Source organism: Streptosporangium sp. NPDC051022, assembly GCF_040683035.1.
Classification (GTDB): Bacteria; Actinomycetota; Actinomycetes; order Streptosporangiales; family Streptosporangiaceae; genus Streptosporangium.
On the sequence record NZ_JBFBCF010000018.1, the window covers coordinates 55,806 to 169,265 of the forward strand.

General features: G+C 69.8%; 109 protein-coding genes, 1 tRNA gene and 1 pseudogene (2 of these 111 running past the window's edge). 68 read left to right on the forward strand and 43 right to left on the reverse strand.

The window, feature by feature from the left end; translation table 11 throughout:
- On the reverse strand, window positions 1–427 hold the 5' portion of the coding sequence (locus AB0N02_RS26815; protein ID WP_363951827.1) for an SMP-30/gluconolactonase/LRE family protein. The gene continues 623 nt to the left of window position 1, outside the view; 427 of the gene's 1,050 nt are visible here — the first part of the coding sequence; its start codon is at window positions 425–427; its stop codon lies off the left edge, out of view.
- Between the two features lie 143 nt (window positions 428–570).
- Between AB0N02_RS26815 and AB0N02_RS26820 the strand changes: the two genes are divergently transcribed.
- From AB0N02_RS26820 to AB0N02_RS26830, 3 genes are all read left to right on the forward strand, one after another.
- Window positions 571–1,011: a MarR family transcriptional regulator gene (locus AB0N02_RS26820; protein WP_363952164.1), complete on the forward strand. Its 441-nt coding sequence runs from the start codon at window positions 571–573 to the stop codon at window positions 1,009–1,011.
- Window positions 1,012–1,390: 379 nt separating this feature from the next.
- Entirely contained in the window at window positions 1,391–2,647 is a 1,257-nt protein-coding gene (locus AB0N02_RS26825) for a cytochrome P450 (RefSeq protein ID WP_363951830.1), read from the forward strand.
- Window positions 2,648–3,038: 391 nt separating this feature from the next.
- Window positions 3,039–4,289 (forward strand): cytochrome P450, encoded by a 1,251-nt coding sequence (locus tag AB0N02_RS26830; protein WP_363951832.1) that lies wholly within the window; start codon window positions 3,039–3,041, stop codon window positions 4,287–4,289.
- Window positions 4,290–4,522: 233 nt separating this feature from the next.
- On the opposite strand, the gene AB0N02_RS26835 is transcribed toward AB0N02_RS26830, so the two are convergent.
- The 4 genes from AB0N02_RS26835 to AB0N02_RS26850 form a co-directional block, all read right to left on the reverse strand.
- The gene (locus AB0N02_RS26835; protein ID WP_363951834.1) at window positions 4,523–5,581 is read right to left on the reverse strand and encodes a PASTA domain-containing protein; all 1,059 of its coding nucleotides are present in this window, start codon (window positions 5,579–5,581) and stop codon (window positions 4,523–4,525) included.
- A complete protein-coding gene (locus AB0N02_RS26840) occupies window positions 5,578–6,078 on the reverse strand; it encodes a SigE family RNA polymerase sigma factor (protein WP_363951836.1) in 501 nt (166 codons plus the stop codon). The genes AB0N02_RS26835 and AB0N02_RS26840 overlap by 4 nt, the downstream gene beginning before the upstream one ends.
- 102 nt (window positions 6,079–6,180) lie before the next feature.
- Window positions 6,181–6,843 (reverse strand): response regulator transcription factor, encoded by a 663-nt coding sequence (locus AB0N02_RS26845; protein ID WP_363951838.1) that lies wholly within the window; start codon window positions 6,841–6,843, stop codon window positions 6,181–6,183.
- On the reverse strand, window positions 6,840–8,366 hold the full coding sequence (locus AB0N02_RS26850) for a histidine kinase (RefSeq protein ID WP_363951840.1): 1,527 nt from the start codon (window positions 8,364–8,366) through the stop codon (window positions 6,840–6,842). Before AB0N02_RS26850 ends, AB0N02_RS26845 begins: the two co-directional genes overlap by 4 nt.
- 133 nt (window positions 8,367–8,499) lie before the next feature.
- Here AB0N02_RS26850 and AB0N02_RS26855 point away from each other — a divergent pair, with 133 nt between their 5' ends.
- The 4 genes from AB0N02_RS26855 (at window position 8,500) to AB0N02_RS26870 (ending at window position 11,646) form a co-directional block, all read left to right on the forward strand.
- Window positions 8,500–9,426 carry an ABC transporter ATP-binding protein gene (locus AB0N02_RS26855; RefSeq protein ID WP_363951842.1) on the forward strand — a complete coding sequence of 309 codons (927 nt, stop codon included), beginning with the start codon at window positions 8,500–8,502 and terminating at the stop codon, window positions 9,424–9,426.
- On the forward strand, window positions 9,423–10,157 hold the full coding sequence (locus tag AB0N02_RS26860) for an ABC transporter permease (protein WP_363951844.1): 735 nt from the start codon (window positions 9,423–9,425) through the stop codon (window positions 10,155–10,157). The genes AB0N02_RS26855 and AB0N02_RS26860 overlap by 4 nt, the downstream gene beginning before the upstream one ends.
- 90 nt (window positions 10,158–10,247) lie before the next feature.
- The gene (locus AB0N02_RS26865; RefSeq protein ID WP_363951846.1) at window positions 10,248–10,832 is read left to right on the forward strand and encodes a TetR family transcriptional regulator; all 585 of its coding nucleotides are present in this window, start codon (window positions 10,248–10,250) and stop codon (window positions 10,830–10,832) included.
- Between the two features lie 31 nt (window positions 10,833–10,863).
- Window positions 10,864–11,646: an SDR family oxidoreductase gene (locus AB0N02_RS26870; protein ID WP_363951848.1), complete on the forward strand. Its 783-nt coding sequence runs from the start codon at window positions 10,864–10,866 to the stop codon at window positions 11,644–11,646.
- A 75-nt stretch (window positions 11,647–11,721) separates the two neighbouring features.
- On the opposite strand, the gene AB0N02_RS26875 is transcribed toward AB0N02_RS26870, so the two are convergent.
- Entirely contained in the window at window positions 11,722–12,042 is a 321-nt protein-coding gene (locus tag AB0N02_RS26875) for a hypothetical protein (RefSeq protein WP_363951851.1), read from the reverse strand.
- 137 nt (window positions 12,043–12,179) lie between these two features.
- Window positions 12,180–12,578, reverse strand: coding sequence for a helix-turn-helix domain-containing protein (locus AB0N02_RS26880; protein ID WP_363951854.1), 399 nt, complete (start codon window positions 12,576–12,578; stop codon window positions 12,180–12,182).
- Window positions 12,579–12,709: 131 nt separating this feature from the next.
- Between AB0N02_RS26880 and AB0N02_RS26885 the strand changes: the two genes are divergently transcribed.
- Window positions 12,710–13,645: an NADP-dependent oxidoreductase gene (locus AB0N02_RS26885; protein ID WP_363951856.1), complete on the forward strand. Its 936-nt coding sequence runs from the start codon at window positions 12,710–12,712 to the stop codon at window positions 13,643–13,645.
- A 195-nt stretch (window positions 13,646–13,840) separates the two neighbouring features.
- Here AB0N02_RS26885 and AB0N02_RS26890 read toward each other — a convergent pair whose 3' ends face one another.
- Both AB0N02_RS26890 and AB0N02_RS26895 read right to left on the reverse strand, forming a co-directional pair.
- Complete coding sequence (locus AB0N02_RS26890; protein WP_363951859.1) at window positions 13,841–14,503, reverse strand: response regulator transcription factor; 663 nt, start codon at window positions 14,501–14,503, stop codon at window positions 13,841–13,843.
- Window positions 14,500–15,903 carry a histidine kinase gene (locus AB0N02_RS26895; protein WP_363951861.1) on the reverse strand — a complete coding sequence of 468 codons (1,404 nt, stop codon included), beginning with the start codon at window positions 15,901–15,903 and terminating at the stop codon, window positions 14,500–14,502. The genes AB0N02_RS26890 and AB0N02_RS26895 overlap by 4 nt, the downstream gene beginning before the upstream one ends.
- Before the next feature lie 213 nt (window positions 15,904–16,116).
- Between AB0N02_RS26895 and AB0N02_RS26900 the strand changes: the two genes are divergently transcribed.
- Window positions 16,117–17,529 carry a lipase gene (locus AB0N02_RS26900; protein WP_363951864.1) on the forward strand — a complete coding sequence of 471 codons (1,413 nt, stop codon included), beginning with the start codon at window positions 16,117–16,119 and terminating at the stop codon, window positions 17,527–17,529.
- A 66-nt stretch (window positions 17,530–17,595) separates the two neighbouring features.
- On the opposite strand, the gene dnaB is transcribed toward AB0N02_RS26900, so the two are convergent.
- Window positions 17,596–18,951: a replicative DNA helicase gene (gene dnaB, locus AB0N02_RS26905; protein ID WP_363951867.1), complete on the reverse strand. Its 1,356-nt coding sequence runs from the start codon at window positions 18,949–18,951 to the stop codon at window positions 17,596–17,598.
- 337 nt (window positions 18,952–19,288) lie between these two features.
- Here dnaB and AB0N02_RS26910 point away from each other — a divergent pair, with 337 nt between their 5' ends.
- Together AB0N02_RS26910 and AB0N02_RS26915 are read left to right on the forward strand one after the other, a co-directional pair.
- Window positions 19,289–20,599 carry an MATE family efflux transporter gene (locus AB0N02_RS26910; RefSeq protein ID WP_363951870.1) on the forward strand — a complete coding sequence of 437 codons (1,311 nt, stop codon included), beginning with the start codon at window positions 19,289–19,291 and terminating at the stop codon, window positions 20,597–20,599.
- 113 nt (window positions 20,600–20,712) lie between these two features.
- Window positions 20,713–22,248: an amino acid permease gene (locus AB0N02_RS26915; RefSeq protein WP_363951873.1), complete on the forward strand. Its 1,536-nt coding sequence runs from the start codon at window positions 20,713–20,715 to the stop codon at window positions 22,246–22,248.
- A gap of 196 nt (window positions 22,249–22,444) precedes the next feature.
- Here AB0N02_RS26915 and AB0N02_RS26920 read toward each other — a convergent pair whose 3' ends face one another.
- The 7 genes from AB0N02_RS26920 to rpsF form a co-directional block, all read right to left on the reverse strand.
- Window positions 22,445–23,188 carry an amino acid ABC transporter ATP-binding protein gene (locus AB0N02_RS26920; protein ID WP_363951875.1) on the reverse strand — a complete coding sequence of 248 codons (744 nt, stop codon included), beginning with the start codon at window positions 23,186–23,188 and terminating at the stop codon, window positions 22,445–22,447.
- A 136-nt stretch (window positions 23,189–23,324) separates the two neighbouring features.
- Window positions 23,325–24,164: an amino acid ABC transporter permease gene (locus AB0N02_RS26925; protein WP_363951877.1), complete on the reverse strand. Its 840-nt coding sequence runs from the start codon at window positions 24,162–24,164 to the stop codon at window positions 23,325–23,327.
- A gap of 28 nt (window positions 24,165–24,192) precedes the next feature.
- Complete coding sequence (locus AB0N02_RS26930; RefSeq protein ID WP_363951879.1) at window positions 24,193–25,074, reverse strand: ABC transporter substrate-binding protein; 882 nt, start codon at window positions 25,072–25,074, stop codon at window positions 24,193–24,195.
- 410 nt (window positions 25,075–25,484) lie between these two features.
- On the reverse strand, window positions 25,485–25,931 hold the full coding sequence (rplI, locus tag AB0N02_RS26935) for a 50S ribosomal protein L9 (protein WP_363951882.1): 447 nt from the start codon (window positions 25,929–25,931) through the stop codon (window positions 25,485–25,487).
- Window positions 25,932–25,945: 14 nt separating this feature from the next.
- The gene (rpsR, locus tag AB0N02_RS26940) at window positions 25,946–26,182 is read right to left on the reverse strand and encodes a 30S ribosomal protein S18 (RefSeq protein WP_012895699.1); all 237 of its coding nucleotides are present in this window, start codon (window positions 26,180–26,182) and stop codon (window positions 25,946–25,948) included.
- A gap of 110 nt (window positions 26,183–26,292) precedes the next feature.
- Complete coding sequence (locus AB0N02_RS26945; protein ID WP_363951886.1) at window positions 26,293–26,886, reverse strand: single-stranded DNA-binding protein; 594 nt, start codon at window positions 26,884–26,886, stop codon at window positions 26,293–26,295.
- A 76-nt stretch (window positions 26,887–26,962) separates the two neighbouring features.
- Window positions 26,963–27,253 carry a 30S ribosomal protein S6 gene (gene rpsF / locus AB0N02_RS26950; RefSeq protein ID WP_184947277.1) on the reverse strand — a complete coding sequence of 97 codons (291 nt, stop codon included), beginning with the start codon at window positions 27,251–27,253 and terminating at the stop codon, window positions 26,963–26,965.
- A gap of 218 nt (window positions 27,254–27,471) precedes the next feature.
- Here rpsF and AB0N02_RS26955 point away from each other — a divergent pair, with 218 nt between their 5' ends.
- A complete protein-coding gene (locus tag AB0N02_RS26955) occupies window positions 27,472–27,783 on the forward strand; it encodes a hypothetical protein (protein WP_363952167.1) in 312 nt (103 codons plus the stop codon).
- A 134-nt stretch (window positions 27,784–27,917) separates the two neighbouring features.
- Here the strand turns inward: AB0N02_RS26955 and AB0N02_RS26960 are convergent, their stop codons facing one another.
- Entirely contained in the window at window positions 27,918–28,100 is a 183-nt protein-coding gene (locus AB0N02_RS26960; protein WP_363951889.1) for a hypothetical protein, read from the reverse strand.
- A 98-nt stretch (window positions 28,101–28,198) separates the two neighbouring features.
- Between AB0N02_RS26960 and AB0N02_RS26965 the strand changes: the two genes are divergently transcribed.
- Complete coding sequence (locus tag AB0N02_RS26965) at window positions 28,199–28,957, forward strand: deoxyribonuclease IV (RefSeq protein ID WP_363951892.1); 759 nt, start codon at window positions 28,199–28,201, stop codon at window positions 28,955–28,957.
- Window positions 28,958–29,031: 74 nt separating this feature from the next.
- Here the strand turns inward: AB0N02_RS26965 and AB0N02_RS26970 are convergent, their stop codons facing one another.
- Genes AB0N02_RS26970 through AB0N02_RS26980 form a run of 3 tightly spaced genes read right to left on the reverse strand, consistent with a single transcriptional unit; the run spans window position 29,032 to window position 34,072 of the window.
- Entirely contained in the window at window positions 29,032–29,928 is an 897-nt protein-coding gene (locus AB0N02_RS26970; protein WP_363951895.1) for a hypothetical protein, read from the reverse strand.
- 5 nt (window positions 29,929–29,933) lie between these two features.
- Complete coding sequence (locus AB0N02_RS26975) at window positions 29,934–31,244, reverse strand: glycosyltransferase 87 family protein (protein ID WP_363951897.1); 1,311 nt, start codon at window positions 31,242–31,244, stop codon at window positions 29,934–29,936.
- Window positions 31,244–34,072, reverse strand: a complete 2,829-nt coding sequence (locus tag AB0N02_RS26980; protein WP_363952170.1) for a transglycosylase domain-containing protein — start codon at window positions 34,070–34,072, stop codon at window positions 31,244–31,246. Before AB0N02_RS26980 ends, AB0N02_RS26975 begins: the two co-directional genes overlap by 1 nt.
- Before the next feature lie 657 nt (window positions 34,073–34,729).
- On the opposite strand from AB0N02_RS26980, the gene AB0N02_RS26985 reads away from it, so the two are divergent.
- Together AB0N02_RS26985 and AB0N02_RS26990 are read left to right on the forward strand one after the other, a co-directional pair.
- Complete coding sequence (locus AB0N02_RS26985; protein WP_363951900.1) at window positions 34,730–35,398, forward strand: PadR family transcriptional regulator; 669 nt, start codon at window positions 34,730–34,732, stop codon at window positions 35,396–35,398.
- Window positions 35,399–35,425: 27 nt separating this feature from the next.
- Window positions 35,426–36,505, forward strand: a complete 1,080-nt coding sequence (locus tag AB0N02_RS26990) for an inositol-3-phosphate synthase (protein WP_363951902.1) — start codon at window positions 35,426–35,428, stop codon at window positions 36,503–36,505.
- A gap of 133 nt (window positions 36,506–36,638) precedes the next feature.
- Here AB0N02_RS26990 and idi read toward each other — a convergent pair whose 3' ends face one another.
- Window positions 36,639–37,220: an isopentenyl-diphosphate Delta-isomerase gene (gene idi, locus AB0N02_RS26995; protein ID WP_363951904.1), complete on the reverse strand. Its 582-nt coding sequence runs from the start codon at window positions 37,218–37,220 to the stop codon at window positions 36,639–36,641.
- A gap of 150 nt (window positions 37,221–37,370) precedes the next feature.
- Between idi and AB0N02_RS27000 the strand changes: the two genes are divergently transcribed.
- The gene (locus AB0N02_RS27000) at window positions 37,371–38,702 is read left to right on the forward strand and encodes an MFS transporter (RefSeq protein WP_363951906.1); all 1,332 of its coding nucleotides are present in this window, start codon (window positions 37,371–37,373) and stop codon (window positions 38,700–38,702) included.
- Window positions 38,703–38,724: 22 nt separating this feature from the next.
- On the opposite strand, the gene AB0N02_RS27005 is transcribed toward AB0N02_RS27000, so the two are convergent.
- Together AB0N02_RS27005 and AB0N02_RS27010 are read right to left on the reverse strand one after the other, a co-directional pair.
- On the reverse strand, window positions 38,725–39,987 hold the full coding sequence (locus tag AB0N02_RS27005) for an adenosylmethionine--8-amino-7-oxononanoate transaminase (protein ID WP_363951909.1): 1,263 nt from the start codon (window positions 39,985–39,987) through the stop codon (window positions 38,725–38,727).
- Complete coding sequence (locus tag AB0N02_RS27010) at window positions 39,957–41,354, reverse strand: CCA tRNA nucleotidyltransferase (RefSeq protein WP_363951911.1); 1,398 nt, start codon at window positions 41,352–41,354, stop codon at window positions 39,957–39,959. The genes AB0N02_RS27005 and AB0N02_RS27010 overlap by 31 nt, the downstream gene beginning before the upstream one ends.
- Window positions 41,355–41,524: 170 nt before the next feature.
- Here AB0N02_RS27010 and AB0N02_RS27015 point away from each other — a divergent pair, with 170 nt between their 5' ends.
- The 8 genes from AB0N02_RS27015 to trxA all read left to right on the forward strand — a co-directional run bounded on the left by AB0N02_RS27015 (window position 41,525) and on the right by trxA (window position 50,799).
- Window positions 41,525–42,046, forward strand: coding sequence for a YbaK/EbsC family protein (locus AB0N02_RS27015; protein ID WP_363951913.1), 522 nt, complete (start codon window positions 41,525–41,527; stop codon window positions 42,044–42,046).
- Window positions 42,047–42,092: 46 nt separating this feature from the next.
- On the forward strand, window positions 42,093–44,339 hold the full coding sequence (locus tag AB0N02_RS27020; protein ID WP_363951915.1) for a DUF6049 family protein: 2,247 nt from the start codon (window positions 42,093–42,095) through the stop codon (window positions 44,337–44,339).
- 37 nt (window positions 44,340–44,376) lie between these two features.
- A complete protein-coding gene (gene murJ / locus AB0N02_RS27025) occupies window positions 44,377–45,981 on the forward strand; it encodes a murein biosynthesis integral membrane protein MurJ (RefSeq protein WP_363951917.1) in 1,605 nt (534 codons plus the stop codon).
- Between the two features lie 195 nt (window positions 45,982–46,176).
- On the forward strand, window positions 46,177–47,685 hold the full coding sequence (locus AB0N02_RS27030) for a protein kinase family protein (protein ID WP_363951919.1): 1,509 nt from the start codon (window positions 46,177–46,179) through the stop codon (window positions 47,683–47,685).
- A 156-nt stretch (window positions 47,686–47,841) separates the two neighbouring features.
- Complete coding sequence (sigM, locus tag AB0N02_RS27035; protein ID WP_363951922.1) at window positions 47,842–48,447, forward strand: RNA polymerase sigma factor SigM; 606 nt, start codon at window positions 47,842–47,844, stop codon at window positions 48,445–48,447.
- Window positions 48,437–49,327, forward strand: coding sequence for a zf-HC2 domain-containing protein (locus AB0N02_RS27040; protein WP_363951925.1), 891 nt, complete (start codon window positions 48,437–48,439; stop codon window positions 49,325–49,327). The genes sigM and AB0N02_RS27040 overlap by 11 nt, the downstream gene beginning before the upstream one ends.
- Window positions 49,328–49,504: 177 nt before the next feature.
- The gene (trxB, locus tag AB0N02_RS27045; protein WP_363951927.1) at window positions 49,505–50,437 is read left to right on the forward strand and encodes a thioredoxin-disulfide reductase; all 933 of its coding nucleotides are present in this window, start codon (window positions 49,505–49,507) and stop codon (window positions 50,435–50,437) included.
- A gap of 38 nt (window positions 50,438–50,475) precedes the next feature.
- A complete protein-coding gene (trxA, locus tag AB0N02_RS27050) occupies window positions 50,476–50,799 on the forward strand; it encodes a thioredoxin (RefSeq protein WP_363951929.1) in 324 nt (107 codons plus the stop codon).
- Between the two features lie 630 nt (window positions 50,800–51,429).
- Here the strand turns inward: trxA and AB0N02_RS27055 are convergent.
- Window positions 51,430–52,050 (reverse strand): GNAT family N-acetyltransferase, encoded by a 621-nt coding sequence (locus AB0N02_RS27055; RefSeq protein WP_363951932.1) that lies wholly within the window; start codon window positions 52,048–52,050, stop codon window positions 51,430–51,432.
- A 295-nt stretch (window positions 52,051–52,345) separates the two neighbouring features.
- Between AB0N02_RS27055 and AB0N02_RS27060 the strand changes: the two genes are divergently transcribed.
- The 3 genes from AB0N02_RS27060 to AB0N02_RS27070 all read left to right on the forward strand — a co-directional run bounded on the left by AB0N02_RS27060 (window position 52,346) and on the right by AB0N02_RS27070 (window position 56,467).
- On the forward strand, window positions 52,346–53,578 hold the full coding sequence (locus AB0N02_RS27060) for a PLP-dependent aminotransferase family protein (protein ID WP_363951935.1): 1,233 nt from the start codon (window positions 52,346–52,348) through the stop codon (window positions 53,576–53,578).
- A gap of 749 nt (window positions 53,579–54,327) precedes the next feature.
- Window positions 54,328–55,284, forward strand: a complete 957-nt coding sequence (locus tag AB0N02_RS27065; protein WP_363951937.1) for a D-alanine--D-alanine ligase — start codon at window positions 54,328–54,330, stop codon at window positions 55,282–55,284.
- A 121-nt stretch (window positions 55,285–55,405) separates the two neighbouring features.
- Window positions 55,406–56,467, forward strand: a complete 1,062-nt coding sequence (locus AB0N02_RS27070; RefSeq protein ID WP_363951940.1) for a beta-eliminating lyase-related protein — start codon at window positions 55,406–55,408, stop codon at window positions 56,465–56,467.
- A 2,164-nt stretch (window positions 56,468–58,631) separates the two neighbouring features.
- On the opposite strand, the gene AB0N02_RS27075 is transcribed toward AB0N02_RS27070, so the two are convergent.
- The 8 genes from AB0N02_RS27075 to rpmH all read right to left on the reverse strand — a co-directional run bounded on the left by AB0N02_RS27075 (window position 58,632) and on the right by rpmH (window position 64,072).
- On the reverse strand, window positions 58,632–59,606 hold the full coding sequence (locus AB0N02_RS27075; protein ID WP_363951943.1) for a ParB/RepB/Spo0J family partition protein: 975 nt from the start codon (window positions 59,604–59,606) through the stop codon (window positions 58,632–58,634).
- 69 nt (window positions 59,607–59,675) lie between these two features.
- Window positions 59,676–60,491: a ParA family protein gene (locus tag AB0N02_RS27080; protein WP_363952173.1), complete on the reverse strand. Its 816-nt coding sequence runs from the start codon at window positions 60,489–60,491 to the stop codon at window positions 59,676–59,678.
- Between the two features lie 297 nt (window positions 60,492–60,788).
- Entirely contained in the window at window positions 60,789–61,499 is a 711-nt protein-coding gene (gene rsmG, locus AB0N02_RS27085; RefSeq protein WP_363951945.1) for a 16S rRNA (guanine(527)-N(7))-methyltransferase RsmG, read from the reverse strand.
- Window positions 61,500–61,671: 172 nt separating this feature from the next.
- Entirely contained in the window at window positions 61,672–62,175 is a 504-nt protein-coding gene (locus tag AB0N02_RS27090; protein WP_363951948.1) for a R3H domain-containing nucleic acid-binding protein, read from the reverse strand.
- A gap of 35 nt (window positions 62,176–62,210) precedes the next feature.
- Window positions 62,211–63,164, reverse strand: coding sequence for a membrane protein insertase YidC (gene yidC, locus AB0N02_RS27095; protein ID WP_363951950.1), 954 nt, complete (start codon window positions 63,162–63,164; stop codon window positions 62,211–62,213).
- A gap of 4 nt (window positions 63,165–63,168) precedes the next feature.
- Window positions 63,169–63,447 carry a membrane protein insertion efficiency factor YidD gene (yidD, locus tag AB0N02_RS27100; protein WP_363952176.1) on the reverse strand — a complete coding sequence of 93 codons (279 nt, stop codon included), beginning with the start codon at window positions 63,445–63,447 and terminating at the stop codon, window positions 63,169–63,171.
- Window positions 63,447–63,821: a ribonuclease P protein component gene (rnpA, locus tag AB0N02_RS27105; protein WP_363951952.1), complete on the reverse strand. Its 375-nt coding sequence runs from the start codon at window positions 63,819–63,821 to the stop codon at window positions 63,447–63,449. The genes yidD and rnpA overlap by 1 nt, the downstream gene beginning before the upstream one ends.
- 113 nt (window positions 63,822–63,934) lie before the next feature.
- Window positions 63,935–64,072, reverse strand: a complete 138-nt coding sequence (gene rpmH / locus AB0N02_RS27110; protein ID WP_010849920.1) for a 50S ribosomal protein L34 — start codon at window positions 64,070–64,072, stop codon at window positions 63,935–63,937.
- 527 nt (window positions 64,073–64,599) lie between these two features.
- Here rpmH and dnaA point away from each other — a divergent pair.
- From dnaA to AB0N02_RS27195, 17 genes and pseudogenes are all read left to right on the forward strand, one after another.
- A complete protein-coding gene (gene dnaA, locus AB0N02_RS27115; RefSeq protein WP_363951956.1) occupies window positions 64,600–66,363 on the forward strand; it encodes a chromosomal replication initiator protein DnaA in 1,764 nt (587 codons plus the stop codon).
- 574 nt (window positions 66,364–66,937) lie between these two features.
- A complete protein-coding gene (gene dnaN / locus AB0N02_RS27120) occupies window positions 66,938–68,077 on the forward strand; it encodes a DNA polymerase III subunit beta (protein WP_363951959.1) in 1,140 nt (379 codons plus the stop codon).
- A 62-nt stretch (window positions 68,078–68,139) separates the two neighbouring features.
- Entirely contained in the window at window positions 68,140–68,877 is a 738-nt protein-coding gene (locus AB0N02_RS27125) for a 3-keto-5-aminohexanoate cleavage protein (RefSeq protein WP_363951962.1), read from the forward strand.
- A 32-nt stretch (window positions 68,878–68,909) separates the two neighbouring features.
- Window positions 68,910–69,851 (forward strand): phosphogluconate dehydrogenase (NAD(+)-dependent, decarboxylating), encoded by a 942-nt coding sequence (gene gnd / locus AB0N02_RS27130; RefSeq protein ID WP_363951965.1) that lies wholly within the window; start codon window positions 68,910–68,912, stop codon window positions 69,849–69,851.
- A gap of 216 nt (window positions 69,852–70,067) precedes the next feature.
- Window positions 70,068–71,276 carry a DNA replication/repair protein RecF gene (gene recF, locus AB0N02_RS27135; RefSeq protein ID WP_363951968.1) on the forward strand — a complete coding sequence of 403 codons (1,209 nt, stop codon included), beginning with the start codon at window positions 70,068–70,070 and terminating at the stop codon, window positions 71,274–71,276.
- Window positions 71,266–71,883 carry a DciA family protein gene (locus AB0N02_RS27140; protein ID WP_363951971.1) on the forward strand — a complete coding sequence of 206 codons (618 nt, stop codon included), beginning with the start codon at window positions 71,266–71,268 and terminating at the stop codon, window positions 71,881–71,883. The genes recF and AB0N02_RS27140 overlap by 11 nt, the downstream gene beginning before the upstream one ends.
- A gap of 296 nt (window positions 71,884–72,179) precedes the next feature.
- Entirely contained in the window at window positions 72,180–74,126 is a 1,947-nt protein-coding gene (gyrB, locus tag AB0N02_RS27145; protein ID WP_363951974.1) for a DNA topoisomerase (ATP-hydrolyzing) subunit B, read from the forward strand.
- A gap of 42 nt (window positions 74,127–74,168) precedes the next feature.
- Window positions 74,169–76,658, forward strand: a complete 2,490-nt coding sequence (gene gyrA, locus AB0N02_RS27150) for a DNA gyrase subunit A (RefSeq protein WP_363951977.1) — start codon at window positions 74,169–74,171, stop codon at window positions 76,656–76,658.
- Window positions 76,659–76,718: 60 nt separating this feature from the next.
- Window positions 76,719–77,390, forward strand: coding sequence for a DUF3566 domain-containing protein (locus tag AB0N02_RS27155; protein ID WP_363951980.1), 672 nt, complete (start codon window positions 76,719–76,721; stop codon window positions 77,388–77,390).
- 148 nt (window positions 77,391–77,538) lie between these two features.
- Window positions 77,539–77,612, forward strand: a tRNA-Ile gene (locus AB0N02_RS27160).
- Window positions 77,613–77,862: 250 nt separating this feature from the next.
- Window positions 77,863–78,093, forward strand: coding sequence for a hypothetical protein (locus tag AB0N02_RS27165; protein WP_363951982.1), 231 nt, complete (start codon window positions 77,863–77,865; stop codon window positions 78,091–78,093).
- A complete protein-coding gene (locus AB0N02_RS27170; RefSeq protein ID WP_363951984.1) occupies window positions 78,090–78,845 on the forward strand; it encodes a hypothetical protein in 756 nt (251 codons plus the stop codon). The genes AB0N02_RS27165 and AB0N02_RS27170 overlap by 4 nt, the downstream gene beginning before the upstream one ends.
- Window positions 78,846–78,866: 21 nt before the next feature.
- Window positions 78,867–79,070 carry a hypothetical protein gene (locus AB0N02_RS27175; protein ID WP_363951987.1) on the forward strand — a complete coding sequence of 68 codons (204 nt, stop codon included), beginning with the start codon at window positions 78,867–78,869 and terminating at the stop codon, window positions 79,068–79,070.
- 177 nt (window positions 79,071–79,247) lie between these two features.
- Window positions 79,248–80,069, forward strand: coding sequence for an abortive infection family protein (locus tag AB0N02_RS27180; RefSeq protein WP_363951989.1), 822 nt, complete (start codon window positions 79,248–79,250; stop codon window positions 80,067–80,069).
- Between the two features lie 92 nt (window positions 80,070–80,161).
- A pseudogene (locus AB0N02_RS27185) lies at window positions 80,162–81,435 on the forward strand (carbamoyltransferase C-terminal domain-containing protein).
- Window positions 81,436–81,464: 29 nt separating this feature from the next.
- On the forward strand, window positions 81,465–81,986 hold the full coding sequence (locus tag AB0N02_RS27190) for an NUDIX domain-containing protein (RefSeq protein ID WP_363951992.1): 522 nt from the start codon (window positions 81,465–81,467) through the stop codon (window positions 81,984–81,986).
- Complete coding sequence (locus AB0N02_RS27195) at window positions 81,904–82,539, forward strand: N-acetyltransferase family protein (RefSeq protein WP_363951994.1); 636 nt, start codon at window positions 81,904–81,906, stop codon at window positions 82,537–82,539. Before AB0N02_RS27190 ends, AB0N02_RS27195 begins: the two co-directional genes overlap by 83 nt.
- Here the strand turns inward: AB0N02_RS27195 and AB0N02_RS27200 are convergent.
- Both AB0N02_RS27200 and AB0N02_RS27205 read right to left on the reverse strand, forming a co-directional pair.
- Window positions 82,505–83,332, reverse strand: coding sequence for a sulfite exporter TauE/SafE family protein (locus AB0N02_RS27200; protein WP_363951996.1), 828 nt, complete (start codon window positions 83,330–83,332; stop codon window positions 82,505–82,507). The two genes, AB0N02_RS27195 and AB0N02_RS27200, sit on opposite strands and share 35 nt — an antisense overlap.
- 34 nt (window positions 83,333–83,366) lie before the next feature.
- Window positions 83,367–83,516 carry a hypothetical protein gene (locus AB0N02_RS27205; protein WP_363951998.1) on the reverse strand — a complete coding sequence of 50 codons (150 nt, stop codon included), beginning with the start codon at window positions 83,514–83,516 and terminating at the stop codon, window positions 83,367–83,369.
- 287 nt (window positions 83,517–83,803) lie between these two features.
- Between AB0N02_RS27205 and AB0N02_RS27210 the strand changes: the two genes are divergently transcribed.
- From AB0N02_RS27210 to arsB, 3 genes are all read left to right on the forward strand, one after another.
- Window positions 83,804–84,514: an arsenate reductase ArsC gene (locus AB0N02_RS27210; protein ID WP_363952000.1), complete on the forward strand. Its 711-nt coding sequence runs from the start codon at window positions 83,804–83,806 to the stop codon at window positions 84,512–84,514.
- A gap of 127 nt (window positions 84,515–84,641) precedes the next feature.
- A complete protein-coding gene (locus AB0N02_RS27215; protein WP_363952003.1) occupies window positions 84,642–85,001 on the forward strand; it encodes a metalloregulator ArsR/SmtB family transcription factor in 360 nt (119 codons plus the stop codon).
- 20 nt (window positions 85,002–85,021) lie between these two features.
- Window positions 85,022–86,155 (forward strand): ACR3 family arsenite efflux transporter, encoded by a 1,134-nt coding sequence (gene arsB, locus AB0N02_RS27220; protein ID WP_363952006.1) that lies wholly within the window; start codon window positions 85,022–85,024, stop codon window positions 86,153–86,155.
- Between the two features lie 90 nt (window positions 86,156–86,245).
- Here arsB and AB0N02_RS27225 read toward each other — a convergent pair whose 3' ends face one another.
- Together AB0N02_RS27225 and AB0N02_RS27230 are read right to left on the reverse strand one after the other, a co-directional pair.
- Window positions 86,246–88,810: a molybdopterin-dependent oxidoreductase gene (locus AB0N02_RS27225; protein ID WP_363952009.1), complete on the reverse strand. Its 2,565-nt coding sequence runs from the start codon at window positions 88,808–88,810 to the stop codon at window positions 86,246–86,248.
- A gap of 460 nt (window positions 88,811–89,270) precedes the next feature.
- A complete protein-coding gene (locus tag AB0N02_RS27230) occupies window positions 89,271–89,657 on the reverse strand; it encodes a metalloregulator ArsR/SmtB family transcription factor (protein ID WP_363952012.1) in 387 nt (128 codons plus the stop codon).
- A gap of 124 nt (window positions 89,658–89,781) precedes the next feature.
- Between AB0N02_RS27230 and AB0N02_RS27235 the strand changes: the two genes are divergently transcribed.
- Window positions 89,782–90,285 (forward strand): ArsI/CadI family heavy metal resistance metalloenzyme, encoded by a 504-nt coding sequence (locus AB0N02_RS27235; RefSeq protein WP_363952016.1) that lies wholly within the window; start codon window positions 89,782–89,784, stop codon window positions 90,283–90,285.
- Between the two features lie 145 nt (window positions 90,286–90,430).
- Here the strand turns inward: AB0N02_RS27235 and AB0N02_RS27240 are convergent, their stop codons facing one another.
- Together AB0N02_RS27240 and AB0N02_RS27245 are read right to left on the reverse strand one after the other, a co-directional pair.
- Window positions 90,431–90,880 carry a hypothetical protein gene (locus AB0N02_RS27240; protein WP_363952019.1) on the reverse strand — a complete coding sequence of 150 codons (450 nt, stop codon included), beginning with the start codon at window positions 90,878–90,880 and terminating at the stop codon, window positions 90,431–90,433.
- Complete coding sequence (locus AB0N02_RS27245; RefSeq protein ID WP_363952022.1) at window positions 90,873–91,280, reverse strand: DUF2867 domain-containing protein; 408 nt, start codon at window positions 91,278–91,280, stop codon at window positions 90,873–90,875. The genes AB0N02_RS27240 and AB0N02_RS27245 overlap by 8 nt, the downstream gene beginning before the upstream one ends.
- A 92-nt stretch (window positions 91,281–91,372) precedes the next feature.
- On the opposite strand from AB0N02_RS27245, the gene AB0N02_RS27250 reads away from it, so the two are divergent.
- Window positions 91,373–91,930, forward strand: a complete 558-nt coding sequence (locus tag AB0N02_RS27250) for a TetR/AcrR family transcriptional regulator (protein ID WP_363952025.1) — start codon at window positions 91,373–91,375, stop codon at window positions 91,928–91,930.
- A gap of 786 nt (window positions 91,931–92,716) precedes the next feature.
- Here AB0N02_RS27250 and AB0N02_RS27255 read toward each other — a convergent pair.
- Window positions 92,717–93,130 (reverse strand): MerR family transcriptional regulator, encoded by a 414-nt coding sequence (locus tag AB0N02_RS27255; protein WP_363952028.1) that lies wholly within the window; start codon window positions 93,128–93,130, stop codon window positions 92,717–92,719.
- 28 nt (window positions 93,131–93,158) lie between these two features.
- Here AB0N02_RS27255 and AB0N02_RS27260 point away from each other — a divergent pair, with 28 nt between their 5' ends.
- Window positions 93,159–93,920 (forward strand): methyltransferase domain-containing protein, encoded by a 762-nt coding sequence (locus AB0N02_RS27260; RefSeq protein WP_363952031.1) that lies wholly within the window; start codon window positions 93,159–93,161, stop codon window positions 93,918–93,920.
- Window positions 93,921–94,114: 194 nt separating this feature from the next.
- Here the strand turns inward: AB0N02_RS27260 and AB0N02_RS27265 are convergent, their stop codons facing one another.
- Both AB0N02_RS27265 and AB0N02_RS27270 read right to left on the reverse strand, forming a co-directional pair.
- A complete protein-coding gene (locus AB0N02_RS27265) occupies window positions 94,115–95,197 on the reverse strand; it encodes a DUF6745 domain-containing protein (RefSeq protein WP_363952034.1) in 1,083 nt (360 codons plus the stop codon).
- Window positions 95,198–95,780: 583 nt separating this feature from the next.
- Window positions 95,781–96,359, reverse strand: coding sequence for a TetR/AcrR family transcriptional regulator (locus AB0N02_RS27270; protein WP_363952037.1), 579 nt, complete (start codon window positions 96,357–96,359; stop codon window positions 95,781–95,783).
- Between the two features lie 522 nt (window positions 96,360–96,881).
- On the opposite strand from AB0N02_RS27270, the gene lanL reads away from it, so the two are divergent.
- The 17 genes from lanL (at window position 96,882) to AB0N02_RS27355 (ending at window position 112,812) form a co-directional block, all read left to right on the forward strand.
- A complete protein-coding gene (gene lanL / locus AB0N02_RS27275) occupies window positions 96,882–99,812 on the forward strand; it encodes a class IV lanthionine synthetase LanL (protein WP_363952040.1) in 2,931 nt (976 codons plus the stop codon).
- Between the two features lie 92 nt (window positions 99,813–99,904).
- Window positions 99,905–101,692, forward strand: a complete 1,788-nt coding sequence (locus tag AB0N02_RS27280) for an alpha/beta fold hydrolase (RefSeq protein WP_363952042.1) — start codon at window positions 99,905–99,907, stop codon at window positions 101,690–101,692.
- A 137-nt stretch (window positions 101,693–101,829) separates the two neighbouring features.
- Complete coding sequence (locus tag AB0N02_RS27285) at window positions 101,830–101,955, forward strand: ALQxL family class IV lanthipeptide (protein ID WP_363952044.1); 126 nt, start codon at window positions 101,830–101,832, stop codon at window positions 101,953–101,955.
- Between the two features lie 56 nt (window positions 101,956–102,011).
- The gene (locus AB0N02_RS27290) at window positions 102,012–102,134 is read left to right on the forward strand and encodes an ALQxL family class IV lanthipeptide (protein ID WP_363952046.1); all 123 of its coding nucleotides are present in this window, start codon (window positions 102,012–102,014) and stop codon (window positions 102,132–102,134) included.
- A 56-nt stretch (window positions 102,135–102,190) separates the two neighbouring features.
- Window positions 102,191–102,310, forward strand: coding sequence for an ALQxL family class IV lanthipeptide (locus AB0N02_RS27295; protein ID WP_363952048.1), 120 nt, complete (start codon window positions 102,191–102,193; stop codon window positions 102,308–102,310).
- A 205-nt stretch (window positions 102,311–102,515) separates the two neighbouring features.
- Window positions 102,516–102,638 carry an ALQxL family class IV lanthipeptide gene (locus tag AB0N02_RS27300; RefSeq protein WP_363952051.1) on the forward strand — a complete coding sequence of 41 codons (123 nt, stop codon included), beginning with the start codon at window positions 102,516–102,518 and terminating at the stop codon, window positions 102,636–102,638.
- Window positions 102,639–102,751: 113 nt separating this feature from the next.
- Window positions 102,752–102,877: an ALQxL family class IV lanthipeptide gene (locus tag AB0N02_RS27305; protein WP_363952053.1), complete on the forward strand. Its 126-nt coding sequence runs from the start codon at window positions 102,752–102,754 to the stop codon at window positions 102,875–102,877.
- Between the two features lie 186 nt (window positions 102,878–103,063).
- The gene (locus AB0N02_RS27310; RefSeq protein ID WP_363952055.1) at window positions 103,064–103,204 is read left to right on the forward strand and encodes an ALQxL family class IV lanthipeptide; all 141 of its coding nucleotides are present in this window, start codon (window positions 103,064–103,066) and stop codon (window positions 103,202–103,204) included.
- A gap of 182 nt (window positions 103,205–103,386) precedes the next feature.
- The gene (locus tag AB0N02_RS27315; RefSeq protein ID WP_363952057.1) at window positions 103,387–103,515 is read left to right on the forward strand and encodes a hypothetical protein; all 129 of its coding nucleotides are present in this window, start codon (window positions 103,387–103,389) and stop codon (window positions 103,513–103,515) included.
- Window positions 103,516–103,905: 390 nt separating this feature from the next.
- Window positions 103,906–104,028 (forward strand): ALQxL family class IV lanthipeptide, encoded by a 123-nt coding sequence (locus AB0N02_RS27320; RefSeq protein ID WP_363952059.1) that lies wholly within the window; start codon window positions 103,906–103,908, stop codon window positions 104,026–104,028.
- A gap of 186 nt (window positions 104,029–104,214) precedes the next feature.
- Entirely contained in the window at window positions 104,215–106,005 is a 1,791-nt protein-coding gene (locus AB0N02_RS27325; protein ID WP_363952061.1) for an ABC transporter ATP-binding protein, read from the forward strand.
- Window positions 105,987–107,876: an ABC transporter ATP-binding protein gene (locus tag AB0N02_RS27330; RefSeq protein WP_363952063.1), complete on the forward strand. Its 1,890-nt coding sequence runs from the start codon at window positions 105,987–105,989 to the stop codon at window positions 107,874–107,876. Before AB0N02_RS27325 ends, AB0N02_RS27330 begins: the two co-directional genes overlap by 19 nt.
- Before the next feature lie 77 nt (window positions 107,877–107,953).
- Window positions 107,954–109,039 carry a radical SAM protein gene (locus AB0N02_RS27335; RefSeq protein ID WP_363952065.1) on the forward strand — a complete coding sequence of 362 codons (1,086 nt, stop codon included), beginning with the start codon at window positions 107,954–107,956 and terminating at the stop codon, window positions 109,037–109,039.
- A 262-nt stretch (window positions 109,040–109,301) separates the two neighbouring features.
- Window positions 109,302–110,777: a hopanoid C-3 methylase HpnR gene (hpnR, locus tag AB0N02_RS27340; RefSeq protein ID WP_363952067.1), complete on the forward strand. Its 1,476-nt coding sequence runs from the start codon at window positions 109,302–109,304 to the stop codon at window positions 110,775–110,777.
- Between the two features lie 171 nt (window positions 110,778–110,948).
- Window positions 110,949–111,473: a GNAT family protein gene (locus AB0N02_RS27345; protein ID WP_363952069.1), complete on the forward strand. Its 525-nt coding sequence runs from the start codon at window positions 110,949–110,951 to the stop codon at window positions 111,471–111,473.
- A 15-nt stretch (window positions 111,474–111,488) separates the two neighbouring features.
- Window positions 111,489–111,611, forward strand: a complete 123-nt coding sequence (locus tag AB0N02_RS27350) for a hypothetical protein (RefSeq protein WP_363952071.1) — start codon at window positions 111,489–111,491, stop codon at window positions 111,609–111,611.
- 154 nt (window positions 111,612–111,765) lie between these two features.
- Window positions 111,766–112,812 carry a sporulation protein gene (locus tag AB0N02_RS27355; protein ID WP_363952074.1) on the forward strand — a complete coding sequence of 349 codons (1,047 nt, stop codon included), beginning with the start codon at window positions 111,766–111,768 and terminating at the stop codon, window positions 112,810–112,812.
- Window positions 112,813–112,965: 153 nt separating this feature from the next.
- Here the strand turns inward: AB0N02_RS27355 and AB0N02_RS27360 are convergent, their stop codons facing one another.
- Window positions 112,966–113,235: a GlsB/YeaQ/YmgE family stress response membrane protein gene (locus AB0N02_RS27360; RefSeq protein ID WP_363952076.1), complete on the reverse strand. Its 270-nt coding sequence runs from the start codon at window positions 113,233–113,235 to the stop codon at window positions 112,966–112,968.
- A 185-nt stretch (window positions 113,236–113,420) separates the two neighbouring features.
- On the opposite strand from AB0N02_RS27360, the gene AB0N02_RS27365 reads away from it, so the two are divergent.
- Window positions 113,421–113,460, forward strand: partial view of a hemolysin family protein gene (locus AB0N02_RS27365; RefSeq protein WP_363952079.1) — the 5' end (the start) only. The gene runs 1,340 nt beyond the window's last position; 40 of the gene's 1,380 nt are visible here — the first part of the coding sequence; the start codon lies at window positions 113,421–113,423; its stop codon lies beyond the right edge, outside the window.

The following is a 113,460-nucleotide window of genomic DNA, read 5'->3' on the forward strand; positions in this document are numbered from 1 at the left end:
GGCGGCGGCTGCGCGTGTCGTAGACGGACACCCCGCCGGTGGAGTCGGTCACCCACAGCCGTCCGGCCCGGTCCACCTTCAGACCGTTGGCGGTGTGGCGGCCGTCGGCCCCCGAGGGCAGGAACACCTGGGCCACCCGCCCGCCCGGCGTCATCTTGAAGACCGTGCCGTCGGCGTACGACCCGGCGTAGAGGTCCCCGGTGCGCGGGTCGGCGGCGACGCCCTCGGGGTAGACCGGTCGCCGGGCAGTTCGTACGCCGTGGAGATCCGCGCGTGCGTCCGGGAGAGGGACGCCGCGGCCGGGTCGGCGCCGGTGACCCGCGTGCCGGAGGCCGCAGAGCCGGAGGCGAGGGCCGGGGAGCCGGGAGCGAGGAAGAGCGCCGCGGCGAGGGCCGTGGCCACGACGGCGCGCGGACGGAGCGAACAAAGGGAAGACATGGTGCCTCTCTGCCGGCTGTTCACGATGGTTGATAGAGCCTTACCTTCAATTCGAGCACGAAGCATAATTAGAGCTCTAATCATCGTCAACCCCATATCTGCCTGGGTCGTTACCATGCACAGGTGACCTCGATGCCCATCTCCGAGCGCCTGGGCTCCCACCTCAAGCGCGCCGGGCAGGCGCTCAGCGCGGCCAAGAACACGGCACTGAAGCCGTCCTCGCTGACGGTCCCGCAGTACGCGGCGCTGCTCCACCTCTCCGGCAACCCCGGCATCTCGGCCGCCGCACTGGCCAGGGCATGCGCGGTCACCCCGCCCACGATGAACACCGTGCTCAAGAACCTCCAGGAGCACGGCCTGATCGAGCGCACCCCGCACGAGTGGCACAGGAACATCCTGGAGACCCGTCTCACCGAGAAGGGCGAACAGGTTCTCGCCGACGCCGACCCGCGCGCGGTGCACGTCGAACGCGGGCTCGCCGCGGAGTTCAGCCCCGAGGAGCGGGAGACGCTGGTCGCCCTGCTGGGGCGCTGCGTCGAGTTCCTGGAGTCATACCGGCCGGAAAAGCACTAAGAAGCCAGCTGGGAACCCCGTTACAGGGCACCCGGGAAGCCAGGTTTCCCTTTCCTCCAAGCCGACAATTCACACATTCCTCTGCATATAACAACAATTCGCGCATATCTATGCGGGTAATCCACCTTAAATGGCGTTGACCTAGGGTATTCCCCCACTTACGATCAAAATAAGTGCAAGTGAACATTCAACTACCCAGAGTGAAGATCACGAAGGCCCTCGCACAGCTTCTGATCGTCGGCGGCTCGGGTGGCTCCACGGCGGCGGCGCCGCCGGTTCGGGCAGGATTCACCGCCCGGCTCCTGGAACGCGACGACCTCCCTGACCGCCGTGTGCTCGCCCAGCCATGCCAGCCGCCCAGCCATCCAGGAGCATCCGTATGACCACTGTCTCCCGGCCCGTCGTCTTGGATCCCCGCGGAACCGACATCCCCAGCGAAGTGTCACGGCTGCGCGACCTCGGCGCCGTGGTCAAGGTGGAACTTCCCGGCGGCGTGCCCGCCTGGGCCATCACCCGCCACGACCTGCTCAAACAGGTCATCCTCGACCCCCGGGTCAGCAAGGACCCGCGCCGCCACTGGAACCTGTGGTCACAGATCGAAACCCGGCCCGAATGGGGCTGGCTGCACCTGTGGATCGGCATGCAGAACATGATCAACGCCAACGGCGACGAACACCGGCGGCTACGCGCCCTCGTCGCCCCCAGCTTCACCGCCCGCCGGACCAAGGCCATGCAGCCGATCATCCAGCGGATCGTCACCGAACTGCTCGACCACCTCGCCACCGTGCCCGCGGGCCAGACCATCGACCTGCGCACCCTCTACTCCCTCCCACTGCCCATGAGGGTGATCTGCGAGCTGTTCGGCGTCCCCGACTTCCTGCGCCCCGGAATCGCTCGGATCTCGGAGACCTTCATCGACACCTCGGCACCTTCCCGGGGTGCCGCCGACACCTTCGCCATGATCAACACCGTCTTTCCCGCCCTGGTCGCCTACAAGCGCGAGCACCCGGGCGACGACATGACCACGGATCTGATCAACACCCGTGACCGGGGCGAACGGCTGAACGACGACGAACTGCGCGACACCCTGCTGACGGTCATCGGTGCCGGGTACGAGACCACCGTCGACCTGCTCTGCAGCGCGGTCCACGCCCTGCTCACCCACCCCGACCAGCTGCACCTGGCCCGCACCGGGCGCGTCACCTGGGAGGCGGTGATCGAGGAGGTCCTGCGCTGGGCCCCTCCGGTCGCCTACCTCCCGATGCGGTACGCCATCGAACCCCTCGACGTCGACGGCGTGCGCATCCCCGCCGGGGACGCCATCATCGCCCCCTACCTCGCCGCCGGCCACGACCCCCGCCAGCACGGCCCGGACGCCGACCGGTTCGACGTGGACCGGGAACCGGCCGATCACATGGCCTTCGGCGCCGGAGCGCACCACTGCATCGGCGCCCCGCTGGGCCGCCTGGAGGCGCTCATCGCGCTGCCCGCGCTCTTCGACCGCTTCCCCGACATCCACCTCGCCACCGACACCGAGCAGCCGCGACGAATCCCCTCCATCATCATCTACGGCTGGAGCGAGCTGCCCGTCCGGCTGACCTGTGCCGCGGAAGGCTCCGGGGAACGCCTGCCCTGAAACCCGGCACCGTGGGGCGGGGCATCCCCGGCCGTAAAGTGACCGATCAGGACGCCGCCGTCTCGAACGGATTCCGCCCCCCCTGGCGACGGGGTGAAAAGCGGATGGCCCATTTCTCCTTATGTGGACAATCTCCCAGAAACAGTTTTGTCCCAGGCCATTTCCCCATTCACCATCCGAATATTTCCCGTTAACGACCCACTGTCCAGAGTGAAGATCACGAAGGACCCCGCACGGCCTCTGATCGTCGGCGGCTCGGGTGGCTCCACGGCGGCGGTGCCGCCGGTTCGGGCGGGATGCACCGCCCGGCTCCTGGAACGCGACCCTCTCCCGCGCCGCCACGCGCTTCCCTCGGCCACGCCGACCCTCTCGAACATCCAGGAGCATCCGTATGACCATCGCCCCTCAGCCCATCGCCCTGGACCCCTACGGCGCCGACATTCCCGGTGAGGTCTCCCGGCTGCGCGACCTCGGTACCGTGGTCAAGGTGGAACTTCCCGGCGGCGTGCCCGCCTGGGCCATCACCCGCCACGACCTGCTCAAACAGGTCATCCTCGACCCCCGGGTCAGCAAGGACCCGCGCCGCCACTGGAACCTGTGGTCACAGATCGAAACCCGGCCCGAATGGGGCTGGCTGCACCTGTGGATCGGCATGCAGAACATGATCAACGCCAACGGCGACGAACACCGGCGGCTACGCGCCCTCGTCGCCCCCAGCTTCACCGCCCGCCGGACCAAGGCCATGCAGCCGATCATCCAGCGGATCGTCACCGAACTGCTCGACCACCTCGCCACCGTGCCCGCGGGCCAGACCATCGACCTGCGCACCCTCTACGCCCACCCGCTGCCCCTGAAGGTGATCTGCGAGCTGTTCGGCGTCCCCGACTTCATGCGCCCCGGGGTCGCCGAGGTCGTGGGGGCGTTCCTCGACAGCTCCGCCACCCCCGAGAAGTCGGCCGACACCTTCGCCAAGATCAACACCGTCTTCCCCGCCCTGGTCGCCTACCGGCGCGAGCATCCAGGGGACGACATGACCACCGACCTGATCAACACCCGCGACCAGGACGACCGGCTGAACGACGACGAGTTGCGCGACACCCTGCTGACGGTTCTCGGCGCCGGGCACGAGACCACCGTCGACCTGCTCTGCAGCGCGGTCCACGCCCTGCTCACCCACCCCGACCAGCTACACCGGGTCCGCACCGGACAGATCGCCTGGGAGGCGGTGATCGAGGAGGTCCTGCGCTGGGCACCCCCGGTCGCCAACTTCCCGCTGCGGTACGCCACCGAACCCCTCGACGTCGACGGCGTGCGCATCCCCGCGGGGGACGCCATCCTCGCCACCTACTTCGCCGCCAGTCGTGATCCTCACCAGCACGGCCCGCTCGGCGACCGGTTCGACGTGGACCGGGAACCGGCCGATCACATGGCCTTCGGCACCGGAGCGCACCACTGCATCGGCGCCCCGCTGGGCCGCCTGGAGGCGCTCATCGCGCTGCCCGCGCTCTTCGACCGCTTCCCCGACCTCCAGCTCGCCGCCGACACCGAGCAACTGCGGCGGCTCCCCTCCCTCGTCCTCCACGGCTGGGACGAGCTTCCCGTCCGGCTGACTCCCCGGCCCCCGCAGCAGCAGGGCCGGTAGGGCTTGGTCAAGCGTGGTGGCGGCACCGCGCTTCGGAGGGCCTGGAGATCCCGCACGTGGGAGGCGAGATGGCCATGGTCGTCCCCGCATGGACGACCAGCACCGCATCCCAAGATCTCCAGGCCCCTTGAAACGGGTGCGGCGGCGTACCGCAGGCCGCCACCGCACCCCCGTGCGGCCCGGGTCCGGGGACGAAAGCCCGGACCGCACTTCTGGCACCTCCGAAGAGGTCGTCAAGTGGCCGTTACGGCATTGGCGATCTTGCGTAGTTCCCTCTCGATCACGGTTTTGCCGAACTTGACGGCATAGGCGGCATAGACGTCCTTGGTGACCTTGACGTCCTTTCCGAGCTTGGCGATGGAGTCGGCCCTGATGAGCTTGGTGGCGTATTCGGCGCTCAGCTCGACCTGGACCACGAGGCCGGGGCGCAGTGCCCAGATGATGGTCGGTGCAGTGCCGACCTCGTAGGTGACGACCGCCTCTCGCACTCCGGCGACCTTGAACCGCAGCGCTGTCTTCCTCTGGTAGACGAAGGCCCGGACGCTGTAGCGGTCGGACGGGAGGCCGCTCTCACGCCAGGAGACGATGCCGCTCATGCCAGGGTCCTCCCTGGTCATGGACCTCGCCCAGGTCAGGTCCTTCGGCAGGTAGCCGAACCTCACCCCGCCGAACTCGCGGCCGCCCTCCGGTTCCTCGGGCGTGGGCTCGGTTCTCTTCTCCTTGGTGTCCGGGGCCGGTGACGGATCCTCGGCGGGCAGGGTCGGTGACAGATCACTGCCGGCCATGGTCGGTGACGGAGCGGGCTTCGCGGCCAGGATCAGCGAGACCGTGCTGCCCGCGGGAACCAGTTGCCCGCCGTCCGGCACCTGCCTCGTCACCCAGCCGTGGCGCAGGCTCTTCAACACGACGACCCTGAGTCCCGCCGCCTCCAGGGCGGTCCTGGCCTTCTCCATGGTCAGGTCGATGACCGTGGGAACCTCCACCTTCCCGGACGTGTCCACCCGCACGGACATGTCCCCCTGCACGGACATGTCCCCCTGCGCGGACGTGTCTCCCTGTCCGGAGGCGGCCACCGAGCCGGTCTTGAGGTCGACCGCCAGGCCGGACCCCATATGCGTGCCGACGGGTACCACCACCGCCACGGTGGCGGTCACCAGCATGACTCCCGCCGTACGGACGCGCACCTTGCGGACGCGGTGGCGGCGACGGACCACCGCTCCCATCGAGAGGGGGGCGTGTATCCCCTCGACCTGCGCCCGCATCGCCTCGGCCAGCTCCTCCTCGACTCTCATCCCAGTACCCCTTCCAAGGTGCCCATGCGCTCGCGAATCCTGGCCAGCCCCCGTGCGGCCTGGCTCTTCACGGTTCCGACCGAGCAGCCCATCAGCATGGCGGTCTCGGCTTCCGAGAGGTCCTCCCAGTAGCGCAGCACCAGCACCGCGCGCATCCGCACGGGCAGCCTGCGCAGTTCCCCCAGCAGCGCGTCGCGCAACTCGAGGTCCGGAGAGTGGACCAAGGTGTCCGGCGGCCTGGCGAAGGTGATCTCCTCGATCACCCTGCGGCGGCGGTAGAGGTTGATCGCGACGTTCACCACGACCTTGCGGGCGTAGGACTCCGGGTTGTCGTGCCGGATCCGCCTCCAGTGCCGGTAGACCTTCTCCAGGGCGTTCTGCACCAGGTCCTCGGCATCCTGCCGGGAGGCGCCGCAGACCAGGACGGCGGTGTGCAGCAGCGCGGTGCTCCGCGCGGCCACGAACTCGTCGAAGGCTTTCTCGTCCTCATCCGTCACTCCCGGACCCCCTTCCACCCCTCTCAACAAACGAGCTCATCGAAAGGTTGAGAAGGACATGAGATTCGCCGGAATCCGAAATGAGGAGGTGATCGAGTCCCGCTAGCCGCGGGCGGCGTTGAGGTAGGCGAGGACCGCCAGGACCCGGCGGTTGTCGTCGTCCGACGGGGCCAGGTCGAGCTTGGTGAAGATGCCCGCGGTGTGCTTGCCGACCGCGCTCTCGCTGAGGAACAGCCGCTGCGAGATGGCCGCGTTGGAACGGCCCTCGGCCATCAGCTCCAGCACCTCCCGCTCGCGCGGGGTCAGCGCGCCGAGCGGCTCGTGCCTGGCGGTGCTGGCCAGGAGCTTGGCGATGACCTCCGGGTCCATCGCGGTGCCCCCGGCCGCGACCCGGCGGACCGCGTCGACGAACTGCTCGGCGTTGAACACCCGGTCCTTCAGCAGGTAGCCGATCGCTCCGGAGCCGTCGGCCAGCAGTTCCCGGGCGTAGAGCTGCTCGACGTGCTGGGACAGGACGAGAACCGGCAGGCCCGGAACGGCCCTGCGGGCGGCCAGCGCCGCCTGCAGGCCCTCGTCGGTGAAGGTGGGCGGGAGCCGTACGTCGACCACGGCCACGTCGGGCCGCTCGGTGGTCAGCGCGGCGAGCAGTTCGGGACCCGACTCGACCGCCGCGACGACCTCGAAGCCGTGGGCCTGGAGGAGGTGGACCAGGCCGTCCCTCAGCAGGTAGAGATCTTCGGCGATGACGACGCGTGGGCTGCTCATCCCTCCGACCCTAGAGGAGTCGGCACGGCCTGGACCAACGCGTGCTTGCGGGAGTGCACGGCGGGGATGATGAGGGCCATGCCGTACAGGGCGAGGCCCAGGAGGATGTTGAAGACGATCATCGGCCACTGCAGCGGCTCGGGCAGGTAGAGCGCGAGGAACCAACTGCGTGCCGGGGCGCCGATGATCTTCATGATCATGGTGACCAGGCCCTGGGGGAACAGCGGGAGCCAGCCGATACCCCAGCCGATCGCGATGAGGACGTTCTTCCATCGGGGCATGGAGGGCTTGTCGGGCTGGGCCACGGCCAGCGCGTACGGCAGGTCGATGGTGGCCGTGGTCGGGCCGCCCGGCGGGCTGCTGAGCGCGAGCACCCCGTCGAAGGCCCCCAGACGCCGCTCGATGCCGCGCAGGCCGCTGCCGCGCGAGGGGTCGGCGCCCCCGGAGCCGTCGTCGGTGACGGTGACGCGCAGCGTACGGCCTCGGCCGCTGATGTCGATCCACGCCCGGTCCGCGCCCCCGTGCCGGGCGGCGTTGGTGAGCAGCTCGCTGATCGAGAAGTAGGCGGCCGACTCGACGGGGGCATCGGGACGCGACTTCAGGTCGACGGTGACCGTGACCTTCAGCGGGCTGTCCAGCGCCAGTGCCCGTACGGCGTCGGCGAGGCCGCGCTCGGCCAGGACCGGCGGATGGATGCCCCTGACGAGGTCGCGCAGCTCGGTGAGCGCCATGGAGGACGCCTCCCGCGACTTGGCCAGCAGTGCCTTGGCCGCCGCCGGATCCTTCTCCAGCAGTTCCTCGACCGCGCCGAGTGTCATGCCGATGGCGACGAGCCTGGCCTGGGCGCCGTCGTGCAGGTCGCGCTCGATCCGGCGCAGCTCGGACGCCTGGGAGTCGGCCGTCTCCGCCCTGGCCTGGGCCAGCCGCTGGAGCCGCGCCGCCAGCACGGACTTGGCGGTCGGCGCCAGCAGCAGGCGGTTCCACCACGCGTAGCCGCGCAGCAGCCACGGCGTGCAGGCCACCCCGGCGACGGCCGTCGCCACCCCCAGGGGCGTGGTCAGCGGGCCCCAGCGCCACGGCATGGCCAGGCCGTAGGAGACGGCGCCGAGGGGCAGCAGCGCCAAGGCTCCGCCGACCAGCGGGTTGAGCAGGAGCCAGAGCGCGTCCCGCCAGGTGGCGGGGTCGGACAGCATCCACTTCCAGCGGTTGTTCCAGTCGGGCCACCACGGCGACTTGTAGAGCTGGCGCTCGTGGCGGTACCAGCCGTCGGCCTGCGGCCTGGGCGGGAGAGGCTTCGGCAGGTAGGAGGGCTCGACCCGGGTGCCGAGCCATTCGCCGGTCAGCCTTCTGGCCAGCATGGTGCGACGGCGGACCAGCTTGGTGGCCGGCATGAAGAGGAAGATCATCCCGAGGCAGAACGACAACAGGGTCGCCAGCAGGGCCAGGAGGACCAGGGCCGTGTCCAGGAGGGCGAACGATCCCAGCGCGAAAGCCCGGCCCGTCGCAACCGCGTAGCGTTTCATGTGTCGAGTTTCGGCCATGATGCCGCCTTCCGCCCAGTGACGCCAGGCGCCGTTCAACGGTGGAGGTAGCTCCACCCCCACCGGGTGTCCAGGCGGCTTCTGCGCGGCCGCCGGGATTTCTAGCGTCGTCGGTATGAAAGTCATCGAGGTTGGCAACCTCCGCAAGCAGTACCGGGACCGGCTCGCGGTCGACGACGTGTCGTTCTCCGTCGAGGAGGGCGAGGTCTTCGGCGTGCTCGGTCCCAACGGCGCGGGTAAGACGACCACGGTCGAGTGCGTCGCCGGTCTGCGCACCCCCGACTCCGGCACCGTGAAGGTGCTGGGCGGGCTGAGCGGCACCGAGCTCAGGGAACGGCTCGGCGTCCAGCTGCAGACCTCCGCCCTGCCCGCGAAGATCAAGGTGTGGGAGGCGCTCGACCTCTACGCCTCCTTCTACCGGCTGCCCGCGAACTGGATCACGCTGATGGAGCGGGTGGGACTCGCCGACAAGCGCGACACCCCGTACGGCAAGCTCTCCGGTGGCCAGAAGCAGCGGCTGTCCATCGCGCTGGCACTGGTCGGCAACCCCCGCGTGGCGATCCTGGACGAGCTGACCACCGGCCTCGACCCGCAGGCGCGCCGGGACACCTGGGATCTCATCGAGCAGGTACGCGACGACGGGGTGACGGTCCTGCTGGTCACCCACTTCATGGAGGAGGCCGAGCGGCTCTGCGACCGGCTGGCGCTGATCGACTCCGGCAGGGTCGTCGCCGTCGACAGCCCGTCCGGGCTGATCTCGCGGGTGGACGGCTCGCAGCGCGTCAGGTTCCGGATCTCCCGCTCCTCCAGGTCCTCCGGATCCGCCGGTTCTTTTGACGACGGGGTGCTCACCGCCCTGCCCGAGGTGGGCGAGGTACGGCGTGACGGCGACCGGATCGAGGTCGTCGGCACCGGCGACCTGCTCCTGGCGATCACGACCGCCCTGGCCGCTGCCGGGGTCGTCCCCACCGAACTCCGGGTGGAGCAGGCCACCCTCGACGACGCGTTCCTGGCACTCACCGGAAAGACGATCTCCGCATGAACAAGATGATCCTGACCGAGGCGAAACTCTTCCTCCGTGAGCCGAGCGGCCCGATCTTCGCGATCCTGCTTCCGCTGGCGTTGCTGCTGGGACTGGGCAGCATCCCCGGCTTCCAGGAGGCCAGCCCCGAGCTGGGCGGGCAGCGGCCGATCGACACCCAGCTGCCGGGCATGATGGTGATCCTGTCGGTGGTGACGATGGCGCTGACGGCACTGCCCGCCGTGCTGGTGACCTACCGGGAGAGCGGCGTGCTGCGCCGGATGTCCACCACCCCGGTCGGTCCGGGCCGGCTGCTGGTCGCCCAGGTGGTCAACAACGTCGCGGTCGCGGTCCTGGCGACCGTGTTGCTGGTCGGGCTGGGCAACCTGGTCCTGGGCGTGGCGGTGCCCAGGAACCTCCTGGCGTTCGCGGGCGTGTTCCTGCTCGGCTCCGCCTCGATGTTCGGCCTGGGGCTGCTGATCGCCGCCGTGGCCCCGAGCGCCAAGTCGGCGCCCGGCATCGGGTCGCTGCTGATGTTCCCCCTGCTGTTCGTGGGGGGCATGTGGATTCCCCGGGAGCTTCTTCCCGACCTGGTGCGGCGGATCGGCGACTTCCTGCCGCTGGCGCCGTTCGCCCAGGCGCTCCGCGACACGTGGGCCGGGCAGGCGCCGCAGCCGCTGCACCTGGCGGTGATGGCGGCCACGCTGCTGGTCACCGGCGTGCTGGCGGCGCGGTTCTTCCGCTGGGAGTAGCCCCTTGGGGGAAAACGGTACGGCCCGCCTCCGGGGGCGCGGGCCGTACCTTATTTGACCGATTGTTCCAGATTGTTCTACGGTTCCCCCATGGCGAGAACGAAGGAGTTCGACCCGGACGCCGCCCTGCAGGCCGCCCTGGAGTTGTTCTGGGAGCGCGGCTACGAGGCGACCTCCATGAGCGACCTGGTGGAGCACCTGGGGGTCGGCAGGGCGAGCCTGTACGCCACCTTCGGGAGCAAGCACGACCTCTACGTCAAGGCGCTGCGGCGTTACGGGGAGAACAGGGATCCCTCGCCGGTCGAGATGCTGTCGCAGCCGGGGCCGGCGCTGCCCGCCGTACGGGGGCTGGTCGAGTTCTACACCGAGGATGCCATCCGTGACCGGCGGCGACGCGGCTGCATGATCGTGAACGCGGCGGGCGAGATGCTGCCCGGCGACGAGAAGGTCGCCGGGATCGTCGACGCCAACTGGACCGCGCTGGAGACCGCGCTGACCTCGGCGCTCATCCGAGCGCGGGCCCAGGGCGAGCTGGCCGCCGACCGGGATCCCCGGGCGCTGGCGAGGTTCCTGCTGGTCTTCCTGCAGGGGCTCCGGCTGACCTCGAAGGGGACGCCCGACGCGGCGCGTCTGCGGGACGCCGCCGCCCAGGCGCTCACCGTTCTCGATCGATGATTCTCAACCGATCGGTCCAATTGGAGCTGACATGAAATTTCATGACAAGGTGGTTCTGGTGTCCGGGGGTGGGACGGGCATCGGCCGGGCCGTCGCCCTGGGGTTCGCCCGCGAGGGCGCCCGGGTCGTGGTGACCGGGCGCAACCGTGAGACGCTCGACCAGACCGTGAAGCTGGCCCAGGCCCAGGTCGGGGATCAGAGCGGGGACGGGGACGGGGACGGCCGGGTCGTCGCGCTGGTCGCGGACGTCTGCGACTCCGCCTCCGTGGCCGGACTGATCGGCGAGATCGTCGAACGGTACGGCAGGCTGGACATCGCGATCAACAACGCCGGGGTGCTGGCCACGGGCAAGGTCGCCGACCAGGCGGAGGAGGACTTCGCCCGCGTGATCGACACCAACCTGACCGGGGTCTTCCTGGCGATGAAGCACGAGATCCCGGCGATGGTCGCGGGCGGCGGCGGGGTCATCGTGAACTTCGGCTCCCAGCTGGGAACGCACAAACGGCTGCCCGGGTTCGGCGCGTACGCCGCCTCGAAGGCCGGGGTGACGGCACTGACGCGCACCGCCGCCCTGGAGTACATCGGTCAGGGCGTCCGGATCAACACGCTCAGCCCCGGGTCGCACGACACGCCGATGTCCATGCGTCCGGGCGAGACGGAGGCCGACCGGGCGGACCGGATGAGGAACCAGGTCCCGATCGGCCGCGTCGGCTCCCTCGACGAGATCACCGGAACGGTCCTGTGGCTGGCGTCCGAGGACGCGGGCTACGTGGTCGGCGCCGACATCGTGGCCGACGGCGGCTCCACCGCCTGATCCCGCCCTCCCGAAACCGGAAACCCCGGGACCGGAAACCCCGGGACCGGGAGTCCCGGAACCGGGAGCCGGTGGTCACTCATGCGACGGGTGTGCGTCCCGGTCGGTGAGGCCCGGGGACTCCTGGCCGAAGGTGATCACGATGTATCTGCCGTTGGCGTAGCTGACCACGGGCCGCTGGAGCATGTCCCCCACCCTGCGGGCGACCCCCTGGAACAGCTCCACCGTCTCCGGGGTGTCGGCGGACACCCGGAACCGTCCCTCGGTCAGGAGCATCTGGGCGACCATGGGAGCGAAGTTCGCCTCGCCCCGGATCTTCTCCTCCGCGCTGAGAGGGGTACGCCGGGGTGCGGGCTGTGTGTCGAGAGGGTGCCGTGTGTCGAGAGGGTGGGGCATCGCTGATCTCCTCGTGAGCGCCGATCTCCCAGGATGTCATCCGCGCCACCCCCTCCGGACCGCTACCGGGCGGTCGGTGGCCGTGCGGGAGTCGCCGTACCGGCGCCTGAACAGCCACCAGGACGTTGATCGTCGAGTCAGAGGCGGGTGTCGTAGGCCTTGCGGGCGCTGTGGACCTGGTCGATGTTTCCCTCGGCCCACCTTTTGATGGCCAGCATGACGGGCTGGAGGTCGTGGCCCAGCTCGGTGAGCGCGTAGTCGACGCGGACCGGCACCGAGGGGGTGACCGTACGGGAGACCAGGCCGTCGCGCTCCAGGCCGCGCAGTGTCTGGGTGAGCATCTTCTGGCTGACGCCCGCGATGATCCTGCCCAGATCGCTGTAGCGCAGCGGACCGTCCGACAGGGCGTTCAGGATCAGGCTGACCCACTTGTCGCTGAGCGTGTCGAGCAGTTCCCGCGCGGGACAGCACGCCAGATACGCGTCGTACGCGGCCCTCGCCTCGTCTCGCCGCTGAGCCGCCGTCTGGGTGGCCATGACGCCCCTTCCGGTACGGTACGCACTTTCAGGTGCCTACTTCCTGATAGAGAGTAACACTCCATAGGTTTGCGCCGCCGGGGACGAAAACCCTCAGATCAGGTTCTCGGCCGAAACCCATGGAGGCGAAGATGCGTGCAGTGGTGGTCCGTTCGTTCGGCGGTCCCGAGGCACTGGAGATCGAGGAGGTCCCCGTTCCCCCGACCGGCGCCGGGCAGGTGCGGATCCGCGTCGAGGCGGCGGGCGTCAACCCCGTCGACGTGGCGACCCGGACCGGGGGACTCGTCGAGTACGGGCTGACGGACCGGCGCGACGTCCACGGGATCGGCTGGGACGTGGCCGGGGTGATCGAGGAGGTCGGCGCGGGGGTCACCGGGTTCTCCCGGGGAGACCGGGTGATCGGCCTGGCCGACCGGCTCGACGTCTCCCTCGGCGCCTACGCCGAGCAGATCGTGCTGGACGCCGCCGCGGTCGCCCCCGCGCCCGAGGGCGCGACCGCGGCGCAGGCGGCCACGCTCCCGCTCAACGCCCTCACCGCCGACCAGGCGCTCGACCTGCTGGACCTGCCCGAGGGCGGGACCCTGCTGGTGACCGGCGCCGCCGGCGGGGTCGGCGGCTACGCGGTCGAGCTGGCCGTACAGCGCGGGCTGCGGGTCGTCGCCGTGGCGGGAGCCGCCGACGAGGAGCTCGTCCGCGGCTTCGGGGCCGAGTTCTTCGTGCCGCGCGAGGCCGAGCTGGGCGCGGCCGTACGGGAGTGGGTGCCCGGCGGCGTGGACGGCGCGATCGACGCCGCCGTGCTCGGCAGGGCGGCGCTCACCGCGGTGCGCAACGGCGGCGCCCTGGTGGCCGTACTGCCCGGCGTGGACCCCCTCCCGTTGCGCGGCACCCGCGTGGCCAACGTCTGGGTCCGCGCCGACGGCCACCGTCTCGCCGAACTCGCCAAGCTGGCCGGCGCGGGTCACCTGACCCTCAGGGTCGCCGACGCCCTCCCGCTCGACCAGGCCCCGGCCGCCCACGAACGCCTCGCCCAGGGCGGTCTCAGGGGCCGCCTCGTCCTGCTCCCCTGACATCCGCCGGACACGGCCCGCCGCCCGGCGTCCACCGGCGGCCGGTGCTCTCCCGGGGACGTCAGGGATAGATCCTTCTGTGTTCGGCCGGCATCGCGACGTACCGCTCTACACGGCGCCCCCGGCCCCAGAGGGCCGGTGTCCTCGGTCCCGGTCTCCCCGGGCAGGGGAGGATCCTCAGGCGGGGGACGATCCTCAGGCCGGGTGGACGAGCCGGCTCTCGTAGGCGAAGACCACGGCCTGCACCCGGTCACGCACCTCCAGCTTGGACAGGATCCGGCTCAGGTGCGTCTTCACAGTCGCCTCCGCGAGGTGCATCGCGGCGGCGATCTCGGCGTTGGACAGGCCGTGGGCGACCTCGACGAGCACCTCGCGCTCGCGGGCGCTGAGCCGCCGCAGCCGTTCGTCCTCCCCGGGACCGGCGTCGTTGGGGAGCCGGTGCGCGAAGTTCTCCAGCAGGCGGCGGGTGATCCGCGGGGAGACCACCGCGTCACCGGCGGCGACGACGCGGATCGCGGCGAACAGTTCCTCGGGCCGGGCGTTCTTGAGCAGGAAGCCGGACGCCCCGGCCCGCAGCCCGGCGAAGGCGTACTCGTCGAGGTCGAAGGTGGTCAGGATGAGCACCCGGGAGCGCGGGGACTCCCTGACGACCCGGCGGGTCGCCTCGATTCCGTCGGTGCCGGGCATGCGCACGTCCATCAGGACGACGTCGGGGCGCAGCCGCCGTGCCAGCCGTACGGCCTCGGCCCCGTCCCCGGCCTCGCCCACCACCTCCATGTCGGGCTGGACGTCCAGAACCGTCCGGAACGCCATGCGGAGCAGCGCCTCGTCGTCGGTGAGCAGTACGCGGATCGTCATGCGGCGCCCTCCTCCGCCGTACCGAGATCGAGTGGCGTGCCGAGATCGAGTGCCCTGTCAGGGGCGAGTGCCGTGCCGAGGTCGAGGCGGGCCGAGACCCGCCAGCCGCCGCCGGGCAGCGGACCGGCTCGCAGTTCCCCGCCGTAGGCCGCCACGCGCTCGCGCATGCCCGAGATGCCGTGCCCGGAGCGGGGGCCGAAGTGGCGCGGGCCGAAGGGGTGCGGGCCGGAGGGACAGGGGCCGGAGGGGCGCGCGGCGCGGCCGTCGTGAGCGGCGCCGACGGCGGCCGGCGCGGCGTGGCCGTCGTCGGTGACGTCCATCGTGACGGCCTCCCGGGACAGGCGGATCCGCACCTCGGCCCGGGTGCCGGACGGGGTGTGCTTGAGGGCGTTGGTCAAAGCCTCCTGCGCCAGGCGGTAGACGGTGAGCTGCGCGGCGGCGGGGACGGAGCCGGGGTCGCCCTCCACGTCCAGGCGGGTGGGCAGTCCGGCCGCGTCCATCTGGCCGGCGAGGGACTCCAGCTGGGCGATGCCGGGCATCGGGTGCAGCAGCGCGTCCGGTTCGTCGGCCCGCAGTACGCCGAGGGAGCGCCGCATGTCGGCGAGGGCCTGCCGCCCGGTGCCGGAGATCTGCAGCATGGCGTCGGCCGCCTTGTCGGGAGCGAGGTGCCGTACGTAGACCGCGCTGTCGGCGAGCGCGACCATGACGGACAGGTTGTGGGTGACGATGTCGTGCACGTCGCGGGCGATCCTGGCGCGCTCCTCGGCGATCGCGAGCTGTGCCCGCTGGTCGCGCTCACGCTCCAGATGCACGGCGCGCTCCTTCAGCGAGACGAGGTAGGCGCGTCTGGTGCGCATGTTCGTGCCGGTCGCGACGGCGACGGCGGCCATGGCGGTCAGCGCGACGGCCGACAGCGGGAAGGCTCCCTCGGGCGCCCATCGGGCGGAGGCCAGCAGGATGCCGCCCTCCAGGACGGCCCCGGCCAGCAGCGTGCGACGCCAGGTGGAGTGCGCGGCGACCGTGTAGACGGCGATCAGCAGCGACAGGTCGGCGGGAAGCTGGACGTCGGCGAGCCACTGGACGCCCGCCGCGGCGGCGATCGCGCAGAACGTCGCGAACGGCGCCCGGCGCCGCCAGATCAGGGGTAGCAGCAGCGCCGCCTGGAGGGCCATAATCTCGGGGCGGTCCTGCGGAATCCGCCCCGGGCCGAGTGTGAGAGCGAAGAGACCGGTCGCCAGCAGCGCGTCGAGCGTCATGGGCGACAGGAGCCGGGTGCCTCGCCGCAGCAGGTCCTCCAGCCCGCGCGGCGGAGTCACGAGACGTCTCGTCGTCGCGGCGCCGTCGCGGCCCCGGCCGGGGCTGTCGCCGCCTACCGGCACAAGACGGTCGGTCCGGTGCATGGCGTTCACACTAACGGACGTCCGGCGAGGGCAGAGGTGGTCCGACAGCGGATCCGCCCCCGGTCGTATCGCCACGTCATCCCACCGGATGATGATCACTTCCCGTCGGCCCACCGGCCTACCGGCAGACCATCTCCCAGACGCTGGCCCGGACGCGAAAGTCGTTGGAAGGCTCCTTGGGCACGCACCGACCACCCATGAGGAGAGGACCGCATGCGCCGCACCACGACACCCGACCCCCGTCCCCGTCTCCGCCTGTGGGCCGTGGCCGGGCCGAGAGTCGCCACCACCCCTGTCACCGCTCCCCGGCGGCGGGCCGTGGCCGGACCGGGAATCGCCACCACCCCTGTCACCGCTCCCCGCCGGCGGGCCGTGGCCGGGGCCGGGATCACCGCCACCCTCCTTGCCGCCGCCCTCGTCGCCTCCGGGACGCCGGCCCTCGCGGCCGCGCCCGTCGCGACGTCCGCCGAGCTCCCCACCGCGCCCCGGACGCCCCGCGCGCCTCTCGTACTGTCCCTTCCCGCTCCCACGGGAGAGCGGCCGATCGGCACGGTCACCCTGCACCTGGTGGACCGGACCCGCCCGGACCCCCTGCTGAGGTCGCGGCCCTACCGCGAGCTCATGGTGAGCCTGTGGTACCCGGCCAAGGAGGCGCCGGGTCTTCCCTTGGCGCCGCAGATGTCACGACGGGCCGCCGCCGACTGGGACAAGAACTCGGCGCCCCCGATGGGCATCAAATCGGGCGCGGTGGACTGGGCCGCCACCCGGACGCACGCCCGGGTCGGCGCGCCGGTGGACCGGCCGGCCGGGGGCCTGCCCGTCGTGGTGTTCGCCCCGGGAGACGGCGGCCCGCGCACGCTCGGCACCGTACTGGTCGAGGAGCTGGCCTCCCGCGGCTATCTCGTGGTCAGCGTCGACCACACCTACGAGGCCGACCAGGTCGAGTTCCCCGGCGGCCGGGTCGAGCGCGCCCTTCCGCTGCCGGAGAAGCTGACCGAGGACGTCATCGCCGCTCTGATCAGGAAGCACTCGCGGGCCCGCGTCGCGGACATGAGGTTCGTTCTCGACCGGCTCACGAGTCTCCGCCAAGGAAACAACCCCGACGCGGACTCCGTCCCGCTGCCGCCCGGACTGCTCGGATCCGTGGACCGGTCCCGCATCGGAATGCTCGGCCAGTCCCTGGGCGGTTCCGTGGCCGCGCAGCTCCTGCACGACGACCCCCGGGTCGCCGCCGGGGTCAACCTCGACGGCGGCTACGTCGGGCCGGTCGCCCGTACCGGGGTCGCCAAGCCGTTCCTGCAGATGGCGTCCGAACCGCACACCCGGGAGACCGAGCCCACCTGGAAGTCCTTCTGGGACAGGTCGACCGGCTGGAAGCGCGAACTGCGCCTCACCGGAGCCCGGCACGGCTCGTTCACCGACCTGCAGGCGTTGTTCCCCCAGCTCACCGGCACGCTGAAGAACCTGCCCGATGCCGAGCTCATCGGAACGATCGACCCCCGGCGTTCGGTGGCGGCCCAGCGCGCGTACGTCACCGCGTTCTTCGACCTGCACCTCAAGGGGCGGCCGACCCACCTGTTCGACCGCCCCGACAGACGCCATCCCGAGGTGAAAGCGATCCCCTGACCGATCCCGAGGTGAAAGCGCCCCCTGCCCGCGGAGATCCACCGGGCAGGGATCAGCGGGCGGGCGTCAGTGGGCGGCCATGTCGACGAAGCGGCTGTAGTGGCCCTGGAAGGCCACGGTGACCGTGGCGGTCGGGCCGTTACGGTGCTTGGCCACGATCAGGTCGGCCTCCCCCGCCCTGGGGGACTCGCGCTCATACGCGTCTTCTCGATGGAGAAGGATGACCATGTCCGCGTCCTGCTCGATAGATCCGGATTCGCGAAGGTCGCTGACCATGGGACGCTTGTCCGTCCGCTGCTCGGGACCACGGTTCAGCTGCGAGATCGCGATGACCGGGACCTCCAGCTCCTTGGCGAGAAGCTTGATCGACCGGGAGATCTCGGAGACCTCGTTCTGGCGGCTCTCGGTCTTCTTCGGCGAGGACATCAGCTGGAGATAGTCGATGATGACGAAGCGCAGGTCGTTGCGCTGCTTGAGGCGGCGGCACTTGGCCCGGATCTCCATCATCGACATGTTGGGCGAGTCGTCGATGAACAGCGGCGCCTCGGCGACCTCGCCCATCCGCCGGGCCAGCTTGGCCCAGTCGTCGTCGGTCATCGTGCCCGACCGCATGTTGTGCAGCGCCACCCGGGCCTCCGCCGACAGCAATCGCATCGTGATCTCGTTGCGCGACATTTCCAGCGAGAACACGACGGTGGTCATACCATGCTTGATCGCAGCAGACCGGGCGAAATCCAGCCCAAGTGTCGACTTGCCGATCGCGGGGCGGGCGGCCACGACGATCATCTGGCCGGGGTGGAGGCCGTTGGTGAGGGTGTCGAGGTCCTGGAAGCCGGTGGGGACGCCGACCATCTGGCCGCTCCGGCCGCCGATGGCCTCCAGCTCGTCGAGGGCGCCCGGCATGATGTCGGCCAGCGGGACGTAGTCCTCGGAGGTGCGGCGCTCGGTGACCTTGTAGATCTCGGCCTGGGCGCGGTCGACGATCTCGTCGACCTCCTCGTCCTGTCCGCCGTAGCCGTAGGAGACGATGCGGGTCCCGGCCTCGATGAGGCGTCTGAGGATGGCCTGCTCGCGGACGATCCTCGCGTAGTAGCCCGCGTTGGCCGCGGTGGGCACGACGGCGGTCAGCGTGTGGAGGTAGGCGCCGCCGCCGACCCGGGCGACCTCGCCGCGTTTCTGCAGCTCGTCGAAGACGGTGACGGCGTCGGCGGGGTCGCCCCTGCCGTACAGGTCGGTGATGATGTCGTAGACGATCTGGTGGGCGGGACGGTAGAAGTCGTCGGAACGGAGGATCTCGACGACGTCGGCGATGGCGTCCTTGGACAGGAGCATGCCGCCGAGGACGGACTGCTCCGCCTCGATGTTGTTCGGCGGGGTGCGCTCGAATCCCGGCTCGAAGACCGGCGGCTCCGCAATGCTCACCGCGCCCCCCTTTCTCGAACATGATTTCGACATCATCAGTTATAACCGGCAGGTCTGACAGTCTCGCCGCTCCCCGGACCACGTGGCAACGCGACCTGTCGACAGAGGTGTGGATAAGGTGTGCAGTTTTCCCCGCAGGATGTGGGCACCCTGTGGACACTTCTGTGGATAACCGGCGTCCACAATCCACACCGCCATGCTGAGCTGGGAAAACGTCATCCACCGCCTGTGGAGGAAAGAAAGTTGAGATGACACGCCGAGACTCTGCTCACATCGTGTGACTCGTCCGCTTGATCCCCTTGACGGCACATGTGTACGTAAGAGACAAAATAAAGCTGTGCCACTTACCTCCCGTGCAGGTCGCGACCAGGACAGACAGATCCTCCGCCTGGCGGTTCCGGCCTTCGGCGCCCTGGTGGCCGAGCCCCTGTTCCTGCTGACGGACACCGTCATCATCGGCCACCTGCCCGCGCCCGCGCTGGGCGCGGTGGGAGTGGCCGCCACGGTGCTGAGCGTGCTGGTGGCGCTGTGCGTGTTCCTCGCCTACGGCACGACGGCGGCGGTCGCGCGGCAGATCGGCGCGGGGAACACCCGGCAGGCCATGCGTCAGGGGGTCGACGGCCTGTGGCTGGGCCTGGGAGTCGGGGTGGCGATCATCGCGGTGGTGTGGCCGCTCACCTCGCCGCTCGTCCACCTGATCGGCGCCGACGGCGAGCTCGCCCGGCAGGCGGAGACCTACCTGAGGATCAGCCTCCTGGGCGTTCCCGCCATGCTGCTGGTGCTGGCCGGGACCGGCGTGCTGCGCGGCATGCAGGACACCACGACCCCGCTGCTGGTCTCGGTGGGCTCCTTCGCGCTCAACGCGCTCCTCAACCTCCTGTTCGTCCTGGGGCTGGGCTGGGGCGTCGCGGGATCGGCCTGGGGCACGGTGCTGGCCCAGTCGCTGGCCGCCGTGGTCTACCTGGCGCTGATCTTCGGGCGCTACGGGGCACCGATCCGGCCGGACCTGGTGGGCATCAGGGCCGCGGGATCCGCCGGGATCGCCCTGGTCATCCGTACGGCGTGCCTGCAGGCCGTACTGGCCGTCACGGCCGCCATGGCGACCCGCATGGGAGAGGAGCAGATCGAGGCCCACACGATCGCCATCAGGATCTGGACGCTGCTGGCCTTCGCCCTGGACGCGATCGCCATCGCCGGGCAGGCCGTCACGGGCCACACCCTGGGCGCGGGCGACGTGGCCGAGACCCGCCGCGCGACCCGGAGGATGGTGCAGTGGGGGGTCGGCTCCGGCGTGCTGCTGGGCCTCCTGGTGATGGTGGCCAGGCCGTTCGTGCCGGGCGTGTTCGACGCGGGCCCCGCGGTCACCGGTCAGCTGCTCGACCTGCTGTGGGTGATGGCGATCCTGCAGCCGATCGCGGGCGTGGTGTTCGTCCTGGACGGGGTGCTCATCGGTGCCGGCGACCAGCGCTACCTCGCCTGGGCGGGAGTGTGGACGACCCTGGCGTACCTGCCCGCCGCACTGGCGGTCGCACTCCTCGGCGGCGGTCTGACGGCGCTGTGGCTGGCACTGGGAGTGTGGATGACGGCCCGGCTTGTCACTCTGGGACAACGTGCGTACGGCAGCGCATGGCTGGTGATCGGTGCGTGACCTGGAAATGTCCAGCGCGTAATAAATAGCCTCTTGTACCGCGTAATCCCCCTGCGGCACTGTGAACACGCCCGGCAATACGGTTGTCCCGCCCACCACGATTGGGTCGCGTCGTGCCCGAAGGTCACCCTCCGTCGATCGTCCGCCGTCTGCCACCGAGCGAAGCGAGAAACCAGTGGGCCGGTGGCGCGCGCCACAGCCTGCCCAAGGCCTACCGTTCCATAGACCTCGTCGTCATGGGCGTCGGCGTCATGATCGGCGCGGGCATCTTCAGCCTCGCCGGACGCCAGGCCGCCACCATGGCGGGCCCCGGGGTGATCCTCTCCTTCATGATCGCCGGCATCACGAGCCTGCTCGTCGCCTTCTGCTTCGCCGAGCTGTCCTCCGCCCTGCCGGCCGCGGGCAGCGCCTACACCTTCGCCTACGTCATCTTCGGCGAGGTGTGGGCCTGGATCGTCGGCTGGGCGCTGGCGCTGGAACTGCTGCTCGCCACCGCGGTGGTGTCGCGCGTCTGGTCGCTGTACGCCTCGCAACTGCTCACCGACCTCGGCGTGCGCCTTCCCGCGCCACTGGCCGCGGTCACCGGTCAGGCCGAGGGACTCGACCTGTTCACGCTGCTCATCCTGGTGCTGCTGACGGCCCTGGTGGCGCTGGGCGCGCGGATGGGCCTGCGGGCCCTGCGGATCATCGTGATCGCCAAGCTGCTGGCCATCGGCGCGGTCATCGCGGTGGGCGTCACGCACTTCGACCAGCGCAACCTCGCGGCCATTCCCGCCCCCTCCGCCCAGACCATGGCCGCCACCGACGTCCTGCACTCCTCGCTGCTGGGCCTCGTCTCCGGCCAGACGGGTGCCTTCGGCTGGTTCGGCATCTTCGCCGCCTCCGCGGTCATCACCTTCGCCTACATCGGCTTCGACGTGGTGGCCACGGCGGCGGAGGAGGCCGAGAACGCCCCCGTGTCCGTCCCCAAGGGGATCATCCGCAGCCTGATCGTCACCACGGTCATCTACATAGCGGTCGCGCTGGTGATGGTCGGCATGACGTCCTACCAGATGATCGACGGCAAGGCCCCGCTCGCCGCCGCCTTCCGGGACGCGGGCGACGGCTTCATGGTGCACATCATCAACCTGGGCGCGGTCCTCGGTCTCACGACGGTCGTCCTGGTGCTGCTCGTCGGCCTGACCCGCGTCATGTTCTCCATGGCCAGGGACGGCCTGGTCCCCCGCCGGTTGGCCAAGCTCAACAAGAGCTACCACAGCCCGGCCAGGGTCACCCTGCTCATCGGCGGGCTGGCGATCCTGCTCGCCGAGTTCGTGCCGGTGCTCACGCTCGAACCGCTGGTGGTGATCGGCACCCTGTTCGTGTTCATCTCCGTGGCCGCCGGGGTCATCAGGATGCGGCGGACCATGCCCGACCTGCCCCGGGGTTTCCGCGTCCCGCTCTCTCCCGCCGTGCCGATCGCCTCGATCGCCGCGTGCCTGTGGCTCCTGGTGAACCTCCAGATCGACACCTGGCTGTACTTCGCGGCCTGGATGGCCCTGGGCGTCCTGGTCTACCTGCTGTACGGCAGGCGCAACAGCGCGCTCGCCGGGATCCGGCGACCGGAGGACGCCTCGAACGGCGACGCCCGCGGACGGCACCGACGCTGAGCGGCCCCACCGGGACGAACCCACCGGAACGGACCTGGCCGGAACGGACCCGCCGGGGGACTCACTGAGGGACTCGCCTGGGACTCGCCTGGGACTCGCCTGGGACTCGCCTGGGCGGACCTACCGGGGACGGATCCGCGCGGGCCGTACGGAGACCGGCAGCGGCCGGGCCCCAGAGGGAGGAAGGCGGTCCGGATCAGCCCCGGCGGGCGTCGAGCACGCTCCGCAGGAACTCCCGGGTCCGGGGCTCCCGGGGGTCGGTGAAGATCTGCTCGGCGGTGCCGCGTTCGAGGAGCACCCCGTCGTCGAGGAAGCAGACGGTGTCGGCGATCTCCCGGCAGAAGCCCATCTCGTGGGTGGTCAGGATCATGGTCATCCCTCCCGCCCTGAGCTCCCGGATGATTTCGAGCACCTCGGCGACCAGCGCCGGGTCCAGCGCCGAGGTCACCTCGTCCAGCAGCATCAGGCGGGGGCCGGTGGCCAGCGCCCGGATGATGGCGACGCGCTGCTGCTGACCGCCGGAGAGCCGATCGGGATAGGCGCCCGCCTTGTCCGCCAGACCGAACCTGGCCAGCAGTTCGCGGGCCTCGTGCTCGGCCCGCTCCCTGCCGACCTTGTGCACCTTGCGCGGGGCCAGCGTGATGTTGTCCAGCACGGTCATGTGCGGGAAGAGGTTGAAGGCCTGGAACACGACGCCCATGCGCTTGCGCACGTCGTCGGCGTCGACACCGACGTCGGTGATGTCCCTGTCGTCGAGACGGATCACGCCGTCGTCCACGGTCTCCAGCAGGTTCACGCAGCGCAGCAACGTGGACTTGCCCGAGCCCGAGGCGCCGATCAGGCAGACCACCTCGTGCGCCTCGACGGACAGGTCGATGCCGCGCAGCACGCTGTGACCGTGGTAGTTCTTCCAGACGCCCTCGATGGTCAGCAGGCTCATGCTCTCTCCTCGGCCGCGGGCCCGCCGTACGGTGGACGGCGCCCGCTGTGTCCCCCGCGTCCCCTGTGTCCCCCGGGTTCCCGGGGTTCCCGGGGTTCCCGGGGTTCCCGGAAGCCGCGCCCGCCCGAACCGCCCCTCACCGGCCCCGCCGCCGCTGGGAGCGCGCCGCCAGATAGTCGGTGAAACGGGCCATGGGGATGGTGAGCAGGATGAACAGCAGCGCGCTCACCAGATAGGGGGTGTAGTTGAAGGTGCTGGCGGCGTGGATCTGGGCCTGGCGCAGTGCCTCCAGCGGGCCGATCGTGGCGACCAGCGCGGTGTCCTTCTGCAGGGAGACGAAGTCGTTGAGCAGCGGCGGCACCACCACGCGCACGGCCTGCGGCACCACCACGTATCTCATGGTCTTGCCGTGGCTCAGCCCGAGGGAGCGGGCGGCGGCCAGCTGGCTCGGGTGGACGGAGTCGATCCCGGCCCGGAAGACCTCCGCGACGTAGGCGCCGTAGGACAGGGTGAGCGCGATGACGCCCAGCGTCGTCAGGTCCGTCGGCACGCCCTGCAGTCCCAGCGCCGGCAGGCCGAACCCGACGAGGTAGATGACCAGGATGGTCGGCACGCCGCGGAAGACGTCGGTGTAGGCGACCGCCAGGGCGCGCAGCGGGAAGAACACCGGAGCCTTGAGGTTGCGCACCAGCGCGACCAGCAGGCCCACGACGAGGACCAGTGGCTCGGCGATCAGGAAGATCTTGACGTTGAGCAGGAACCCGTCCAGCACGTCGGGCAGCGCCTTGACGAACTGCTCGGGGTCGAAGAACGTCTCCTGCACCCGGGACCAGCCGGGCGAGGCGGTGAGGGCGACCGTGAGCAGGACGACCACCAGGACCGTCGAGACGGTCGCGATCGAGCCCGACCGGACCGCCCGCCGCCTGCGCCGGCGCTCACGCTCCAGCTGCCGCGGGCTCTTGACCCAGGTGACCACTATTTCGGCTCCGTGATCCGGATGATCACTACTTCAGCTCCGGCGCACCGGCGGCCGAGCCGAGCCACTCCGTTTCGATCTTGGCGAGTTCGCCGGAGGAGGTCAGCCTGTCGATCGCCTCGTTCACGCAGCCCACCAGCGGGCTGCCCTTCTCGAAGACGGCGCCGAAGACCTCGGGCGTGCCGGAGGCGGTGCCGAACTGACCGACCAGCTTGGAGTTCTCCACCTGGGCCGCGGTCACGTAGAACGCGGTGGGCAGGTCCACGACCACGGCGTCGACCTGCTTGTTCTTCAGCGCGTTCACCACGTCGATCTGCTCGTTGTAGACGTTCGGATCGGCGGTGGGCTGGATGACGTCCTTGACCGCCTGCAGGGAGGTGGTGCCGACCTGCACGCCGATCTTCGCGTCCTTCAGGCCCGCCAGGTCGGTCGCGGACGCGATCTTGGAGCCGTTCAGCGCGACCACGGCCTGCTTGACCGTGTAGTAGCCCTTGCTGAAGTCGACGACCTTGGCCCGGTCGGGGGTGACGGAGACCTGGTTGACGTCGAAGTCGAACTGCTTGGGGCCGGGGGCGAACGCGGAGTCGAACTTCACCGTGCTCCAGGCGATCTCACCGCTCTGGAAGCCGAGCTCCCTGGCGATCGCGTGAACGACGGCGCTCTCGAACCCCTTGCCGTTGGCGGGGTCGTCGTCCTTGAACCACGGCTCGTAGGCGGGCTTGTCCGTGCCGACGGTCAGCTTGCCCGCCGTCTTCAGCGTGAGCCCGTCCTTGGTGCAGGGGGCCGGGCCGGAGGGGTCCGCCGACGCCGGGGAGGCGCCCGCCTGGGTCGTCGTGTCCGACACCGGCGCACAGGCCGCCACGGCCACCGTGAGGGCGCCGAGCGCGAGCAGCATCGAAGGACGAACCATGACAAACCTCCAGGGGGAAGCAACGACCCCCGAATTGTACGTATTGGCGGTGACCGCGAGTAACCCGGTTCCAGCAGGTGAACGCCACGGCGCACGGGCGGCACGTTCCGGGCGGAAACCTCCTCTCCGGCGGGGAAGGGCGTGGCCCCTTCCAGCGGAGAGAGAACGTCACACGAGCGGTGCCCTCCCGGACGGAGGCGGGGCGACACGAACACGGGCGAAAGCGGGCGTCACACGAGCAGCGGCCTTCCCAGCGGAGAGGAAGCGTCACACGAGCGGGCCCTCTCCCGGGCAGAAGCGGGGCGTCACACGAACAGGCCCTCTCGCGGACGGAGGTGGGCGTCACACGAGCAGGGGCCCCTTCCCGGGTGGGAAGGGGCCCCTGTCCGAAGCCGGTCTCAGGCGGTCGCTCAGGCCGCGACGACCTCGATGTCGAGGGCGGCGGAGACCTCCGGGTGCAGCTTGACGCTGACCCGGTGCGCGCCGAGGCTCTTGATCGCGGAGGAGATCTCGATGCGACGGCGGTCGAGCTGCGGGCCACCGGCGGCCTTGACGGCCTCGGCGACGTCGCCCGTGGTGATGGAGCCGAAGAGACGGCCGGACTCGCCCGCCTTCGTCTTCAGGATCACCTTGAGGGACTTGAGCTGGCCGGCGATCTCCTTGGCGGTGCCGAGGTCGCGGATCTCGCGAGCGTCGCGGGCCTTCTTGATCGAGACGATCTGCTTCTCGCCACCGCGCGTCCACAGGATCGCGAAGCCGCGGGGAAGCAGGTAGTTACGGCCGTAGCCGTCCTTGACCTCGACGATGTCGCCGGGGGCGCCGAGGCCGGTGACCTCACTGGTGAGAATGAGCTTCATCTGTCCGGACCTCCTTAGCGCGCGGTGCTCATGTACGGCAGGAGCGCCATCTCACGAGCGTTCTTGATAGCGGTCGCCACGTCACGCTGGTGCTGGGTGCAGTTGCCCGTCACCCGGCGGGCACGGATCTTGCCGCGGTCGGAGATGAACTTCCGAAGCAGCGCCGTGTCCTTGTAGTCGACGTAGGAGATCTTGTCATGGCAGAACAGGCAAACCTTCTTCTTGGGCTTGCGCAGTGCCGGCTTGGCCATCGTGGTGCTCCTTTCAGAGCCCCGCCGTGAGGCGGGAATGGTCGCTGCGGGTATGGACTGTTTTTCTCAGGTGCGGTCCGCGGCCGTCCCTGGGGACCGCCGCCCGGCACCTAGAAGGGCGGTTCGTCGCTGAAGTCGCCGCCACCGAAGTTGTTGCCGCCGCCGTAGCCGCCACCCTGCGGCTGACCGCCGCCGAAGTTGCCGCCCGACTGCTGGCCACCGTAGTTGCCGCCGCCGCCGCCGTAATTGCCGCCACCCTGCGGTGCGGCCGGAGCGGAGGACGCCCACGGGTCGTTGGCGGGACCACCGCCGCCGAAGCCACCGCCACCGCCCTGACGGGCGGTCTTGTTGACCTTGGCGGTCGCGTTCTTCAAGGAGGGGCCGACCTCGTCGACCTCGACCTCGTAGACCGTGCGCTTCTCGCCTTCCTTGGTCTCGTAGGACCGCTGGCGCAGCCGTCCCTGAACGATGACCCGCATGCCGCGCTGCAGGCTCTCGGCGACGTTCTCCGCCGCCTGCCGCCACACGTTGCAGGTCAGGAACAGGCCTTCGCCGTCCTTCCACTCGTTGGTCTGCTTGTCCAGGAACCTCGGAGTGGACGCGATGCGGAACCGGGCCACGGCTTGCCCCGTCGGGGTGAAGCGCAGCTCGGGATCGTCGACAAGGTTGCCGACGATGGTGATCGTGGTGTCGCCTGCTGCCATGGCTAGCGCTGCCCTTCCTGCGGCCTTTCGCGGTCTATCGGCTCAGAGTACGGCTACCGCCCGACAAAAGTCGGGGTTAGTGCACGTCCGGGCGCAGGACCTTGGTGCGGAGAATGCCCTCGTTGAGGTTCATCTGCCGGTCGAGTTCCTTGACCGTGGCGGGCTCGGCGGTCAGGTCGATGACGGCGTAGATGCCCTCGGGCTTCTTGGCGATGTCGTAGGACAGCCGGCGACGACCCCACACGTCGACCTTCTCCACGGTGCCGCCGTCATTGCGGACGACCGTGAGGAACTGGTCGAGGGAAGGGGCCACCGTGCGCTCATCGAGCGAAGGGTCGAGAATGACCATCACTTCGTAACGACGCATGCTGGCTTCCAACCTCCTCTGGACTTTTGCGGTCACGACACCGTGCCGTGACAGGAGGACGCTGACGTCTTCACCGCGGACGCCCATTTCGGCGACCGTGGCGGAGGGTGGGCGATGACACACCCATAAAACGCAGCCGTGCCAGCCTACCAGGCTGTCAAGGGTTGGGCCGTCGCGACACGGGCACTCCTCTAGCAGAGGAGGAGGGGGTGAAACCCATGCCAGACGTGTCCCGTCCCACCGGAAACCTGCTCTCCCGGCTCACGCTGAACAGCGACGGGCGGCGGCATCCCCTGCAGAACGTCCTGAGCGTCGTCACTCTCGCCTGCGGGCTGATCGCCTTCGTGGCCGCGCTCATCCCGAGCGCGCACGCGGTCGCCGCATGGCTCGGGGTACTGGGGTTCGTCGGAGGTTTCTACTCGCAGTACGTCTCGGCGACGACCCCGGAGCGCTCGCTGAACATCGTGGGAATCGTGGCCTCGTTCGTCGGCGTGGCTTTCGGCATCTACCACGGCGGCTTCTTCCCATGAAGCCCCGGCGGCTTGGGCGCGTCGGTGTCCGGACCGAGAGGCGAGGGAGCACGGCGACCGGGTGACGAGGGAGGACACCGACCCGGAGGCGCCCAAGCCCGCGACGCCGACAGGCGTCGCGAGGACAACGGGGCCTAACCTCCCAGATGCAGGTCCACCCCCAGCAGGACGAGGAACCACAGGAGGACGGCCAGCAGCGCCTCCGCGATGTTCTTCAGAAGCGTGGGGGTGATGTAGTGGTGGATCCAGGCCACGTACAGCCCGACCAGGAGGTAGATCAGGCCGATCAGGCTTATTCCTCTGCGGTAGTGGGCCACTTCGACTCCTCGGGGGGTTCGGCCCGCCTCGGGCGGGCGTCGGGGCGCGCCGTGCGACTGCCCCCGTACGGCCCGCCGAAACGGCTACGCTCGAACACATGCCGCTTATCGGAGCTCATGTCGACCAGGACGATCCGCTGGCCCACGCCAGGGCGCGTGGCGCCGAGGTCGCGCAGTTCTTCCTCGGGGATCCACAGGGCTGGAAGGGCCCGGTCATCGGCGACAGGACACGGGAGATCAAGGACTCCGGCGTGGAGGTCTACGTCCACGCCCCCTACGTGATCAACGTGGCCACCTCGAACAACCGGATCCGCATCCCCAGTCGCAAGCTGCTCAGCGCCCACCTCGCGGCGGCGGCCGAGCTGGGCGCCAAGGGCCTGATCGTCCACGGCGGGCACGTCGGCGCGGGCGACGACCCGCAGAAGGGCTTCGACAACTGGCGCAAGGTGTTCGAGCGCCTGGAGGAGCACGAGGTCCCGGTGCTCATCGAGAACACCGCGGGCGGCGGCAACGCGATGGCGCGCAGGCTGGAGAGCATCGCCCGCCTCTGGGACGCCCTCGACGGCTTCGACGTGGGCTTCTGCCTGGACACCTGCCACGCCCACGCAGGGGGTGTCGACCTGGCCGACGCGGTCGAGCGGATCACCGCCGTCACCGGCCGGATCGACCTGATCCACTGCAACGACTCCCGTGACGCCGCGGGCTCCGGCGCCGACCGGCACGCCAACCTCGGCGCGGGCCAGATCGACACCGAGCTCATCCTTGAGGTGTGCCGCCGCGCGAACGCGCCCATCGTCGTCGAGACCCCCGGCGACGGTCAGGCCGACGACATCGCCCTGCTCAGGAAGAGTCTCTAGCCGGAGAGCACGGCAATCCCCAGCCTGTGGATAACTTTTCTGGATTACTTTGCGCCAAGAGTGGGTAGAGGCTTCTACCCCGCCCAGGCGCTGTCGACGAAAGTCATCGTGTTGAGCACCATCAGCGGTCCCAGCGCCAGCGCGTAGACGACGATCGGCCACCACCCCGGACGCGCCCCCCGGCGCGCCCGTCCGGGCGTGTCCGTGGCCCCCGTCCGATCGGCCGCGCCCGGGGCGCTAGCCCGGCCGACGAGCAGGAAGAGCGGCCACCACAGCACCGCCGCCCGCGGGATCGCCAGGTAGGAGGCGGAGCAGACCAGGGCGCCCACCTGGAGCCCCACGTAGACGAGTTCGCTCCACCGCCGCAGGTGGAACAGGACCACCACGAGCCCGATCCCGGCCACGGCCCCGGCGAGCTCCAGCCGGAACATCCACACGAAGCGCCCGTCTCCCAGGGCCCCCTGCCATGTCGCGGCCAGCGACTCCCACGGCCACACCGGGCTCGGCCCCCAGCCCGCCTCCCGCGCGTCCTGCCAGGCGAGCCACCGGCCGTCATGGACGCGGTGGTAGACGGACAACAGCACCGTCGGCACGAACGGCACGGCCAGCCAGGCCGCCTGCCGTACGGCACGCCCGGAGGTGAGGAACTCCACCACCAGAGCGAGGGCCAGCAGCAGCCCGGTGAAGCGCACACAGGAGGCGGCCGCGGCGAGAAGGGCGGCCGCCGGCCAGTTCCCCCGGCGCGCGGCCAGCCAGGCCGGGAGCGCGAAGGCCAGGAACAGGGCCTCGGTGCGGCCGACGAACAGGAACACCGAGGCGGGCGAGAGCAGCAGCGCCGCGACCGCGTACGGCCCCGCTCCCCGCGGTCCCTCGAACTCGGCGAGCCGGGCCAGCGCCACCGTCGCGACGAGGGCCGCCGCGACGGAGATCACCAGTCCGGCGGGCGTCCAGCCGTCGGGAAGCAGGGGCATCGCGCTCAGGAGAGCGCGAGCCGGAACCTGTCGGGGGCCCCGTCGAAGACGCCACCGGCCTGGTCGTCGGTCCCGTCCTGCCTGATCACGTCCTTGTCGGGCCGCAGGATGTCCCGCACCACGAAGGCCATCATGATCAGGATGGTGATCACCCGGCCCCACACGGCGGTGAAGTAGGTGTCCGCGGTGATGCCGAGGGGCGCGTTCTCCGGCTGCTGGGCCAGCAGGTAGAGCCAGATCGCGAAGAAGTACCAGCACTCGGCGATCTGCCAGAGCGCGATCGGCTTCCAGTTGGGCCTGGCCAGCACCGCGAAGGGGATCAGCCAGAGCACGTACTGCGGCGACCACACCTTGTTGGTGATCATGAACGCGGCCAGGACGAGGAAGCACAGCTGCATCAGCCGGGGCCGCGTCTTGGCCGTCATCGTCAGGACGGCGATCGCCAGGCAGAACACGCCCAGCGACACGACGCCCAGCATGTCGAGCCGCTCGCCGTCACCGAGGATCGGCCAGTGCTTCTGCCCGAAGAAGTACCAGATCGATCCCCAGTCGGCGGGCCGCTCCTGGCTGAAGACGTAGAACCTGCTCCAGCCGGGGAAGGCCCCGATCATGATGGGGACGTTGACCACGAGCCAGGCGGCCACGACGCCGCCGACCGTCTTGAAGAACGGCACCCATTTGCCGGTGCGCAGCGTCAGCAGGAACAGCGGGCCGAGGAACATCAACGGGTAGAACTTGGTGGCGATGGCCAGCCCGAGCAGGGCGCCCGACAGCCACTGCCGCTGCTTCGACCAGGCGAGCATCGAGCCCAGGGCCAGGGCTCCGGCCGCCAGGTCCCAGTTGATGTAGGCGGTGAGGATCAGCGCGGGAGCCAGGGCGTACCAGAGCGCGTCCCAGCGCCGGGCCGGTCCGGCCAGCGCGGCCATCAGCAGCACGCCCGCGATCAGGCTGACGGCCATGAGGATGACCGTCAGGTCGTAGAACGTGATCGCGGGGTCGCTCGAGAGCCCGGCGATCCGGCGGAAGAACTCCATGATCCCGCCGATGCCGACGGGGTACTCGACCGGATGGTCGAAGTACGGGATCTTGCCCTCGTTCAGCTTCTCGTTCCACCACAGCGGATAGATGTCGGTGTAACAGAAGTTCGTGAACTGCCCGATCCCGGTGTTCCAGGCCCCGCCGAAGCGGCAGGGCCACTTCCACAGGTAGGAGAGCACTGCACCCAGCCCGGCGAACAGGGCCAGGGGAACGTAGGGCATGGCGCGTGTGCCGAGGTCGGTCACCGCGACCCGTGTCGACGACTGGGTGCTCTTCATCAGGGGCGCTGTCCTGTCGGCGTCGGAGTGGGCATGACCGCGGCGCCGGGGGCGACCCCGGTGTTGTTGTCGAATCCGCCCCCGTTGCCGGTGCCGTCACCGTTCAGGGGACCACCGCCGCTGCCGTCGTCGGGCTGGGAGCAGGACAGGTCGCCCGGCTGGCAGTCGGTGATGGGCGGAGGCGTGACCCCGACGTCGGGCATGCCGTTGTCCCCGTTGTCGTCGGGGTTGTAGGTCTCGGTCTCCGTCGGGGACGGCGTGGGCCTCGGCGTCGCCAGGTTGCTCAGGCTGCCGGTGTTCGCCCGCTCCGGGAACTGCTCGACCTTGTCCTTGGCGGTGATGAGGGCCATGTAGTCGTGCCAGATCTGGGTCGGGGTGCCGCCACCGCCGATGAAGGAGGGCATCGGCTCCTCCTCCCAGTACACGGTCTTGAGCTTGCGGTTCGGCAGGCCGTGCTTGTCGACCTTGAGCACGCGCCTTCCCGACTTCCCCGGCAGCTTGTTGTAGGGCACGTCCTTGGACATGCCGACCGCGGTGACGATCTGCGGGGTGAAGCCGACGAACCAGGCGTCCTTGTACTCGTTGTTCGTGCCGGTCTTGCCGGCCACCGGGCGCACGCCCAGGTTGGCGGCGATACCGGTGCCGCCCTTGACCACGGCCTGGAGCGCGTAGGTCGCGTCGGCCGCCGCCTCGGGGCTGATGACCTGACGCTCGACGAGCTGCTCCGGCAGCCAGACCAGGCCCTTGCTGTCGGTCACCTTGATGATGGTGTGCCAGTCGACGTGCTTGCCCTCGTTCGCGAAGATCGAGTAACCGGCGGCCTGCTCAACGGCGGTCACCGAGGCGACACCGATGGTGGTCTGGTACTTCTGGTGATCGACCGCCCAGTCGACCGAGTTCTGACCGCCGTAGAGCGGGTTGTCCTTGACCCGCTCGCCGACCCCCGCCTCCTTGGCGATCCTGGCCACCTCTTTGAGACCGACGGTCTCGCCCATCTGGGCGAAGACGGTGTTCACCGAGTCGGCCATGGCCTTCACCGTGTCGATCGGCCCGTACGGCGCGGCGTGCGAGTTCTTGATCGGGGCCGTGCCGGGCAACTCGATCGAGGACACACCGTCGATCAGGCTGTCCAGCGACCTGCCGCTCTCCAGCCAGGCCGCCAGGACGTACGGCTTGAACGCCGAGGCCGCCTGCTTGGCCGCGTCGAAGGCGCGGTTGTTGTAGTCGTCGATGAAGTCGTCGCCGCTGTAGAAGGCGACCACCCGGCCGTTCTTGGGGTTCACCGAGGCGATGCTGGCGTGGATGGTGGAGTCGAGGTTGGCGGTGCGGGCCTGGACCACCTTCTGCGCGTCCTTCATCTTCTGCTCGTCGAAGGTGGTGTGGACGCGCAGGCCCTTGGTCTTCAGGTCGTCCTCGCTGATGCCCCGCTTCTTGAGCTCCCGGAAGACGATGTTGAGCATGTAGCCCTTGAGACCGCGGTTGATCTCGGTGATCTTGACCTTCTTGAACTTGAGGCTCTCGAAGGGGACGTTGGCGTACTTGCCGTAGGCGGTGGGGTTCAGGTCCGCCATGTACTTCAGGACGTACTGGTAGCGCTCCTTGGTGGCCGCGAACTTGTCGTTGGCCTCAAGGGTGTCGAAGGTGCTGGGGTTCTGGATCCGGCCCGCGATGTAGGCGGCCTCCGGCGGGGTGAGGTCCTTGACGTTCTTGCCGAAGAACGCCTTGGCGGCCGCCTGGATGCCGTTGGCGCCGCGGCCGAAGTAGATGGCGTTCAGGTAGCGGGTGAGGATCTCGTCCTTCGACAGCGTCTTGTTGATCTTGATCGCGACGAAGATCTCCTTGACCTTCCGCTGGATCGAGACCTCCTGGCTCAGGCCGTCGTAGTAGTTACGGGCCATCTGCTGGGTGATCGTCGAGGCGCCCTGGAGCTGGGCGCCGCTCAGGGTGCTCCAGACCGACCGCGCCATGCCCCTCAGGTCGATGCCGCTGTCCTCGCGGAAGCTGCGGTTCTCCGCCGAGATCACCGCGTCCTGCACCCACACGGGGATGTCCTTGATGGTCACCGGCGTGCGCTTGACGCCCAGGCGCGCGAGCACGGTGCCGTTGGCGTAGTAGATGACGCTGCCCCGGTCGTCCACGGTCGCCTGCGTGGTCGTGGGAACCGGCGTGTTCGCGTAGGCGACCGCGATCATGCCGAAGACGCCCGCGGCGAGGACGGCGAAGCTCGCCATCACGATCTTCCAGCTCGGCAGGAAGCGCTTCCACCCGCTGCGTTTCGCCTTGCCCCCGCGGCCCTCGCCGGGGCCGCGTCCTTCGGGCCCTCCGGGCCCCTCGGGACCCCTCGGCCCTCCGTCGCCTCCGCCGGGTCCGCCCGGTCCTGTCGGCCGCTGCGGCCCGCCGGGGCCGGTCGTACCGCGCCCGCCGCGCGCGCGCCTGCCCCGGCCGCCGGTGGCGCCCGATCCCAGCACGGTGTCGGCGTCCCGAGCGGGACCGCCCTGGGCGGGACCGGCCCCCTGGGCGAACGCGGCGCTCTGCCCGGTGCCCGCCCCTCGGCCCGGGGCACCCGCCCCCTGACCGGAACCGGCGCCCTGACCGGGAGGACCCGCGCTCCGGCCGGGAGCGGCACCCTGTCCCGTGACACCCGCGCCCTGACCCGCGCCCTGACCGGGGCCCTGAGCGGGGCCCTGACCGGGTACGCCCGCGCCGGGAGCACCCGCCCGCCCGGACGGACGGCCCGCCCCCGCCTGGGCGGCCATCATGGCCTGGGTGTCCTCGAACGCGGCCTCCGGCCTGCGTCCCACGGCGGGATCGGGCTCCTGGCGACGCATCGCCACGTTCCGGGGGACGGTGTCGTACCGCTCCGTCCCGGCGCCTCTCGGATCGGCTCCCGCACCGTACGGCGGCCTCCCCTGTGACTGGGGTTGCGGCGCGCCCCAGCCCGCGCCCCCGGTTTGGGGAGGCGGAGGCGGGGGAACCGCACCGGGAGCGGCCTCTGCGCTTGAGCGACGGCGCCGTCCCGAACGAGCCGACGCGTCGGGGGCCTGTTGACGCCCCTGCGGCTCCGGGTCATGGCTGTGGCTGTAACTCACGCGTCCTCGTTCGGTCATCGGGGTCTACGGCGGCATGCAGGCGGGGAGATTATCGCCTGACCGTGGCGGATCTCGTCGCCTTGGCTCACTGGTAGCCGACCTATTCGGGTGGATCTCCGTTCCCGAGGACGAACGAGGCCGCCAGGTGGTTCCGAGAACAACCTTGGCAGACCTCACCCGGCCCAGCGTGGAATTTCCCGCATTGAGAAGTGGTCCAGGCCGTGCGAGGGCGCGAGCCCACCACCCATCGCTGTGACCACATAAGCGTCACACTACGGCTTTTTGCCGTTTACGCCCAACCTCTTGGGAAAGTCGTTAATTGCAGAGATATGTTGGTCCGACGTATCCTCACGATGTATCGGCTCGATACATCGACGCGAGAGGTGGTGGTTCCCCGTGGCCGGCGGACGTGGCGGCGTACTGGAACTCGCCGTGCTCGGGTCGTTGCACGAGACCCCGCTCCATGGCTATGAGCTGCGCAAACGGCTCAACTCCCTGCTTGGGATGTTCCGCGCGTTCTCCTATGGCTCGCTCTATCCCTGCCTCCGTCAGCTGCTGACGGAGGGGCTCATCGTGGAGGACGACGACTCGGCCGCGTCCACCGCGGAGAGCCCCATCACGCTCACCGGACGCCGATCGAAGATCGTCTACAGGCTGACGACGGAGGGCAAGGAACGACTCCAGGAGCTGCTCACCCAGGCCGGTCCCTCGGCATGGGAGGACGAGAGCTTCGGAGTCCACTTCGCCTTCTTCCGGCACACCGAGGCCGAGGTGCGCCTGCGCATCCTCGAAGGACGCCGCAGCCGCCTCGAAGAACGGCTCGACGGTGTGCGTACGGCCCTCGCCAGGACGCGGGAGCGGCTGGACAGCTACACGCTTGAGCTGCAACGTCACGGGCTGGAGTCGGTCGAACGCGAAGTGCGCTGGTTGAATGAGCTGATCGCCACGGAGCGGCGCGGCTCCCTGGCGGACGACGAGCGGCACTCCGCAGCAGAAAGAGCGTCCCGGGCGCCCGCGCCCGGAGCGGATAACCCGGGGCGGCATCCCGCCCCAGAAGACAATTGACCATTCAGAACAAGGGGAGCGAGTGCCATGGGTTCGGTGCGCGTAGCCATTGTCGGTGTAGGCAACTGTGCCTCGTCGCTCGTGCAGGGCGTGCATTACTACAGGGACGCCGATCCGGGCAGCCGGGTGCCGGGCCTGATGCACGTCAAGTTCGGTGACTACCACGTCGGAGACGTCGAGTTCGTCGCCGCGTTCGACGTCGACGCCAAGAAGGTGGGGCGCGACCTGTCCGAGGCGATCGTGGCCTCGGAGAACAACACCATCAAGATCTGCGACGTGCCGCCGCTCGGTGTCACCGTGCAGCGTGGCCACACCTACGACGGGCTTGGCGAGTTCTACAGCGAGATGATCGAGGAGTCCGACGAGGCTCCGGTGGACGTCGTGCGGGTCCTCAAGGACAACAAGGTGGACGTTCTCGTCTCCTACCTGCCCGTGGGCTCCGAAGAGGCCGACCGCTTCTACGCCCAGTGCGCCATCGACGCCAAGGTCGCCTTCGTCAACGCGCTGCCCGTCTTCATCGCCTCCGACCCCGAGTGGGCCCAGAAGTTCACCGACGCCGGCGTGCCGATCGTCGGCGACGACATCAAGTCGCAGGTCGGCGCGACCATCACGCACCGGGTGATGGCCAAGCTGTTCGAGGACCGCGGTGTCGAACTGCTGCGCACCTACCAGCTGAACTTCGGCGGGAACATGGACTTCATGAACATGCTGGAGCGCAAGCGCCTGCAGTCCAAGAAGATCTCCAAGACCCAGTCGGTCACCTCCCAGATCCCGCACGAGATGGGCAAGGCGGACGTGCACATCGGCCCGTCGGACCACGTGCCGTGGCTCGACGACCGCAAGTGGGCCTATGTCCGCCTTGAGGGAAGGTCCTTCGGCGACACCCCGCTGAACCTGGAGTACAAGCTGGAGGTCTGGGACTCCCCGAACTCCGCCGGCATCATCATCGACGCGGTCCGCGCCGCCAAGATCGCGATGGACCGGGGCATCGCCGGGCCGATCCTGTCGGCCTCCTCCTACTTCATGAAGTCGCCGCCGGAGCAGTACTCCGACGACGAGGCCCGCGAGTACGTGGAGAAGTTCATCCGCGGCGAGGTCGAGCGCTGACGCTTCCCGACGAAGCCCTCCGCCCACGTGGGCGGAGGGCTTTCGCATGTCGTGCGGGCCACGGGGCGGCGGGCGGCGGATCAACCGGAGACGGAACGGCCGACGAGCGGGCGTCGGATCGGCGGACGGCGGATCAGCGGGCCGCGGGGGGCAGGTCGGCGGGGTCGGCCACCGGCCAGCCGAGGGGGTCGGGGCCGAGCTCGACCAGGTGAGGCATCTGCTCCCGGCACCACGGGGAGATCTCGATGAGGTCGCCGAGCACCCCGGCGGCGAATTCCGCCCACGGCATCCAGCGCACCTCCCCGACCTCGTCGGGGTTGGGCACGGCCTCGTCCGTGACCACCACCCGGTAGACCGGGCAGAGCTCCCGCTCGACGATCCCGCTGTCCATGACCGCCCGGTAGGAGAAGCGCGGCAGCAGCAGGTCGACCGCGTCGGCCTTCAGCCCCAGCTCGTGGGAGAGCCTGCGGGCGACCGCCGCGGAGAGCGGCTCGCCGGGCAACGGGTGGCCACAGCAGCTGTTGGTCCACACACCGGGCCAGGTGATCTTGTGTGACGCCCGGCGGCTGAGAAGGACCCGGCCCCGGTCGTCGAACACGTAACTGGAGAAGGCGAGGTGCAGGGGCGTCCGCAGGCCGTGCACCGTGGCCTTCGACGCGGTGCCGATCGCGTTTCCCGCGGGGTCGACGAGCACAACCTGTTCATCAGCTGTCACCCGATCGAGGGTACGTGACCTTGTCGGCTCGTCATGCCTGATCAGCGCTACGTCACGAAAGGTGAGCATGTGTCCGGCGCACCGTTTCCGGGGTCGTTCCCGGGGTTGTTCCCGATGGTCCGTCAGGGTGGTCCCGCGTAGGCTGAGCGCGTGTCATTCGTATCCGATCTACGCGTGGTCCTGGAAGGCCGGGACTTCCGGAGGCTGTTCGGCACCCGCCTGGTCTCGCAGTTCTCCGACGGCATCTTCCAGTTCGCGGTGACCGGATTCGCCTTCTTCAGCCCGGAGAAGAGCACGAGCGCGGCCGAGATCGCCACCGGGCTGGCCGTGCTGTTCCTGCCGTACTCGATCCTCGGGCCCTTCGTGGGCGTGTTCATCGACCGGTGGTCCCGGCGCCAGATCCTGGTGATCGCGCCGCTGGTCCGGGGGGCGCTGCTGCTGCTCACCGCCGCGCTCCTGGTGACGGGCGCCCCCGACGCCCTCTTCTACGCCGCCGCGCTCGCCGTGCTCGGCGTGAACCGCTTCTTCCTGGCCGCGCTCGGCGCCTCGCTGCCGCACGTCGTCCCGGCCGAGCGGCTGCTGGTGGCCAACGCGGTGACCCCCACCTCCGGCACCGTGCTGACCTTCCTCGGCGCCGGGCTGGGCTTCCTGCTGCACGCGCTCTTCGGGGGCGACCACCGGGGCACGGCGGTGCTGATGGTCACCTCGGGGCTGATCTTCGGGCTGAGCGCGCTGATCGCCAGGACCATGGAGCGGCAGCTGCTGGGCCCCGCCTACGACCCGGGCATGCCGCAGACCCGCGAGGCGCTGCGCAACGTGCTGAGCGGCCTGGCCGACGGCGCGCGGCACCTCGTCCACCACAGGGCGGCGGCGGCCGCGCTGGGCGCGATGGCCACCCACCGGTTCATGTACGGCATGTGCACGGCGATGCTGATGATGCTCTCGCGCTACTACTTCGCCGACAGCGCCGAGAACGCGCTGGCCGCGGTCTCCCTCGTGGTGGCGACCTCCGGGGTCGGCTACTTCGTGGCCATCCTGGTCACGCCGTGGGCCACGGAGCGCTTCGGGATCGAGACCTGGATCCCGATCATGCTCGTCTCCGCCGGGCTGCTGACGTTCGCGCTGTGCGTGCCGTTCCAGCAGTGGGGCTTCGCCGTCGGCGGCTTCGTGCTCGGCGTCGCCGGGCAGAGCATCAAGATCTGCGCGGACACGTCCGTGCAGCGGGACGTCGAGGACGCCTACCTCGGCCGGGCCTTCTCCATCTACGACATGCTCTTCAACGGCACCTACGTGCTGGCCGCCGCGCTGGCCGCGACGCTGCTCCCGGCGAACGGCAGGTCGCTGACGGTGCTGGTGATCATCACCGCCGGATACGTCGGGGGCGCGGTGCTCTATCGAATGATCACTCCGAGGCGGCCGGGCGGACGCGCCTCCGCCACCGTGGCCGCCCAGCAGACGGTCAAGCCGCACTCAGGCGTGTGAGCCGCGCGGAGGGGCCGCCGTGTCACGCCCGCGAGCCGAGCGAGCGGACCGCGGCCGTCATCGCGGCCGTGATCATGCCCAGGTCGTCGCCGATCGAGTAGGGCGGCATCGTGTAGATCAGCCGGCCGAACGGGCGGAGCCAGACGCCGTGCTCCATCACGACGTCCTGGACCCGCCGGACGTCGACGGGCTCCTCGGTCTCGACCACCCCGATCGCGCCCAGCACCCGCACGTCCCTGACCCCGGCGGCCCCCGCGACCTCCGCCAGGCCCTCGGTCAGCCCGGTCTCGATCCGCTTGACCTCCTCCCGCCACGGACGCTCGCGCAGGAGCTCCAGGGAGGCGTTCGCGACGGCGGTGGCCAGCGGGTTGCCCATGAAGGTCGGCCCGTGCATCAGCACCCCGACGCCCGCCGCCACCCGATCGGTGCACAGCGTCGCGGCCAGGGACATGTAGCCGCCGGTCAGCGCCTTGCCCAGGCACATGATGTCGGGCCGCACCCCGGCGTGGTCGCAGCCGAACAGCTCCCCGGTCCGGCCGAACCCGGTGGCGATCTCGTCTGCGATCAGCAGGACGCCGTGCTCGTCGGCGAGTTCGCGGAGCCTGCGCAGGTAGGCCGGGTGGTAGAAGCGCATGCCGCCCGCGCCCTGGACGACCGGCTCCACGATGATGGCCGCCAGCTCGTGGGCGTGCGCGGCGACCGTCTCGTCCAGGTGGGCGAGGTAGGCCTCGTCGAACCCGGCGGGCGGCCGGTCGGCGAACACGTGCCGGGGCAGCGCGCCGGAGAACAGGTGGTGCATGCCGCCGACCGGGTCACAGACGGCCATCGCCCCGAAGGTGTCGCCGTGGTAGCCGCCCCTGACCGTGAACAGGCGGCTCCGGCCGGTGAACTGGAACGCCATCTTGATCGCGACCTCGACCGCGACCGAGCCGGAGTCGGACAGGAACACCCTCGGCAGCCCGGTCATGCCGGCCAGCGTGTGCGCCAGCCGTACGGCGGGCTCGTGGGTGAGGCCCCCGAACATGACGTGCGCCATGTCCCGGAGCTGGTCGCTCAGCGCCCGGTTGAGCACCGGGTGGTTGTAGCCGTGAACGGCCGCCCACCAGGACGACATGCCGTCGACCAGCTCCCGGCCGTCGGCGAGCGTCAGCCGCACCCCGTCGGCCCTGGAGACCACGTGCGCCGGGAACGGCGACGGCACCGCGGCGTACGGGTGCCAGACATGCTCACGGTCGAGGTCCCCCAGGCCGCCGCTCAGGAAAGGATCCCGTTCTCGCGGGCCCACTGGCGCAGGGCGTCGGTGGCCGCCTCCTTGCCGACGGCCCCCTTGTCCAGGCGCATCTCCAGCAGGAACTTGTAGGCGCGCCCCACGACCGGCCCCGGGGGGACGCCCAGGAGCGCCTGGATCTCGTTGCCGTCGAGCTCGGGGCGGATCTTGCCGAGCTCCTCCTCCTCGGCCAGCCGGGAGATGCGCTCCTCCAGGTGGTCGTAGGTCTGCGACAGGGCCTGGGCCTTGCGCCGGTTGCGGGTCGTGCAGTCGGCCCGGGTCAGCTTGTGGAGGCGCTCCAGCAGGTGCCCGGCGTCGCGGACGTAGCGGCGCACGGCCGAGTCGGTCCACTCGCCGGTGCCGTACCCGTGGAAGCGCAGGTGCAGCTCGACCAGCTGGGAGACGTCGGCGATCACATCCTTGGGGAACCTCAGCTCCGTCAGGCGCTTCTTGACGAGCTGGGCGCCGACCACCTCGTGGTGGTGGAAGGAGACCCGGCCCCCCGGCTCGTGCCGGCGGGTCTTGGGCTTGCCGACGTCGTGCAGCAGCGCGGCCCAGCGCAGGATCTTGTCGGGGCCGTTCTCCTCCAGGGCGATCGCCTGCTCCAGCACGATCAGCGTGTGCTCGTAGACGTCCTTGTGCCGGTGGTGCTCGTCGATCTCCAGGCGGAGCTTGGGCAGCTCGGGCAGGACGTGGGCGGCCAGGCCCGACTCGACCAGGAGCGCCAGGCCCTCGCGGGGGTGGTCGCCGCAGACGAGCTTGTTCAGCTCGTCGCGGATCCGCTCGGCGGAGACGATCTCGATCCGCTCGGCCATCGCGCTCATCGCGGCGAACGCCGCCGGGTCGACGGTGAAACCGAGCTGGCTGGCGAACCTGGCGGCCCTGAGCATCCGCAGCGGGTCGTCGTCGAAGGACCGCTCCGGGGGGCCCGGCGTGCGCAGCACCCTGGCGTGCAGGTCGTCGAGGCCGCCGTGCGGGTCGACGAACTCCCTGGAGGGCAGGCGCAGCGCCATCGCGTTGACCGCGAAGTCGCGCCTGGCCAGGTCGCCGTCGAGCGTGTCGCCGTAGACCACCTCGGGTTTGCGCGACTTGGGGTCGTAGGACTCGCTGCGGTAGGTGGTGATCTCCAGTAGCCAGTTGCCCTTGCGGACGCCGACCGTGCCGAAGTCGATGCCGATGGTCCAGACGGAGTCGGCCCAGTCGCGGACGAGGTCGAGGACCGTCTCCGGGCGGGCGTCGGTGGTCAGGTCGAGATCGTTGCCGATCCTGCCGAGGAAGACGTCGCGAACCGAACCGCCCACGAGGGCGATCTGGTATCCCCTGGCGGTGAACAGCTCACCTATCTCATCGGCAACAGGGGCGATCTTCCGGAACAGCTCGCTCATGCCGTGCCGCTGGCTCTCAGTCAGGTTTGAAAGGGACAAGCCGGGTAGGTCCTTCGGTTACGGAACATGTTCCCCTCTGGGGATACACCTCAAGCGATCACCAGGTTACGGTCGGTCAAGAGACCGTCGGGGGCCGTGCGTCGAGGCAAGTCGAGGCAAGGAGCACACACATGAAGGACGCTCTCGCGATCCACCGCTGGCTCCTCGCACACCAGGTCCACCATGAGATCGTACGCCTTCCCCGCGCGATGACGTGCGCCGAGGAACTGCCGGAGCTGCTGGCCGCGAGCCCGGCGACCTGCGTGGGAGTCACGGTCTTCGAGGTCACGAGCCGCGTCGGCCGCGAACCCGTGGCCGTCGTCGCCCCGGTCGCCCTCCCTCCCAGGCCCGGCGCCGTCGGCGGCGCCCTCGGCGCCCGCCGGGTCCGTCCCGCCTCCGCCTTCACCGTGAACTCGGCGACCGACTACGCCGCCGGGCTGGTGTGCCCGCTGCTGCTGCCCGACGCGCTGACCGTACTGGTCGACGAACGGCTCGCCGGAAACACCGAACTCGTCCACACCCCCACCGGAGAACGCCGTACGGCCCTGCTGATCCGGGCCGATCACCTGCTCACACTTGTTTCAGGGAAAACCATCGACCTGGCCCAATCCCGGTCACGGAGGGAGCAGGCGACCTTCCCGCTCGCCGGATAGGCCATAGCATTACGGTCGTGCGCCGTACTCGACCTCTGGCCTGCACGTGACACGCAAGATCACGTTGCTCGCCGCGCTGACCGCCACGCTGCTCTCCCCCGCGGCCGTGGCTCTTCAGGGTACGGCGAACGCCCAGACGAACACGGGGGCCGGCACACTGAGCGGCACCGGGGCCGGTGCCACGCCCAACGCCCAGAGCACCGCCGAGGCCACCACCGGGGCCACGACCGGCGCCACCACCGGGACCACCGCCCCGGCCGGCGCGGCGATCCGGCAGGCGCCCCAGCTGGTGGTCGAGACGATGACCCCCGACGTGCCGCGCGACCCGGCCACCGAGATCAGGATCTCCGGGTCCTTCGTGAACACCGGTTCCCAGACGATCAGCGGCATACGCGTCCGGATGCACTACGCCTCCCAGCCGTTCCTGCGGCGCGCCGACATGCAGGCGTTCGCCAACGGCCAGGGCGCGCAGCCGCCTGCCTGGCGTGACGAGCACTACCTCCAGCCCGGCACCCTCGCGCCCTCGGAGAAGGCGCCCTGGGAGTTCGTCTTCACCCCACAGCAGCTGAGCGTCTCGCAGTTCGGGGCCTACCCGATCATGATCGAGGTGCTCGACGCCTTCGGCCAGCAGGTCACCGTCCAGCGCACCTTCCTGACCTACATGCCCCAGGACGCCAGGGTGCCCCGCACCAGGCTCGCCATGGTCATGCCGATCGTCGACCAGCCCCGCAGGGCCGTCGACTCCACCTTCCTCGACAACGGGCTGCCGGCCACCATGGCCTCGGGCAAGCGTCTCGGCAACCTGCTGAAGATCGCCCAGAGCACCTCGTCGGCCAAGAACCTCACCTGGGTGCTCGACCCCGCGCTCCTCGACGACGCCCGGGCGATGGGCTCCCCCTACGCGCTGAAGACGAAGGACAAGGTCGAGAACCGGCCGGCGGACGTCTCGGTCACCGCCTGGCTCACCGCCCTCCACAAGGCGCTCGCCAAGGCCCCGGTCGTGGCCACCCCCTACGCCGACCCCGACGTCGCCGCCCTGGTCCACAACGGCGTCGACGACTCCACGAAGGCCGCGATCGAGGCGGCCAGGCTCGTCGGCCGCGACTTCCTCGGCCGCGACGTCGTCACCGACGTGAACTGGCCGGTCAACGGGCGCATCGACTACGACGGCCTGGACCAGCTGGCCACGGACGGCGTCGACACCGTGCTGCTCGACGAGGCCGCCCTGCCGCCCGTGACGCCGCCGCTCACGACACCGGACGCGTCGGCGACCCTGAACAGCGTGAACGGCCCGGTCACCGCCCTGATCTCCGACCCGGTGCTGAGCGAGGCCCTCGGCGCGGACATCTCGGTGCCCGGCTCCGCCGCGCTGAACCGCCGCCGGTTCATCGCGGAGACCGCCATGATCGCCTCCGAGCCGGTGAGCGCCGCGCGGACGGTGATCGCCGTCCCGCCCCGGCGCTGGTCTCCCGACCCCGCCTACGTGACGAGCCTGGTGAAGACGGCCGGCGTCCTGCCGTGGCTCGCCCCCGCCACCCTCGACGCGGTGAAGCAGGGCAAGGGGCTCGCGCCCGTCAGGTCCGACCTCACCTACACCGACCAGGACCGGCACGACGAGCTCGGCAAGCCGTACATGAAGAGCGTCCGGCGGGTCGGCCGCCGCGCCGACCTGACCGCGGTGATCACCACCAGCCAGGACATCGACGTGTTCGACCCCGCGCTGCTGCGCCTGTCCTCCTCCGCCTGGCGGGGCAGGGGCGAGGCCGCGGCGCCGTACGTCACGCAGGTGGGGACGGCGGTCGACGACCGCATCCGCCAGGTCTCGATCACCGGCAACGAGCAGTCCCCGCTGCGTACGCTGGCCGGCACGAACGGCGAGGTGCCGATCAGCGTCCGCAACAGCCTGACGGGCCGCGGCAGCGAGGTCTCGGTCCGCCTCAAGGTGACCTCGGAGCAGCCCAGGCTGCTGAGGATCGAGAACTACAACGACGAGATGACCATCATGGGCGGTCAGAACCAGACCGTCCGGGTTCCCATGAGGGTGCTGGCCAGCGGCCAGACGACGGTGAAGGTCCAGCTCATGACCGGTGACGGGCGCCGATACGGCGCGCCGGTCGAGCTCACGGTGCGGACGACCGGCTACACCGGGATCGCGCTGGTGATCGTCGGGGCGGCGCTCGTGGTGATGCTGGCCGCCGTCGTCATGCGCGTCCTGCGGCGCAGGGGAACCCGCCGCACGACGACTGCCGCGCCACCGAGGCCGACGAGCGCCCCGGCCGGCAACGAGTCGTGAGCACCTGGCGACACAGCGATCTGGCGGAGGAAGAACAATGAGCAGGGTGCTGCGCGCGAGCGCGGTCATGGCGGCGGGCACGATGGTCTCCCGCGTCACGGGTTTCATCCGTACGGCGGTGCTCGCGGCGGCCATCGGCACCTTCGCGCTCGGCGACGCCTACAACGTGGCCTACACGATCCCGCTCATCCTGTTCGACTTCCTCATCGGCGGCGTCCTGAGCAGCGTCGTGGTGCCGATGATCGTCCGGCGGCAGCGCAACGACCCCGACGGGGGGCGGGCCTACGAGCAGAGGCTGATGACGCTCGGCGTCATCGTGCTGACGCTGGTCGCGGTGGCGGGCGTGCTGCTGGCCGGGCCGCTGATCGGGCTCTACAGCGCCGACTGGAACGCCAGGAAGACCGAGGTGGCGGTCAGGCTGGCGCAGTACATCCTGCCGCAGATCGCCTTCTTCGGGGTCGGGGCCATCGCCGGGGCGATCCTCAACACCCGTGACAGGTTCGCCGCCCCGATGTGGGCGCCGGTGCTGAACAACATCGTGATGATCGGCGTCGCCCTCCTCTACTACCTGAAGCTCGGTCTGGCGGGCACGGACATCAACACGGTGAGCGACGCGGACCTGGCCCTGCTGGGGCTGGGCACCACGGCGGGCATCGTGGCCCAGTGCGTGGTGCTGGTCATCTCCCTGCACCGGGTCGGCTTCCGGTTCCGGCCCCGGCTGGACCTGCGCGAGGCGGGGCTCGGGGAGATGGGCCGCACCGCGGTGTGGACGTTCGCCTACGTCGGGGTCAGCCAGCTCGGCTTCCTGATCACCACCAAGCTCGCCTCCGGCGCCGGTGAGCGCGCCCCCGGCGCGGGCAACTCCGCCTACGCCTACGCCTACCAGTTCTTCCAGCTCCCCTACGGGATCATCGCGGTCTCGGTGATCACCGCGATGCTGCCCCGGATGAGCCGGGCCGTGGCCGACGGGCAGCTCGACTCGGTCAGGGAGGAGTTCGCCTCCGGCGTGCGGCTGGTCTCCGCGCTGCTGGTGCCCGCCGGGCTGCTGCTGATGGTCCTCGGCCCCGCGGTGACCACGCTGATCTTCTCGTGGGGCAACATGACCGTCGACTCCGCGATCTACATCGGCAACGTGCTGCAGGTCTTCGGCCTGGCGCTGGCGCCGTTCTCGATCTTCCAGCTGCTGCTGCGCGTCTTCTACTCCTTCGGCGACACCCGGACGCCGGTCTTCATCGCCGTCGGCAACGTGACGGTGAACGCCGCGCTCAGCTACCTCGCCTACGTGACCCTGCCGGCGCAGTACATCGTGATGGGCCTGGCCTTCTCCTTCACCGTCGCCTACGTGCTGGGCACCGCGGTCGCCTGGACCCTCGCCAGCCGCCGCGTGCACGGTCTCCAGGGACGCGCGGTGGCCGCCGGGCTGTCACGGATGTACGTGGCCGCGCTGCCCGCCGCGCTGGTCGCGCTGGGCGTGCTGTGGACCACGCAGGAGCTGACCGGCCTGAACGCGCTCAGCTCGGCCGTCATGCTGGCCGCGGGCGGCGGACTCGGTATGGTTCTGTACTTGGTCATCGCACACCGGATGCGCATCCCCGAGGTGAGTTCGGTCGTTGAAATGGTCGCGGGCCGGGTACGCCGGTAACCCAAAGGGTTGTTCCAAGCGTCTGACAAGGAGAACACGGGCGGAACCTGCGCGGGACTAACATGGTGCAACGCGTGTGGCGACATGCGGCTAATGGAAGCAGGAGGGCGTGGGCGGAACCACCCGGCATCGCGTGCTGTGTCCTGATGTGTCAACCTGGTGGGGCGCTGTCGTGTTCTCAATCGTGGAGAGCTCATGAGTTCCTCCGCCGTCGAGCCCGGTACGAAACTGGCCGAGCGTTTCCGGCTTGAGGACCGTGTCCACGAGTCCGGCGGGGCGACCCTGTGGAAGGCCATCGACGAGGTGCTCGCCAGGCCCGTCGCCGTTCACACCTTCGACCCCGACTTCCTCAGGCTGAACGAGGTCGTCTCCGCGGCCCGCGTCGCCAGCAGGCTCACCGACCCCCGGTTGACCCAGGTCTTCGACGCCACCGAGGACGACGGCCACTCCTACGTCGTCAGCGAGTGGGTGAGCGGGGAGACCCTCACCGACATGATCGCCGCGGGGCCGCTGGAGCCTGAGCGCGCCGCCGCGCTGGTCGCGGAGGCCGCCGAGGCGGTGGCCCACGCCCACGAGGCGGGTCTCGCCCACCTCTGCCTGACCCCCGAGCACCTGGTGTGGACGGCGGGCGGCACGGTCAAGCTGCTCGGCATGGGCGTCGACGCCGCGCTGGCGGGCATCACCAGCGAGGAGCCTGCCAGGGCCGACACCGAGGGCCTCGGCCGCCTGCTGTACGCCGGGCTGACCGGCCACTGGCCGGGCGAGGAGGACCTCGGGCTTCCCCCGGCCCCCGTGGACGACGGCCATTTCTGCACGCCGCGCCAGGTCACCGCGGGCGTGCCCGGCTACCTCGACACCATCACCTGCCGGGCGATGCTGCCGGAGAGCAGGCGCGCGCTCACCCCGTTCGCGACGCCCGCCGATGTCGCCGACGCCCTCAGCTCGGTTCCCCGGCCGACGCCGATGCCGATGCCCATGCCGATGACGGCGCTGCCGGTGGCCGCCTCGCACTCGGACGGACTGGAGACCGCGGCGTCCTCCCAGCGTCCCGCGCCCCCGCCCGTCCCGCACATCCCGCACCGGCCGCCGCCCCCCGCGGGCGGCGGAGTGCTGAGCAAGGTGGCCATGGCCGTGGTCGTGCTGCTGGTGATGGTGGCCGTCGGCCTGGGCGCCTGGACGCTGGGCCGCAGCATCGGCAACGCCGGGACCCCGACCGCCGGGGTGACGGCCACCCCGACGCCCACCGTCACGGTCGCGACCCACGAGGTGGAGTCGCTGTCGGTCACCGGCTTCGACCCGCTGGGCGACGGCGAGGAACGGCCCGAGCTGGCGCTCAACGCCGTGGACGGCAAGCCGTCGACCGACTGGCACTCGGAGTCCTACGGGTCGGTCGACTTCGGCAGGCTGAAGACCGGGGTCGGTCTCCTGCTCGACATGGGGCAGAACGTTCCGGTCAAGCAGGTGGCGGTCGACTTCGGCACCGAGAGCTCGGGCGGCACCGTGGAGCTCAGGGTCGGTGACTCACCCGACCTGAACAGCCTGTCGGTCGTCCACAAGTTCACCGACGCCGCGGGCAAGAAGACCTTCAACGCCGACACCCCGCAGAAGGGCCGCTACGTCCTGATCTGGTTCACCAAACTCCCCACCTACCAGGGGAAGTACCGCGGCACGGTATACGACGTGAAGGTCCTCGCCACCAAGTGACGCCAGAGCGATTTGATCGCTTTTAATCGGCTTCTTACAGATCATGGGAGATTTCATGGCACCATCTATCACGTAGTGGTGTTCTCCCCGGATCGGCATAGCAGGACTCTCCTTGTGAATTCCCCACCCGAGACCCCGCCAGCGGCGGACCAGCAGATGGCGCGGGCCGCAGTGTCCGACGCCGAGCTGCTGACCCGGCACATCGCCGGGGATCCGCGCGCTTTCAGTGAGATAGTCAAGCGGCACCGAGACCGCATGTGGGCGGTCGCCCTGCGCACGCTGGGCGATCCCGACGAGGCGGCCGACGCCGTACAGGACGCCTTCGTCTCGGCCTATCGCAAGGCCGAGAGCTTCCGCGGCGAGGCGGCCGTCACCACGTGGCTGCACCGCATCGTGGTGAACGCCTGCCTGGACCGCATGCGCAGGAAGTCCGTGCGGCCCGTCGCCGACGACGAGCTCGTCGAGGCGGCCGAGCGCGACGCGCCGGTCCTCGACCAGACGGCCGAGCGCGAGGTCTCCATGGAGGTCTCCGCCGCGCTCAAGCTGCTGCCGGCCGACCAGCGGGCGGCGCTCGTGCTCGTGGACATGATGGGCTACTCCGTGGAGGACGCGGCCCAGGTCCTGGAGGTGCCGAGCGGCACCGTGAAGAGCAGGTGCGCGCGCGGACGCGCCAAGCTCGCCCCAATTCTTTCGCACCTGCGGAACCGATCCGACCTCACTCGCGTCTCATCCGCGAAGGGAGCAGAACTTCGTGACGGGTGATACGCACTACGACCTGGAGATCCTCGCCGAATTGGCCGAGGGTCTTCTCGACGCCGCCACGGCCCTGCAGGTACGCGAGCATCTCGCGATCTGTGACCCCTGTGGCGAAAGCCTCGCCGACCTCGCAGCTGTTCGTGAGGTGCTCGCGGCGACTCCCACACCGGCGATGCCGATGGGGGTCGCACTCCGGATCGACCGAGCGCTGGCCGCCGAGGCCGAAAGCTTCCGTGGAGGTGGAGTGGGGCTGGTGGAAGCACCGGCCTGGGACGACATAATGCGCGACGCGCCGTGGGAGACGACGCCTCTCCCCGAGCCGGAGCCGGTTTCGCCCGAACCGGAGCCGGTACCGGTGCCGAGACTGGGGGTCGTCGGTGACGACGGCACCGTCAGACCGGTCACCCGGCGCAAGGCCACGCGACGGCGCCGCTGGGCGCTGCCGGCCGTGGCGGCGGGCGCGGCGGCCGCGGTGGTGGGCGCCGCCGTGGTGACGAGCGGCATGCTCACCGCCACCGGGCCGACGGTCACCACTCCGTCCGTCATAGCCGCCCCTTCGGTGAACGACGGCTACCAGCTGACCGACAGCAACTGGAACTACACCGAGCAGGAGCTCCGCGGATCACTGCTGGAGTACATCGGCCCGGCGCAGATCGTGGAGGACGCGCAGGACCAGGAGGCGAGCTCCAAGCTCGCCCAGTGCGTCCAGCAGGTCTCCAAGAAGGTCGGCAAGGCCCCGTTCGCGGTGGACCAGGGCTTCTACAACGGTCAGGAGGCCAACATCATGGTCTTCTGGAAGAACCAGGCCGAGAACACCGTGCGTGTCCACGTCCTGGGCCCGCAGTGCGAGGCCGTGCGCAAGCCCACCCTCGCGCACTGGAGATAGGCCCGCGGTACGGACTCGGGCCCTGGAAACAGGTCCAAGGCGCCGCCGGCGGCGGCCCGTGTCAAGGGGAGGCCCGGTATGGATTCGTCCATGCCGGGCCTCCTCGCGCCGTGTGGGAATCACCGACGCCTAGGATCTGTTGACGCCACTGGCAACGACAGAGGGAAAGGCGCAGCAGTGATCGACGTCCGGAATGTGATCGTCATTGGATCGGGTCCCGCCGGTTACACCGCGGCCGTGTACACCGCGCGCGCCGACCTCAAGCCGCTGATCTTCGAGGGTTCGGTCACCGCGGGCGGTGCCCTGATGAACACCACCGAGGTGGAGAACTTCCCCGGTTTCCCCGACGGCATCATGGGTCCCGACCTCATGGACAGCATGCGCAAGCAGGCCGAGCGGTTCGGTGCCGAGCTGATCGCCGACGACGTGGTCGAGGTCGACCTGACCGTCACCCCCAAGGTCGTCAGGACCGCCACCGACACCTTCCACGCCAAGGCCGTCATCCTGGCCACCGGCTCCGGCTACCGCGAGCTGGGCGTGCCCAACGAGAAGCGCCTGTCCGGACACGGCGTCTCCTGGTGCGCCACCTGTGACGGCTTCTTCTTCCGCGGCCAGGACATCGTGGTCGTCGGCGGCGGCGACACCGCCATGGAGGAGGCCACCTTCCTCACCCGGTTCGCCAGCTCGGTGACCGTCGTGCACCGTCGCGACGAGCTGCGCGCCAGCAAGATCATGCAGGAGCGCGCGTTCGCCAACGAGAAGATCCGCTTCGTCTGGGACAGCGAGGTCGTCGACGTCCTGGGCGACTCCAAGGTCTCCGCGGTGCGCCTGCGCAACCTCAAGACCGGCGAGGAGAGCGAGCTCGCGGCCACCGGCCTGTTCATCGCCATCGGGCACGACCCCCGCACCGAGCTGGTCAAGGGCCAGGTCGAGCTCGACGACGAGGGCTACATCAAGGTCGACTCCCCCTACACGCGCACCAACCTGGACGGCGTCTTCGCCGCGGGCGACGTCGTCGACCACATCTACCGCCAGGCCATCACCGCGGCCGGCACCGGCACCTCCGCGGCTCTGGACGCCGAGCGATGGCTGGCCGAGCACGAGAGCTGACCCACACCACACCACCGCAAAGAGGGAGCACAGGAACCTTGGGCGCCATCAAGAACGTGACCGACGCCAGCTTCGACGCCGACGTCCTGAAGAGCGACAAGCCCGTGATCGTCGACTTCTGGGCGGAATGGTGCGGCCCGTGCCGTCAGGTCGCTCCGATCCTGGAGGAGATCGCCAATGAGCAGGCCGACAAGCTGACCATCGTCAAGCTCAACGTCGACGAAAACCCGTCGACCGCCGGCACCTACGGCGTACTCCAGATCCCGACCCTGAACGTCTATAAGAACGGAGAGGTTGTGAAGCAGATCATCGGCGCCAAGCCGAAGGCCATGCTGCTTCGCGAGCTCGAGGGCATCATCTAGATCCCGTCCCGCGGATCCCGCCGTGACGGGGATCGTCCAGGCGGTGCCTCAAGGTGGAAGAGGTCGTCACGGCGTGCCGCGGCGATCGGTGAGACCGCTACGAGGCGCCGTGGGACGGTCCCGGCGCGCACAGGATCGCCGGGCGGGGCCGAGAGCCCCCTGCGGCCTGCGCGCCCCACGGCGCATGCCGTACCACCGCTTCATGCGGCATCCACCCAGTGAAAGCCCCCTCGCGCCCCACCGCAGGGGGCTTTCGCACATCCCCCCGCCCTCGCCCCATTCCGCTGGGGACTTTCCGCACCGCGCCGGAGGGCGCCCGGGGAGGGGCCTGGCGGTCTTCTCCGTCTCGGTGGCCCTCCGCGAGGAGAGAGGAGAGCGGTGCCTCTCACGGAGGCGGCCCGATCCGGGCAGACGCGGCCGGAGGCACGAAGGACAGGAGCGGGGACGGGTGTCCGGTCCCGTAGATCTACGGGACCGGTCCCGAAGTTTTACGGCGCGGTCCCCCGTAGATCTACGGGACCGGCTCCGAAGCTTTACGGCGCGGTCTCGAAGATCTACGGTGCCTTCTCAAGAATCCAGGACGTGCCGGCCCCCCGCCGACCCACCGGCCTCGAAGGCGCTCAAGTCGTCTCAGACGGGTCTCAGCGCCCTTTCCGGACTCATGGAGCCCAGCAGCCTCTCCAGCGCCACCTCGACGTCCTCACGCCACGAAACGGCGGACTTGAGCTCCAGGCGGAGCCGGGGGAAACGCAGATGCGGCCGGACCGTCTTGAATCCCACCGAGAGCAGGTAGTCGGCGGACATCACGCACGCCCCCGGCTGCTCCCACTTCAGATCGCCGAACGCCTCGATCGCCCGCACCCCGCGCCGGGTCAGGTCCTTGGCCACGCCCTGGACCAGCATCCGGCCGAGGCCGCCGCCGGAGAACTCCGGGATGATGTGCGCCGTCATCAACAGCACGGCGTCGGCGCTGACCGGGGAGGTCGGGAACGCCACGGAACGCGGCACATGGTGCGGAGGCGCGTAGAGCACGAAGCCCGCCGCCACGCCGTCCACATAGACGATCTTTCCACAGCTGCCCCACTCCAGCAGGGTCGAGGAGATCCAGGCCTCTTTCTCCAGGCCGGGATCACCCGCCTCGATCGCGCGGTTCCCGTTGACGGGATCCAGCTCCCAGAAGACGCACCGGCGGCACCGGTACGGCAGGTCGTCGAGATTGTCAAGGGTGACGTTTGCCAGCCGACGCGACACCTGTTGGCCCCAATCCTGGCGAGACGAGTGCAAGCCATGGCGAAAAACGCACGAAAACGGCGTCTCCAGCTGGCATCGTAGCTCAGGGAGGCCCCTGGTTTCAGGGTGTCCCGTCCCCACACGCAGACGACAACCGCCACTGCCGTACCCTGGTTTCTCTAGCTCGAGCACCGTGTGCTCCCCGTAACCGAGGAGGTGGACCGTGCCCCAAGAGTCAGATCACGGTCAGACCATCGCGTCCCAAGGGTCGCGGATCGATGCCTATGTCGATCGGTATGCCGCACGAGCTACCGGGATGGTCGCCTCCGAGGTTCGAGCTCTTTTCGCCGTCGCGTCGAGGCCGGAAGTGGTCTCGCTCGCCGGTGGCATGCCGTACGTCACCGCTCTTCCCCTCGACGTCGTGGGAGAGCTCGTCGCCGACCTGGTGGCCCGCAGGGGTCCCGTCGCGCTCCAGTACGGCTCCGGCCAGGGTGACCCGCACCTGCGCGAGCAGATCTGCGATGTCATGCGCCTTGAGGGGATCGAGGCCAACGCCGACGACGTCGTGGTGACCGTGGGCTCGCAGCAGGCCCTCGACCTGGTCACCCGCATCTTCATCGACCCCGGCGACGTCATCCTCGCCGAGGGACCCTCATACGTGGGGGCACTGGGCACGTTCTCCGCCTACCAGGCCAAGGTCGTCCACATCGCCATGGACGACGAGGGGATCATCCCCGAGTCACTGGCCCAGACCGTCTACGCGCTGCAGACGGCCGGGGCCCCGATCAAGTTCCTGTACACCATCCCCAACTTCCAGAACCCGGCCGGAGTCACGCTCAACGTGGCGCGCAGGCAGCAGATCCTGGACATCTGCCAGCGGGCGGGCGTGCTGGTCGTGGAGGACAACCCGTACGGCCTGCTCGGCTTCGACGGCGGGGCCATGCGGGCACTGCGGGCCGACAACTCCGACGGGGTCGTCTACCTCGGCTCGTTCTCCAAAACCCTGGCCCCCGGTTTCCGCGTCGGCTGGGCACTGGCCCCGCACGCCATCCGCGACAAGCTGGTGCTGGCGATGGAGTCGGCCGTCCTGTCCCACTCCACCTTCGCCCAGCTCGCCGTCGGCCAGTACCTCGCCACCCAGCCGTGGCGTGAGCAGATCAAGACCTTCAGGGAGCTCTACTGCGAGCGGCGGGACGCCATGCTCAGCTCCCTGGAGGCCCTGATGCCCGAGGGCTGCACCTGGACCCGTCCCGCGGGCGGCTTCTTCGTCTGGGCCACGCTCCCGGAGGGACTGGACTCCAAGGCGCTGCTGCCGCGGGCGGTCGCCGAGCGGGTGGCCTTCGTTCCCGGCACCGGCTTCTACGCCGACGGTGGCGGCACGCGACAGATGCGGCTGTCCTACTGCTACCCGGAGCCGGAGCGCATCCGCGAGGGCGTCCGCCGCCTGGCCGGGGTGATCGAGCAGGAGCTGCGGGTGCGTGACACGTTCGGGCCCGGCGCCTCCGCCGACCGCGTCGGAGTCGACACCCCGGGACCCGATCTCGCCTGACGTCCCGGCCTCATGACCGGGGTGGGCGTCTCCGGACGGAGACGCCCACCTTCGGCGTGCCGGGGGAGACGCGGCCGCTGCCTCCGCGTGGGGGTCTCCGCGTGGCCGCCGCTTCCATGTGGCCGCTGCCTCCGCGTGGGGGCGCTTTCGTGTGGGGTGCTTCCGCGTGGCGAGTGCCGTACGGGCCACCCCACACAGCGGACACCGCGCCGCACACGACGGCCCGCCGCGCCCTGGACAGCCCGCTGTGCCGTGGACAGCGCGCCGTACGCCTGACAGCACGCCGCGCCGCGTAACGGCTTCCCACTCCGTACGTACGGCACCGCACCGCGTCGTACATCGGCACCACACCGCGTTGTGGGCACCACGCCGCATCACGTGTACGGCGGCTCGGCGCGGCACGAACGCGACACCGTGCCCTACGCACGGCGTCCTACGTGTCTACGCACGACGTCCTACAGGTCCTGCACACGGTGTCCCACCGTCCTGCACACGGCGTGCCCCGTCCGCGTTCCGCCGCCGTGCCGTACCGCGCCGACATCTCCCGTACCGTACCGCGCACCATATTGCCCGTGCCGTAGCGATGCTCCGGCGTCGTGCCGTGACGTCATCGGGAACGTCGTGCCGTACGGTGACTTCCGATGTCGTGTCGTACGGTGACTTCCGGCGCCGTTGCACGGCGATCGTCCCGGTCGTGGTGAGAGCGACCAAGAAGGCTCGGCGTAGGCCGTGAAGAGAGGTATTTTCGGATGAGTGATCTGGGCCACGTGCTCGTCCTGGCAGGTGGACTGTCCTACGAGCGAGAGGTGTCCCTCCGGTCGGGCCGCCGCGTGAGCGAGGTGCTGCGCGGAGTGGGGGTCTCGGTGGAGACACGTGACACCGACGCCTCACTCGTGCCCTACGTGCTCGCCGATCCGCCGGACGCGGTCTTCGTCACCCTGCACGGCGGAGCCGGTGAGGACGGCGCCATCCGCTCGGTGCTCGAACTCCTCTCCGTCCCCTACGTGGGCGCCGGCCCCGACGCGTGCCGGGTCGCCTTCGACAAGCCGACCGCGAAGGCGGTCGTTCGCTCCGTCGGCCTGCGCACCCCCGAATCGGTGACGCTTCCCAAGGAGACCTTCCACGATCTCGGCGCCTCCGCGGTGCTGGCCCGCATCATCGAGCGTCTCGGCCTCCCGCTGTTCGTCAAGCCGTCCCGGGGCGGCTCCGCGCTCGGCGCGTCGATGGTCCGCACCGCCGAGGAGCTTCCCTCGGCCATGGTCGGCTGCTTCGCCTACGGCGACACCGCACTGATCGAGCGCTACGTCGAGGGGGTCGAGGTCTCCGTCTCCGTGGTCGACCTCGGCGGGGGGCCGACGGCCCTCCCGCCGGTCGAGATCGTGCCCGACACGGGCGTCTACGACTATGCGGCCCGCTACACCGCCGGACACACCGAGTTCTTCGCCCCCGCTCGGCTGTCTCCCGAAGTCTCCGCTGCCTGCGCGGAGATGGCCGTCACGGCCCACACCGCACTCGGTCTGCGCGATGTCTCCCGTACCGATCTCATCGTCGACCGGGCGGGACTGCCCCACTTCCTCGAAGTCAACGTCGCTCCCGGGATGACCGAGACCTCCCTGCTGCCCATGGCGGTGGAGGCCTCCGGCAACGATCTCGGCACCGTCTGCCAGATCCTCCTGGAGCAGGCCGCGGCCCGCCACACCGCCTGATCCCTCCGCCTCCCGTGCCCGGTGCCGGACCATCCACGGCACCGGGCAACCGTCCACCGGCCGGGCACTCCGCTGTGGGAGGGAGGAAGAGGGACCGAAAGCACGTCCTAGGCTGGATTCTGTGCTGACCTCCACTTCTTCCTTCCCCAAGAGCTTCGCCAGCGACAACCACGCGGGCGTGCATCCGGCCGTGCTCGCCGCCATCATCGAGGCCAACGCCATGGACGCTCCCGCCTATGGCGGAGACCCGTGGACCCAAGCGATGGAAGACGCCTTCCGTGTCGAGTTCGGCGCACAGGCCACCGCCTACGCCATGTTCAACGGCACCGGCGCGAACGTCGTGGGACTGGGTCTGGTCCTGCGCCCCTACGACGCCGTGCTCTGCCCGGAGAGCGCCCACATCAACACCAACGAGTGCGGTGCCGCGGAGCGCGCACTCGGCGCCAAGCTCGTCCCGCTGCCCACGGACGACGGCAAGATCAGGGTTGAGGACATCCGTGACCGGCTCACCGTGCTGGGCGACGAGCACCACTCCCAGCCTCGCGTCATCTCCATCTCCCAGGTGACCGAGTGCGGCACCTGCTACACCCCCGACGAGATCGCCGATCTCGCCGAGTTCGCCCACGCGCGCGGGCTCTTCATCCACATGGACGGCGCCCGTCTGGCGAACGCGGCGGCCGAGCTCGGCTGCTCGCTGCGCGCGCTCACCACCGACGCCGGCGTGGACCTGCTCAGCTTCGGCGGCACCAAGAACGGCGCCATGGGGGCCGAAGCGCTCGTCGTCCTACGACCTGAGCTCGACACTCCGGCGCTGTTCCTCCGTAAGCAGGGCATGCAGCTCGCCTCCAAGATGCGCTTCGTCTCCGCCCAGTTGACCGCGCTCCTCACCGACGACCTCTGGCGCCGGAACGCCTCTCACGCCAACGCCATGGCCCACCGGCTGGCGGACGGCATCGCCGACCTCCCCGGCGTTTCGCTGCGCTATCCCGTCCAGTCCAACGCCGTCTTCCCCGCGCTGCCGGAGAAGGTGATCACCGAACTCCAGCAGCACCACCTCTTCCATGTCTGGGACGAGTCCGCGAACGTGGTGCGCTGGGTGACGGCCTTCGACACCACCGCGGAGCACGTGGACGGGTTCATCGCCGACATCCGGCTCGCCGTACAGGGGGAGAGCGGCGCCTGATGCGCGGCTGTTTCACGTGAAACGGAGCGCGGACGACCTCCTTACTCCAAGCCGTGTTTCACGTGAAACGAAGCGGGGGTGATCCCCTCGTCCAGAGTGGTGTTTCACGTGAAACGGAGCGCAGACGACCTCCTTGCTCCAAACCGTGTTTCACGTGAAACGCGCACCTGCTCCTCTGCCCCTGTCGCCCCGCCTCTTCTCATCGGTGTGGGGTGGGATCGCTGGGGCGTTGGATGGCTGGAGTCGGGGAGCGGGTTTGTTCGCGCTGCGGGGGGTGGGTGGTCCGGCCGGCCGTCGTTGGTGGCGGTCTGGTGTTTTCAGGCCTCTGGCCTGGCGGGCGCGGTGCTGTCTGTCCTTTTATACGCCGGCCGGACCACCCACCCCCCTCCGCGCACTCTCTGGCGGCCCGTACGTGTGGCCCGCCGTAGCGGCTTCCTTTCCGGCCGCTCGGTGTTGTGGTGGAGGCTGAAGCAATCCGTGCGGGGGTTCGTCGGGGCTGGATCGCCGTAGCTGAAGCGATCAGTGCGGGAAGGAGCGCAGGGCTGAGGTAGAAGCTGCGCCCTCTTAAGCAAGCCCACCCGCCCGTGGGGCGGCAGCTTCGGTGAGGCACCTGATACCCACCCGCCCGATCCTGGTGCCCGTACCCCTACCGCCCTTCTGGAGACATCCCTTAGGTGGCCCTCTGGAGGTGACCTCTCCGGAGAGAGCGTCGGTGAACCCCTCGCATCCCCAGGACGACCTATATGGCGAACAGTCAAAGCACCGAACCAAACCCACCACTCCACGGCCTCATCTCCCCACACCCCCACCTCATCCCTATCAGCCCGTAGGCCCACCGACATCTCCATCAGCCCGTGTAAGCGGACATGAGGAAGCAGTGGTCGGCGGACGCCTCTATGGACTGTGCGGACATGGGGATGCCGACTGGCGGACATCGGAAATCCCTGTGGACGGACCACAGACCTGTTCAGTGGAAGCCTGCACGAAGTCCTGCTGGGGGTGCTCCTGGACGTCGAATCGTCGGCACCGTTCGCATCTCAGTGAGTCACAGAAGTGCTCCGATGCCGTGGGGCCGACGAAGGAGACCCTGCGGCATCGATCGCCCCCGGCCGTCGCCCTACGCCGGCCACCCCCAGGCGATCGTGAGCCCCAACTGCTCCATCCCTTGCCACAAGAACGGCCTCTCCGATGTCCGCAGGATTGAGGACTACATGGCCGTATGCCGGGGGAACCGCTGTCTGTGGAGCAGCATGTCCATGTCTGTCCACCAGCAGTTCCTCGTATCCGTTCACAGCCCGTAGGCCCACCGGCGGGTCAGCAGGCCGGTGGGCCTAGGACGGTGAGCCATGGAGTGGTGGGGTGGGGTCGTTGGGAGATGGTCAGGGGCGGACGGGGCAGATGGTGTGGGCGCGTTGGGTAGGCGGCGGCCATCTCACCGAAGGGCGGGCCCACGGGTGGGGGAATCGTTTGGCCGGGGAAGGAGACGGCCAACTGAGATGGGGTGGGATAGGTGGTCCGGCGAGTGGACACAGCCCGTTACCCAGCCGGAAATTGTGACCTGGTTAAGAACCATGGCCTGGTTGGGGCGTGGGTCTGGTTGAGGGATGGTTGAGGGAACTCGGCTGAGGGTTGTTGGGGGGTGAACTCAGCTGAGGGTTGGTTGGGGAGTGAACTCGGCTGAGGGTTGGGCGGGTGGGTATCAGGTGCCTCACCGAAGCTGCCGCCCCACGGGCGGGTGGGCTTGCTTAAGAGGGCGCAGCTTCTACCTCAGCCCTGCGCTCCTTCCCGCACTGATCGCTTCAGCTACGGCGATCCAGCCCCGACGAACCCCCACACGGATTGCTTCAGCCTCCACCACAACACCGAGCAGCCGGAAAGAGAGCCACTACGGCGGGCCACACCGTACGGACCGCCAGAGGGTGCGCGGAGGGGGGTGGGTGGTCCGGCCGGCGTATAAAAAGACAGACAGCACCGCGCCCGCCAGGCCAGAGGCCTGAAAACACCAGACCGCCACCAACGACGGCCGGCCGGACCACCCACCCCCCGCAGCGCGAACAAACCCACCCGCCACGCGAACAGACCCGCTCCCCGTCCCCGCAGCGCGAACAGAAAACAACGGCCCTCGTGTTTCACGTGAAACGCGAGGGCCGTGGAGGGGATCAGATCACTCCTCGATCTGTTGCATGGAGCCCGGCGCCATCGTCGCGATGATGCGTTCCAAATCGTCGATGGTCGCGAACTCCACGACGATGCGGCCCTTGCGCCGGCCGAAGTCCACCTTCACCCGGGTCTCGAAACGGTCGGAGAGACGGTCGGCCAGATGGCGGAGCGCCGGTTCCTCGGCGGGCCGTGCCCTGGGAGCTCTGACGCTGGGGGCGGGGGCGGCCTTGGCGTCGCCCACCGCCACGATCTCCTCGACCTCACGGACCGACAGCAGCTCGGCCACGATCCGGGTGGCGAGGTGCTCCTGCGCCGCGGGGTCGTCCAGGGACAGCAGGGCGCGGCCGTGCCCGGCGGTGATCGTGCCCGCCGACACCCGGAGCTGGACCTTGGGCGGCAGGTTGAGCAGACGCAGGGTGTTCGTCACGTGGGAGCGGGAACGGCCGACGCGCACGGCCAGCTGCTCGTGGGTCGCGCCGAAGTCGTCGAGGAGCTGCCGGTAGGCCGCCGCCTCTTCCAGGGGGTTGAGCTGTTCGCGCTGGAGGTTCTCGATGAGCGCGTCCAGCAGGAGCTTGTCCTCATCGGTGCTCCGTACGATCGCGGGGATCTCGGAGAGCCCGGCGAGCTTCGAGGCGCGCCAGCGACGCTCCCCCATGATCAGCTCGTAACGTCCCTCTCCGACCGAGCGCACCACGACGGGCTGGAGGAGCCCCACCTCTCGGATCGAGGTGGCCAGATCCTCCAGGGCATCGTTGTCGAAGATGTCCCGGGGCTGGCGCGGGTTCGGCGTGATGTCCTTGAGGGGGATCTCAAGGAAGTAGGCACCCGCGACCGGGTTGAGAGGCACGGTCTGCGGGGCCTCGGGCTGCGGCGCGACCAACGTCGCGATCGCCGCCGGTGCCGGGGCCTCCACGGCCGGGCCGGTCGGGATGAGCGCGCCCAGCCCCTTGCCCAGACCTCTCGGCTGCTTACCTACCACAGTCTCTCCCCCGGCTCAGGGTCCCGCCCTCGGCGGCCTTCACAGTGACGCTCGTGGATGTCCGCGCGTTCACACGGCGGCGCCACGGTAGGCGATCTCACGGGCGGCGTCCATGTAGGCCATGGCCCCGCTGGAGCCCGGGTCGTAGGTCATGACCGACTGGCCGTAGCTCGGGGCCTCGGAGACCCGGACGCTGCGGGGGATCAGCGTCTTGAGCACGGTGTCCCCGAAGTGGGAACGGACCTCCTCGGCGACCTGGGAGGCCAGCCTGGTCCGGCCGTCGTACATCGTCATCAGGATGGTGGACAGGTCGAGCGTGGGGTTCAGGTGGGCGCGGACCAGGTCCACGTTCCGCAGCAGCTGGCCCAGACCCTCCAGGGCGTAGTACTCGCACTGGATGGGGATCAGCAGTTCGTTCGCGGCCATCAGCGCGTTGACGGTCAGCAGGCCGAGCGAGGGAGGACAGTCGATGAGGATGTAGTCGAACTCGACCGCGGTGTAGGCGTTCAGCGCGCGCTGCAGGCGGGCCTCACGGGCGACCATCGAGACCAGTTCGATCTCCGCCCCGGCCAGGTCGATCGTGGCGGGGGCGCAGTAGAGGCCGGGCATGCCCGGGACCTCCTTCACCACATCCGCGAGGGGGACGTCCTCCACGAGCACCTTGTACATGTCCGGCACGTCGCCCCGGTGCTCGATGGACAGCGCCGTGGAGGCGTTGCCCTGCGGGTCGAGGTCCACCACGAGCACCCGCTGCCCGTGCATGGAGAGCGCGGCCGCGAGGTTCACCGATGTCGTGGTCTTCCCGACGCCCCCCTTCTGGTTGGCGACGGTGAAGATGCGGGTCCTGGCCGGCCGGGGCCACTCGTCACCCCGTCCTCCAGTGATGCCTCCGGAAGCGGCCGTAGTCGTCTGAGCGGATGTTTCACGTGAAACCACTGAGCTGAGTGCCTCTCGTACCAACGGCGAGTCGCCGGGATTAAGGGGGGTCTGGGTCACGGTCGTCGTCCTTTCAACCGGCCTGACAGCGCCGACGGGAGCCGCCGACGCGGGCCAGCCCAGACCAGAAGGGCGTCCATCCGACGGGGTGACGGGATCCTCGGGCCAGCCGAGACCGCCTCCCGCGCTCACAATCGCACTTCCACGGTCATCCACTGGCCTCGTACTCGCTTTGCTCGGTCTGTCCTACTGGCCTCGTGTCCGCTTCGCCCGCGAGGCACGATCCTTTCGGCGAGCGCTCTGCCCTACTCCTCCGGAGGCCCGACCGGCGACCACCCGAATGAGAGTTGCAGGCGGCTCGACCTTACCGTGCCCGACCGATACAAGCTCGGCGGTTTGCACCCCACTGGACCGCAATTGCGCCTCGGCGTCCGCCAGTTCCTCCGCCGCCCGTTCTCCCTTCAGCGCCAGAAGCTCACCGCCCTCACGCAGCAGCGGCAGCGCCCACTTCAGCAGCCGGTCCAGCGGTGCGACCGCGCGCGCGGAGGCCACGTCGAACTCGCGCTTGCCCACGAACTCCTCGGCCCGGCCGCGCAGCACCTCGACGTTGTCGAGCCGCAGGGCCTCCACGCACTCTTCCAGGAAAACCGTCCGGCGCAGGAGAGGCTCCATCAGGGTGACCCTGATGTCCGGGCGCACGATCGCCAGAACCAGGCCGGGCAGTCCGGCTCCGGATCCGATGTCCACCAGTCGCACGCCCTCCGGGACGGCTTCGGCGACCACCGCGCAGTTGAGCAGGTGACGGTCCCAGATGCGGGGCACCTCACGAGGGCCGAGCAGCCCGCGTACCACACCGGGACCGGCCAGCAGTCCCGCGAACGCCTCCGCCCTGGACCAGGCATCGCCGGCGAACACCTCGCGCGCAACCTCGGGCGGCTCGGGGATCTGGTCGCTCACTCGACGCTCACTCTTCCTCGGGAACTTCTCTGGGCAGGGAGTTCTAAGGCTAACGGCCCGCTCCGCGCAGCCGTACAAGGGCAGGCCGTGAGAGCAGGACGGAGAGCAGGACGCGAAAAAGGGCCGCCGCCCCTGAAGACCAGGGGCGGCGGCCCTTTCATCGTCTGTGTCGTTACGCGGGCAGGACCACCACGAAACGCCGGGGCTCCTCGCCCTCGGACTCGCTCCGCAGGCCCGCCGCCGCGACCGCGTCGTGCACGATCTTGCGCTCGAACGGGGTCATCGGCTGCAGGGACTTGGGCTCGCCGTTGCGCTTGACGTCCGCGGCGACCTTGCTGCCGAGCTCGGTCAGCTCGGTACGGCGGCGCTCGCGGTAGCCGCCGATGTCCAGCATGAGCCTGGACCGCTCGCCCGTCTGACGGTGGACGGCGAGGCGGGTCAGCTCCTGGATCGCCTCCAGGACCTCACCGTTGGGCCCGACGAGGTCACCGCCCTTGACGTCCACGACCGACACCACGGCGCGGTCGCCTTCGACGTCCATGTCGATGTCACCGTCGATGTCGGCGATGTCGAGCAGACCCTCGACGTAGTCCGCCGCGATCTCGCCCTCCTGCTCCAGCGCAGCGAGATCCGGAGCCGCCTTCGCGGTCTCCTTTTCGGCTTCGGCCTCGGTCACGTCCGGCCACTCCTTTGTGCTGTCGGGGTTGATCGTCAGGATTTCTTGCTACCCGTCCGCTTGCTGCGGGGCTGGCGGGTGGGTTGCTGGCGGACCGCCTTGACCTCCGGCGGAGCGGGAGGAGCCTCGGGCTCGGGCGCGCTCTTTCTGACCTTGCTCAGGATGCTCGGCTTGGGCTCGGGCGTCACCATGTTGCCCTTGGCGTCGGCCACGGGAGAGGGGTGACGGCTGTAGAACCAGTGCTGCTGCCCCAGCGTCCAGAGGTTGGTGGTGACCCAGTAGAGGATCAGGCCGAGGGGGAAGTTCAGTGAGAAGATCGCGAACAGCGGCGAGATGTACATCAGGATCTTCTGCTGCTGCGCCATCGGGTTGTCCGGCATCTGGGCCATCGAGCGGGTCACGCTCTGCCGGACGGTCAGGAAGGTGGTCGCCGAGCTGATCGCCACGAAGATGCCGAGCACGATCTTCGTCTGGATCAGGTTGGCGCCACCGAGCGCCTCGAGTTGCTCGGCGCTGCTCCAGAAGGTCGCCGGCAGGGGGGCGCCGAAGATGTGCGCCGCCCTGGCGCTGTCGACCAGTTCCTGCGACATGCCGAACTTCAGCTGGCCGTGGGCCATCGCGTTCAGCACGGTGAACATCGAGATGAAGATCGGGAACTGGGCCACGACCGGCAGACAGCCACCGAGCGGGTTGGCCCCCTGCCCCTGGTACAGCGCCATGACCTCCTGGTTCATGCGCTGCTTGTCGTTCTTGTAGCGCTTACGGATCTCCTGGACCTTGGGCGCCAGTTCCTGCATCTTCTTCGACGAGCGCATCTGCTTGAGGAAGAGGGGGAAGATCAGCAGCCGCATCAGCACCGTCAGGGTGATGATGGTCAGCGCCCAGGTCAGCCCGCTGTTCGGGTCGAGGAAGCTGCTATAACCCTGGTGAATCCAGGTGATTACTTGGGCGACGGCTGTATACAGCCAGTTCAGCCAGGACAGCTCCACCGAGCTAGCTCCCTTGCGTTTCGTCGGACCGGCCCGGGCGCGGGGGCACCGGGTCAAAACCTCCGGGATGGAATGGGTGGCAACGCCCGATTCTTCGAATCGTCAGCCACGTGCCGCGCAACGCGCCGTGGACGGCGACGGCCTCGAGGCCGTAGGCGCTGCACGAAGGATGGAAGCGGCAACGTGGACCCAGCAGAGGACTCACGTAGGCCCGGTAGAACCGGATAGGAGCCATCAGGATCCTGGCGGCCGGGGAAATCCCGGCGATATGCTGCGCCGTCATCATCGCCCATCCATGCGAGCCTTGGAAGGCTCTCGCCGCCTGAGTAAACGATCCAGCGCGACGTCGAGTTCGGCGGCAAGGCGCTCGCTTCGCGCGGACGCGGCCGGTGGATTGGCGCGTACAACCAGCAGGCTACCTCGCGGAAGACGGTGGAGACGGTCTCGCACGAGGTGTCTCAACTGACGTTTGACCCGATTTCGGGTAACCGAGCCGCCTACCGCACGGCTTACCACAAATCCCACCAAGGGGGATTCGTCTGTTTCTGCACGCATGCGCAAGTGCGCGACCAGGGTGGGACGGCCTGCTCGGCTTCCCTTTCTGACCGCGTCGGCGAACTCCTCGCCCCGGCGCATGCGGGACACGGACGGCAACACAGAGGACCTTGGTTGACCCTGGCAGGTACGGCCATCGCCCGCCGGCTTGCGGCCGACGGGCGACGGTTCGCTGCTGCCTCGGCCCGGCCGGTTGGCCGGGCACGACGGATGCGTCAGGCGGAGAGCTCTGCGCGGCCCTTGCGACGGCGGGCGGCCAGGATGGCGCGACCGGCGCGGGTGCGCATGCGCAGCCGGAAGCCGTGGGTCTTGGCGCGACGACGGTTGTTCGGCTGGAAAGTACGCTTGCTCACGAGTGGGCTCCAGGCTCAAGGCGCGTCCCCAGCACATGGGGACGCTCGACAATGGCTGGCCTGCCGGAAGCGGGGCATGCGAAATAGCCGCCGCGTGACAAGCCGACCGTCGTACGTTACGGGGAACGCGTGCCCCAGGTCAAACCAGAGAACACGCGGTTATAGGTTATCCACGAATCCACAGCCCCTTTATCCACCGGCGCCTCGCCGTCCACAGGATGTGCACTCAGCCTCCCCCACACTGCCACTAGGCTGTGGACAACGTCTTGAACACAGGCTGTGGACAGGGCTACTGTCGGCCCTTCCAGTCCCCAGTCTCCGCTGCCCGGACGTGCTGGACGGCGGGTGCGGGGCTGTGCACACCGTGTGGATTCGATGTGGATTCCAGGCGGCGACCCCGAGAGGGCAACAGGGGCGCCGACATGTGGACAACGGGGGAATCCGGTGTGCCCGGCGGCCATCGGTGTGGATAAACAGATCGCGGTGAGCTCGTGCGGGGGCCGCGTCGACAGGAGGATGGGCCGGGCATGGACGGAATGGACCTCGGCGAGGTGTGGGCGCGGGCGTTGGAGAACTCCCTCAACGGAAGCGTCCCCTCCCAGCAGCGCGTCTGGCTCGGTATGACCCGGCCCTTCGGCCTCATGAACGACACCGTGGTGCTCGCGGCCCCGACCGATTTCGCCAGAGATGTCCTGGAGAACAAGCTTCGTCCGCTGATCAGCCACGCCCTCTCCCAGGAATTCGGCCGCCCGATGCGGGTGGCGGTCATGGTCGACCCGAGCGCGGCGGGCCCGGAGCCGGGCGGCGTGCCGCGCCCGGAGACTTATCCCCAGAGCCAGCCGCAGGGTTATCCCCAGGCTGGGGGTTCCCAGCAGAGTTATACACAGCCGGTGACGTCCCAGCACCACAGCGTTTCCGGCGTCCAGCACCCCTACCAGGGGGCGGGCCCCACCCCCGCGTCGTCCACCGACTATCCACAGCGTCAGCCACAGGGGCAGGCGTTCTCCTACCCTTATCAACAGGGTGAGGAGCCCGCGCAGCCGTACCTCCCGGCGGATCCCCCGGCGTCGGCGCCGGTCGAGCAGAACACCGGGTACGGCCGCGGCGGCTACACCCCGCAGCCGTCGCCGCCCCGGCCGGAGTCCGACGGCTTCGAGCGGCCCTCGCAGGGTTTCGAGCGCCCGACCCCGTCCCAGGCGGCGGGGCCCGTGCAGAACAGATGGGACGGCAGGGGCGGCCGCACGCAGGGAGAACCCGCCCGCCTGAACCCGAAGTACACCTTCGAGACCTTCGTCATCGGCTCCAGCAACCGCTTCGCCCACGCCGCGGCGGTCGCGGTCGCCGAGGCGCCGGCCAAGGCCTACAACCCGCTGTTCATCTACGGTGACTCCGGCCTGGGCAAAACCCACCTGCTGCACGCGATCGGCCACTACGCGCAGAGCCTCTACGACGGCGCCCGGGTGAGATACGTCAGCTCGGAGGAGTTCACCAACGACTTCATCAACTCCATCCGCGACCACAAGGCCGACAACTTCCGCGGCCGCTACCGGGCCGTGGACATCCTGCTCGTGGACGACATCCAGTTCCTGGAGGGCAAGGAACAGACGCAGGAGGAGTTCTTCCACACCTTCAACACCCTGCACAACGCCAACAAGCAGATCGTCATCTCCAGCGACCGCGCCCCCAAGCAGCTGGTCACCCTGGAGGACCGGCTGCGCAACCGGTTCGAGTGGGGCCTGATCACCGACGTCCAGCCGCCCGAGCTGGAGACCCGCATCGCGATCCTGCGCAAGAAGGCGATCCAGGAGGGGCTGGCCGCGCCGCCCGAGGTGCTGGAGTACATCGCCAGCCGCATCTCCACCAACATCCGCGAACTCGAGGGCGCCCTGATCAGGGTCACCGCGTTCGCCAGCCTCAACCGGCAGTCGGTCGACCTGCAGCTCACCGAGGTCGTGCTCAAGGACCTGATCACCGAGGACGCCGGGTCGGAGATAACGATCGCCACGATCATGGCCTCGACCGCGGCGTACTTCGGCCTGTCGATCGACGACCTGTGCGGCGGGTCGCGCTCGCGCGTCCTGGTCACCGCCCGGCAGATCGCCATGTATCTGTGCAGGGAGCTGACCGACATGTCGCTGCCGAAGATCGGCCAGCAGTTCGGCGGCCGCGACCACACCACGGTCATGCACGCCGACCGGAAGATCCGTTCTCTCATGGCCGAGCGTCGATCGATCTACAACCAGGTCAACGAGCTGACCACGAGGATCAAGCAGCAGTCGCGCAATGGATGAGACTTCCCCCACCGTGATGCACAGGCTGTGGAAAACCTTGTGGATCAGCGGTACGGCCTCGGTGGATGACGGAGGGTGGATGTTCCGTCATGATCGTTCACGATTTGACCGGTTCGTCACGTCTCGGCGGCCTGGGGACAACTCTGGGGAGAACCTGGGGAGAACCTGGGGAGAACTCGTGGACATCCTGGGGACGCCCTGTGAAGAGAGTTTTCCCCAGGGACAAAACGACCTCATACCCCGTGGAGAACCTGGGGAAACCTCGTGGATAACCGGTGGACGAACGGCCCCCGATCTGGGGACGGCCTGTGTGCACAGCTCGGTTCTCCCCAGCCCGCCGAGTTCTCCACACCCTCCACCCACACCGCCGGTGGATGAAAAGACGACAGCTGAGCTGCGGAAACATAGGCTGTCCACAGTTTCCACCGCCCCTAATGCGATGACCCCTTGTATCTCTAACTAAGAAATCCAAGACCCATAGCAAGGGTTCCCGGGGAGCAAGCGTGCGGGACGGTGAACACTTGAACCCAAGGCACCGAGCGGACAGCGCTCGACACACAGGAGGCAGATCCACGTGATGTTCCGGATCGAGCGAGACGTGCTCGCTGAGGCGGTCGCATGGACGGCACGCAGCCTGCCGGCGCGCCCTTCCGTGCCGGTGCTCGCCGGCATGCGTCTTGAGGTGACGGACAAGGGGCAGCTCAAGCTCTCCGGTTTCGACTACGAGGTGTCCGCCGAGGTGACCCTCGAACCGCAGACCGGCGAGGCGGGCGTGGTGCTCGTCTCGGGCAGGCTCCTCGCCGAGATCACCAGGGCGCTGCCCGCCCAGCCCGTCGACTTCGTCGTCGAGGGCGCCAAGGCGGTCGTCACCTGCGGCAGCGCCCGGTTCACACTTCTCACCATGCCTGTGGAGGACTATCCCTCCCTGCCGACCATGCCCCCGGCCGCCGGACGGGTCGGCAGCGACGTGTTCGCCTCCGCGGTCGGCCAGGTCGCCGTCGCCGCGGGCAAGGACGACACGCTGCCGATGCTGACCGGCGTGCGCATGGAGATCGAGGGCGACACCGTCACCCTCGCCGCGACCGACCGCTACCGCCTCGCCGTCCGCGAGCTGAAGTGGCAGCCGGGCCAGCCCGACTTCTCCGCGGTCGCCATGATCCCCGGCAAGACGCTCGCCGACGCGGCCAAGGCGCTGGGGAGCACCGGCGCCGAGGTCGAGATCGCGATGAGCTCCGTCGGTGGCACCGGCGAGGGCATGATCGGTTTCTCCAGCGCCGGTCGCCGCACGACCACCCGCCTGCTCGACCCGGAGTTCCCCAAGTACCGCTCGCTGCTGCCGACGGAGTTCTCCGCCAAGGCCGAGCTGTCCACGGGCACCTTCGTCGAGGCCGTCAAGCGCGTGGCCCTGGTCGCCGAGCGCAACACCCCGGTGCGGCTGGCCTTCCGGGACGGCGAGGTCGTCCTGGAGGCGGGCAGCGGCGACGAGGCGCAGGCGGTCGAGGTGCTGCCGGTCGACTTCGAGGGCGACGACATCAACATCGCCTTCAACCACCAGTTCCTGCTGGAGGGGCTGGGCGCGATCGACTCCGACGTGGCCAGGCTGCAGATGACCACCTCGACCAAGCCGGCCATCCTCACCGGTGGAAAGCCCGTGGACGACGGGGGCGTTCCCGACTACCGCTACCTGATCATGCCCATCCGCCTGTCCAGCTGACGGGTCCCCGGGCCCTCGCCCGAGGCGGGTGAGCGGCGGACCGGGCCGGGTAGGAACGGGCGATGACCTCGATCATGGTGAAGGCGTGCCTCAACGGGAGCAGGAAGCCCGGTGACCACCCGGCACTCCCCCTGACCCCCCTGCAACTCGCTGAGGCGGCCCGTGAGGCTCGTGAGGCGGGTGCGGCGGCTGTTCACATGCACCCGCGCGACGAGGCGGGCAGGGAGTCTCTCAGCGCCGCCTGCGTCGGCGCGGCCGTGCGCGCCGTACGGCGGGCCTGTCCCGGTCTGCCCGTCGGGGTGAGCACGGGCCTGTGGATGACGGGCGGGGACGCCGGCGCGCGGGGCGAGGCCGTCAGGGGGTGGGCGGCGCTGCCCGGCGGGGAACGGCCCGATTTCGCCTCGGTGAACCTTTCCGAGCCCGGCTTCACCGGCCTGTGGCATGATCTTCGGCGGCTCGGCGTGGACGTCGAGGCCGGCGTCTGGTCGACCGGCGACGCCGAGGCGCTCGCCGCGACCGGGCTGGAGTGCGTGCGGGTGCTCGTCGAGATCATCGGGGGCGCCCCGGACACGGCCGTGTCCCGGGCGCACGCCGTGCTGCGCCGGCTCGACGAACTGGCCGTCGCCGGCCCGCGGCTTCTCCACGGAGAAGGGGAACCCGCCTGGATACTTGTCGACGAGGCCGGGCAGTTGGGACTGGCCACGCGCATCGGTCTGGAAGACGTTCTCCACAGCCCTGTGGGCGAGCCGGTCGGCGGAAACGCCGACCTGGTACGACTCGCGCTGGCGCGCCTGGTGTAGGTGGATGATGGAACCCTGAAGGGGGTGCTCGTATGCAGATCGGCATGATCGGGCTGGGCAAGATGGGCGGCAACATGGCCGAGCGGCTGCGCCGCGGCGGCCACGACGTCGTCGGCTACGACCGGGACCCGGCGGCCAGTGACGTCTCCAGCCTGAAGGAGCTGGTCGACCGGCTTCAGGAGCCGCGCGCCGTGTGGGTCATGGTGCCCGCGGGCGCGCCGACCCAGGCGACGGTCGAGGAGCTCGGCACCCTGCTGTCGCCCGGGGACGTCGTGGTCGACGGCGGCAACTCGCACTACCTCGACGACCAGAAGCACGCCGCCGACCTCGGCGCCAAGGGGATCGGCTTCGTCGACTGCGGGGTGAGCGGCGGCGTCTGGGGCCTGGAGAACGGTTATGCCCTGATGGTCGGCGGAGGCGACGCCGACATCGAGCGGCTGAGGCCGGTCTTCGACACCCTCCGGCCCGCGGAGGGCGGCTTCGTCCACGCGGGAGCCGTCGGCGCCGGCCACTTCGCGAAGATGGTCCACAACGGCATCGAGTACGGCATGATGCAGGCCTTCGCCGAGGGCTGGGAGCTGCTGGAGGCCTCCGACGTCGTGACCGACGTGCCGGGCGCGTTCAGCAGCTGGCGGCACGGCACCGTCATCCGCTCCTGGCTGCTGGACCTCATGGTCCGCGCGCTCGACCAGGACCCGGAGCTGGCCGACCTCAGGGGCTACGCCGAGGACTCCGGCGAGGGCAGGTGGACGGTCCAGGCGGCCGTCGACCACGCGGTCCCGCTGCCGGTCATCACCGCCGCGCTGTACGCCAGGTTCGCCTCCCGGCAGGAGGACCCGCCGGCCATGAAGGTGATCGCGGCCCTGCGCAACCAGTTCGGCGGCCACGCGGTCACCTCCAAGGAGGGGGAGACCGGCAGGGGCGCGGACGCCCCCGGCGCCGACGTCACCCCGCCGGTCGAGGCCGACAGGTAGCGATCCGGGTTTCGGGGCGGCCCGTTTCCGGGGTTTCCGGTTGCGGGCTCCCGGGACTCCCCGTCGCGCGCGGGTTCTCCCGAGGTCTCCCCGGGTTTTCCGGTTCCTCCGGGTTCTCCACAGGCGGGTGCGGGCTTTCCACCTGTTCGCGCGGGCGGCGGCCGTACGGGCACGGTGGGGCCCCGGCGGCGGGTCCGGACGGCTAGTCTTCCTGAGGTGCATGTCGCCCACCTCTCGCTGACCGACTTCCGGTCCTACGACACCGTGGAGCTCGGCCTGGAGCCGGGCGTCACGGCGTTCGTCGGGCCGAACGGGCAGGGCAAGACCAACCTGGTCGAGGCGCTGGGCTACGTCGCCACGCAGTCCAGCCACCGGGTCGCCAACGACGGGCCGCTGGTGCGTCACGGCGCCGCGCGCGCGGTCGTGCGGTCCGTGGTCGTGCGCGAGGACCGGCGGGCCCTGATCGAGCTGGAGATCAATCCCGGGCGGGCGAACCGGGCCAGGCTGAACCGCGCGCCCGTGTCCCGCCCGCGTGACGTCATCGGCATGCTGCGCACGGTCCTGTTCGCTCCCGAGGACCTCGCCATGGTCAAGGGCGACCCCTCCGAACGGCGCCGCTATCTCGACGATCTGCTGGTGGCCAGGACGCCCCGTTTCGCGGGGGTCCGCGCCGACTACGACCGGGTGCTCAAGCAGCGTGGCGCCCTGCTGCGCACGGCGGCGCAGTCACGGCGGGGCGGCCGGAGCGGCCGGAGCGGGCGGCGGGCCGAGAACGACTCGGCGTTCGCCGCCGCGGGGGCAGGAGACCCGCTGAGCACCCTGGACGTCTGGGACGCGCACCTGGCCAGGCACGGCGCCGAACTGCTCGCCGCCAGGCTCGACCTGATCGAGGAGCTGCGGCCGCGGGTCGCGGCCTCGTACGCCGCGCTCGCGCCCGGTTCGGCGCCGGCGTGCCTCGACTACCGGGGCACCCTGCCCGTGACGGAGCCGGTGGGGGCGGAGCCGGTGGTGACGGAGACGGGGCGGGAGGACCTGGAGAAGCGGCTGCGGGCCGCCCTGCTCGAGGTCCGCGGCTCCGAGCTGGAGCGCGGCGTCACGCTCGTCGGCCCGCACCGCGACGACCTGTTCCTGGGGCTGGGAGAGCTGCCCGCGCGGGGCTACGCCAGCCACGGCGAGTCGTGGTCGTTCGCGCTGGCGCTCAGGCTGGCCGCCTACGACCTGCTCAGGGCCGACGGCGGCGATCCCGTGCTGATCCTCGACGACGTCTTCGCCGAGCTGGACAGTCAGCGCCGCCGCCGCCTGGCCGAGATCGTGGCCCCCGCGGAGCAGGTGCTGATCACCGCCGCGGTCGCCGCCGACGTGCCCGGCGAGCTGACCGGCGCCCGTTTCGACGTCGCCGAGGGGAAGGTGAACCGTGTCCGATGACAGGCCCGGCGCGCCCGGCGCCGTACCGTCCCCGTCCCCGTCCCCGTCACTGTCTCCGTCACTGTCCCCGTCGTCGGCGGCGTCACCCGGGTGGGAGGCGGCGGAGCCCGGATCGGCCAGGAGCGCGGCGGCCAAGGGCGCCGCGCTGGCGAGGGAGAAGCTGGCCCAGGCCAGGGCCGACGCCGCCAAGCGCGGGCAGCTGCCCCGGCGCGAGCCACGGCGCAGGGCGCAGGGGCCGCGCAGGGACCACGGCGACCCCCAGCTCTTCGGCAGGGCCATCTCCGACCTGCTCGCCGACCGGGGCTGGGAGCAGTCCGTCGCGGTCGGCGGGGTGTTCGGCCGCTGGAAGGAGATCGTCGGCCCCGATCTGGCCGCGCACACCACGCCGGAGACCTTCGCCGACGGAGAGGTCCTGGTGGCGGCGGACTCGACCGCCTGGGCCACGCAGGTCAGGCTGCTGGCGAGGACGCTGGTCAGGCGGTTGAATGAGGAACTGGGCGACGGGACCGTGCAGCGGGTGAAGGTGCGGGGCCCGGTGAACGGGCCGCGACCCAGCGGTGGCCTGCGCGTCACCGGCAGCCGCGGTCCGGGCGACACCTACGGGTGACCCGCAACCCGGAAAACGGATCAGCGGCCTTTCTGGCGCGATGAGCCCCCTCCCTGTAGGGGGATGTTCAAGCGGAGGGTGGACGCGCGACAGAGGCTTCCAGAGCCCGTCAATGCCACACGACCCGTTCCGAGCCGCTAGAATGAAATCGAATTCCGGACACGTCCACTTGCGTGATCACCCCGGCCTCCGGTCGACTCCCCTGGGTGAACGCATCGGGGCATTCACGACGGTGACGGGCACGGCGGGGCTGACAGGCTCTCTCGCCGCGTGTCCGCGGCAGGAGGATTTCGCACTTGTCCTACGACGCTAGCTCAATCACCGTACTCGAAGGACTCGAGGCGGTCCGTAAGCGCCCAGGCATGTACATCGGCTCGACCGGTGAACGTGGTCTGCACCACCTCGTCTACGAGGTCGTGGACAACTCCGTCGACGAGGCCCTGGCCGGGCACGCCGACAGGATCGAGGTGACCCTCCTCGCGGACAACGGCGTGCGGGTCGTCGACAACGGCCGAGGCATTCCCGTCGGCATCGTCGAGGCGGAGGGCCGTCCCGCCGTCGAGGTCGTCCTGACCGTGTTGCACGCGGGCGGCAAGTTCGACAGCAAGTCGTACGCCGTCTCCGGCGGTCTGCACGGCGTCGGCGTCTCGGTGGTGAACGCCCTGTCCACGGCGCTGGAGGTGGAGATCCGCACCGACGGCCATCACTGGCGGCAGAGCTACTCCCACTCCAAGCCGACCGCCCCCCTGGCGAAGGGGGAACCGACCGAGGAGACCGGCACCTCGATCACCTTCTGGGCCGACGACACCATCTTCGAGACCACCACGTGGAGTTTCGAGACGCTCTCGCGCCGCTTCCAGGAGATGGCCTTCCTGAACAAGGGCCTGACGATCTCACTGCGTGACGAGCGGCCCGACCACGTCGTCAACGGCGAGCCCGCCGAGGCGATCTACCACTACGAGGGCGGTCTTTCCGACTTCGTCCAGCACCTGAACTCCAAGAAGGAAGCCGCGCACGTCTCGGTGATCGACTTCGAGGAGCACGGCGAGGGCATCTCCGTCGAGATCGCCATGCAGTGGAACAACTCCTACAGCGAGTCGGTCTACACCTTCGCCAACACCATCAACACCGCGGAGGGCGGCACCCACGAGGAGGGCTTCCGCGCGGCGCTGACGTCGATCGTCAACCGCTACGCGCGCGAGCAGAAGTTCCTCAAGGAGGGCAAGGACGACAACCTCACCGGTGAGGACATCCGCGAGGGTCTCACCGCGATCATCTCGGTGAAGCTGGCCGACCCGCAGTTCGAGGGCCAGACCAAGACCAAGCTGGGCAACACCGAGGCCAAGTCGTTCGTGCAGAAGGCCTGCAACGACCACCTGCGCGACTGGTTCGAGCGCAACCCCGGCGAGGCCAAGGACGTCATCAACAAGTCCCTGCAGGCCTCCCGCGCCCGCATCGCGGCCCGCCAGGCCCGCGACCTCACCCGGCGCAAGTCGCTGCTCGAGTCGGGCTCGGGCCTGCCGGGCAAGCTGGCCGACTGCCAGTGGAGCGATCCGGAGAAGTGCGAGCTGTTCATTGTCGAGGGCGACTCGGCCGGCGGCTCGGCCAAGGGCGGCCGCGACTCCAAGTACCAGGCCATCCTGCCCATCCGCGGCAAGATCCTGAACGTGGAGAAGGCCCGCATCGACAAGGTGCTGAAGAACGCCGAGGTCCAGGCGCTGATCACCGCCATGGGCGCCGGCGTTCACGACGAGTTCGACATCGCCAAGCTCCGCTACCACAAGCTCATCCTGATGGCGGACGCCGACGTCGACGGCCAGCACATCAACACGCTGCTGCTGACGCTGCTGTTCCGTTTCATGCGCCCGCTGATCGAGGCCGGGCACGTCTACCTGTCCCAGCCGCCGCTCTACAAGATCAAGTGGGACCGTCGCGGCGAGGACGCCTCCTACGCCTACTCCGACCGCGAACGCGACGCGATCATCGACGACGGCATCCAGCGGGGCAAGCGCGACCCGCGCCTGCACGACGGCATCCAGCGGTTCAAGGGTCTGGGCGAGATGAACGCCGGCCAGCTCTGGGACACCACGATGAACCCCGACACCCGCGTGCTCCTCCAGGTCACCCTCGACGACGCCGCCCAGGCCGACGAGCTGTTCAGCGTTCTCATGGGTGAGGACGTCGAGGCTCGCCGCTCCTTCATCATCAGGAACGCGCGAGACGTCCGTTTCCTCGATGTGTAGCGGCAGCCGTACAGACCTCTCTTTCGAAAAGGACTCTCACCCGTGACGGAAGTGAACACTCCGCCCACAGAGCAGCGCATCGAACCGGTCGACATCCAGTCGGAGATGCAGCGCAGCTACATGGACTACGCGATGTCCGTCATCGTGTCCCGCGCGCTGCCCGACGTCCGCGACGGGCTCAAGCCGGTGCACCGCCGCGTGCTCTACGCCATGTACGACGGCGGCTACCGTCCCGACCGCGGTTACTTCAAGTGCTCGCGCGTCGTCGGCGACGTGATGGGCTCCTACCACCCGCACGGCGACTCCTCGATCTACGGCACCGTCGTACGGCTCGCCCAGCCCTGGGCGCTGCGCTACACCCTGGTCGACGGCCAGGGCAACTTCGGGTCGCCGGGCAACGACATGCCCGCCGCCATGCGATACACCGAGTGCAAGCTCGCGCCGATCGCCATGGAGATGATCCGTGACATCGACAAGGACACCGTCGACTTCCAGCCCAACTACGACGGCCGTTCCCAGGAGCCGCTGGTCCTGCCGTCGAGGTTCCCGAACCTCCTGGTCAACGGATCGACCGGCATCGCGGTCGGCATGGCGACGAACATCCCGCCGCACAACCTGCGCGAGGTGTCCGACGGCGTCAAGTGGGCCCTGCAGAACCCCGAGGCCGACGACGACGAGCTCCTCGAGGCTCTGATCGCCCGGATCAAGGGGCCCGACTTCCCGACCGGCGCCCTGATCGTCGGCCGCCGGGGCATCGACGACGCCTACCGCACCGGCCGCGGCTCGATCACCATGCGGGCGATCGTCGAGGTCGAGGAGGACGCCAAGGGCCGCCAGTGCCTGGTCGTCACCGAACTGCCCTACATGGTCAACCCGGACAACCTCGCGCTGTCGATCGCCGAGTCGGTCAAGGACGGCCGGATCAGCGGCATCGCCGACGTCCGCGACGAGAGCTCCTCCCGGGTCGGCCAGCGCCTGGTCATCGTGCTCAAGCGCGACGCGGTCGCCAAGGTCGTGCTGAACAACCTCTACAAGCACACCCAGCTGCAGACCACCTTCGGCGCCAACATGCTGGCGCTGGTCGACGGCGTGCCGCGGACCCTGCGCCTGGACCAGTTCGTCCGCCACTACATCACCCACCAGATCGAGGTCGTGGTCCGCAGGACGCGCTACCTCCTGCGCAAGGCCGAGGAGCGGGCCCACATCCTGCGCGCGCTGCTCAAGGCGCTCGACCGGATGGACGAGGTCATCGCGCTGATCCGGCGCTCGCCGTCGGCCGCCGCCGCCCAGGGCGCCCTCATCACGCTCCTGGAGATCGACGAGGTCCAGGCGCAGGCCATCCTCGACATGCAGCTGCGCAAGCTGGCCGCCCTGGAGCGGCAGCAGATCACCGACGAGTACGACGCGCTGATGGTCCACATCATCGACTACCAGGAGATCCTGGCCTCGCCGGAGCGGCAGCGGACGATCGTCTTCGACGAGCTCTCGGAGATCACCTCCAAGTACGGCGACGACCGCAAGACGGACATCATCGCCTACGAGGGCGACATGTCGATCGAGGACCTCCTCGCCGAGGAGGACATGGTCGTCACGATCACCCGCGGCGGCTACGCCAAGCGCACCAACACCGACCTCTACCGCGCGCAGAAGCGCGGCGGCAAGGGCGTGCGCGGCGCGCAGCTGCGCCAGGACGACATCGTCGACCACTTCTTCGTCACCACGACCCACCACTGGCTGCTGTTCTTCACCAACAAGGGCCGCGTCTACCGGGTCAAGGCGTATGAGCTTCCCGACTCGGGCAGGGACGCCCGCGGCCAGCACCTGGCCAACCTGCTGGCCATGCAGCCGGACGAGGTCGTCATGGAGGTGCTGGACCTGCGTGACTACGAGGTCGCGCCGTACCTCGTGCTGGCCACGCGGAGCGGTCTGGTGAAGAAGACCCGGCTGTCGGAATACGACTCGCCGCGCTCGGGTGGCCTCATCGCCATCAATCTACGGGAAGATGACGAGGTGATCGCCGCCAGACTGGTCTCCGAGGACGACGACCTCCTGCTGGTCTCCCGCGGCGCGCAGTCCATCCGCTTCACCGCCTCCGACGAGGCCCTGCGGCCGATGGGCCGGGCGACCAGCGGTGTGATCGGCATGCGTTTCCTCGAAGGTGACGAACTTCTGGCGATGAACCGGATCGCGGACGGCGATGATGTGTTGATCGCGACCGAGGGTGGGTATGCCAAGCGCACACCCGCCGATCAGTACCCTGTGCAGGGAAGAGGCGGCAAGGGTGTCCTGACCGCCAAGATCGTTAGCGCTCGTGGCAAGCTGGTTGGGGCTGTCATGGTCAGTTCGGAGGACGAGGTCTTCGCGATCACGTCCGCCGGCGGGGTTATCCGGACCAGCGCAGGGGAGATCAAACAGTCTGGTCGCCAGACCATGGGGGTGCGTCTGATGAATCTGGTGGAGGGCGACAGCGTCGTGGCTCTCGCCCGCAACGCCGAGGCGTTGGAGACTGAGGAAAACGGGGAAGGTGAGTAGCCCGTGAGCTCTCAGTCCAGGCCTGGACCACGTCCTGCATCCTCGTCGACACGCGATCAGGTGACCGCGAAGATGGACAAGGCCACCGGACCGGACCCCGCGGAGGTGGTCGAGTCGCCGGCAGACGGTGGTAAGCCCACGCCGGAGACCGATAATTCGGTAACCGACGATTTCAAGGGCAGGCAGAGTGTGACCGCCATCGAGGACGGCAAGACAAGCGACAACACAACACGCATACGCCCGGCGGCTCCGGAGTCCGGAAACGCCGCCTGGACACCGGGAGGGCTGTCGGGGCCGCCTCCGGCACCGGACAGGCCGGACAGCAAGAAGACGTCCGACACCTCCCCGAGAGCGCCTCGCAAGGCCCACCTGGTGCTGCGCAGGGTGGAGCCGTGGTCGGCCATGAAGTTCAGCTTCGTGGTCTCACTGGTCTGCTTCGTGGTGCTGTTCGTCGCGGTCGCGGTGCTCTACATGGTGCTGAACGGCCTGGGCGTGTTCGACAACATCATCCAGACGGTCAACCAGTTCACCGTCTCGGACGGCAAGCCCTCGGCCAGCGGCTTCGACATCGCCTCCTGGTTCGAGCCGGTCCGCATCCTCGGCTACACCGCCCTGATCGGCGCCGTGAACGTCGTGCTGATCACGGCCCTGGCCACCCTCGGCTCGGTGATCTACAACATCGCCTCCGACCTGGTCGGCGGCGTCGAGGTCACCTTCAGCGAGGCCGAGTAGGCGTCCGCCGCCATGTCCCCGGCCTGCGGACCGGGGACATGGCGCAAGCGGGTGCCGGAACAGGGTAAGCTTTTCCCTGTTCGAGCGGACGGAATCAAACGGATTCGCCTCAGCGGGGTGAATGCGATACCGTTCTCGCACGTGACAAGGGGCTATAGCTCAGACGGTTAGAGCGCTTCCCTGATAAGGAAGAGGTCCCAGGTTCAAGTCCTGGTAGCCCCACATAGTAATCCCAGCTCAGAGGCTAGATCCCAAGATCGTGGATCTGGCCTCTTGATCGTTTGTTAGCCGTTTGTTAGCGGGATCGCCCCCGACCAGGTGACAGAGATCAGTCCACATCGACAGCAGGCGGATGTCGGGTAACCCCTTGTCCCCGGGGTGGTGAACATCTCGGGCGCGTTTCTCGGCAGCCTATTCATGCTCATTCCGACTACCTGGCACCCTTCGATCGCTTCAGCGGGATGATGCTCTGATGGGCCAGTCGCTTGCCACCCAGTTCCTCCACAGCGACCTGGACATCCCCTGCCCGGCGTGCCGGTACATCATGTGGGTGCGCTGGTCGGAGATCGTCGCTCAGTGCGTCATCACCTGTCCGTGCTGCCGGATCGACGTACGGCTGACCGACGGCGAAGGCGGCATGCAGACCGCTGGTAGCGCCATCGAGCAGCAGATCAACCAAGCCCTGAAAGGCCTGTTCGGATGAGGTACCAGCAGGACCTGCAAGTCGCCCTTCGTGATCGGCTGCGTCGTGTCATGACCGAGCACTTTATGACGGCGGGGCATCAGGTCCGACTGATCGTCGATTGGATCGCCACACAACCTCCACTGGTTGCGATCCTTGCGGAGGCACAGCGGGCGGAACCAGATCTGGATCTGGATGAGTTCATCAAGTCATTCGAACGGGTATTCACATGGTCGAGCCGGACCGAGGAAGGTCAGGCAGCGCTCATCTGGAAACTCATGCAGCAGGTGGCGGATGAAGACCGGAAGGGTGAGGGATCCCGGCAAACCATTATCAGCTACGCGAGCACGCTCAGCAGCCGTAGAGATCTCAATGACAACTGGCGAGAATTCGCTGAGCGAGTCCTGGCTCCGCTGTTTGAGTTTCTGTCCGAGCGGGTTGGTGTGGCGAGCAGTGTCCTCTACGTGCTCGAACGTTATGTGCGTCAGGTGGAGTGGTTCGACCGCGAGAAACTTCACGCGCGCTTCAAGGAGCACAGTCGAACCGGTGAGGAGATCTACAACCTTGATCTCCAGCGGTTTCTCTTTCTGGACGGAAACTACATCACCCATGCCAAGCCACGATCCGCTTCAGGTGAGGCTGACCTGATCGGTGGGCTGGAGACTCACGATCCCTTGATCTGTGACGGGAAGATCTTCGATGGAAGCGGACGGGGAAAGAGCTACCTTGCCAAGGGCTTCAACCAGATCGTCCAGTATGCCCAAGACCACTAGAAGAACGTCGCCTACCTGGTCGTGTTCAACGTCACCGATCGAGTCCTTGAGTTCCCGTCCGAAGGCATCGACAAGGCATGGCCGCCCTTCGTGGAGATGTTCGGTGTTCGTGTCTACTTCATTGTGATTCGTGCCTACCCACCCCAGGCCACCGCGAGCAAGCTGGGGAAGGCTAGCCCGAGTGTCATCACGCGAGACGATCTTGTTAATCCTGATGCCGATTGATCACCAGCCACGGATGGACTCAGGCAGACCTTCGCCCCTATTCGCCGAAGCCTGACTCGCCGTATCTCCGGCAGCGGTTTACCTGACGCCTTGCTTTGAGCCGATATCGGGAGGCCAACTGTCGGCCGTATCCGGCATGCTGGTGATTACTTGACCGATCTGAGGTGGTGACGTGATGTGAGTGAACTGATCAGCAGGACCACTCGTGGACTGTTCCGTGATCTCATGACCGGTGTCACCGTTGGAGAGATCGAGGCGGCCTTCCAAGACGAGCTCTTCGCGCCCAGCACGACGAGCACCTACCAAGACACCAGCGTGAGGCGATCACGCACGCAGGAGTATCTCGAAGCCGTCGACTGGAGCGACGCCAACCACGTCAACAGAGTTCTGCGCGTTTTCGAGCGGCTGACTCATGGCTTTGAGCCGCAGTACAGCAGCAAGTTCTTCCAATCGCTGAAGCGCGACGGCTACCTTCTCGATGAAGAGAGCGGACACATCACGCCAGTTGGTCCACGGTTCTCCCTGGACTCACTGAAGAACCTCTCCGATGCCTCGGCGATCCGTCAGCAGCTCGGACGTATTCAGCGTGCCATCATCGACGATCCGGCACTGGCCGTTGGCAGCGCCAAAGAGCTCATCGAAAGCACGGCCAAGGTCGTCCTGAAGGAGCGAGGCCTGCCCGTGGACGACAAGGCCGACCTGCCAGCCCTGGTACGAGATGCACAACAGGCCCTCGGCCTTCACCCGTCATCAGCTATCCCCGGACCTGACGGCAGCGACGCGGTCAAGAAGATCCTTGGCGCCGTGTCGTCCATAGCGATCGGTCTGGCCGAACTGCGTAATCGTGGTTACGGCACCGGACACGGTCCAGCGAGCGTGCCGGTGGGGCTTGGGGCTCGGCACGCGCATTTGGCCGTCAACGCCGCCTTCACGTGGTGCCAGCTTGTTCTGGACACACTGGCCGATCCCAAGGCGCCTTGGCAGAAGGCTAAGAACTGAGCAATCGAGCTACCCGTTGTTCGGCCAGACGGCCAGCGAGCCCTGTGGGACTCGCTGGCCGTTTCTCTCTTGGCCCCTGCGACGTGGCCACCGTGCTGGTCGCCGACGGCGCGGGCAACCACGCCGACACCGAGACCTTCTACCTGGCCGGCCCCGGCGGCATCGAACGGCTCGGCGGCAACGACCCCAACCGGGGCCGTCACGGCGGGATCGGCGCCACTTACGAGGCCTTCACCGAACACTTCGGCTGGCACCCGCAGGAGGCGGGCAAGACGATGGCCCTGGCTTCCTACGGAGATCCGACCGCCTACCTCGCACCGTTGTTCGACATCCACGACACCCGCGTCTACGGGCGGCTGGAGACCACCCACGCCCGCGGCGTCGCAGCCCTCGCTGCGGTGACCGGCTTCGACTTCGGCCCGCCGGGCAGCCGGGGCGACCACCCGCGTGGCATCGACGCCGCGGCTTACCTCCAGGACCAGGTGGAGCAGGTGCTGTGCGCGCTGGTCCGGGTGGTCGTCTCGGTCACCGGGGTGAGCCAGGTGTGCATGGCCGGTGGGGTCGCGCTCAACTGCGTCGCCAACGACAGGATCCGACGCCTGCCCGAGGTGAGCGGCCTGTTCGTCCCGCCCCCGGCCTCCGACCGCGGCCAGGCCCTTGGCAACGCCCTGTACGGCCTGCACCGCCTCACCGGCGAACTGCCGCGCCGCCCCCTGACCACAGACTCCTTCGGCCGCTCCTACACCGACGAGGAGATCGAACTGGCCCTGAACCGCGATCCCCGCTCGGGCCTGGTCGAGCGCCGCTTCGCCCTCTTCACCTGGCGGCGGGAGAGCGACATCGCCGCCTGCGCCGCACAAATGCTCACCGACGGCCGCCTGATCGGCTGGTTCCAGGGCGGCAGCAAGCTCGGCCCCCGGGCACTGGGCAACCGCTCGATCCTGGCCGACCCGCGCAGCACCGCCGGCCGGGACGCGTTGAACGACCGGATCAAGCACCGCGAGCCCTTCCGGCCGTTCGCCCCCGCCGTACTCGACGCTCACGCCTCCCGCTGGTTCGGCCTGGACGGCCCGTCCCCGTTCATGCTGCTCGCGCCCGCCGTCCACGACGGTGCCAAGGAGCGGACCCCTGGAGTGGTCCACGTCGACGGAACCGCCCGTGTCCAGACCGTCACCCGGCGGCCTCCCCGCGCTTCGCCGTGCTCATTGAGCACTTCAGGGCCCTCACCGGCGTGCCCGTCGTGCTCAACACCAGCTTCAACGACCGCGAACCGATCGTGGAGAGCCCGGCCGACGCGCTCGCGACGTTCCAAGCCGGTGACCTGGACGCGCTGTGCCTGGGCGACTACCTGGTGGAGAAGATCTGATGAGGTGGGCGTGCTGAGACGATAGGGAGATGAGCACCCCGAGGATCCGAGAGGCGGCCCGCGCCATCGTCCTGGACGAGGACGACCGCGTCCTGCTGCTCCGCTACGACGAGGGCGACGGGGTCTTCTGGGCCACTCCCGGAGGAGCCCTCGACCCGGGCGAGGACCACCGGGCCGCCGTTCGCCGGGAACTCAGTGAGGAACTCGGCGTCACGGACGTGGAGCTCGGCCCGCAGATCGCCACTCGCACCAAGGAGCACCTGATCCAGGGAGAAACCGTCCGCCAGGTCGAGCGCTACTTCGTCGTCCGGATCCCTGCCGATCGCGTCGACCTCGCCCGCGCCACCCAGACGGACGGCATCCTGGCCTGGGAATGGTGGACGCTGGCGGACCTACGTGCCGCCGACCAGGTGGTCTACCCGATCGGACTCACGGCGCTGATCGACCACTTCCTCTCACGGCGATGGCGTGCACTCGGCCATCGTCCAGGCCACCAAGCCCACCGCCGGGCCGGGGCTGGAGATCCGGCCGATGCGTCACAGCGACGCTGATCAGGTGCTGGCCATCTACCAGGCGGGCCTGGACGACGGCCAGGCCGGCTTCGAGACGACGGCACCCAGCTGGGAGGGGTTCGCCGCGGGCAAGCTGGCGCACCCGCGGTATGTGGCCGTCGACACCGCGACCGGCCAGGTCGTCGGCCGGGTGGCCGCCTCGCCGGTCTCTGTCCGGTCTGTGTATGCCGGGGTGGTCGAGCACAGCGTCTACGCCCATCCGGGCCGCCAGGCGCGCGGGATCGGCCGGGCGTTGCTGGAGGCGTTCATCGCCGCCGACGAGGATGCCGGGATCTGGACGATCCAGGCCGGGATCTTCCCCGGCAACGCCGCCAGTCTCGCCCTGCACGACAAGCTCGGTTTCCGCGTGTCGGCACCCGCGAACGTTTCGGTTGTCACCGCGGCGTCTGGCGGGATGTGGTCATGCTGGAGCGGCGCAGCGCTGTCGCTGGACGATAGGAGTGCTCCTGCGAGGATGTCACCTCTGCCGGTCGCAGATGACGTCCCAGGGGCGGCGTTCACTCGCTCGCGGAGGCGTGACGAGCCATCTTGATCGCTGAGATCAGCAGAATGGCGGCCAAGATGGGGATGAGGACCAGATCGGGGATCACGCCGAGCAACAGGCCGCCCAGCAGGGCGCCGGTGATCGACCCGGCGGCCATGACGACGGCGAATCGCCGGTTGGCGCTCAGGACGGCGAAGCTGCCGTCTCGGCTGTAGCGGGCGAAGGCCACCAGCATGGTGGGCAGGGACACCAGCAGCGACAGGCTCCCGGCGGTCTTGATGTCGATGGCGTACAGCAGCACGATCGCAGGGATCAGCAGTTCCCCGCCGGCCACGCCCATGATGGCGGCCACCACGCCGATACCGAACCCGGCCGCGACCCCGGCGACCGTCCGCACCGGGCCGGGCAGGACCGGCGAACCCAGGGCGGTGAAATGGGTGAACAGCAGGGCAGCGGCCATGAGCGTCATCAGGACCGCCAGCACCGTGTACAGGGTGGTGGTACGCATCCGCACCGCCCAGGACGCTCCGGCCCATGCGCCCAGCAGGCTTCCGGCCAGCAGGTTGGCCGCGACCGCCCAGTGCGTGCCCAGGTCGACGAAGGAGACGGCGGCCAGGCGGGCAGGCAGCGCGGTGAGCACCACGACCAGGCTGATCGCCTTGTTCACGATGACCGCCGACAGCGCGGCGAACCCGAACAGGCCGATCAGCAGCGGCAGCCGGAACTCCGCGCCACCCAGGCCGATCATCCCGCCCAGAACGCCGACCGCGACCCCGGCGGCGAAAGCCAAAGATGGTGACCGCATCGCGCGCCCCTGCGCCGTGCTGTCGTCTTCGGTCACACCCACCATGCTCTCCTCCACCTGGGGCGTCGCCCTATTTTCCGGTAGGGATGTCAACCCGTCTGGGCGGGGGCAGGCCGAGGGTGTCCAGGTCGTGGAAGGGCCGCAGGCCGGAGGTGATGTCGGCGAGGATGAAGGCATCGCGGCCCAGGAAGTTGATGTGGTCGAAAGCGATCGGCGACAACCTGGCGCACATCTCCTCGGCGAGCGGCAAGCCCTGAACGCGTGGCTGCTTGGCGGCAGTGTCCAGGCGCGCCGTCCGGCATGACTGCCCCCTACGCCCGGCATATGCGATGTCGGGTGTGTCAGGCGCGTTTCGCAGGCCGCGGATGTCGAGATGTGAGGTATGGCAGTTATGTGCCTGTGGCTGTTCATGTGCCGTTTGCCCGATTAGAATCGACGAGTGTCAATATCGACAGAAGTCGAATTCGATATTTATCGATTCCATGAGGGCGTTCGGGGAGCGTTGCCATGACCGGCACCTACAAGCGCGACGATCTGACCATCGACCAGCACCTGGCTCTGGCCACCGCGGCCCGCCGGCTGGGCGAGGAGTTCACCGGCCTTTTCGGTACCGAGACGATCGAGCGGTTCCTGCACACCAGCTACGACCAGTTCGCCGGCAAGGCCGCGGTGGCCAACTTCCTGCCGCTGCTGGCCGAGCGCTTCGCCCGTCAGCGCCTGTACGCCCTGGCCCGGGTCGAGGGCCGCTCCGACGGGCGGCCGATCGTGTTGTTCCTGTGCGTGCACAACGCCGGCCGCAGCCAGATGGCGCTGGGCTTCTTCGAGCACCTGGCCGGTGAGCACGCCGTGGCCTGGTCGGGCGGTTCGGAGTTCGCCTCCGAGGTCAACCCCGCCGCGATCGCCGTCATGGCCGAGGTCGGCATCGACATCTCCAAGGGGTTCCCCAAGCCGTGGACCGAGGAGATCGTCCGGGCCGCCGACGTCGTGGTCACCATGGGCTGTGGGGACGCCTGCCCGATCTTCCCCGGCAAGCGCTATGAGGACTGGAAGCTCGACGACCCGATGGGCAAGGATCCGGAGTGGGTGCGCCCCATCCGCGATGAGATCGAGCACCGGGTGCGCACCCTGCTGGCCGACCTCGGCGTACCCGTACCCGGCTCGGCGCCCGACCTCGCGCCGGACTTTGCGCCGCCCCCTGCGCCCGGCCTTCGCCACTGACTTGGCCGCCCGCTTCTCCCCGTCACCCGACTGTCACCCGGCCGCTCACACCGCTTACTTATAGACGGGTGCCAATATAGATAAAGTTGGAAACCGTTACCGGTCGGGGTGGCCGAAAGGGGAGACGATGAAGCCGCTGGAGCTGCGGGAGCCGCTGGAGCTTTTGGAGTGCAGTTCGCCGCTGACGCGCGAGCCACTGAACGCCGATCAGGCGGCTGCCGTGGCCCGGGTGTTCAAGGCACTGGGTGATCCGGTGCGGCTGCGGATCCTGTCGATCGTGGCCAGCCACGCCGGCGGCGAGGCGTGCGTGTGCGACATCACCGGCGCCTTCGACGTCTCCCAGCCCACCATCAGCCACCACCTGAAAGTCCTCAAAGAAGTCGGCCTGCTGGTCTCGGAACGGCGCGCCTCGTGGGTGTACTACCGCCTGGTGCCCGAGACGCTGGCCGAGCTGTCCGGCCTGATCACCGTCCCCGCCCCCGCCTGACCGGCTCCGGAGGAACCCCCATGCCCGCTTTGCCCCCACCGTCGCCGTCGTCCGCCGGTGCACCGCATTCCGCTACGGCGAAGCGGGCGGAGGTGATCGGTGCCCTGTCGGCGCTGGATCGGTTCCTGCCGGTGTGGATCGGTGCCGCGATGGTGGCCGGGCTGCTGCTCGGGCGGGCGGTGCCCGGCCTGAACTCCGCCCTGGACGCGGTCAAGGTCGGGGGGATCTCGCTGCCGATCGCGCTGGGGTTGCTGCTGATGATGTACCCGGTGCTGGCCAAGGTTCGCTACGACCGGCTCGGCGCCGTCACCGGCGACCGGCGCCTGCTGGCCGCTTCCCTGGTGCTGAACTGGGTCGTCGGCCCGGCGCTGATGTTCGCCCTGGCCTGGATCTTCCTGCCCGACCTGCCCGCCTATCGCACCGGGCTGATCATCGTCGGGCTGGCCCGCTGCATCGCCATGGTGCTCATCTGGAACGACCTGGCCTGCGGTGACCGGGAGGCCGCCGCCGTCCTGGTCGCGATCAACTCTGTTTTCCAGGTGGTCGCCTTCGCCGCGCTGGGCTGGTTCTACCTGCACCTCCTGCCGGGCTGGCTGGGCCTGGGCGAAGGAAGCGTGCTGGAGGTCTCCGCCGTCGACATCGCCTACAGCGTGCTGGTCTTCCTCGGGGTTCCCCTGGCGGCCGGATACGCCTCCCGCCGGCTCGGCGAACGCTCCCGAGGCCGCACGTGGTACGAAACCCGGTTCCTGCCGCGCGTCGGCCCGGTCGCGCTGTACGGGTTGCTGTTCACCATCGTCGTGCTGTTCGCCCTGCAAGGCGAGGTCATCGTCTCCCGGCCGGGCGACGTGGCGCGCATCGCGCTGCCGCTGCTGGCCTACTTCGCCCTGATGTGGGGCGGCTCCTTCGTGCTGGGCAGGACGATCGGCCTGCCGTACGACCGCACCGCCACCCTGGCCTTCACCGCGGCCGGTAACAACTTCGAGCTGGCCATCGCGGTGGCCGTCGGGGTGTTCGGCGTCACCTCCGGTCAGGCCCTGGCCGGGGTGGTCGGCCCGCTCATCGAGGTGCCCGTCCTGGTGGCCCTGGTCTATGTGAGCCTGGCCGGCCGCCGCCTGTTCGCCGCCCCCTCCCCGGAGGGGGCGGCTCACCGCTGAGGAGCCCGGCGCCCGTTGCGGCGGGCGCTCAGGCGACGGTCCCAGGTAGTGGCCCAGCCGGCGGGCTCAGACAACGGCTCGGGTGGCGGTTCAGGTCGCCTTGCGGATGCGGCAGGCGAAGCACTTGTAGGCCTGCTGGCCGGACAGGTTGTCGTAGAAGCGGTCGTCGACGAGGGTGTTGGCCGCCTCATAGCGCGGATCGTCGAAGACGTCGCCGACCTTTTGCGCGGGCCCGAAGGTGTTGGGCAGGAAGATCGTGTCGATGCGGATCCCGCGCTCCAGCAGCGCGGTCGCCCGCACCGCGCCGCGGGGGCTTTCCACCATGATGGCGTCGCCGTTGGCGATGCCGTAGCGGCGGGCGGTGTCGGGATGGATCTGCGCCAGGCGGATTCCGTTGAGCCGTTTACCGGTGAAGGTCCAGTGGGTGATGCTGGCGAAGTGCGCCACGCTGGGGCGGCCGGTCATGCCCATGAGCGGAAAGCGCTCGTGCACCTCACCGTTGCCGGGCACGCCGATGCGCACCGGGTGAGTGAGCGCCTGGGGGTTGATCGGGTTGGTGACGAAGGTGTCCTCATAGGCGATGGTCGGGTTGGCTCCGGTGACCTCGGGGTGGGTGAAGAACACCGGCAGCGCCCCGTGCCCGCTGGGTGCCAGCCGCGCCTGCAGGGCCGGGGTGAAGATCTCCACCTTGCCGCTGGGGGTCAAAAAGCGCTTGTTCGCGTTGGCCGGATCCAGTGCGACGGCGGCCTGGTACCACGAGGGATGGTCCAGGTAGAGCGTGCTCACCCCCGGGTGGCTGGTGCTCGGGCACGGCCAGCGCAGCGGCTCGGCGCGCTCGCGCATCCGCTCCCGGGTCATACCCGCGGCGCCGGGGGTATGGGCGACGAAGGTCGCCCACAGGTTCTTGTAGTCCAGCCACGCCTCGGGGAAGGCATCTCGCCAGTACGACGCCGGTTTGACGCGGTCGCGGCGGGCCAGGGCGTGCGCCAGGCCGATCCACACCTCGGTGTCGGGCCGGGATTGGCCCACCCTGGGCGCGGCCGCGTCCTGCCAGCGGATGGCACGGTCGTCGCGGCGCATGTAGACGCCCTCGAACTCCAGGCCGCTGCACACGGGCAGGATCACATCGGCGTAGTAGGCCGCCTCCTCCATGAACAGGCCGGTGTAGACGTAGAAGTCGAGTTCGGCGAAGGCGCGGCGGACCTTGGCGGTGTTGGCCGACGACAGCAGCGGGTTGCCCTCGGTGATCAGCGCGCGCAGCCGGTAGGGGCGGCCGGTGAGGATGGCCTCGGCGAAGGTGTCCGGCCCGACCGGCAGGGCGGGCCCGACCTTGGGCACCTCCACGGTGAGCGGGGGCAACTCCAGGCCGCCGGGCCAGGTGTTGTGCATGAAGTTGCAGCCTGCGCCGGGGACGCCGATGTTGCCGGTCACCGCGGCGAGCATGGCGATGGCCCGGTAGGTGTCGAAGGCGCCGAGCTGGTGGGAGATCCCGGCGTTGCAGAAGATCGCGGCCGGTTTGCGGGTGGCGTACTCGACCGCCAGACGGCTGATCGTGGCGGCCGGCACGCCGGTGACCTTGGCGGCCCACTCAGGGGTGTACTTCTTGGCGATCAGGTGCTCGCGCAGTTCGTCGAACCCCAGCACCCAGCGGGCGACGAACGCCTTGTCATGCAGATTCCTGGTGATGATCTCGTACAGCATGCCCAGGATGAGGGCGAAGTCGGTGTGCGGTTTGGGGGCCACCCATTCGTCGGCGAAAGCGCTGGTCGGGGTCTGGCGTGGGTCCACCACCACCAGGCGGGCACCGGTGCGGCGGCGCTCGCGCAGCAGGTAGGCGTAGGTCACCGGGTGGGTCTCGGCCTGGTTGGTGCCCAGCAGCAGCAGGTAGCGGGCCGCGCCGAGATCCTCCTTGCCGGTGGCGCCGTCGACGCCGTAGCCGTTGGTGAAGTTGCCCAGGCCGAACGTGGCAGCCAGGGCGTTGCCGCCGGCGTCGTTGCAGACCGGGCCGACGTCGGTGTCGTTGGGGCTGCCCAGCAGGGTGAACAGCCGGTGGACCAGGGATCCGGTGCCGCGGGGCAGGCGGCCGGTGGTGCGGTTGGCGATGGCACGGGCCTCTCCCTGATCGCGCAGGCGCAAGAGGCGGTCGGCGATCGTCTCGAGCGCCTCATCCCAGGAGATGGGCTCGAACCGGGAGTCGGGGTCGCCCTTGGCTCCGCTGACGCGCCGCAGCGGGGTGGTCAGCCGCAGCGGGTTGTACAGCAGCTCGGTCATCATCGGTCCCTTGACGCATAAGTTGCCGTCTTGGACCGGATCTGCCTGCTGGCCGGTAACGCCGATCACCCGCCCGGCTTTCAGCTGCACCGTGAGCGAGCAGTCGCAGTTGCAGAACTGGCAGGCACTGGTGACGGTCTTGTCCGGGGTGAGCGCGGCCGAGCCGCGGGAGAAGTCCGGCGACGTCGGGCCGCCCGCGTCATCTTCCGGGGTGAAGGACGCCGCGGCGTGGGCGGGGCGGGGCAACAGGGTGGGCAGTGAGGCGGGCAGCGCTCCGGTGGCCAGCCCAGCACCTCCCCACAGCGCGCCGCCCAGCAGGGAACGCCGCGACGGCTGGGCTGGATGGGATGGGTTGTCCGGTGCGGAGGCGTTCGAGGTCGACAAGGCGTGCTCCCGTCCACGTGCAACTGCGTTAGAGCACCCGGCACCCGATCGGGGCCAGGCGTTGTACGAGACGTGCAAAGACCGTGCGTGTGCCGTGCGCGACACAAAGTGGCAGCGCATAGATGAGTGTCTTTATAGATCGTCTTCTATGCACGCTCCATGGTGCACAGCGCCTCGATGATCGTCAACGACCTCGCGCATCACGAGCCCATCACCATTAATCGTGGCCGTTCACGCCCCTGAAAGGGCCGCTGGCCGCAGGCGCGGCGGAACGAACGCGGCGCAGGAGACCGTTTCGGAGGATTGTGTCTGCGGCCTTGCGGAAAACCGGCAGATCCACAGGAGGGCGCCATCGGCGCGCACGCCTGAGGCGAATACGGGCGGACCGCCAACTGGCCGCCAACAGCCGTTGACGGTTGATGGTGCCTGGTGAGCCAGGCGGGTCACGCGGGATCGCGCGTCACATGCTCACGGGCTCGGCCAGTGGGGAAAACAGTGTTCCGAGGCGGGCGATGGCGGCCGGGACGATCCAGTAGTAGACCCAGGTGCCGCGCCGCTCGCAGTCGATGAGACCGGCCTGTCGCAGAACCTTCAGGTGATGGCTGATGGTGGGGCCGGTCAGGTCGAAGGCGCCGGTCAGGTCGCACACGCACGCCTCGCCGCCCTCATGGCAGGCGATCAGCGACAGCAGTCGCAGTCGCACCGGGTCGGCGACGGCCTTGAGCAGCGGGGCGAGTTCTTCGGCTTCGGCCTGGCCAAGGGGCTCACAAGCCAGCGGCGCGCAGCAGGCCACGTCACCGGCCTGGCCCGTGAGGGGCTGGATCACCGGCAACCCTTGTTTCGACATGCTTCTAACTTGACAGATTTCTAATCAGTGTTCAAGCTGGCGGCGAGCCTCTAATTAGACACTCATCTAATCAGGGGTGCGGGCGGTGGCCATCACCGCTTGCGGCCAACCGAGGAGGAATGCCATGTCCCGTGTTCAGCTCGCCCTGCGCGTGGCCGACCTGGAAGGCTCGATCGCCTTCTACGCCAAACTGTTCGGCGTCGAGCCAGCCAAGCGCCGCCCCGGATATGCCAACTTCGCCATCGCCGAGCCTCCGCTCAAGCTCGTGCTCATCGAGGGCGAGAGCGGCGCCGAGACCCGCCTGGACCACCTCGGCGTCGAGGTTGAGACCACTGAGGACGTCACCGCGGCCACCGACCGGCTGAAGCAGGCCGGTCTGGCGACGTTCACCGAGAACGACACCTCCTGCTGCTACGCCCTGCAGGACAAGGTATGGGTCCGTGGCCCCGGTGCCGAGCTGTGGGAGGTCTACGTCGTCAAGGCCGACGCCGACACCCTCGGCGCGTCAGCCACCACTCAGGATCCGGCCACGCCGTGCGTCTGCGGCCCCGCCGCTGAGCAAGCCGCCGAGCAGGCCGCGGGGCGGGGCCTTCCGGTCACCGCAGGGACGAGCGCCGGCTGCTGCTGAAGGACCACGCGCGATCGCCTTGCCTCGCCGCGACGTGCGCTTGGCGGGGCAAGGCATCACCGACCGGTCACGACGTCGTGATGACCGTGGACGCCGAGCGGTAGGGGCCCTGAGATGATCATGAACTGCGACTCGGACGAGGTCTTCAGGTAAGCCGCCGGCGCGTCGTCGCCCACCCGAACGCCACGGTCGCCACGCCGAACAGCACGATCGGTGGCAGCGGCAGCAGCCATACCGACAGCCCGAACGCCACCACCGACGCGGCCAGCGCCAGCCCGCTCAGCGACCGCAACCGTTCGATCAGGCCGGGAGCCTCGCGCGCCACCAGTACGCACACCAGACCGGCGAGGACCAGTGCGACGCCCATGACGAGCGACATGCCGGTGTTCAGGTCGTAGAGGCTGCGCCGGGGCCCGGCGAACCCGAAGTCCGAGTTCCGCATCGCCGCGACCGCGGGAGCCGTCGCCGCGACCGCGGGAGCCGTCGCCGGGTTCGCGGGGCGCAGCGCCAGCACCGCCGCGATCGTCAGGTGACCGGCGCCGGTGAGTACCCAGGCCCAGGCTCCGGCCCGGAAGGCCGAGGTGGCGTCAGGCATCGCCGGCCCGCCATCCGCGCCCGATCATACGCAGCAGGGCGGGGTGGACCCCGAGGTATCGGAAGGGTTTGACGCCGGCCGGGTAGACGGCGCCGAACCTCCCGTTGGGCTTGACCGGGACGGCCGTCTGGCCACGGTGCCCGCCGGCGGGGTCCGGGACCCAGCCCAGGTGCATCACTGTGTGGACGGTGCGGTTGGCCGGCTCGGCGGCCCACTCGTCGTGGGTCTGGTAGATCGCGGTGAACGGGGCCGCGCGCAGGTCGGGCCCGTGCGGCCAGGCGCGGAGGTCGTCGGGGCCGCCCGGCGTCGGCAGGGCCCAGACGTCTTCGACGGTGAAGTCACCGGCGATCTCGTGGATCCGCCAGGGGCGGGAGGCGTGCGCGGTGGTAGCGAGTCTCATAGTGCAACCCCGATCTATACACTGGCGTATAGATTAGAGACTAATCCATCTGTACGTCACCGTATAGTTGGGGTGCACATGAGGAGACCCACATGGCCCTGGCCCGCACCTCCCGTGGGAAGTGGATCGAGGAAGGGCTGCGCGCGCTCGCCGCGGGCGGCCCAGAGGCCGTGCGGATCGAGGTGCTGGCCCAGGCGCTCGGCGTGACCAAGGGCGGCTTCTACGGCTACTTCGCCAACCGCGACGTGCTGCTTACCGAGATGCTCGATGTGTGGGAGCGCGAGGTCGCCGAGGCCGTGATCGAGCAGGTCGAGCGGGACGGCGGCGACGGCCGGGCCAGGCTCGGCCGGCTGTTCACGATCGTCGGCGCGTCCGGCGAGTCGGTGCGAAGCCCGCTGGTCGACCTCGCGATCCGTGACTGGGCCCGGCGCGACGAGGCCGTGGCCGAGCGGCTGCGGCGCGTCGACAACCGGCGGATGGACTATCTACGCTCGCTGTTCGCCACCTTCTGCCCGGACCCGGACGACGTCGAGGTCCGGTGCATGCTCACGTTCTCGGTGCGGATCGGCGCTTATGTCGTCGGCGCCGACCACCCCGGCCGCAGCCGCGCCGACGTCATGAAACTCACCGGTGAGTGGCTGCTGCGGTAGCCCGCGAACGGCGGTGACCCACCAACGGCGATAGACCTCCCCTTCCTCACCGCCGCGCACCTGTTCATCACCATGCTGCGACATGACCGGAGGCGGCCGAGGCGGAGAAGGCCGGCCGCTGACCGAGGTGCTTGTAGACCCCCTACGGGCGGGAATGCCGGTCCGTGCGGGACCTGCTGATGCGCTACCTCAACGAACGATGACCCGCGCCGATCGGTGACCGTGGAAGCCTCCCGCCGGACATTCAGTTTCCGATAGTCCCGTACAATCATCCCAGCTCAGAGGCTAGATCTCAGGATTTTGGATCTAATCTCTCAATCGTTTGTCGGCCGTTTGCCGGCGGGATCGTCTCCGACCGGGTAACAGGGATCAGTCCACATCGACAGCGAGCGATTGTCGGGCGATTCCTTGTCTGCAGGGAAGTCGAACACCCCAGGCACGCTTCTCAGCGGCCTATTCATGCTCATTCTGACTACTCGGCGCCCATCGATCGTGTCAGCGGGATGATGTTCGGATGGGCTAGGCGCTTGCCACCCGGTTCCTCCGCGGCGACCTGGACATCCCTGTCCGGCATGCCGGTACATCATGTGGGTGCGATGGTCGGAGATCGTCGCTCAGTGTGTCATCACCTGCCCGTGCTGCCGGACCGACGTACGGCTGACGGACGGCGAAGGCACATGCAGACCGCTGCGCCATCGAGCATGGGAACAGTCCCGGCTTCCCCGCGAGGATGAGTGAGAGTGGCTCGCATCGAGTACTACGACGACCCCGGCGCTGTAGGAGACGTCAGTGCGTGGGGGCCTCCAACGGGACTCGCTCGGCCATGGCGGCCTGGAAGTGCGGGCAGGCGGGCAGGTCCTCGTGGTCGCATTCCAGTGCGCAGTCGATGAGCTCCAGCGAGGCCTGTGCCTCGGCGATGCGCCGGGCCAGCTCGGTACGGTGGCGCACCAGGATCGCATGCCGCTTCCGAGGGTCGGAGGTGTTCATCATCTCGTGGATGTCGTCCAGGCTGAATCCGGCCTCCTTGGCCCGCAGGATCACGGCCACCCGGTAGAGATCGTCCGGGCCGTAGCGGCGGCGTTCCCCGCCCACGCGGACCGGTGCGAGCAGGCCCATGGTCTCCCAATGCCGAAGGACGTGCGTGGCCAGGCCGAACCGCTCCGCGATCTCGCCGATGCTCATCATCGCATTTGACTTCATGTTGACATTAAGTCGCATGCTTAGCGCTATGTCCAAGACAACCGAATCCATGGAACCTCTCATCCGCATGCTCGACATGGCCGACTCCCTCCCGGCCGCCGTCACGCTGCGGGCCCGCTCATACGACCTGCTCGATCTCCCCGGCGGCGCCACCGTGGTGGACGTCGGCTGCGGCGCCGGGCGAGCGGTCGACGAGTTGAACGAGCAAGGCGTGCAGGCGATCGGCGTGGACCCCAGCGAGGAGATGATCAGCGTGGCCCGCCGCCGCCGGCCGGACGCGGACTTCAGGCTCGGCGACGCCCATCACGTGCCGCTCGCGGACGGCGAAGTGGCCGGCTATCGGGCGGACAAGGTCTTCCACGAGCTCGCCGACCCCGGCAAGGCACTGGAGGAGGCCCGGCGCGTGCTCGCCCCTGGCGGCCGCATCGTGCTGATCGGCCAGGACTGGGACGCCTTCCTCATCGACTCCGACGATCCGCGGCTCACCCGTACCATCGTGCACGCCCGCGCCGACCAGGTGACCAATCCCCGGGCCGCCCGCCGCTACCGCAACCTGCTGCTGGACGCAGGGTTCGAGCACGTCGCCCTGGAGATCCACACCGGCGTCTTCACCGACGCGACGATGTTGCCCCTGCTCACCGGCATTGCCGAGAGTGCTCGGGCGGCCAGGGCCATCACCGCCGAGGAGGAAGCCGGGTGGGCGGACGAGCAGCGACGACGGGCTGAGGCCGGGCGCATGTTCCTGGCACTGCCGATCTTCGTCGCCTCGGCCGTGCGGCCCGGGGACTAACGCGAGCGGCGAGGCGGTTGGCGCGGGCGTGAACAGGCAGGAGTACGTCGTGGCGCCATGGCCGCTGGCGCCATGGCCGCGCTGGACCGTGCTCTGCGCCCCCGAAGGAACCGAGTCCACCTACCTCATCCTCTGGCCTCATCCTCTGGGGCACGCCATGTCGCCGTTCGTTCAGGCCTTCGTCACACCGCTCGTCATCTTTGACCCTCCGAACGGCCGGGGTGATCCCACTCGGAGGCCTCCAGCGGTGTGGCCGTCTCCACGGGGACGACCAGCCCGGCCTTCCCGCGCGACCCGCCGGGGCTCGCGGGACCGCCGACGCGCAGCAGGACCCGGGCGGGCTCCCCCAGAACCTTCTCGGGCACCTCGTACAGGGCGAGGGTCAGGGCCGGGTCGCGGGGATCCTCCGCCGAGGCGACCAGCGGCAGTCCGGTCTCGGCGACGTAGCGGTCCCAGCCGAGGGACTCGATGGCGCACCTGCGGACCTCGACGTCCTTCTCCGCCGCGATGGCCTCGCAGCTCGGGGCCGTGATCACCCACCTCGGAACGCGGGTGCCGTGCCAGGCGTAGAGCGCGTGCCCGTCGGGCCAGGCGAGCGCGGGCCCGCTCTCGCAGTGGAGCCGCAGGTCGCCGTCACGCCGGATCGCGGCGGGACGTCCGGACATGACGACCGCACCGGCCAGGGGGATCCACCAGCCGAGCCCGCGGGTCACCTCCGCCAGCGCGTCCAGGCGTTCATCGGGTTCCGCCCCGGCCACGCGCAGGGCGGAGGTATAGAACGCGATCCAGTAGGCGTCCCGCCAGATGTCCTGGGCTCCCCACACGTACCTGGACGGCTCGGACCCGGCCCGGTCGCCGAAGTGGCCCAGGAGCTGCCCCCGCAACTGGGCGCGGAGCTGCCCCCACAGCTGCTCCCAGAGCCGGGTGCGGAGCTGGCATCGGAGCCGGTCCCAGAGCCGCTGCCCGAGCCGGTCCCTGAGCCGGCGCTCCAGGCACTCCTTGAGCTGGTCCTCGAAGTGTCCATAGTGGACGACGGGGCGTCCGAGAGCGGAGACCATCGGGAAACAGCCGGAAGGCGAGTCCACCCACACCCTGAGGCGAGGCGGCTCCAGGCCGACCAGCGCGTACATCTCGCACACGGCCCGCTCCGCCTCGCCTCTGTCGACGGGGCAGGTGGACAGGCCGTCGCGCATCCACTGATCACGGATGCCGGCGATGAGAGTCTCGTGCTCGGAGGTGAGGATGCCCTCGAAGGGGGGCAGGGGCGTGCCGCTCATCTGCTTGTCTCCGGGGTACGCGCGAAGGTTGTGTGGACGGGACGGGGTGACGCGTCCGAGGGCCCGCCGACGGCGGGACCGGGATGTTCGGCGGCGCGGCCCACCTTTCCGGGCGTTCTCCGTCCGCGGAGGGCCTTACACGTCCGTCCGCGGAGGGCCTTACACGTCCGTCCGCGGGAGGCCTCACACGTCCGCCGGTGGATGCCCCCGCGTGGGGATGGTGACCGCCGCCGCGGGCGACGGATCGGAAAAGGCCGAGTCCGGCAGAGCATCTGTTGCTTCTGCTGTCTCATCTGCAGTTGGTCATCCATCTCGGAGAATCGCTCAGGACGATCGGTGACGCCGCCGGTCCGGACTTCTCGCCGGCCGCCTCGGGACGTGTTCGCCGGATCCGCCGGGTGGCGGGGAAACGTCATGTGGCCGGGGCGAAACGCGAAGCGTGCCGGCGCTCTCCTTCGAGCGGCTCGGTTCGGAGGGGAAACCTGCGTTGTTCCGATACCGCCAGGCTCACCGAGCATTCTTGTGAGTCACTTGGAACCCGCTGGCACTTCGGGACGCCGCCGGTCCGGGCGCCGGATCTCGCTCAGTCGTGGTGCGGTGCCTGCGGTGCCAGGGGGGCGAGGTGGCGGCCGACGGCACGGGCCAGCGTCTCGACGTCGCCGCCGGGCTCGGGCTGTACGTTTCCCTCGACGAGCAGGCTGGCCAGGCCGTGCATCATCGCCCACGTGGCGATCGCGGCGGTCCAGTCGGTCGAGCCGTCCGGCATGGTGGTGCCCCTCAGCAACTGGTGCCAGGCCCGGTCGCGGGCGGCCACGAAGTCGGGGTCACGGCTGTTGAGCAGGTCGGGCACGCGCATGACCGCGAAGTGAGCGGGGTGGGCGGTGGCGAAGAGGACGTAGGCGACGCCCTGCTCGACGAGTCCGCCGGTGCCCCGGACCCGTTCCAGCTCGTCGGCCAGCAGGTGGTAGCCCTCGACCGCCATCGCGGTGAGCAGGCCGGTCTTGTTGCGGAAATGGTGAGTGGGGGCGGCGTGGGAGACGTCCGCCCGGCGAGCGATCTCGCGCAGGCTCAGCGCGACCGGCCCGTCCTTCGCGACGGCTTCCAGCGCGGCGTCCAGCAGAGCCCGCCGTAGGTCCCCGTGGTGATAGGACTGCTTGCTCACGGCGATCAGCCTACCGGGGCCGCCCCGACGCCGTAATGCCCCCCTCAGGCTGCGGACCTGCTCAATCGGAGGGGCGGCCGCCCCCGGGCTCCCGGTTCCCGCGGGAGCACCGCGGCGCCGGTCGTCCCCGGGATCGCGGCTTCGCCGGGTCCCGTCCGGCTCCCCTCGGAGGCTGGGCGGCCCGCCGCGCAGGACGGCCCGCCGTACGGGCTCGGGGGCGGGCGAATCTCGGCGGACACCGGCCCCGGAACGATTCACCCCAATCTTTCCGTTGCCAAGATTGAATCGGCGTCGTATCTTGTCGATGTCAAGTTCGGTGCCCGGGGGCCCGGTCGGCAGGGGTGGTGCCGACGGAGCCCGCGACGGCCTCGGCCGGGGACCGGCCTGCTCCGGCGGTGATCTCACGGGCCGGTGAGCGGGTCGGTGCCGACGCCGTTCACACGGAGCCGAGCCCGGACAGTGAGCGATTCGCGCCCGTCGTGGGCGGTGCGGATCGAGATCGAGTGAAGACGATGGGGGAACGTGGACGTGCAGGCTGTCAACGCGGAAAACCGTTCCGATGAGGATCGTCACGTTCTGCGAGACGTCGCCACGGCGGCGCTGGCAAGGGCCACGAGCGGGCCGGGCGACACGGCGCACACCGGCGGCGCGGCGCACACCGGCGGCGCGGGACCACGGGCCGCGGAGGGAGGGGTCGTCCCCGGCTGGGAGATCCAGCAGGGCGCGCCCTGGACCTACGTGACACCGGAGGGCGCGGACACCCGCCCGCAGGGCTGGAAACTCCACGTCTCGGCGACGCCGCTGTCGGCGCCGCTGGTGCTGGCGCGGGTGGTGGAGGTGCTGGCCCGCCACCGCTGCTCGTTCAAGTTCGCCGCCACGCTCATGGAACTGGGCGGACTCGTCTCCCGCGACCAGAACCGCGGGTCGATGGGCAAGTTCGTCACGGTCTATCCGCCCGACGACGAGGCCGCCGTGGTGATCGCCGAGGAACTGCACACCGCCACGTACGGCCTGCCGGGCCCGCCGATCCTGTCCGACCGCGCCTACCGGCCCGGCAGCCTGGTGCACTACCGCTACGGGGTGTTCTCCGCCCCCAGCGAGCTCGACAACGACGGCACCTACGCCTCCCGGTTGACCGCCCCCGACGGCACCCAGGTGACCGACGAACGCAACGCCTGGTACTCCCCGCCCGCATGGGCGCCCTGTCCCTTCGAGTCGGGACAGGTGGCGGTCAGGACCACCGCGCCCGAGGCGGTCCTGCTGGCGGACCGGTTCGTGGTGCGCCAGGCCCTCCGGCACAGCGCCAAGGGCGGGGTGTTCCTGGCGGAGGACCGGGCCGACGGCGGCAAGGTCGTGATCAAGCAGGCCCGCCCGCACCTCGGTGCCTCGCTCGACGGACGCGACGAACGCGATCTGCTGCGTCACGAGGCCCGCATGCTGGAGCTGTTCGGGCCGCTGGGAGTCACCGCACGCAAGGCGGCGCTGTTCGAGACCGGCGGCAACGTGTTCCTCGCGCAGGAGCACCTCGCCGGGACCCCGCTCAGCGTCTGGGTCGGCGAGCGGCGCCCTTCCCGGCCTGACGCGAAGTGGCGCGAGGCGGTGGTCGGCCTGGCGCGGGGGATTACGGCTCTGGTCTCGACGGTCCACGGGCAGGGATACGTGCTGCGCGACCTGACGCCGAACAACATCATGGTCTCCCCCGACGACGAGTGCCTGCTGATCGACCTGGAGATGGCCGCTGTGCCCGGCACGCCGGTCGGCCGGGCCTACACACCCGGTTACGCCCCGCCAGAGCAGGTGGGGGCCGCCCGCTATGGGGCCGCGCCCGACGCCACGGTCGACCTGTTCGCGCTGGGAGCGACCCTGTTCTTCCTGGCCACCGGCTGCCAGCCGGTGGTTCCGGAGGACCTGTCCCACGAGGTCAGGCCGTGGGAGTCCCGGCTGCGCACGCTGCTGAGCGTGGTGACCGCCGGTGACGCGACGGCGACCGCGCTGGCGCCGGTGATCCTGGGACTGATGAGGGAGGAGCCCTCCCTGCGCTGGGACCTGACCCGGGTGCGGGCGTTCCTGGACGGGATGGCCGACGGGACCGGGCCGTTTCCCGCCGCGGAGGGCGCCTACCGTCTGGGCGCGGCCGAACAGGATCGCCTGCTCGGGGACGGGCTCGCCCACGTCCTGCGGACGATATCGCCGTCCGGGCCCGCGGGCGGCGCGGCACGGCGCGGTTCCCTGTGGCACGTCACCGGTTTCGGCGCGCTCGCCGACCCGTGCGCCCTGCAGTACGGCTCGGCCGGGGTGCTCACCCTGCTCGCCGCCGCGGTGGAGCACGCGCTTCCGCCGTCCTCCGGACCGGCGACGGCGGTGCCCGCCCGGCCGGGCACGCGCGGCGACCTCCCGGGCACAGGCGGCGACCTCCTGTCGGGCTCGCACGGTGACCTGTCGGCGGGGCTGCGGCAGGCGGCGGACTGGACCGTACGCCGCCTGGCCGGCGAGCCGCGGCCCTCGCCGGGGCTGTACTTCGGCCGGGCGGGCATCGCGTGGAGCCTGTACGAGGCCGGCCGCGCGCTCGACGACGCCTCCCTGCGAGCCCAGGGGCTCGACATGGCCCGGGGCCTGCCGGATGACTGGCCGAACCCGGACATCTGCCACGGCCTCGCCGGAACGGGACTGGCCCTGCTGCACTTCTGGCGTTCCACCGGTGACACCGAATTCCGCGACAAGGCGGACAGGTGCGCCGACGCCCTGCTGAAGGCGGCCCAGCGCACCCCGGAAACCGTGCTGTGGCCCATTCCCGCGGACTTCGACTCCGCGCTGGCGGGGGTGCGGCACTACGGCTTCGGCCACGGGGTGGCCGGGATCGGCGCCTTCCTGCTGGCGGCGGGAACCGCGCTCGGCCGGGACGACTGCCTGGAGACCGCCGTGGCGGCGGGAGAGACCCTGCTGGCCGCGGCCGTCCGCGAGGACGACGCCGCCTGGTGGACGGAGGGGCCCGGCAGCGCGACCCGCAAACCCCACTGGTGCAGCGGCTCCTCCGGGGTGGGAACGTTCCTCATCCGGCTGCACGCGGCCACCGGCGAACCGCGCTTCCGTGACGCGGCCGAGGCCGCCGCGGTGGCCGTGCACTCCTACCGCCTGCACGCGGGTACGGCCGCCTGCCACGGGCTGGCCGGTGACGGGCAGTTCCTCCTGGACATGGCCGACCTGCTCGACGAGCCCGCCTACCGAGAGCGGGCCGAGGACCTGGCCGCGTCTCTGTGGGCGAGAGCCATGCTCCGCGACGGGCTGCTGGTCGTGGCCGACGAGACCGGGCACGAGGTGAGCCTCGGCTGGAACACCGGCATGGCGGGCGTCCTGGACTTCCTGCTGAGATTGCGCCACGGCGGGCCACGTCCCTGGATGGCGGACGAGCCGAACGGCGCTCCGGCGTCCGCTCCGGCCACCGGCCGGGCGTGATGACACCCGGCATGGCAGGCGCGGGCCGTACGGCGGCCGGCCTCGCGAGCGATGCGGCGGCCGGCCTCACGAGCGGTACCGCGGCCGGCCTCGTGAGCGGTACCGTGACCGGCGCCGACCGCCTTTCCGACGTCCGTCGGATCAACTTCCGCTTCTCCGGGCGCGGCCGGTATCTCGCCTGCCTGGCCGACCACGGCCACGGCCGCCTCGCCCCCGAGCTGTGGGACCTGGCCGACGCCCGGCCGGAACCCCGGGTGTTGCGCACCCGCGGCGAGCAGACTCCGATGACGGTGCCGATCGCCACCGACGACGGGCACCTCCTGCTCTGCCACGTCGGCACCGAGGGCGTGCACCGCATCGTCCTCGCCGTCCCCTCCCGGGACGACGGGCGGCCCGAGGAGCACGAGCTGGGCACCGTCCTCGGCAACGGCCTCGGGCTCGTCGCGGGGCGAGGCGGGGGAACGGCGGCCGTGGCCTTCGCGACCGGCGTCGAACAGAGCAGGGTGCTGCGCCTGTCCGGCAGGCCCGAACCGCCCGAGCTGGTCACCGTACTGCCGACCCTGGTCGGCGGAGGGATCTGGCTCGACGAGAACGGCACACGCCTGGCCGTCCGTTCCAGGACGGGAGCGGGCACGGCGGTCCTGGACCTGGCGGGCGGCGCCCTCGAACCCCTGACCGGACCGGCCGACGACGAGCACCTGCTGCTGGCCGCGCCCCGCGCGGGTGTGCTGCTCACCGCCGCCCGGCGCGACGGCGCGTACCGGCTCGGCGTACGTCTCCTGCACGACGACGGGCCCACTGTCTTCCCCGACCGGCTGAACGCGATCGAGGGCAGCGTGACACCGCTCGCCCTGGCCCCCGACGGGCGACGGCTGGCCCTGGCGGTCACCCGCCGCGCCCGCTCCCACCTCCTGCTGCACGACCTGGTCGAGGACATCACGGAGGAGAGCGACCTGCCGGGCGGGACGCTGTTCCCCCTGGCGGACTGGAGCGGCGCCCACCTGCGCCTGATCCACACCACGTCCGACCGGCCTCCCGGCCCGATCACCGTGTCCGGGCCGGCACAGCGGATCCCGTCCGCCCCCGAACCGTCCCGGACCCGCTGGGCCGGCGCCCGCGTCCACACCTATGACGGGCCCGCCGGAGCCATCGAGGCCGTCGTGTACGGCGAGCCGGTCACCGGCGCGCAGGTCGTGCTCGCCCTGCACGGTGGCCCCGAGGCGGCCTGGCAGCTCGGCTTCGACCCGCTGTTCCAGCGTCTGGCCGCCGAAGGCATCGCGGTGGTCGCCCCCAACCAGCGCGGCAGCACCGGATACGGCGCCGCCCACCGCGATGCGATCCAGGGCGCCTGGGGCGGCCCCGACCTGGCCGACATCCTCCACCTGGGACGCGCCCTGGGCGCCGCCCGAGGGCCGCTCCTGGAACGGCCGGCACTGTACGGCGCCAGCTACGGCGCCTACCTGGCGCTGCTGGCCGCCGCCGCGCAGCCGGACCTGTGGGCCCGCGCCGCGGTCGTCGCCCCGTTCCTGTCCGGGCGGGAGCTGTACGAGGACGGACCCGCCACGGTACGCACGATGCTCGACCGGCTCGGCGGCCGAGAGGAGATCCACGACGACCTCGGGCCCCGTGACCTGCTGCGGCTGGCCGATCGCCTGCGGGCGCCCACGCTCATCGTCCACGGCGAACGGGACCCGATCATCCCCGTCTCCCACTCCCGGCGCCTGCACGACCGGCTGCTCCGAGGTCGCCACCACGGCGCGGGTTCGGCCTATCTGGAGATCCCCGGCGCCGGCCACGACCCGCTGTCCGAGAGCGACGGGAAAGTCGTCCGCGACGGCCTCGTCGGCTTCCTGCGCACCGGGTCGCCCCCGTCCGCCTAACCGGCGTGGACGGGACCACAGACCCGGCCGGCTCGGGCTCGCCCGGTGGAAGAGCCCGGGACCGGCCGGTACGGAGGGCCGCCGCCACCGAGGGCGGACGGCCTTGACGACGACCAGCGAGAAAGGAGGAGAAAACGATGGACCTCGACATCACGGCTCTGGACATGCTTCCCGCCGAGGAGGAGTCCCAGCTCTACCCGTGCAAGATCACCTGCGTTCCGCGCACCTGCGCCGGCCTCACCTGCCAGCTCACCGACTGGTGACGTCTCGCTTGCGCTAATCGGTACCGGAAGCACCGAATCAGCAGAAAGGCACAACCGTGGAACTCGACATCACGGCTCTGGACCTGCTCCCCGCCGAGGAGTCCCGGCTCTACCCGTGCAAGATCACCTGCGTTCCGCGCACCTGCGCCACCTACACCTGCGAGCTCACCGACTGGTGACGTCTCTCTCGCACTCATCGGTACCGGAACCACCGAATCAGTAGAAAGGCACAACCGTGGAACTCGACATCACCGCCCTGGACCTGCTCCCCGCCGAGGAGTCCCAGCTCTACCCGTGCCAGGTCACCTGCAGCAAAACCTGCCACGGCTACACCTGCTTCATCACCTCCGCCTGAGACCGTCCGCTCTCGCGCGGCCGCCGGGCATCCGGCTCATCCCGCGGAGGACGGCCCTGACGGCGCCGCGCCCGGGCACCGGCCCGGGCGCGGCCCCTCCCGGCGCGGTGGCGTTCACGCGACGCCACCGGAGAAGGCGCGCCTTCTCGCCGACCATCTCCCAGAACCGACCATCTCTCAGAAACCGACAAGAAAGGCAGAAGCCATGGAACTCGACATCACCGCCCTGGACCTGCTCCCCGCCGAGGAGTCCCTGCTCTACCCGTGCACGGTGACCTGCGCCAGGACCTGCCGCCTCGGCGGCACCTGCCAGGTCACCAGCGTCTGACGGCTCTCCTCGCCCTGAGAGGGCGGGAAAGAGGCGGGCTCCGCCGAGACCGAAGGCCGCCGCGAAGGACGGGACGGCCTTGACGACGACCGGCGAGAAAGGAGGAGAAGACGATGGACCTCGACGTCACAGCCCTGGACATGCTCCCCGCGAGGGAGGAGTCCCGGCTGTACCCGTGCCACTACTCCTGTGATCACACCGCCCACTGCCAGTACAGCTGCGAGACCACCACCTACTGATGTCTCCCCGCCCCCGGGAGGGGCGAGAGGAGGTCGCGGGTCTCCGAGACGGAAAGGCGTCACGGACGCGACGGACGTGACGCCCGGACCATTCCCGGAGCCCGTACATCCCAGGAGAACGTCGCGGGCGCCGACCGCGAAGCGGCCCACGCCCGCGGCGATTCCAACCATCGAAAGGAAGAAAGCATGGAACTCGACATCGCCGCCCTGGACCGGCTCCCCGCCGAGGAGGAGGCCCTCCTGTACCCGTGCCAGGTCACCTGTGGCGGCAAGTCCTGTCAGCACACCTGCACCGGCCCCACCTGCGACTGGACCAACAGCCCCTGACGGTCTCCCCACGTCGGGAGGGTCACGGGAGACGGCGGCTCCTCCCGAGGCGGGAGGCCGTCACGAACACGGCGGCCCGAACCGCCTTCGGAGGCCCGTACGCCCCGGAGAAAGCACACCTGAGCACCGCCCGCGAAGCGGCCCACGCCCGCGGCGATTCCAACCATCGAAAGGAAGAAAGCATGGAACTCGACATCATCGCCCTGGACCTGCTCCCCGCCGCCGCGGAGGAATCCCAGCTGCAGCAGTGCAGCGGCCCCACCTGCGGTATCACCTGCAAGGGCTCCACCTGCAGCATCACCACCACCTGAGCACGTCCGCCCAGCGGGAGGCGCCGGAGTCCGGTGTCTCCTCGGGAAGACGGCCATGACGGCGCCGCGCCCGGTCACCGACCCGGGCGCGGCCCTTCCGGCCGGACGGCACCCCCGCGCGACGTCACCGGAGAAGCGCCCCTCCTCGCAGGCCGTCTCCGGAGAGACCCGACGAGGCCGACCGTCTCCGGAGAGACCCGACGAGGCCGACCGTCTCCGGAGAGACCCGACGAGGCCGACCGTCTCCGGAGGGACCCGACGAGGCCGGCCGTCTCCGGAGGGACCCGACGGGGTCGGCCGTCTCCGGAGGGAGCCGGCGAGGCCGACCGTCTCCGGAAGGACCCGGCAGAGCAGGCCGTCTCCGGAAGGACCGACAGGAAGGCAGGACCGTTGGAACTCGACATCACCGCCCTGGACATGCTCCCCTCCCCGGAGGAGTCCCGGCTCTACCCGTGCGAGTGCACCTGCACCATCAGCACCATCCTCGCCGAATGCACCACCACGTGGAGGTAGACGGCGTTCCGTCCGCGCCGGGCGGTGACCGGCCAGGCGCCCGATAGCCCCTCCGGCGCGGCCGCGTGCCCCGCCGGAGGCGGCACCCCCCAGGGCGGGCGTGATCGCGACGCCGCCGGATCCGCGCCGGAGAACCGAGAGAGGACAACGATGTCAGACCATGCGCCGGACGCGCCGGAAGAGCGAGTGACGTACAAGCACGGCGACCGGCTGCTCTGGTCTCTGGCGCATGGCGCGTGGGTGCCGCTGACGGTGGCCGCGGTGTCCGTCCTCACCTCGTCCGCCGCCGCGCTGGCCCTGCCCGCCGTACTCGCCGCCGCGGTCGACGCGGTCCTGACCGGACGGGGAACGGGAGACGCCGTGACATGGCTCGCCGTCGTCATCGCCGTCGCCACGGGCGCCGAGGTCACGGGCGCGCTGGCCGGGGTGACGGCCACCGCGTCCGCCACGTCGGCCCTGCGCTCCCGTTTCACCGCCCACGTCCTGGGGCTCGACTCCGTCCAGGCGCGCCGGTTCCCCACCGGGGAACTGGCCAACCGCCTGGTGAGCAACGCCGCGACCTCCGGATACGTCCCGATGACGCTGCTGTACACGGTCACCGGGCTTCTCACCTCCCTCGGCGGCGCCGTCGCCCTGTTCCTGATCGACTGGCGGGTGGGGCTGACCTTCCTGGCCGGTGTGCCCGTGGCGATCGTCGTCGTCCGCGTGTTCGTCGCCCGGGTGTCGGGGCTGTACGACCGCTACCAGGACGCGCAGGGCCGCCTGGCCGCGCGCCTCACCGACGCCCTGGCGGGCATCCGTACCGTGCGGGCCTCGGGTACCGCCGACCGCGAGGTCACCCGGGTGCTCGCCCCGCTGGCGGAGCTGTCCGCCGCCGGGCACGCCCTGTGGCGCGCCCAGGCCCGCAGTGTGTGGCAGCTCTCGCTGTTCCTGCTGCTCGTCGAGGTGCTCGTGCTCGCGGTGACCGGGCTCGGCATCGCCGACGGGCGCCTGGAGCCGGGCCGGCTGCTGGCCGCGGCCGGCTACACCGCGCTGGCCCTGGCCCTCGTCGAGAGGATCGACTCGTTGATGGATCTCGCCCACGCCCGTTCCGCGGCCCGGCGGGTCTGGGAGGTGCTCGCCCTGCCCGCCCAGGTTCCCGGCTCCCGCTCTCTGCCCGAGGGCGCCGGGGCGCTCTCGTTCCGCGCCGTCACCGTGGCCGGTGACGGCGTGCCGCTCCTGGACGGCGTCGACCTGGAGATCCCCGCCGGGGCGCTGACCGCCGTCGTCGGGCGTTCCGGCGCGGGCAAGAGCACCCTCGCCCTGCTGGCGGGACGGCTGATGGACCCCGACCGCGGCCAGGTGCTGCTCGACGGCCTGCCTCTCACGGAGATCGACCCCGACGCGCTCAGGAACGCCGTCGCCTACGCCTTCGAACGCCCCGTGCTCCTGGGCGGCGACCTCCTGTCGGCCGTCGCCTACGGCCTGCCCGCCACCGGCCGGGACACCGGCGCCTTCGACGTCCGCGAGGCGGCGCGTGCGGCGCACGTCGACGGCGTCGTCCGCCGCCTTCCCCGGGGATACGGCACGCCCGCAGACACGGCCCCGCTGTCCGGCGGTGAGCTCCAGCGGCTGGGGCTGGCCCGCGCGCTGGTCCGGCGAGCCCGCCTTACCGTCCTCGACGACGCGACCTCCAGTCTCGACACGGCCACCGAGGCCCAGGTGATCCGGACCCTGACGGAGGAGATGCGCGGGCGTACCCGGCTGGTCGTCGCCCATCGCGCCACGACCGCCGCCCGCGCCGACCTGGTCGTGTGGCTGGACGACGGACGGGTGCGGGCCCGCGGCCCCCACCGGGAGCTGTGGCGGGACCCGGCCTACCGCGCCCTGTTCACCGCCGCCGCCCCGGCGTCCGGTACTGCCTCGGCCGGGGCCGGCCGGGAGCCGATCGGCGGCGACCCGCTCCACGAGGAGGAACCGTGCCCGGCCCGTCCCTGACCCGCCCGCGGCCCGAGCGGGATGCCTCACCGTCCGGAACCGTCCCCGTGAAGGCCCTGCCGTACGACGGCCGTTTCACGGGCGGCGGCGGACTCCGGCTGCTGACGTCGCTGCTCCGTCCCCGTCTGCGTCCCCTGGCGGTGGCCGGGCTATGGTCCGTCGTCGAGGCGCTGCCGACGCTGCTGTCCGGCCTCCTCATCGCCACCGCCGTCGACCGCGGCTTCCTGGCCGGGAGTCCGGGGACCGGTCTGGCCTGGCTCGGCCTTCTCGGGCTCACGATGCTCGTCCAGGCGGCGGCCGTTCGGATGATGTTCCCCGCCCTGGCGGCGGTGGTCGAGCCGCTCCGCGACGACCTGGTCACCGCCGTCGTCACAGCCACCGTCACCCGCGCCGCCGAGGGCGCGCAACCACCGGACACCGCCGCCGTGACCCGCCTCACCGAGCAGGTCGAGACGGTGCGCAACCTGGTCTCCGCGCTGCTGCGGAGCACGCGTGCGCTGGGTGTCTCGCTCGTCGCCGCACTGGGCGGCCTGCTGCTCCTGTCGCCCCCGCTCGCCGCCGTCGTCGCCGTGCCCGTCGCCGTGGCGCTGGCCGTCTTCGCCCGGCTGCTTCGTGTGCTCGTGGCCCGCCAGCGCGCGCTCATCCTCGCCGACGAGGAGCTCACCGGCCAGGCCACCCCGATCCTGGCGGGCCTGCGCGACGTCGCCGCCTGCGGAGCGCGCCGGCAGGCCCACGCGACCGTGCGGGCGGCCGTCGACGCCCAGGTGACGGCCACCCACGCCCTGGCCTGGGCCGGCCTGAGCCGCCGCCTCGTCATCGCGCTCGGCGCGCACCTGCCGCTGCTCGCCCTGCTGATCGCCGCCCGGCCCCTGATCGGGAACGGTCACCTGAGCGCGGGAGAGGTCGTCGGAGCGGCGACCTACCTGGCCACCGGCCTCGACCCGGCGCTGCGCGCCCTCACCGGTGTCGTCGGCGGCTGGGGCGTGGCCCTCGCCGTCACCCTGCGCAGACTCGGCGAGACCGTCACACCGCCCGGACCGTCCGCCCCCGCGACCGTCCCGCCTCCCCCGTACGGCGCCCCCGCGACCGTCGCGGCCGCGGAGCCGGTCGGCCACGGACTGCGCCTGGACCACCTGGGCTTCGCCTACGCGCCCCAGGCCACACCTGTGGTGCGCGATCTGGACCTCACGATCGCCGAAGGCGAGCATCTGGCCGTCGTCGGCCCCAGCGGCATCGGCAAATCCACCCTGTCCATGCTGCTGACCGGGCTCCGCCGTCCCACCGAGGGCCGGGTCCTGCTCGGCGGCCTGCCGATCGAGGCGGTCCCCGAACACCGGCTGCGGTCGTTGATGGCGCTGGTGCCGCAGGAGGCGTATGTCTTCACCGGCACCGTGGCGGAGAACCTCGCCTACCTCTGCCCCGAGGGCACGTGGGTCGCCGACGAGAGGCTGGAGGCGGCGGCCGAGGCCGTGGGCGCCCGCGCGCTCGTCGAACGGCTCGGCGGGCTCCGGGCCACGATCGAGGAGCCCGCAGCGCTCTCCGCCGGAGAGAGGCAGCTCATCGCCCTGGCCCGCGTCCATGCCTCCCCGGCCAGGATCGTCGTCCTGGACGAGGCCACCTGCCATCTCGATCCGGCCGCCGAGCTGCGCGCCGAGGCGGCGTTCGCCGCCCGCGAGGGCACACTCATCGTGATCGCGCACCGCATGAGCTCCGCGGGCCGGGCCGGGCGGGTCCTGCTGATGGACGGCACCGCCGCGCTCACCGGATCGCATCGGGAGCTGACGGCCCGATCGCCCCTCTACGCCGACCTGGTCGGCCATTGGCGCGGCGGCGACCCGTCGGGGCACCGGCCGCCGGAGGACTCCCGCTGACCTTCGGCTCCGCCCTGCCGCCGACGGCGGCGCCGGGGCGGGCGGAGCCGTGCCCAAAACGACGAAAGGAACCTGACATGAACATTCTCTCCGGACCCACCGACGTCATCTGGGACGTCACCTACGCCTGCCCCCTGCGGTGCACGCACTGCTACTCGGAGTCGGGCAGGCGCCCGGCCCGGCAGCTGAACCACGATGAGATGCTCCGGGTCGCCGACGCGATCGTCTCCCTGCGTCCGGAGGCGGTGGAGTTCGCCGGTGGTGAACCGCTGCTGGTCAGGGGGATCTTCGACGTCGCCGAGCACATCGGGCGGGCGGGGATCCAGGTGAACCTCTACACCGGCGGGTGGACGCTCACCGCGCGGACGGCCGAGCAGGCCACCCGGGTGTTCTCCCGGATCACCGTGAGCGTCGACGGGGCCGACGCCGCCGTCCACGACCGGATCCGGGGGCGGGCGGGCTCCTTCGACCGGGCGATGAACGCCCTGGCCCTCCTTGACGACATCTCCGGCCGGCGTACCGCAGTGGGCGCCGACCCCGTGGAGTTCGGGATCGACTGCGCGGTCGTGCGTAGCAACCTCCACCAGACGGAGGAGTTCTGCACGGCCGTCCTCCCCCGTTTCCCGCACGTCCGGTTCCTGAACTTCAGCGCCGCCGTACCGTCCGGGCTGGCCAGCCGGGCCGAGTTCGCCGAGCGCGAGCTGCTCACGAACGACCAGGTCCGCGCGCTGACCGATGTCGAGCACGTCGAGCGCCTGGTGTCGGCGGCGCCGCCGTCGGTGCGGGTGACGACCTCCGACAACTTCATCCTCCAGATGCGTCCGGCCCTCGTCGAGCAGGGTTTTGTGGCTCCCCTGATGCAGGTCGAGCCCGACGGGGAGGTGCGCGCGATGCCCATCTACGAGGGGACCGTGGGCAACCTCCTGACGGAGGAGCCCGCCGTGCTGTGGCGGCGCGCCGTCGCGCGCTGGAGCGACCCGTTCGTGGCCGAGGCTCTGTCGTCGGTCCGGTCGATGACCGACTGGGCCGAGGCGACCCGGCGCATCGACCGCCGCTTCGGATCGGAGGAGGTCCTTTTGCGCATCGACCGCCGTCCCGTCTACCCTGCCGTCCCGGCCCCCGCCCTGAAGACCGTCACACCCGGCGCTGCTCACGGGAGATAGCTGCTCACGGGAGATAACGGAGGATTCGGGGCTGCGGGAGCGCCGTCGTGCTCCGCCTCCCGAACGCCGCCACCCACTCCTTCGAACAGCGGCTGCGCGGTGTACGCGGAACCGTCGCCCTGGTGCATCCGGTCGTCTCGCGGGCCTCGCCGTCTGCGCGCGGGCCCTCCTGGGACGAGCGTCGATTACACAATGAATTGGGTAGATAACTGAGTGTTGTGTAGCGGGGCTTGGGTCCGGGTCCGGCCGAGCGGGAGGTGTGATGCGCGTCCTTTTGGTTCATCCCAGCGGGTTGATGTACTCGGAGATCTTTCTTCGGCTGGAACCTTTGGGCCTGGAGCGGGTGGCGGGTGCGCTGCGTGCGGCGGGGCATCGGGTGCGCCTGCTCGACCTGCAGATCTTCTCGCATCGTGACCTGCGCCGGGAGCTTCTCGACTTCGAGCCCGAAGCCGTCGGGTTCGGCCTGAACTACCTGCCGAACGTGCCGGAGGTGCTGGACCTGGCCAGGTGCGTCAAACGTTCGCTGCCGCGGTGTTTCGTGTTCGCCGGTGGGCACAGTGTCTCGTTCATCGCGCCGCATGTCGTCGCGCAGTCCGAAGGTGCCCTCGACGCGATCCTGCGCGGGGAGGGTGAGGTCGCGGCACCGATGATGCTGGCCGCCGTACGTGACGGAGGGCTCACCGAGGTTCCGGGGGTCGTCACCTCCGACGGCTTCTGCCGCAAGCCGCCGTTGCTGCTCGACGACCTGGACGAGCCGCGCCCGGCACGAGACCTGACCCGGCGCCGCGACAAGTACTTCATCGGGATGCTCGACCCCGCGGCTTCGGTGGAGTTCACCCGTGGATGTCCGTGGGACTGCTCGTTCTGCAGTGCCTGGACCTTCTACGGCCGAAGCTATCGGAAGGTGTCCGCCGAGGCGGCGGCGGAGGAGGTGGCCTCGCTCCGGGAGCCCGGGGTGTTCATCGTCGACGACGTCGCCTTCATCCGGCCCGAGCACGGTGACGCGATCGCCGCGGAGCTGGAGAAGAGGAAGGTGGAGAAGGAGTACTACCTGGAGACGCGTGCCGACGTACTGCTGCGTCACCCGGAGGTGTTCCGGCGCTGGCGGCGGCTTGGCCTGAACTACATGTTCCTGGGCATGGAGGCACTGGACGAGGAGGGGCTGGACCTGTACCGCAAGCGGACCAACCCCGACCAGAACATCAAAGCCCTCGAACTCGCCCGCAAGATGGGGCTCACCGTCGCGATCAACCTCATCGTCGACCCGGCCTGGGACGCCAAGCGGTTCCAGCTCGTACGCCAGTGGGCGCTCTCGGTGCCCGAGATCGTCAATCTCACCGTCATGACTCCTTATCCCGGGACCGAGATCTGGCACACCGAATCACGCAAACTCACCTCGCGTGACTACCGCCTGTTCGACATCCAGCACGCCGTGGTCCCCACCACGCTCCCGCTGCGGGAGTTCTACCGGGAACTGGTGAAGACCCAGGCGGTGATGAACCGCAAGCACCTCGGAGTGGCGGCCGCGGCCAAGACGGCGGGGATCATCGGCCGGCACCTGCTGCGCGGGCAGACCAATTTCGCCCGGGCGATCTGGAGGTTCCACTCGGTCTACAACGCCGACCGGCAGTACGGAGATCACCTCCGCGAGGTCCGCTATGAGCTGCCGGTGCCCGACCGGCGAGCCCTTCAGCCGGCCGACCGGCGGGAACTGTACATTCACCACCGGCCACGCTGAACCGCGCTCCCCGGTCCCCACCCGCGGCACGTGGAAACCACTCTCTCGGCCCTCCTCGGCGGTCTCCTCGTGCGGGTGGTGATCGGTGCCCCACGCCAAGATTCGGTGAGGTAGGGTCCAGGCCGGTGAAGCGATCTTGGCGGGCGAACGCATCACGAGGAAGGCGGCGCGATGAGCGCGCTTGACGTACGGCTGAGACCGGTCACAGAGGACGATCTCATCATGTTCCGGCGTTTCAGCACGGAGCCAGGACTGATCGGGCTGGACTGGACGGGGTTCCGCGATGCGCAGGCCCCGGCGCGGCGCTACGCCGCCGACGGCTACCTTGGCGAAGACGACAGCAGGGTCATCGTCGAGGTCGACGGCACGGCCGCGGGCTTCGTGACCTGGTCGGCGCGAGGGTTCGGGGTCTCCCGATACTGGGAGATAGGGATCGTCCTGCTTCCGGACCAGCGCGGGCGCGGCATCGGCTGGCGTGCCCAGGCGATGCTGTGCGACTACCTGTTCACCCACACCCCGGCCGAGCGCATCCAGGCGGCCACCCACCCGGAGAACATCGCGGAACAGAAGTCGCTGGAGAAGGCCGGCTTCACGCTGGAGGGCGTCCTGCGCGCGATGGAGTTCCGCGCCGGTCAGTGGTGCGACGGCTGGATGTACAGCAGACTGCGGAACGATCCGCCCCCGGCGGATCACTGAGCGGCCCTCACCGGCATGATCTCCGCCGTTGACATCCCGCGGCGACCTGTCCTCAATCTGCCTGTCCTCAATCTGGGGGACGAGTTGGTCATCACCGACGCCGTCCTGCCCGGCGCGGTCGAAACCGATCTTCGCTGACGGGCCCCGGGGCCCTGACGGAGAAGTCCGCCCGGCCTGGCGGGTGGGGCCTTCCACCTGCCGGTTCGGTACGGGCGGCGGGAACTTCGGCGGACGCGCGGCCGTTTGCCAGATGATCACATCCCACAGGCGTCGGTCGGCAGGAGAGGAAGTCGTGATCTTCAAAAGGATGCTGGGAGCCTTCGGTGTCGGAGGTCCTTCGGTGGACACGGTTCTGGCCACCCCACGTGTGCAACCGGGCGGGGTACTGCGCGGTGAGGTACGCATCAAGGGCGGCGACTTCGACGCCGACATCGAGCACGTCGCGCTGGGACTGGTCACCCGGGCCGAGGTCGAGCACGGCGGCGGCGAGCACGCCGGGCTGGTGGAGTTCCACCACGCCGCGGTGTCGGGGCCGTTCCGGCTGCGCAGCGGCGAGGACCGGGTCATCCCCTTCCAGATCCCCGTTCCGTGGGAGGCGCCGGTCACCGAGGTCGCCGGTCAGCGCCTGCACGGCATGGCCATGGGGGTGCGCACCGAGCTGGCCATCGCCGCGGCGGTCGACAAGGGCGACATGGACCCGGTCGAGATCGAGCCGCTGGCCTCCCAGGAGGCCGTACTGCGGGCGTTCTCCCAGCTCGGGTTCCACTTCAAGGGCGCCGACCTGGAGACGGGCCACATCCGGGGCGTTCACCAGCAGCTGCCGTTCTATCAGGAGATCGAGTTCTATCCGCCGCCCGCCTACTCCGGGCGGATCAACGAGGTCGAGCTGACCTTCATCGCCAACCCCGGCGGGCTGGACATCATCCTGGAGGCCGACAAGCGCTCCGGCGGCTACAGCTCCGGTGGGGACGTCTACGGCCACTGGCAGACCGACCACCACGAGGCGCTGCGCCGCGACTGGGCCGCCGAGATCAACGGGTGGCTGTCCGGCCTGGCCCAGCAGGGGTACGGCGGTTTCCACGGGGGCGGTCACGACCCGTACGCCGCCCACGGCGGTCACCACGACCCCTACGGCCACCAGGGCGGTCACCACAGCGGTCACCACGGTGGTCACCACGACCCCTACGGCCACGGTGGTCACCACGAGCAGCGCGGCCCGGGCTGGGGCGGGGTGGCCGCGGCCGGTGCGGCCGGTCTGGTCGGCGGCTTCGTCGCCGCCGAGATCGCCGACGAGATCTTCGACGACGACGAGGAGAGCGCGGGCGACGGGGACTGGTAGCGCCGGTCCCGTCCCGGGCGCCCCCGTCGCCCGGTGCCTCTGCCGTGTCCCGGTCCCGGCGGTCCCGTCGTTGTACGGGCCCGCCGGACGGGGCTGAACATGACGCGGTCCTCGCCCCGGAGAGAGGGGAGCGAGGACCGCGTCGGAATCGCCCTACCGGCGGCGCTTGCCGTACCGGTCGGTGACCAGGGCGACGCCTCCGGCCGCCAGGGCGATCTGGATGATCAGCTCGATCCAGTCGATTCCGCCGGTGTTGGCGACGCCCAGCACGGTCGCGATCGCCGTGCCGATCAGCGCGGCGACGACGCCGATCACGATGGTGAGCCAGATCGGGATGTTCTGGCGGCCCGGAATGACGAGCCGTCCGAGCGCTCCGATCACGATGCCGACGATGAGCGCGGAGATGATGCCGGTTACTGCCATGGCGCACGCCCCTGCGAGGTGGCCTCCGGCCGGACAGGCGGGAGGCGGCGAACCTGATCATCGTGTCCAACGAACGCCCGGCCGTCGCGGTTCCCGACCTGGGGCGACAAGCGGGGCGAGTTCCCCGATTCCCGCCATAGGGTGGGCCGTGGGAGGAATCGCCGACAACAGGACGGAGCACCGAGGTGAGCGTCGCTCTCGGCCTGCTGGCCGTACTGGTGCTGA

What these genes read in the sequence shown, in the direction of transcription:
- AB0N02_RS26820 (WP_363952164.1), top strand. Translation starts at nt 571, where the DNA reads ATGCCCATCTCCGAGCGCCTGGGCTCCCACCTCAAGCGCGCCGGGCAG.
- AB0N02_RS26825 (WP_363951830.1), top strand. Translation starts at nt 1,391, where the DNA reads ATGACCACTGTCTCCCGGCCCGTCGTCTTGGATCCCCGCGGAACCGAC.
- AB0N02_RS26830 (WP_363951832.1), top strand. Translation starts at nt 3,039, where the DNA reads ATGACCATCGCCCCTCAGCCCATCGCCCTGGACCCCTACGGCGCCGAC.
- AB0N02_RS26835 (WP_363951834.1), bottom strand. Translation starts at nt 5,581, where the DNA reads ATGAGAGTCGAGGAGGAGCTGGCCGAGGCGATGCGGGCGCAGGTCGAG.
- AB0N02_RS26845 (WP_363951838.1), bottom strand. Translation starts at nt 6,843, where the DNA reads ATGAGCAGCCCACGCGTCGTCATCGCCGAAGATCTCTACCTGCTGAGG.
- AB0N02_RS26850 (WP_363951840.1), bottom strand. Translation starts at nt 8,366, where the DNA reads ATGAAACGCTACGCGGTTGCGACGGGCCGGGCTTTCGCGCTGGGATCG.
- AB0N02_RS26855 (WP_363951842.1), top strand. Translation starts at nt 8,500, where the DNA reads ATGAAAGTCATCGAGGTTGGCAACCTCCGCAAGCAGTACCGGGACCGG.
- AB0N02_RS26860 (WP_363951844.1), top strand. Translation starts at nt 9,423, where the DNA reads ATGAACAAGATGATCCTGACCGAGGCGAAACTCTTCCTCCGTGAGCCG.
- AB0N02_RS26865 (WP_363951846.1), top strand. Translation starts at nt 10,248, where the DNA reads ATGGCGAGAACGAAGGAGTTCGACCCGGACGCCGCCCTGCAGGCCGCC.
- AB0N02_RS26870 (WP_363951848.1), top strand. Translation starts at nt 10,864, where the DNA reads ATGAAATTTCATGACAAGGTGGTTCTGGTGTCCGGGGGTGGGACGGGC.
- AB0N02_RS26875 (WP_363951851.1), bottom strand. Translation starts at nt 12,042, where the DNA reads ATGCCCCACCCTCTCGACACACGGCACCCTCTCGACACACAGCCCGCA.
- AB0N02_RS26880 (WP_363951854.1), bottom strand. Translation starts at nt 12,578, where the DNA reads ATGGCCACCCAGACGGCGGCTCAGCGGCGAGACGAGGCGAGGGCCGCG.
- AB0N02_RS26885 (WP_363951856.1), top strand. Translation starts at nt 12,710, where the DNA reads ATGCGTGCAGTGGTGGTCCGTTCGTTCGGCGGTCCCGAGGCACTGGAG.
- AB0N02_RS26890 (WP_363951859.1), bottom strand. Translation starts at nt 14,503, where the DNA reads ATGACGATCCGCGTACTGCTCACCGACGACGAGGCGCTGCTCCGCATG.
- AB0N02_RS26895 (WP_363951861.1), bottom strand. Translation starts at nt 15,903, where the DNA reads ATGCACCGGACCGACCGTCTTGTGCCGGTAGGCGGCGACAGCCCCGGC.
- AB0N02_RS26900 (WP_363951864.1), top strand. Translation starts at nt 16,117, where the DNA reads ATGCGCCGCACCACGACACCCGACCCCCGTCCCCGTCTCCGCCTGTGG.
- AB0N02_RS26920 (WP_363951875.1), bottom strand. Translation starts at nt 23,188, where the DNA reads ATGAGCCTGCTGACCATCGAGGGCGTCTGGAAGAACTACCACGGTCAC.
- AB0N02_RS26930 (WP_363951879.1), bottom strand. Translation starts at nt 25,074, where the DNA reads ATGGTTCGTCCTTCGATGCTGCTCGCGCTCGGCGCCCTCACGGTGGCC.
- rplI (WP_363951882.1), bottom strand. Translation starts at nt 25,931, where the DNA reads ATGAAGCTCATTCTCACCAGTGAGGTCACCGGCCTCGGCGCCCCCGGC.
- rpsR (WP_012895699.1), bottom strand. Translation starts at nt 26,182, where the DNA reads ATGGCCAAGCCGGCACTGCGCAAGCCCAAGAAGAAGGTTTGCCTGTTC.
- AB0N02_RS26945 (WP_363951886.1), bottom strand. Translation starts at nt 26,886, where the DNA reads ATGGCAGCAGGCGACACCACGATCACCATCGTCGGCAACCTTGTCGAC.
- rpsF (WP_184947277.1), bottom strand. Translation starts at nt 27,253, where the DNA reads ATGCGTCGTTACGAAGTGATGGTCATTCTCGACCCTTCGCTCGATGAG.
- AB0N02_RS26955 (WP_363952167.1), top strand. Translation starts at nt 27,472, where the DNA reads ATGCCAGACGTGTCCCGTCCCACCGGAAACCTGCTCTCCCGGCTCACG.
- AB0N02_RS26965 (WP_363951892.1), top strand. Translation starts at nt 28,199, where the DNA reads ATGCCGCTTATCGGAGCTCATGTCGACCAGGACGATCCGCTGGCCCAC.
- AB0N02_RS26970 (WP_363951895.1), bottom strand. Translation starts at nt 29,928, where the DNA reads ATGCCCCTGCTTCCCGACGGCTGGACGCCCGCCGGACTGGTGATCTCC.
- AB0N02_RS26975 (WP_363951897.1), bottom strand. Translation starts at nt 31,244, where the DNA reads ATGAAGAGCACCCAGTCGTCGACACGGGTCGCGGTGACCGACCTCGGC.
- AB0N02_RS26980 (WP_363952170.1), bottom strand. Translation starts at nt 34,072, where the DNA reads ATGCGTCGCCAGGAGCCCGATCCCGCCGTGGGACGCAGGCCGGAGGCC.
- AB0N02_RS26990 (WP_363951902.1), top strand. Translation starts at nt 35,426, where the DNA reads ATGGGTTCGGTGCGCGTAGCCATTGTCGGTGTAGGCAACTGTGCCTCG.
- AB0N02_RS27010 (WP_363951911.1), bottom strand. Translation starts at nt 41,354, where the DNA reads ATGAGCGAGCTGTTCCGGAAGATCGCCCCTGTTGCCGATGAGATAGGT.
- AB0N02_RS27015 (WP_363951913.1), top strand. Translation starts at nt 41,525, where the DNA reads ATGAAGGACGCTCTCGCGATCCACCGCTGGCTCCTCGCACACCAGGTC.
- murJ (WP_363951917.1), top strand. Translation starts at nt 44,377, where the DNA reads ATGAGCAGGGTGCTGCGCGCGAGCGCGGTCATGGCGGCGGGCACGATG.
- AB0N02_RS27030 (WP_363951919.1), top strand. Translation starts at nt 46,177, where the DNA reads ATGAGTTCCTCCGCCGTCGAGCCCGGTACGAAACTGGCCGAGCGTTTC.
- sigM (WP_363951922.1), top strand. Translation starts at nt 47,842, where the DNA reads ATGGCGCGGGCCGCAGTGTCCGACGCCGAGCTGCTGACCCGGCACATC.
- AB0N02_RS27060 (WP_363951935.1), top strand. Translation starts at nt 52,346, where the DNA reads ATGGTCGCCTCCGAGGTTCGAGCTCTTTTCGCCGTCGCGTCGAGGCCG.
- AB0N02_RS27065 (WP_363951937.1), top strand. Translation starts at nt 54,328, where the DNA reads ATGAGTGATCTGGGCCACGTGCTCGTCCTGGCAGGTGGACTGTCCTAC.
- yidD (WP_363952176.1), bottom strand. Translation starts at nt 63,447, where the DNA reads ATGACGGCGCAGCATATCGCCGGGATTTCCCCGGCCGCCAGGATCCTG.
- dnaA (WP_363951956.1), top strand. Translation starts at nt 64,600, where the DNA reads ATGGACGGAATGGACCTCGGCGAGGTGTGGGCGCGGGCGTTGGAGAAC.
- AB0N02_RS27125 (WP_363951962.1), top strand. Translation starts at nt 68,140, where the DNA reads ATGACCTCGATCATGGTGAAGGCGTGCCTCAACGGGAGCAGGAAGCCC.
- gnd (WP_363951965.1), top strand. Translation starts at nt 68,910, where the DNA reads ATGCAGATCGGCATGATCGGGCTGGGCAAGATGGGCGGCAACATGGCC.
- AB0N02_RS27165 (WP_363951982.1), top strand. Translation starts at nt 77,863, where the DNA reads ATGGGCCAGTCGCTTGCCACCCAGTTCCTCCACAGCGACCTGGACATC.
- AB0N02_RS27170 (WP_363951984.1), top strand. Translation starts at nt 78,090, where the DNA reads ATGAGGTACCAGCAGGACCTGCAAGTCGCCCTTCGTGATCGGCTGCGT.
- AB0N02_RS27190 (WP_363951992.1), top strand. Translation starts at nt 81,465, where the DNA reads ATGAGCACCCCGAGGATCCGAGAGGCGGCCCGCGCCATCGTCCTGGAC.
- AB0N02_RS27210 (WP_363952000.1), top strand. Translation starts at nt 83,804, where the DNA reads ATGACCGGCACCTACAAGCGCGACGATCTGACCATCGACCAGCACCTG.
- AB0N02_RS27215 (WP_363952003.1), top strand. Translation starts at nt 84,642, where the DNA reads ATGAAGCCGCTGGAGCTGCGGGAGCCGCTGGAGCTTTTGGAGTGCAGT.
- arsB (WP_363952006.1), top strand. Translation starts at nt 85,022, where the DNA reads ATGCCCGCTTTGCCCCCACCGTCGCCGTCGTCCGCCGGTGCACCGCAT.
- AB0N02_RS27230 (WP_363952012.1), bottom strand. Translation starts at nt 89,657, where the DNA reads ATGTCGAAACAAGGGTTGCCGGTGATCCAGCCCCTCACGGGCCAGGCC.
- AB0N02_RS27235 (WP_363952016.1), top strand. Translation starts at nt 89,782, where the DNA reads ATGTCCCGTGTTCAGCTCGCCCTGCGCGTGGCCGACCTGGAAGGCTCG.
- AB0N02_RS27240 (WP_363952019.1), bottom strand. Translation starts at nt 90,880, where the DNA reads ATGCCTGACGCCACCTCGGCCTTCCGGGCCGGAGCCTGGGCCTGGGTA.
- AB0N02_RS27245 (WP_363952022.1), bottom strand. Translation starts at nt 91,280, where the DNA reads ATGAGACTCGCTACCACCGCGCACGCCTCCCGCCCCTGGCGGATCCAC.
- AB0N02_RS27250 (WP_363952025.1), top strand. Translation starts at nt 91,373, where the DNA reads ATGGCCCTGGCCCGCACCTCCCGTGGGAAGTGGATCGAGGAAGGGCTG.
- AB0N02_RS27255 (WP_363952028.1), bottom strand. Translation starts at nt 93,130, where the DNA reads ATGAAGTCAAATGCGATGATGAGCATCGGCGAGATCGCGGAGCGGTTC.
- AB0N02_RS27260 (WP_363952031.1), top strand. Translation starts at nt 93,159, where the DNA reads ATGTCCAAGACAACCGAATCCATGGAACCTCTCATCCGCATGCTCGAC.
- AB0N02_RS27265 (WP_363952034.1), bottom strand. Translation starts at nt 95,197, where the DNA reads ATGAGCGGCACGCCCCTGCCCCCCTTCGAGGGCATCCTCACCTCCGAG.
- AB0N02_RS27285 (WP_363952044.1), top strand. Translation starts at nt 101,830, where the DNA reads ATGGACCTCGACATCACGGCTCTGGACATGCTTCCCGCCGAGGAGGAG.
- AB0N02_RS27300 (WP_363952051.1), top strand. Translation starts at nt 102,516, where the DNA reads ATGGAACTCGACATCACCGCCCTGGACCTGCTCCCCGCCGAGGAGTCC.
- AB0N02_RS27305 (WP_363952053.1), top strand. Translation starts at nt 102,752, where the DNA reads ATGGACCTCGACGTCACAGCCCTGGACATGCTCCCCGCGAGGGAGGAG.
- AB0N02_RS27310 (WP_363952055.1), top strand. Translation starts at nt 103,064, where the DNA reads ATGGAACTCGACATCGCCGCCCTGGACCGGCTCCCCGCCGAGGAGGAG.
- AB0N02_RS27315 (WP_363952057.1), top strand. Translation starts at nt 103,387, where the DNA reads ATGGAACTCGACATCATCGCCCTGGACCTGCTCCCCGCCGCCGCGGAG.
- AB0N02_RS27335 (WP_363952065.1), top strand. Translation starts at nt 107,954, where the DNA reads ATGAACATTCTCTCCGGACCCACCGACGTCATCTGGGACGTCACCTAC.
- hpnR (WP_363952067.1), top strand. Translation starts at nt 109,302, where the DNA reads ATGCGCGTCCTTTTGGTTCATCCCAGCGGGTTGATGTACTCGGAGATC.
- AB0N02_RS27345 (WP_363952069.1), top strand. Translation starts at nt 110,949, where the DNA reads ATGAGCGCGCTTGACGTACGGCTGAGACCGGTCACAGAGGACGATCTC.
- AB0N02_RS27350 (WP_363952071.1), top strand. Translation starts at nt 111,489, where the DNA reads ATGATCTCCGCCGTTGACATCCCGCGGCGACCTGTCCTCAATCTGCCT.
- AB0N02_RS27360 (WP_363952076.1), bottom strand. Translation starts at nt 113,235, where the DNA reads ATGGCAGTAACCGGCATCATCTCCGCGCTCATCGTCGGCATCGTGATC.